Origin of the sequence: Halomonas sp. YLB-10 (genome assembly GCF_003856855.1) — a bacterium.
GTDB classification, from domain to species: domain Bacteria; phylum Pseudomonadota; class Gammaproteobacteria; order Pseudomonadales; family Halomonadaceae; genus Halomonas; species Halomonas litopenaei.
This window is the reverse complement of sequence record NZ_RRCU01000002.1, coordinates 57672-173014: the sequence shown is the minus strand read 5'-3', so window position 1 is coordinate 173014 and position 115343 is coordinate 57672. Positions and strand designations below refer to the sequence as shown.

92 protein-coding genes and 1 pseudogene (1 of these 93 only partly in view) are annotated in these 115343 nt (G+C 62.6%); 43 read left to right on the top strand and 50 right to left on the bottom strand.

All coding sequences use genetic code 11. The features are described 5' to 3' along the window. Positions 1-170: 170 nt before the first annotated feature. From EBB56_RS21970 to EBB56_RS22260, 7 genes are all read left to right on the top strand, one after another. A complete protein-coding gene (locus EBB56_RS21970) occupies positions 171-509 on the top strand; it encodes a S24 family peptidase (RefSeq protein ID WP_260425288.1) in 339 nt (112 codons plus the stop codon). After that, a complete protein-coding gene (locus EBB56_RS04740) occupies positions 418-729 on the top strand; it encodes a DUF1153 domain-containing protein (protein WP_124803140.1) in 312 nt (103 codons plus the stop codon). The genes EBB56_RS21970 and EBB56_RS04740 overlap by 92 nt, the downstream gene beginning before the upstream one ends. A gap of 239 nt (positions 730-968) precedes the next feature. Continuing rightward, the gene (locus EBB56_RS21850) at positions 969-1295 is read left to right on the top strand and encodes a DDE-type integrase/transposase/recombinase (protein WP_260425287.1); all 327 of its coding nucleotides are present in this window, start codon (positions 969-971) and stop codon (positions 1293-1295) included. A gap of 275 nt (positions 1296-1570) precedes the next feature. Continuing rightward, positions 1571-2650 carry an IS110 family transposase gene (locus tag EBB56_RS04730; RefSeq protein WP_124803138.1) on the top strand — a complete coding sequence of 360 codons (1080 nt, stop codon included), beginning with the start codon at positions 1571-1573 and terminating at the stop codon, positions 2648-2650. A 68-nt stretch (positions 2651-2718) separates the two neighbouring features. After that, on the top strand, positions 2719-2955 hold the full coding sequence (locus EBB56_RS04725) for an integrase core domain-containing protein (protein ID WP_185696386.1): 237 nt from the start codon (positions 2719-2721) through the stop codon (positions 2953-2955). Positions 2956-3195: 240 nt separating this feature from the next. Next, positions 3196-3552 (top strand): nucleotide pyrophosphohydrolase, encoded by a 357-nt coding sequence (locus EBB56_RS04720; RefSeq protein WP_124803136.1) that lies wholly within the window; start codon positions 3196-3198, stop codon positions 3550-3552. A gap of 6 nt (positions 3553-3558) precedes the next feature. Continuing rightward, complete coding sequence (locus EBB56_RS22260) at positions 3559-3909, top strand: type IV toxin-antitoxin system AbiEi family antitoxin domain-containing protein (protein ID WP_311767528.1); 351 nt, start codon at positions 3559-3561, stop codon at positions 3907-3909. 95 nt (positions 3910-4004) lie between these two features. On the opposite strand, the pseudogene EBB56_RS22110 reads toward EBB56_RS22260, so the two are convergent. The 3 genes and pseudogenes from EBB56_RS22110 to EBB56_RS04700 all read right to left on the bottom strand — a co-directional run. Further along, a pseudogene (locus EBB56_RS22110) lies at positions 4005-4224 on the bottom strand (transposase); the annotation flags it as partial. An 83-nt stretch (positions 4225-4307) separates the two neighbouring features. After that, positions 4308-5264: a hypothetical protein gene (locus tag EBB56_RS04705; RefSeq protein ID WP_124803134.1), complete on the bottom strand. Its 957-nt coding sequence runs from the start codon at positions 5262-5264 to the stop codon at positions 4308-4310. A gap of 180 nt (positions 5265-5444) precedes the next feature. After that, the gene (locus EBB56_RS04700) at positions 5445-6344 is read right to left on the bottom strand and encodes a LysR substrate-binding domain-containing protein (RefSeq protein ID WP_221621143.1); all 900 of its coding nucleotides are present in this window, start codon (positions 6342-6344) and stop codon (positions 5445-5447) included. Positions 6345-6482: 138 nt separating this feature from the next. Here EBB56_RS04700 and EBB56_RS04695 point away from each other — a divergent pair, with 138 nt between their 5' ends. The 4 genes from EBB56_RS04695 to EBB56_RS04680 all read left to right on the top strand — a co-directional run bounded on the left by EBB56_RS04695 (position 6483) and on the right by EBB56_RS04680 (position 11546). Continuing rightward, positions 6483-7223: a class II aldolase/adducin family protein gene (locus EBB56_RS04695; RefSeq protein WP_124803132.1), complete on the top strand. Its 741-nt coding sequence runs from the start codon at positions 6483-6485 to the stop codon at positions 7221-7223. A 117-nt stretch (positions 7224-7340) separates the two neighbouring features. Continuing rightward, entirely contained in the window at positions 7341-8732 is a 1392-nt protein-coding gene (locus EBB56_RS04690; protein ID WP_124803130.1) for a YjiH family protein, read from the top strand. Between the two features lie 85 nt (positions 8733-8817). Next, the gene (locus EBB56_RS04685; RefSeq protein WP_124803128.1) at positions 8818-10554 is read left to right on the top strand and encodes an amidohydrolase; all 1737 of its coding nucleotides are present in this window, start codon (positions 8818-8820) and stop codon (positions 10552-10554) included. Between the two features lie 29 nt (positions 10555-10583). Continuing rightward, entirely contained in the window at positions 10584-11546 is a 963-nt protein-coding gene (locus EBB56_RS04680) for a GTP-binding protein (protein ID WP_221621142.1), read from the top strand. A 211-nt stretch (positions 11547-11757) separates the two neighbouring features. Here the strand turns inward: EBB56_RS04680 and EBB56_RS04675 are convergent, their stop codons facing one another. Continuing rightward, positions 11758-12954 carry an MFS transporter gene (locus tag EBB56_RS04675; RefSeq protein ID WP_124803126.1) on the bottom strand — a complete coding sequence of 399 codons (1197 nt, stop codon included), beginning with the start codon at positions 12952-12954 and terminating at the stop codon, positions 11758-11760. 209 nt (positions 12955-13163) lie between these two features. On the opposite strand from EBB56_RS04675, the gene EBB56_RS04670 reads away from it, so the two are divergent. Continuing rightward, positions 13164-14072, top strand: a complete 909-nt coding sequence (locus tag EBB56_RS04670) for a LysR family transcriptional regulator (protein WP_124803124.1) — start codon at positions 13164-13166, stop codon at positions 14070-14072. 289 nt (positions 14073-14361) lie between these two features. Here EBB56_RS04670 and EBB56_RS04665 read toward each other — a convergent pair whose 3' ends face one another. Then, a complete protein-coding gene (locus EBB56_RS04665) occupies positions 14362-14775 on the bottom strand; it encodes a DUF6691 family protein (protein WP_108448334.1) in 414 nt (137 codons plus the stop codon). Continuing rightward, a complete protein-coding gene (locus EBB56_RS04660; RefSeq protein ID WP_124803122.1) occupies positions 14772-15230 on the bottom strand; it encodes a YeeE/YedE family protein in 459 nt (152 codons plus the stop codon). Before EBB56_RS04660 ends, EBB56_RS04665 begins: the two co-directional genes overlap by 4 nt. A 183-nt stretch (positions 15231-15413) precedes the next feature. Here EBB56_RS04660 and EBB56_RS04655 point away from each other — a divergent pair, with 183 nt between their 5' ends. Next, the gene (locus EBB56_RS04655; RefSeq protein ID WP_124803120.1) at positions 15414-16328 is read left to right on the top strand and encodes a LysR family transcriptional regulator; all 915 of its coding nucleotides are present in this window, start codon (positions 15414-15416) and stop codon (positions 16326-16328) included. Positions 16329-16466: 138 nt separating this feature from the next. Here EBB56_RS04655 and EBB56_RS04650 read toward each other — a convergent pair whose 3' ends face one another. The 3 genes from EBB56_RS04650 to EBB56_RS04635 form a co-directional block, all read right to left on the bottom strand. After that, a complete protein-coding gene (locus tag EBB56_RS04650; protein WP_260425286.1) occupies positions 16467-17135 on the bottom strand; it encodes a 2OG-Fe(II) oxygenase in 669 nt (222 codons plus the stop codon). Positions 17136-17266: 131 nt separating this feature from the next. Then, a complete protein-coding gene (locus EBB56_RS04640; protein WP_000610830.1) occupies positions 17267-18544 on the bottom strand; it encodes an ISL3 family transposase in 1278 nt (425 codons plus the stop codon). A 12-nt stretch (positions 18545-18556) separates the two neighbouring features. Next, positions 18557-19591, bottom strand: coding sequence for a permease (locus tag EBB56_RS04635; protein ID WP_000098298.1), 1035 nt, complete (start codon positions 19589-19591; stop codon positions 18557-18559). A 111-nt stretch (positions 19592-19702) separates the two neighbouring features. On the opposite strand from EBB56_RS04635, the gene EBB56_RS04630 reads away from it, so the two are divergent. Further along, positions 19703-20017, top strand: coding sequence for a helix-turn-helix transcriptional regulator (locus EBB56_RS04630; protein WP_008294929.1), 315 nt, complete (start codon positions 19703-19705; stop codon positions 20015-20017). Positions 20018-20401: 384 nt separating this feature from the next. Here EBB56_RS04630 and EBB56_RS04625 read toward each other — a convergent pair whose 3' ends face one another. After that, positions 20402-21190 (bottom strand): CmcJ/NvfI family oxidoreductase, encoded by a 789-nt coding sequence (locus EBB56_RS04625; protein WP_108133668.1) that lies wholly within the window; start codon positions 21188-21190, stop codon positions 20402-20404. Between the two features lie 439 nt (positions 21191-21629). Between EBB56_RS04625 and EBB56_RS04620 the strand changes: the two genes are divergently transcribed. Next, positions 21630-22427: an OBAP family protein gene (locus EBB56_RS04620; RefSeq protein WP_260425285.1), complete on the top strand. Its 798-nt coding sequence runs from the start codon at positions 21630-21632 to the stop codon at positions 22425-22427. 192 nt (positions 22428-22619) lie between these two features. Here EBB56_RS04620 and EBB56_RS04615 read toward each other — a convergent pair whose 3' ends face one another. Further along, positions 22620-23312, bottom strand: coding sequence for a response regulator transcription factor (locus EBB56_RS04615; RefSeq protein ID WP_108133670.1), 693 nt, complete (start codon positions 23310-23312; stop codon positions 22620-22622). Between the two features lie 117 nt (positions 23313-23429). On the opposite strand from EBB56_RS04615, the gene EBB56_RS04610 reads away from it, so the two are divergent. Together EBB56_RS04610 and EBB56_RS04605 are read left to right on the top strand one after the other, a co-directional pair. Beyond that, entirely contained in the window at positions 23430-23945 is a 516-nt protein-coding gene (locus tag EBB56_RS04610) for a hypothetical protein (RefSeq protein ID WP_124803116.1), read from the top strand. Between the two features lie 3 nt (positions 23946-23948). Further along, entirely contained in the window at positions 23949-26207 is a 2259-nt protein-coding gene (locus EBB56_RS04605) for an ATP-binding protein (RefSeq protein ID WP_124803114.1), read from the top strand. A 174-nt stretch (positions 26208-26381) separates the two neighbouring features. Here the strand turns inward: EBB56_RS04605 and EBB56_RS04600 are convergent, their stop codons facing one another. The 4 genes from EBB56_RS04600 to EBB56_RS04585 form a co-directional block, all read right to left on the bottom strand. Further along, positions 26382-27797, bottom strand: a complete 1416-nt coding sequence (locus tag EBB56_RS04600) for a sigma-54 dependent transcriptional regulator (RefSeq protein ID WP_083970521.1) — start codon at positions 27795-27797, stop codon at positions 26382-26384. 349 nt (positions 27798-28146) lie between these two features. Beyond that, a complete protein-coding gene (locus EBB56_RS04595; RefSeq protein WP_045993823.1) occupies positions 28147-28563 on the bottom strand; it encodes a hypothetical protein in 417 nt (138 codons plus the stop codon). Positions 28564-28715: 152 nt separating this feature from the next. Next, positions 28716-29450 (bottom strand): hypothetical protein, encoded by a 735-nt coding sequence (locus EBB56_RS04590; RefSeq protein ID WP_045993824.1) that lies wholly within the window; start codon positions 29448-29450, stop codon positions 28716-28718. Positions 29451-29479: 29 nt separating this feature from the next. Beyond that, the gene (locus EBB56_RS04585; protein ID WP_045993825.1) at positions 29480-30295 is read right to left on the bottom strand and encodes a CsgG/HfaB family protein; all 816 of its coding nucleotides are present in this window, start codon (positions 30293-30295) and stop codon (positions 29480-29482) included. Between the two features lie 621 nt (positions 30296-30916). On the opposite strand from EBB56_RS04585, the gene EBB56_RS04580 reads away from it, so the two are divergent. From EBB56_RS04580 to EBB56_RS04570, 3 genes are all read left to right on the top strand, one after another. Then, positions 30917-31120: a cold-shock protein gene (locus EBB56_RS04580; protein WP_045993826.1), complete on the top strand. Its 204-nt coding sequence runs from the start codon at positions 30917-30919 to the stop codon at positions 31118-31120. 781 nt (positions 31121-31901) lie between these two features. After that, positions 31902-32486, top strand: coding sequence for a helix-turn-helix domain-containing protein (locus EBB56_RS04575; protein ID WP_124803112.1), 585 nt, complete (start codon positions 31902-31904; stop codon positions 32484-32486). Further along, on the top strand, positions 32479-33708 hold the full coding sequence (locus EBB56_RS04570; RefSeq protein WP_124803110.1) for a type II toxin-antitoxin system HipA family toxin: 1230 nt from the start codon (positions 32479-32481) through the stop codon (positions 33706-33708). The genes EBB56_RS04575 and EBB56_RS04570 overlap by 8 nt, the downstream gene beginning before the upstream one ends. A gap of 59 nt (positions 33709-33767) precedes the next feature. Here the strand turns inward: EBB56_RS04570 and EBB56_RS04565 are convergent, their stop codons facing one another. After that, positions 33768-34469: a metal-binding protein ZinT gene (locus EBB56_RS04565; protein WP_124803108.1), complete on the bottom strand. Its 702-nt coding sequence runs from the start codon at positions 34467-34469 to the stop codon at positions 33768-33770. A gap of 74 nt (positions 34470-34543) precedes the next feature. Beyond that, positions 34544-35554: a metal ABC transporter solute-binding protein, Zn/Mn family gene (locus EBB56_RS04560; protein ID WP_311767527.1), complete on the bottom strand. Its 1011-nt coding sequence runs from the start codon at positions 35552-35554 to the stop codon at positions 34544-34546. A gap of 90 nt (positions 35555-35644) precedes the next feature. Between EBB56_RS04560 and EBB56_RS04555 the strand changes: the two genes are divergently transcribed. Further along, positions 35645-36418 carry a metal ABC transporter ATP-binding protein gene (locus tag EBB56_RS04555; RefSeq protein ID WP_311767526.1) on the top strand — a complete coding sequence of 258 codons (774 nt, stop codon included), beginning with the start codon at positions 35645-35647 and terminating at the stop codon, positions 36416-36418. Continuing rightward, on the top strand, positions 36418-37242 hold the full coding sequence (locus tag EBB56_RS04550; protein WP_124803106.1) for a metal ABC transporter permease: 825 nt from the start codon (positions 36418-36420) through the stop codon (positions 37240-37242). Before EBB56_RS04555 ends, EBB56_RS04550 begins: the two co-directional genes overlap by 1 nt. A 380-nt stretch (positions 37243-37622) precedes the next feature. On the opposite strand, the gene EBB56_RS04545 is transcribed toward EBB56_RS04550, so the two are convergent. After that, a complete protein-coding gene (locus tag EBB56_RS04545) occupies positions 37623-38225 on the bottom strand; it encodes a helix-turn-helix domain-containing protein (protein WP_185696385.1) in 603 nt (200 codons plus the stop codon). Positions 38226-38617: 392 nt separating this feature from the next. On the opposite strand from EBB56_RS04545, the gene EBB56_RS04540 reads away from it, so the two are divergent. The 5 genes from EBB56_RS04540 (at position 38618) to EBB56_RS04520 (ending at position 43752) form a co-directional block, all read left to right on the top strand. After that, positions 38618-39682 (top strand): C4-dicarboxylate ABC transporter substrate-binding protein, encoded by a 1065-nt coding sequence (locus EBB56_RS04540; RefSeq protein WP_124803102.1) that lies wholly within the window; start codon positions 38618-38620, stop codon positions 39680-39682. A gap of 93 nt (positions 39683-39775) precedes the next feature. Beyond that, positions 39776-40291, top strand: coding sequence for a TRAP transporter small permease subunit (locus EBB56_RS04535; protein WP_108133679.1), 516 nt, complete (start codon positions 39776-39778; stop codon positions 40289-40291). Further along, positions 40288-41619, top strand: coding sequence for a TRAP transporter large permease subunit (locus EBB56_RS04530; RefSeq protein WP_045992516.1), 1332 nt, complete (start codon positions 40288-40290; stop codon positions 41617-41619). Before EBB56_RS04535 ends, EBB56_RS04530 begins: the two co-directional genes overlap by 4 nt. A gap of 29 nt (positions 41620-41648) precedes the next feature. Then, a complete protein-coding gene (locus tag EBB56_RS04525) occupies positions 41649-42686 on the top strand; it encodes an Ldh family oxidoreductase (RefSeq protein WP_124803100.1) in 1038 nt (345 codons plus the stop codon). A 172-nt stretch (positions 42687-42858) separates the two neighbouring features. Then, the gene (locus EBB56_RS04520) at positions 42859-43752 is read left to right on the top strand and encodes a DMT family transporter (RefSeq protein WP_124803098.1); all 894 of its coding nucleotides are present in this window, start codon (positions 42859-42861) and stop codon (positions 43750-43752) included. Positions 43753-43865: 113 nt separating this feature from the next. Here the strand turns inward: EBB56_RS04520 and EBB56_RS04515 are convergent, their stop codons facing one another. Beyond that, the gene (locus EBB56_RS04515; protein ID WP_124803096.1) at positions 43866-45461 is read right to left on the bottom strand and encodes an arylsulfatase; all 1596 of its coding nucleotides are present in this window, start codon (positions 45459-45461) and stop codon (positions 43866-43868) included. A gap of 1348 nt (positions 45462-46809) precedes the next feature. Here EBB56_RS04515 and EBB56_RS21845 point away from each other — a divergent pair. Together EBB56_RS21845 and EBB56_RS04495 are read left to right on the top strand one after the other, a co-directional pair. Further along, the gene (locus tag EBB56_RS21845; RefSeq protein WP_185696384.1) at positions 46810-54900 is read left to right on the top strand and encodes an Ig-like domain-containing protein; all 8091 of its coding nucleotides are present in this window, start codon (positions 46810-46812) and stop codon (positions 54898-54900) included. Positions 54901-55514: 614 nt separating this feature from the next. Then, positions 55515-57851 (top strand): type I secretion C-terminal target domain-containing protein, encoded by a 2337-nt coding sequence (locus tag EBB56_RS04495; RefSeq protein WP_124803094.1) that lies wholly within the window; start codon positions 55515-55517, stop codon positions 57849-57851. Between the two features lie 67 nt (positions 57852-57918). Here EBB56_RS04495 and EBB56_RS04490 read toward each other — a convergent pair whose 3' ends face one another. The 8 genes from EBB56_RS04490 to EBB56_RS04455 all read right to left on the bottom strand — a co-directional run bounded on the left by EBB56_RS04490 (position 57919) and on the right by EBB56_RS04455 (position 65119). Continuing rightward, positions 57919-58944, bottom strand: a complete 1026-nt coding sequence (locus tag EBB56_RS04490; protein WP_045992521.1) for a LacI family DNA-binding transcriptional regulator — start codon at positions 58942-58944, stop codon at positions 57919-57921. Between the two features lie 38 nt (positions 58945-58982). Further along, the gene (locus EBB56_RS04485; protein WP_124803092.1) at positions 58983-59510 is read right to left on the bottom strand and encodes a gamma carbonic anhydrase family protein; all 528 of its coding nucleotides are present in this window, start codon (positions 59508-59510) and stop codon (positions 58983-58985) included. An 11-nt stretch (positions 59511-59521) separates the two neighbouring features. Further along, the gene (locus EBB56_RS04480; RefSeq protein WP_045992523.1) at positions 59522-60454 is read right to left on the bottom strand and encodes a 3-keto-5-aminohexanoate cleavage protein; all 933 of its coding nucleotides are present in this window, start codon (positions 60452-60454) and stop codon (positions 59522-59524) included. A 74-nt stretch (positions 60455-60528) separates the two neighbouring features. Next, on the bottom strand, positions 60529-61464 hold the full coding sequence (locus EBB56_RS04475; RefSeq protein WP_124803090.1) for a 3-hydroxyacyl-CoA dehydrogenase: 936 nt from the start codon (positions 61462-61464) through the stop codon (positions 60529-60531). A 16-nt stretch (positions 61465-61480) separates the two neighbouring features. Next, positions 61481-62254, bottom strand: a complete 774-nt coding sequence (locus EBB56_RS04470) for an SDR family oxidoreductase (RefSeq protein WP_108133687.1) — start codon at positions 62252-62254, stop codon at positions 61481-61483. A gap of 20 nt (positions 62255-62274) precedes the next feature. Continuing rightward, positions 62275-63543, bottom strand: coding sequence for a TRAP transporter large permease (locus EBB56_RS04465; RefSeq protein ID WP_124803088.1), 1269 nt, complete (start codon positions 63541-63543; stop codon positions 62275-62277). A gap of 2 nt (positions 63544-63545) precedes the next feature. Beyond that, positions 63546-64058, bottom strand: coding sequence for a TRAP transporter small permease (locus EBB56_RS04460; RefSeq protein WP_124803086.1), 513 nt, complete (start codon positions 64056-64058; stop codon positions 63546-63548). A gap of 62 nt (positions 64059-64120) precedes the next feature. Next, a complete protein-coding gene (locus tag EBB56_RS04455) occupies positions 64121-65119 on the bottom strand; it encodes a TRAP transporter substrate-binding protein (RefSeq protein WP_124803084.1) in 999 nt (332 codons plus the stop codon). A gap of 691 nt (positions 65120-65810) precedes the next feature. On the opposite strand from EBB56_RS04455, the gene EBB56_RS04450 reads away from it, so the two are divergent. Both EBB56_RS04450 and nspC read left to right on the top strand, forming a co-directional pair. Beyond that, positions 65811-67031: a saccharopine dehydrogenase family protein gene (locus EBB56_RS04450; protein WP_045992530.1), complete on the top strand. Its 1221-nt coding sequence runs from the start codon at positions 65811-65813 to the stop codon at positions 67029-67031. A 3-nt stretch (positions 67032-67034) separates the two neighbouring features. Further along, a complete protein-coding gene (nspC, locus tag EBB56_RS04445; RefSeq protein ID WP_231498715.1) occupies positions 67035-68210 on the top strand; it encodes a carboxynorspermidine decarboxylase in 1176 nt (391 codons plus the stop codon). Positions 68211-68431: 221 nt separating this feature from the next. On the opposite strand, the gene EBB56_RS04440 is transcribed toward nspC, so the two are convergent. Then, positions 68432-69445: a zinc-binding alcohol dehydrogenase family protein gene (locus tag EBB56_RS04440; protein ID WP_108448359.1), complete on the bottom strand. Its 1014-nt coding sequence runs from the start codon at positions 69443-69445 to the stop codon at positions 68432-68434. 192 nt (positions 69446-69637) lie between these two features. On the opposite strand from EBB56_RS04440, the gene hutC reads away from it, so the two are divergent. From hutC to EBB56_RS04405, 7 genes are all read left to right on the top strand, one after another. Further along, positions 69638-70345, top strand: a complete 708-nt coding sequence (hutC, locus tag EBB56_RS04435; RefSeq protein WP_108133693.1) for a histidine utilization repressor — start codon at positions 69638-69640, stop codon at positions 70343-70345. A 586-nt stretch (positions 70346-70931) separates the two neighbouring features. Then, positions 70932-72074 carry a CaiB/BaiF CoA-transferase family protein gene (locus EBB56_RS04430; protein WP_045992533.1) on the top strand — a complete coding sequence of 381 codons (1143 nt, stop codon included), beginning with the start codon at positions 70932-70934 and terminating at the stop codon, positions 72072-72074. Then, positions 72071-73204 carry an acyl-CoA dehydrogenase family protein gene (locus EBB56_RS04425; protein ID WP_124803082.1) on the top strand — a complete coding sequence of 378 codons (1134 nt, stop codon included), beginning with the start codon at positions 72071-72073 and terminating at the stop codon, positions 73202-73204. Before EBB56_RS04430 ends, EBB56_RS04425 begins: the two co-directional genes overlap by 4 nt. Positions 73205-73227: 23 nt before the next feature. Beyond that, the gene (locus tag EBB56_RS04420; RefSeq protein WP_108448363.1) at positions 73228-73980 is read left to right on the top strand and encodes an electron transfer flavoprotein subunit beta/FixA family protein; all 753 of its coding nucleotides are present in this window, start codon (positions 73228-73230) and stop codon (positions 73978-73980) included. Continuing rightward, positions 73977-74939 (top strand): electron transfer flavoprotein subunit alpha/FixB family protein, encoded by a 963-nt coding sequence (locus EBB56_RS04415; RefSeq protein WP_124803080.1) that lies wholly within the window; start codon positions 73977-73979, stop codon positions 74937-74939. Before EBB56_RS04420 ends, EBB56_RS04415 begins: the two co-directional genes overlap by 4 nt. 148 nt (positions 74940-75087) lie before the next feature. Next, positions 75088-76455, top strand: coding sequence for a YjiH family protein (locus EBB56_RS04410; RefSeq protein ID WP_124803078.1), 1368 nt, complete (start codon positions 75088-75090; stop codon positions 76453-76455). Positions 76456-76713: 258 nt separating this feature from the next. After that, positions 76714-77523 carry an SDR family NAD(P)-dependent oxidoreductase gene (locus EBB56_RS04405; protein WP_124803076.1) on the top strand — a complete coding sequence of 270 codons (810 nt, stop codon included), beginning with the start codon at positions 76714-76716 and terminating at the stop codon, positions 77521-77523. 92 nt (positions 77524-77615) lie between these two features. Here EBB56_RS04405 and nhaC read toward each other — a convergent pair whose 3' ends face one another. The 11 genes from nhaC to EBB56_RS04350 all read right to left on the bottom strand — a co-directional run bounded on the left by nhaC (position 77616) and on the right by EBB56_RS04350 (position 91918). Then, positions 77616-79052, bottom strand: a complete 1437-nt coding sequence (nhaC, locus tag EBB56_RS04400; protein ID WP_124803074.1) for a Na+/H+ antiporter NhaC — start codon at positions 79050-79052, stop codon at positions 77616-77618. A 56-nt stretch (positions 79053-79108) separates the two neighbouring features. Then, positions 79109-80428 carry an FAD-binding oxidoreductase gene (locus tag EBB56_RS04395; protein ID WP_045992546.1) on the bottom strand — a complete coding sequence of 440 codons (1320 nt, stop codon included), beginning with the start codon at positions 80426-80428 and terminating at the stop codon, positions 79109-79111. A gap of 564 nt (positions 80429-80992) precedes the next feature. Continuing rightward, positions 80993-81664 carry a GntR family transcriptional regulator gene (locus EBB56_RS04390; protein WP_045992547.1) on the bottom strand — a complete coding sequence of 224 codons (672 nt, stop codon included), beginning with the start codon at positions 81662-81664 and terminating at the stop codon, positions 80993-80995. Between the two features lie 109 nt (positions 81665-81773). Further along, positions 81774-83351, bottom strand: coding sequence for an aldehyde dehydrogenase (NADP(+)) (locus tag EBB56_RS04385; RefSeq protein ID WP_124803071.1), 1578 nt, complete (start codon positions 83349-83351; stop codon positions 81774-81776). A gap of 143 nt (positions 83352-83494) precedes the next feature. Continuing rightward, positions 83495-84442: a dihydrodipicolinate synthase family protein gene (locus EBB56_RS04380; RefSeq protein ID WP_124803069.1), complete on the bottom strand. Its 948-nt coding sequence runs from the start codon at positions 84440-84442 to the stop codon at positions 83495-83497. A 121-nt stretch (positions 84443-84563) separates the two neighbouring features. After that, positions 84564-85496 carry a 4-hydroxyproline epimerase gene (locus EBB56_RS04375; RefSeq protein WP_124803067.1) on the bottom strand — a complete coding sequence of 311 codons (933 nt, stop codon included), beginning with the start codon at positions 85494-85496 and terminating at the stop codon, positions 84564-84566. A gap of 273 nt (positions 85497-85769) precedes the next feature. Continuing rightward, entirely contained in the window at positions 85770-86225 is a 456-nt protein-coding gene (locus EBB56_RS04370; protein ID WP_045992551.1) for a hypothetical protein, read from the bottom strand. Positions 86226-86561: 336 nt separating this feature from the next. After that, positions 86562-87320, bottom strand: a complete 759-nt coding sequence (locus EBB56_RS04365; protein ID WP_045992552.1) for an anti-sigma factor domain-containing protein — start codon at positions 87318-87320, stop codon at positions 86562-86564. Next, complete coding sequence (locus tag EBB56_RS04360) at positions 87317-87913, bottom strand: sigma-70 family RNA polymerase sigma factor (RefSeq protein ID WP_045992553.1); 597 nt, start codon at positions 87911-87913, stop codon at positions 87317-87319. Before EBB56_RS04360 ends, EBB56_RS04365 begins: the two co-directional genes overlap by 4 nt. A gap of 106 nt (positions 87914-88019) precedes the next feature. Further along, positions 88020-90203, bottom strand: a complete 2184-nt coding sequence (locus EBB56_RS04355; protein WP_124803065.1) for a bifunctional diguanylate cyclase/phosphodiesterase — start codon at positions 90201-90203, stop codon at positions 88020-88022. 263 nt (positions 90204-90466) lie between these two features. Then, positions 90467-91918 (bottom strand): NAD-dependent succinate-semialdehyde dehydrogenase, encoded by a 1452-nt coding sequence (locus EBB56_RS04350; RefSeq protein WP_124803063.1) that lies wholly within the window; start codon positions 91916-91918, stop codon positions 90467-90469. Between the two features lie 153 nt (positions 91919-92071). Between EBB56_RS04350 and EBB56_RS04345 the strand changes: the two genes are divergently transcribed. Then, a complete protein-coding gene (locus EBB56_RS04345) occupies positions 92072-93343 on the top strand; it encodes an NAD(P)/FAD-dependent oxidoreductase (RefSeq protein ID WP_185696383.1) in 1272 nt (423 codons plus the stop codon). A gap of 61 nt (positions 93344-93404) precedes the next feature. Here the strand turns inward: EBB56_RS04345 and EBB56_RS04340 are convergent, their stop codons facing one another. Further along, positions 93405-94094: a DUF1826 domain-containing protein gene (locus tag EBB56_RS04340; RefSeq protein ID WP_124803059.1), complete on the bottom strand. Its 690-nt coding sequence runs from the start codon at positions 94092-94094 to the stop codon at positions 93405-93407. 115 nt (positions 94095-94209) lie between these two features. Here EBB56_RS04340 and zigA point away from each other — a divergent pair, with 115 nt between their 5' ends. Continuing rightward, positions 94210-95433, top strand: coding sequence for a zinc metallochaperone GTPase ZigA (zigA, locus tag EBB56_RS04335; RefSeq protein ID WP_124803057.1), 1224 nt, complete (start codon positions 94210-94212; stop codon positions 95431-95433). Between the two features lie 60 nt (positions 95434-95493). On the opposite strand, the gene EBB56_RS04330 is transcribed toward zigA, so the two are convergent. The 3 genes from EBB56_RS04330 to EBB56_RS04320 form a co-directional block, all read right to left on the bottom strand. Then, the gene (locus tag EBB56_RS04330; RefSeq protein WP_124803055.1) at positions 95494-96633 is read right to left on the bottom strand and encodes a DUF1501 domain-containing protein; all 1140 of its coding nucleotides are present in this window, start codon (positions 96631-96633) and stop codon (positions 95494-95496) included. A gap of 33 nt (positions 96634-96666) precedes the next feature. Continuing rightward, complete coding sequence (locus EBB56_RS04325; protein WP_124803053.1) at positions 96667-98085, bottom strand: DUF1800 family protein; 1419 nt, start codon at positions 98083-98085, stop codon at positions 96667-96669. Between the two features lie 418 nt (positions 98086-98503). Continuing rightward, the gene (locus EBB56_RS04320; RefSeq protein ID WP_124803051.1) at positions 98504-98803 is read right to left on the bottom strand and encodes a 2OG-Fe(II) oxygenase; all 300 of its coding nucleotides are present in this window, start codon (positions 98801-98803) and stop codon (positions 98504-98506) included. 280 nt (positions 98804-99083) lie between these two features. On the opposite strand from EBB56_RS04320, the gene EBB56_RS04315 reads away from it, so the two are divergent. Together EBB56_RS04315 and EBB56_RS04310 are read left to right on the top strand one after the other, a co-directional pair. After that, the gene (locus EBB56_RS04315) at positions 99084-99932 is read left to right on the top strand and encodes a tyrosinase family protein (RefSeq protein WP_124803049.1); all 849 of its coding nucleotides are present in this window, start codon (positions 99084-99086) and stop codon (positions 99930-99932) included. Further along, complete coding sequence (locus EBB56_RS04310) at positions 99932-100384, top strand: hypothetical protein (RefSeq protein WP_045992561.1); 453 nt, start codon at positions 99932-99934, stop codon at positions 100382-100384. Before EBB56_RS04315 ends, EBB56_RS04310 begins: the two co-directional genes overlap by 1 nt. Positions 100385-100502: 118 nt before the next feature. Here the strand turns inward: EBB56_RS04310 and mgrA are convergent, their stop codons facing one another. The 7 genes from mgrA to EBB56_RS04275 all read right to left on the bottom strand — a co-directional run bounded on the left by mgrA (position 100503) and on the right by EBB56_RS04275 (position 111955). After that, the gene (gene mgrA, locus EBB56_RS04305) at positions 100503-101531 is read right to left on the bottom strand and encodes an L-glyceraldehyde 3-phosphate reductase (RefSeq protein WP_124803047.1); all 1029 of its coding nucleotides are present in this window, start codon (positions 101529-101531) and stop codon (positions 100503-100505) included. Between the two features lie 309 nt (positions 101532-101840). Further along, positions 101841-104600 carry a tetratricopeptide repeat protein gene (locus EBB56_RS04300; protein WP_260425284.1) on the bottom strand — a complete coding sequence of 920 codons (2760 nt, stop codon included), beginning with the start codon at positions 104598-104600 and terminating at the stop codon, positions 101841-101843. 29 nt (positions 104601-104629) lie between these two features. Continuing rightward, positions 104630-105886 (bottom strand): alginate lyase family protein, encoded by a 1257-nt coding sequence (locus tag EBB56_RS04295; protein WP_124803045.1) that lies wholly within the window; start codon positions 105884-105886, stop codon positions 104630-104632. Positions 105887-106065: 179 nt separating this feature from the next. Beyond that, positions 106066-106944, bottom strand: a complete 879-nt coding sequence (locus EBB56_RS04290; protein WP_185696382.1) for a polysaccharide lyase — start codon at positions 106942-106944, stop codon at positions 106066-106068. Between the two features lie 81 nt (positions 106945-107025). Beyond that, on the bottom strand, positions 107026-108594 hold the full coding sequence (locus EBB56_RS04285; RefSeq protein ID WP_124803043.1) for a PilZ domain-containing protein: 1569 nt from the start codon (positions 108592-108594) through the stop codon (positions 107026-107028). 90 nt (positions 108595-108684) lie between these two features. After that, positions 108685-110598 carry a glycosyltransferase gene (locus EBB56_RS04280; RefSeq protein ID WP_124803041.1) on the bottom strand — a complete coding sequence of 638 codons (1914 nt, stop codon included), beginning with the start codon at positions 110596-110598 and terminating at the stop codon, positions 108685-108687. Positions 110599-110608: 10 nt separating this feature from the next. Then, positions 110609-111955: a UDP-glucose/GDP-mannose dehydrogenase family protein gene (locus EBB56_RS04275; RefSeq protein WP_108133717.1), complete on the bottom strand. Its 1347-nt coding sequence runs from the start codon at positions 111953-111955 to the stop codon at positions 110609-110611. 870 nt (positions 111956-112825) lie between these two features. On the opposite strand from EBB56_RS04275, the gene EBB56_RS04270 reads away from it, so the two are divergent. Beyond that, on the top strand, positions 112826-115343 hold the 5' portion of the coding sequence (locus tag EBB56_RS04270) for a retention module-containing protein (protein ID WP_124803039.1). The gene runs 4166 nt beyond the window's last position; only the first 2518 of its 6684 coding nucleotides appear in the window; its start codon is at positions 112826-112828; the stop codon falls past the right edge of the window.

Genomic DNA, 115343 nt, shown 5'->3' with positions numbered 1-115343 from the left:
TTACGGCTTCTTGCCGGCTTATGATACCAGGTTATCCATCTGAAGGTAGGATTTCCAGGTCTGTAGTTGGCATCATCAAGATGACTGAATCGCGCGGGCTTCGTGGACACCCCCAGCCTTATACTTCAGGCACAAAGGAGGCTCCGTGAGCCGTCAGCGAGTTCAGCGAGATGGCGATCACCGAGGCCGAGCACTGGGTCGAGCTGGCGGACTTCATGAGTGCGAGCCCCGACCTGTTCGTCAGCCGGGTGGTGGGGGAGTCGATGAACCGGCGCATCCCCAACGGCGCCTGGCGGCTGTTCCATGCCAATCCTGGTGGCACACGACAAGGCAAGGTCGTTGTGGTGCAGCATCGCGCCACTGAAGTGACCCCCTCCATAGCTGCACAGGGTATAGTGCAGTCATCAGGAGGACAGGATGAGCGACGACAACTCCATCAAACGATGGACCGCGAAGCGCAAGGCTGCCGTGGTCATGGACATCTTCAAGGGCAAGACCACGACGGCTGAAGTGGCTCGCCAGTACGATCTCACTGTCTCTGAGATCGAGGGCTGGGTCGATGAGGCCCAGCGCAGCATGGAAAACGGGTTCAAGGCCCGCCCCAAGGACATCCGTGAGCAGTATGAGTCCGAGCTCCGGGAGAGCAAGGAGGCATTGGGTGAGGCCCATCTGCAGATCTATGCGCTAAAAAAATTCAAGCGCCTGCTCGACGAGGACGAGAACTCGTAAGGTCGCTGCAGGCGCAACTGGCCGAGGAAGGCCATGTGGTATCGCTCGTCAAGCTCTGCCGCTGGCTGGGATTCCCCCGGCGCAGCCTGTATTACCGGCCCAAATCGCGGAAGCGTGCCATCAATGCCGACTTGGCGGTGCGGGTGTAACTGGCCCTGGAGAGGTTCCCCACCTATGGCTATCGCCGCCTGGCGTGCGTCTTAGGAGAGAACCGCAAGCCGATCCAGCGCATCCTGCAAATGAAAGGCTGGCAGGTACGCAAGCGGCCACAAGGCTTCCGACCGCGTGCCAGGAGCTTGCCGTCAGTCACGTCACGGCCTGATGAACGCTGGGCGACGGATCTCACGCACGTGTGGTGTGGAAAGGATCGGCGAGCCAGCCTGGCGGTGATCATCGACTGCTGCACAAGAGAGATCCTCGGCTGGCGACTATCGGACAATGGCAGCAGCAAGACCGCTGAGGCCGCTCTGGAGGAGGCGCTGATCTATCGACTGGGAGCGCTGGGGCGCGTTCAGCAACCGCTGGCACTACGCTCCGACAGTAATACTGAGAGATGCCAGATCTAATTGGATTAGACCGGTTCTTAGAAACCAAGCTAACCTTTGAAAGTCTGGTGTCGTTGAGACTCTGAGGTTGCCTGACTCACGCTCCGATAGACTGACATCCATGTCCTTCCGTTGACCCGTCGGCACCTCAGATTCTTCGACGACGAGGGTTCACCTCTCGTCGATGCCTGTGACCCAAGAAGGGCCTGACTCCCTGTCTCGTTACTGTCTTGTCCATGCTATCGATCATGGTGAAATGTCATTGCTACGATTGCCGATAGTGTGAGGGCGTGACAATGAACAAGAAGACATGTTTCGAAGAAGCCGTGGTCATTGGAGGTGTTGATACCCACAAGAATTTTCATGTGGCGGCTGTTGTCAATGAACAAGACCATGTCCTTGGGAGTGCCAGCTTTCCTTCGACAAGGCACGGCCACGCGTTGCTGCTGAATTGGATACGCTCCTTCGGCAATATTGATCGAGTGGGCGTGGAATGTACCGGCACATATGGCGCCGGACTGATGCGATACCTTCAGCAGGCAGGGGTTACCATTCTGGAGGTCACGAAGCCCGATAAGTTGTCACGCCATAAGAGAGGTAAGGATGACACGATCGATGCTGAGAACGCGGCGCATGCGGCCTATGCCGGTATCCGTACTGTCACACCCAAGACCCGCGACGGCATGGTTGAGGCCTTGCGAGTTCTCAAGGTGTGCCGCAAGACGGCGGTTGCGGCGCGCCGTGTGGCATTGCAGATGATACAGACGCAGATCGTATCAGCCCCCGACGCTCTTCGTGACCCACTACGCAAAATGACCCGAATGAAGCTCGTTCGCACCCTTGCTGATTGGCGCCCTGAACTCGATGGGTATCGCGATGTGACGACGGCTTATCGTATTGCATTAAAATCCCTGGCGAGGCGCTATCTGGAGCTGAGTGACGAGATTGCTGACCTGGATGTGATGATCGCGGCCATCATCGACGAACTGGCACCGGAGCTTATTTCTCGTACAGGTGTTGGGTATGAGTCGGCAGCTCAGCTTCTGATTACTGCCGGAGACAACCCGGAACGTCTCCACTCTGAGAGTAGCTTTTCCGCGTTGTGTGGTGTGAGCCAGATTCCCGCATCGTCGGGAATGCGGCAGCGCCATCGTCTCAACAGAGGTGGCGATAGAGCGGCCAATAGTGCCTTGCATATCATCGCAATTGGCAGGCTTAGGGTAGACCTAAAGACCCAGGAATATACGCAGCGGCGATTGACGGAAGGCCTGTCAAAGATGGAAATACTTCGCTGCCTGAAGCGATACATTGCGCGTGAGGTTTACTATATTCTGCGCAGGCGAGGCCGGGAAATCAGTCAAACACAAATTGCTTGAATTTGTTCCTTGACACTTAGAAGGGCGTCAACGGCCTGGTCTTCAGCAGCCGGCACTACACGGGCACGGTGAAGGCCTATGGTCTCACCCAGGAGTTCACGACGCCGTATACACCGGAACAGAACGGACTCGTGGAGCGCTTCTTCCGATCCTTGAAGGAGGAGTGCATCTGGCAGCATCGCTTCGAGTCGCTGGGCCAAGCCAGAATCGTGATCGAGCGCTGGATCCGGTACTACAACGAAGAGCGACCACATCAGTCTCTGGGCTATGTGGCACCCCGAGCACACCTCGCATTAACTGGATGAGGTGTGCAGAAACCAGGGGGTCATTACACCACTGAGGACCCGGACCACGGCGGCAGTGTCACGATCAAGCTGTGTCAGAGCGAGAAGGTCGGGGGACCTGGCGGTCATCGGCGAATTCCTCTCCACGCTGTGAGTGAGTGGACGGCTGAGTGGCCGCATATGCCAATGCTGGCTGGATAGCGAGTGACAGAGCAGGCATGCTCAGCGCTACCCGATACCGCAGAACCAGGTGAGTACCACATGTCAGACCCGTTCAAGCAGCTCCGCGACGCCATGGACCAGTTCGCCACCGAGCGCGACTGGGATCAGTTCCACTCACCCAAGAACCTGGCCATGGCGCTGACGGTGGAGGCAGCTGAGCTGCAGGAGTGCTTTCAGTGGCTGACCGAGGCGCAGTCCAGGGAGCTGGATGAGCAGCAACTGGCCGCCGTACGCGATGAAATCGCCGATGTTCAGCTCTACCTGATCCGGCTGGCAGGCAAGCTGGATGTGGATATCGAAGCGGCGTGCCGGACGAAGATGGAGAAGAATGCGGTGAAATATCCGGCCGAAAAAGCGAAGGGTAGTGCGAAAAAGTACACGCACTATCAGGATTGACGTGATGTGGCCGTTTCGTCTTCTGCAGCGGCCTTCTCAGCCTGGCCTCGTCTCTCAAGCTTCCTTCGACTGATTTTGGCCTCAAGCAGGGCCAGAGACTCAGCTTTCGGTTTAAATTATCTGCTAGAAGCGGTCTTTTATTCCGATTTCAGAGTGATAAATAAACCAGCGGCCACACAAGAGGCATTGCTGGAGGGGTGCCGTTCGGTGAGAACCAAGCGGGCGTTGCTGGTGTTGGCTCGCCACGCCGGGCATGCCTGGTACGCTCGCCTGGAGCCACGCCGACTGGACCTCGGCAAAGGCAAGCGCCAGCTCTGCCAGGGCAGCAAGTTGGACAGGGAATGCCACATCAGGTGACGGTGCCGGAGGCGTTCCTGCATGCCGATTGAAGCTCACTGCCACGAACAGGTCAGGCATCTGGTCTCGCTTCGCCAACGGCATGGTCGACCACATCGAACGCAATGGGTACGAAGCTTGAGAATCTCGCGCTTAGCCTCGCCCCGTTCATTGGCCTGTTGCTCGGCGTTGTCTGGTTTCACCGCCTTCACCCACTTGTACCGACTGTGAGCCGATACACGAGCCGTTCGGCCACATCGGCGCGGAGTAGCTACGATCCAGCACCTGACGAACCGCTTGGTCCTTGAATTCCGGGGTATATTTATGATTGCTCATGGAACTTGAGACCGCTCTTCCTCCTATGCTCGAATCATAGGCCAGAAGTGTCTTGAGGGCCCGGGGACGTCCAAGGGGCAACACTACCGTTTGGGAAAAATGTCTTCGCCGCACTCATCAATCACACTCTGCGGCCACGTTGGCAAGCGACAATAGCGACAGAAGAAGGAGTGGCCAACGACTTGTACGCTAAATGGAATCAGAAACAGGATTCGCACTATTGAATAGATGATATGCGCCGTCTTGCCCTCTGAGGGTTTGGACCGGGGCTGGAACCGGTGCGCGGCTTCGGAGAGAGTGGGTGTCAAATCCAGTGCCCCTTTGACCGGCTCTTCCGCTTCGGCACCCTCTTGCATGAAACGGCGTATATATTCGAACCTGGCCGTCAGGTCATCAATCATCGTTTGGCGAGCAGTGTCGCTATTTTTAGGCATATAGTGGTAGTCATCGAACGAGAAGCTGTCCCTGACACTGCCGTCCTGGTTAAAAAGGTAACCCTTTAGCTCGTAATAATATCCCTCAACACCCCCAGCCGAATAGGCAAGGCAGAAGGTGCACTCATTCCAGCGACACGTTCTGGTGTTAAAGTCGACGTCACTCACAAAATGAATGTTTTTAGAGCGTTGGTTGAATATTGTGTATTGAAGTCCTTGAGTCCTTAGCTCACTTTTCGCTGCAAATAGCAGGGGGGATGAAAACAACAAGCCAAGAGGGATCATAATGATGGAAATAAACACGTCTGCAAATCCGACGTCTCTTTCAAGCGTCCATGGCAATATTAGAGATATATATAGAAAAAATCCTAAAAGAACAATGCCGCCTATCGTGCCCCACGAAAGATATATTCCTCTCTCACGAAACCAGGACTCTGCCAATACGAGGCACCCTTTGTCTCTCACACATATAAAATCTGGTACTTTTATTATGTCCAAGCCTTTCTTTACGTAAAATATGTGATTTTGGGAAAAAGTGGAAAAACGCAGTCGGTTTTTGCTTAGCACGCCGACTTCTTCAAGTGCCTTTTTCTGAAAGTTATTCATTGCCAGATTTAGTACCTTTCCTAGTTGTCGGTTCCCGAATGATTGATTGCACACTTAGTGAATATTTCAGGGAAATTGCTCTACCAGTCTTTCATCGCAGAAATAGGGGCATGGTACATCAATGGATGGGTGAAGTTTCTGAGTGCAACACGCTACAACGTATGGGAAAAGCGATGCAATCTACAATTTCTTTCCCAGTAACCACTGGGCAAAAACCTTGGTGTTCTGGTGGTTGACCCTGTGGCGACGGATCGCTACGTAGTAGGCGCCGCAGATCATCGACGAGCGTGATGCCTGGACCAGCTGCCCAGTCGCCAGTTCGCCTTCCACAAAGTAGGCAGGTAGCACCGTGGCGCCGAGTCCGTGTTGAGCGGCATCGAGCAGGAAGCGAAAGTGCTCGAAATGCTGGCCCGGTGTAGCCTTGATGGCATCGTCATCCAGCCCTGCGCCCTGGAGCCAGAGGTAGGTAGAGGAGAGGTGAGGCGCCGGGGTGTAGGTGCCGTGATGCAGGAGTGGATAGCGCAGCAGCTCTTCGGGTTCGCAGATGGGGCCATATCGCTCTAGTAGTTCAGAAGTGCAGACCACCACCAGTTCGCCCTGGATGAGAAAGTGGGTCTCGAAATCGGGCCAGCTGCCGTCGCCGTAGAGAATCCCTACGTCAAAGTCTTCGTTACCATCGTAGAGTTGACGGAGGTCGTTCATGATTTCGATGTTGATTTCGGGATGTCTGAGCGTGAAATCGCTGAGTCGGGGTAGTAGCCAGCGAGAGGTGAAGGAAGGTTCAGCGCCTACGATCACCTGTTCGGCGACGCCACTGCGCAGCTCTCGCGTCGCACTGTCGAGCTGGTCAAGGGTCTGGGTGACCACCTGGACATAGCTTCGACCGCTGTCTGTCAGGTTCAGCCGCTGTTTGACGCGACGGAACAAGGCGCAGCCCAACATGTCCTCTAACTTCTTGATTTGCTTGCTGACAGCGCTTTGAGTCAGGTTGAGCTCTTCAGCTGCCTTGGTGACGCTGAGATGCCGAGCCGTTGCCTCGAAGCAGCTGAGCGAGATCATGGTGGGAAGCTGACGGCTCATCGCGGTTGTCCTGAAAGTTTATTCCGTATTGGAATGACTCGTGGAGAATAGATCGTTATCGCGTATCCGACAAGTTCCTTACTCTGAACGAGAACGCCCGCTTCAGGGCCACGTCGATCGTCGGAATGGGAACTCGGCATGGAATATCAGGACATACGACAAACGCTGCGTACAGACCTGGCGGCGGCCTACCGGCTACTGGATCACTATGGCTGGAGCGACCAGGTATTCACCCACTTGTCGGTCAGAATCCCTAGTGAGACCCCCGCTTTTCTGATCAACGCCTATGGCTTGCTTCCAGAGGAGGTGACGGCTTCCAACTTGGTCGAGATCGATGTAGACGGCAACAAGCTCGACAACAGCGATCCTGAGGTGAATCCGGCCGGGTTCACCATTCATAGCGCTATCCATACGCATCGCCACGACGCTGTCTGTGTCATGCATACCCATACCATGGCAGGTATGGCTATCTCTGCACTTGAAGAGGGGCTTTTGCCCCTGAACCAGACCAACATGGCCTTCTACAATCGTTTGGCTTACTACGATTATGAAGGTATCCCGCTGGATCTTTCGGTGCGGCAACGCATCGTCGAGGCCCTGGGTGATCACAAGGGCATGATACTGCGCAACCACGGCCTGCTGACCGTCGGGCGCAGCATTCCCGAAGCGTTCTTCTATATGTACTACCTGAACCAGGCTTGCGAGATACAGCTTGAAGCGATGAAGTCTGGTCGGAAGCTGGTGATGCCGTCGCATGAAGACTGCGAGTTTACCGCCCAGCAATTCGAAAATCCCGCTTATCACGCTGAAAGCGTCGATCTGGTCTGGCGGGCGTTGAGGCGCAAACTGGATCGAATCGCCCCTGGGTACCGTGAGTAGCTGTTCATGGGCTGGATAGGTCGGCTATTGCTCCAGCAAGAAAAAGGCAGGGCAGGAGACCCAGCCTGAATAAATGATGGAATCCTGAATCGGGACAACTATAACAAGGTGGCGCCCATGCAACACAAACCTGACTCGCATGTTACCGCAAGCGATACCTCCGGCGCGCCGAGTCGCTACAGCACGGCTCAGCTCGCAAAGTTCATTCTTCCTACGCTGCTGGGGGTTCTGCTTTTTCTGACACCCATCAGTATCGACGGTCGCCTGACCGTGTTGATTGCATTTGTCATCGACTTTGTCAACGACGTGATAAAACCGCTGATGGTGCCAGTCACGGTTGCAGTCGCCGTCGTTCCAAGTGTATTGACAGTGTTGGTGACCTTTACCTCTCTCAAGCATCACTCGAACCGTTTCGTACAACTGCTCAATCCGGGGGTAGGCTGGACCATCGTGAGGATGGTCGGCGCTACGCTGATGTTGATGACCTATTTCCAGTGGGGTCCGGAATGGATCTGGCATCGGAATACGGGCGGCGTGCTTCTTTACGATGTAGGTCCTGTCGTGTTGGCGATCTACTCTCTGTCGGCATTGCTGTTACCTCTGCTTACCGATTATGGACTGATGGAGTTTATTGGTAGCCTGTTGTCCCGAGTATTCGTCAAGCTCTTCGGTCTCCCAGGGCGCGCGGCAATTGACAGCCTTGCTTCTTGGCTTTCCGCCTCAGCCGTGGGCATTATCCTGACAACGCAGCAGTATCGGCAGGGTTTCTATACCAGCCGAGAGGCATGCGTTATTTCCACAAACTTTTCCATTGTATCGATTGCCTATTTGTACCTGTTACTCAGCTTGATCGGGATGGAACACGTCTTTCTTCCCTGGTATGCGGCGGTCGCCTTTACCGGAGTTGTGTGCGCAATCATCGTTCCAAAGCTGCCTCCGTTGAGAGGGAAATCCGATACCTATAACCCCGTTGTTGGTCAGCAATTGGTAGTGGATCAGCACGCAGGGGAAGGGTTGTTCGCCATGGGGCTGCGTCGCGCCGTGGATCGCGCCGCCGCGGCCGCACCGCCGCTAGAGCTGCTCAAGAGAAGCGTTCACGTTAGCCTCGATGTCGCCATTTCCGTTTACCCGACGATGATGATCATCGGCTGTGTCGGGCTTGCGCTGATCGAGTTCACCGAGTTCTTCCATGTGTTGTCGCTGCCGCTGGTACCCCTGCTTGAATTACTACAGTTGCCGGAAGCCGACAAGGCCGCCCCGGCGCTGTTGGCTGGGATCGTGGACAGCATCATGCCGCCATTGCTGGGTGCTGGCATCGAAAGCGAGGTGACCCGCTTTGTGCTCGCAGGGGTCGCAGTCAACCAGATCATCTTCTTCACCGAGGCCGCCATCGTCCTGATTCGAGCGGGGATTGGCCTGAAGTTGCGAGACCTTGTGGTGATCTATGCACTTCGGGTGCTGATTTCGCTGCCGATCCTGTCGCTCTTGGGTCACCTGATCCTCCAGTGATCCGGCGCACCTCGGGCGGCTGGCTGCGGCTACGGCACCAAGCCAGCCGGCCGAGGGAATAACACCGGTTTGAAAAGGCTACATCATGGAACCTTCACGACATCATCTTTCCTCCAATACTCGTCCGCCCGTCGCCAGCGCCGAATTGGTATTGACCAACGGTCGGATCTACACCGTCGACGAAGCAACCCCCTGGGCCGAGGCAGTGGCGATTTCGCAGGGACGCTTCCTTGAGGTCGGCAGCGCCGATGAGGTGGCCGCTCATATCGGCGTGCATACCAGGGTTGTAGACCTGAAAGGGCGATTCGTCATGCCAGGCCTGTATGACATGCATACACACCCGGATCTGGCGTTGGCCCCGAGTTACGCCGGGTATCTGGACGTCGGGCTCGAAGACCCGACGCCGGAACAGGTCAAACAGGCGATATTGTCCTATGCCGATGAACATCCGGGAGATGGCTGGATCTATGGCGCCTACTTCGTTCGCTACACCTTCAAGCAGGCGGGGATCGTGCCGGACCGAGCCTGGCTCGACAGCATCGTGGCGGATAGGCCGGTGGCTATTCTGGATCGCTCCTGGGGGTGCATGTTGGTCAATACCATGGCGCTTGAGCTGGCCGGTATCGATGCCGATACTCAGGACCCTCGCCATGGGTATATCGAGCGTGACGGCATCACCGGGAAGCCGACAGGCGTTCTTGTCGATGGCGCCTACGCGCTGATTCATGCAGCGATGCCTCCGACGCCCGCACATGCACTGCAACGTGCCTATCGTGAGGGGGTGCAGTTTCAAAGTGGTCGGGGGGTTGTCGGCACAAAGTTTGTACACGTTTGCGAACACCGTCTGGATGCCCTGCGAACCATCGATCAGGCCGGCCAGCTCACCGTGCGCGTCGAGGCGGCCATCAGTTGGCAGGACGATATCTTTCCAGTGAAGCGACGCTGGGAACTGATTGCGGGCGAAAGGCACTTCTATCGTAGCGCTCGTCTTAATGCCAACGCCGTAAAGTTCCACTTCGATGGCACCCATGAGTCCAGATCGTCATATCTGTCCACGCCGTGGTCCGAGGGCAGTGCCTGGCGGGGTCATTTGAACCTGACACCCGAACATATCAAGGACATGGTCGCAGACATGGATCGCAAGGGCATTCGTGTCATTGCCCATTGTACGGGGGATGGGGCCTCCGACCTGTTTCTTGATGCGGTGGCAGAGGCTCGCCGACGCAACGGTGGGCAGGGTATGCGCCACCAGTGTGCACACAGCACGACACTGCTTGACGCCAATCTGCAGCGTTTTAATGAACTGGATGTGGTGGCTGAATTTTCTCCGGTGGGTTGGTTTCCGTCGTCCTTTGCCTACGCGAGGGCGGTATTCGGTGAGGAACGCATGCAGCGTGCCTATAATTTCAAGGGTGTGCTGGACGCTGATGGCATCGCTGTCATGGGAACCGACTGGCCAGTATCGAGCCTCGACCCGTGGATCGGCTTCGAGGCGATGGTCACCCGTGAAAACCCGTGGGAGGAAACCGACGCTAGCTTCTACGGCGAACCTATCAGCCTCGAGCAGGCCATACGCGTGATGACAATCAATGGCGCCTGGGCGATGGGCATCGAGGATCAAGCCGGCTCAATATCGGTCGGCAAGTCGGCCGATCTGATTGTCCTTGACCGTAATCTCTTTGAAGTAGCACCGCGGGGAAATATCCACGACACACAGGTGGAGTTGACGATGCTTGAAGGTGAGCTCGTCTGGGATGCCGCGGGAGAGTTCTCGGGTACTGCTCGAGAAGCGGTGTGGCAACGAGAGCTTCCATCGTTTTGAGCCTCCAGACCTTGAAGGGGTGAACACGTATGATGAGCCGTAGGTTTCCTCCCGTCCCAGTCACTATCGTTTCGGGCTTTCTGGGCGCTGGAAAGACCACCTTGCTCAACCAGATCCTGAACAGTGAGGTTGGGTTGAGGGTGGCGGTGATGGTCAATGATTTTGGCGCGATCAATATTGATCAGGAGCTGATCGTCAGTGAAACGCAGACCATGGTGAGCCTTGCCAATGGATGCATCTGCTGCACTGTGGAGAGTGATCTGATCGAGCAGATCTCGCGACTGTTGGCGCTAAGGGAAAATCGTCCGGAGTATATTCTGATCGAGGCAAGCGGGGTCTCGAACCCGAGCAAGATTGCCGGGACCCTGCGCTACCCCCAGTTCCAGGATCAGCTGGTCATCGACAGTGTGCTGACGGTGGTGGATGCAGAGCAATTCGAACATCTGGACGGTGAGTTGGCCGCCCTTGCGATGGAGCAGCTCGATATTGCCGATATCGTGATACTTAACAAGTGCGATCTGGCGAGCCCTGATCAGCTGGATGCCTTGAAGCGCCGCTGGCTGTATCCGGGAGTTCGGTTGTTGGAAGCTAGCTTTGGTCAGGTCCCCCTGGAGTTGGTGCTGGGGGTAGGGGACTTTGATCCCGATCGTCCCAAACCCGAGCACTACTGCGACTCGCACTGCACCCATGAGCACCATGGACACCAGTTTCAAAGTTGGAGCTGGACCAGTGAGAGGCCTCTTTCATTGCAGGCGCTGCGCCAGGTGCTCGAGTCGTTGCCCGCGAGTGTCTATCGAGCCAAGGGCATTTGTCAGCTGGCTGAGCTCCCGGACCGACGTGCTGTACTGCACCTTGTGGGTAGTCGTAGCGATTTGGCTCCCGGCGCACCCTGGGGTGAGAAGAAGCCGATGACCCGCCTTGTGGTCATCGGCGAGCAGGGCAGCTTCAGCCCTGATCAGCTACAAGCCGCATTTGAGGTGTGTATCGCATGACCTGGCATCTTGGCCTTCGGGGCATTGAGCTCGAAGGAATGCGCAAAAAGGTACACGCATTTTCAGAGGTGACGTGACGGTTGGTGGCCAGAGAATAGTGTCTGGCTGGTGAGCACGACGTTTAGCTGAAAGCCCCAGCTCCTGACGTCAGGAGGTGGGGCTTTATCGTCGTGCCTTTCTCTAAGAGCAGGCTGACGTTGCCTTTGATGTCTCAGGCGCCTCGACTGTCGCGCTTGAGGAGATAGGCGCCGAGGTAGAGTACCGCGAAGATCAGCCCCAGCACGGCGGCAGCTGCGAAGACATTGCTGCCATCTCCGGGCAGGAATTCCAGGAAGGAGGTCAGGAACTGGCCCAGGAAGATCGCCATCGTCAGGTAGGAGAGGTTGCGACCGCGCACTGAGGAATGGCTGCGCTCCACCGTCATGTGGTTGAGCAGCGGGATGGAAAAGCCGAAGCCCATGCCGGACAGTACAGCCCCGACACTCATCAGGGGCATGCTCCCGGCCTGCTGGAAGATGAACAGGCTGGCGGCATAGAGCAGGAAGGCCAGTACCAGGGTCGGCATCTCGCCCAGCGCACGTGAGACCTTCGGCATCAGCATCGCCGCCACCACCGCGACCAGCGAGATGGCTGCCAGGAAGATGCCGGTCGCCGCCTCATTCAGCCCGAGCAGATTCAAGCGCATCGGCAGCATGACGATGGCAGTAAAGAACAGCGTCAGCGAGATGGCCGCCGCCAGATAGATACTGTTGAGTGAGGATGCCAGCGCAGCGCCCTTGCTCTGCCCTGGCTCGCCGTCAGGCGCGGGCGGGGACTGTCTCGGCACCATCAACCAGAGCATGGCCAGCAGCCCCCAGGATAGCAGGTAGAGCAGGAAAGGCAGCTGCCAGGCGATTCCCGCCAATACGCCACTGACGAACAGGAAGATCACCCCGCCTAGCTCGATGGACATGCCCTGCTGGGCGATCATCGCCAGACGCGCATGACCGTGATACCACTCGGAAATCAGCGTGGTGCCGCCCGCCATCACTACCGCGGTCACGCCCCCCAGCAGGATGCGATCGGCGAACACGACGACGGCACCCTCCAGCAACGCTCCGCCCGCGCCCAGCAGGCCATACAGCAGCAGACCACCGACCAGCGAGGGATAGGCCCCGATGCGATCGATCATACGCCCGGCGATCGGTGCGAACAGTACGGCACCCAGGGACGGCAAGGTGATCAGCCAGCTGGCATGGCTCTCCACCTGCTGGGCCGAGGCGATGCTCAGAAGCCCTGGCGCCACCACGGTTCCCACCATGATGGTCAGGCAGGCGATGGCCAGCAGCGTAAAACGGCCCCCGGCACTGAGCGAGTGCGAGGGCTCGCGCGTATCCTGCGCGGCCACTTCAGTCGTTGATGTCGTCATATAGTCTCCACTCGAGATCAGGGCCCTCGTATCAGCCGATGTGCGTTGCCGCCCTCCTCCTTGGCGAGGCAAGGAGGAGGCGGTACGCAACAGGCGGAAGGAGGGAAGCTTGGAAGGAGCTCAGGCTAGCGAGTGCAGACTCATAATAGAAATGACAATATTTGATATGACTTATACTCAGCTAGTATTAATCACTCACGAGAGCTGCCATGGAACTGCGCACTTTGAAAACCTTCGTCTCGGTGGCGACGCACAGAAATTTCTCGGCGGCCGCGCGTGAGCTGCATACCGTGCAGCCTTCCATCAGCCGCCAGATTGCCGACCTCGAGGACGAGCTGGGCGTGCGTCTGCTGTGGCGTAGTACGCGGGAAGTGCGTGTCACGGCGCCAGGAGAGGCATTGCTTGAGGAAGCCCAGCGCATGCTGGCGCTGGAGGCGCATGCACGCAAGCGCGTGGCAATGGCTGCCAGCGGCCAGACCGGCACGTTGCGCATCGGCTACATGAGCTCGGCCTGCGCAAGTTTCGTGCCTGGATTGATGCGCGACTTCGCCGCCAGCCATCCCGAGGTGAGCCTGTCATTGCATGAGATGACCGCCCAGCAGCAGTTGGATGCCTTCGAGCGTGACGAGATCGATATCGGGCTGTCGCGCCCGCTCCCCATAGAGCAGCGCGACACTCTGACCGCCCTGTCGGTTTACAAGGATGTATTGATGGCGGTCGTGCCGGAAGGGCATCGCCTGGCGCATCGCAAGCGGCTCGCCCTCAGCGAGCTGGAGCAGGAAGACTTCGTGCTGTTTCAGCGTGGGCAGGCCACGGGGCTGTTCGATCAGATCATCAGCGCCTGCGGCGATGCCGGTTTCTCGCCGCGCATTCAGCGCCAACCGGCATTGATGCAGACCCTGCTCAGCGAGGTTGCAGCTGGGCTCGGGGTCGCTATTGCGCCCGGCTGTATTCGCCGGCTGCAATGTGATGGCTGCCGGTTTATCCCATTGCGCCCGGCACTCGGGGCGGTGCCGCTGGAGTTGCACTATCCGACGACGCCGGGCCGGCCGGTGATCGAGGCCTTCGTCGCGCTTATCGAGGAGCGCCTCCCCGCCATCCGCCAGCAGATGGCGTGATGCTCAGGTGGAGGCAAGGAGGGGCGATTGGCTGTTCTCAGCGAAAGCCCCTGGGGCGGACCATGTACGCTTGACGTGGAAAGCCCAGCGAAGCTGCGCGCCCTAAAGGGTCTGCCATCGGTTGGCTGTCACTGTTGGTTTGAATTCTGCTCCAAAAGCGGCCTTGAATGGCGTTTTCAGAGTGATAAATAAACCAGCTACCGCACAATATCCCGTGTGACGCCGTTGTGACGCCGTTGTGACGCCGGCCGGATGGCCGGCGTTTGCTGGGCGAAGCGTGGCACTCGGATCAGTGACCGCGCGTCAGGCGTGTGGCCAGCCACCAGCCCAGTAGCATCGTCAGCAGAAAACCCGCCAATGGCAGACTCATGGCGCTGCTGGAGACGATGGCAGGCCCGGGGCAGTAACCGCTCAGGCCCCAGCCAACACCGAACAGGGCCGCGCCGAGCAGCAGGCGGCCATCGATATCGCGACGCGTGGGCAGTTGGAAGCGCTCGCCCAGCAGGGGAGTGCCACGCCGCCAGACGAGGCGATAACCGATGAAGGTGGTGATGACGGCACCGCCAAGTACAAAGATCAGTGTGGGGTCCCAGTCACCGGCCACGTCGAGAAAGCCGACGACACGCGCGGGATCGGTCATGCCGCTGAGTGTCAGCCCGAGGCTGAAGACCAGGCCGGTGATGAAGCCGATGATCGCTTTCATGGTGACGCTCCCAGCAGGTGTTGGCTCACGAAGACCGTCAGCATGGCGACGGCCACGAACACCACAGTGGCCACCAGCGAGCGGGGTGAAAGACGAGCGATACCGCAGACGCCGTGGCCACTGGTACAGCCGCCCCCGATGCCGGTTCCCACGCCTACCAGCAGGCCTGCGAACATCATGCTCACACCCCCGCTGGTGGGATCGCCGATCAGCGCATCTGAGCGCTCGGCCACATTGCCCCAGTCAAGATTGAACAGCACAAGGAGCAGCGGGCCGCTGATCAACCCGAGCACGAAGGCAATGCGCCAGCGGTGGTCCGGGCCTGATTCCAGAAGCGCTCCCCGCGTGATGCCACTGATACCCGCGATACGTCCCAGAAAGGCCATCAGCATCACTGCCGAGAGGCCGATCAGGACGCCGCCGGCGAGTCCTTTCATGCTGCTCATGATGTCCATGTCATTCGTCCTCCCTTTCGGCCATCCAGCGTTGCGACGATGATATGCTCGTGCCCGACCATCGCCAACCGTCATCGCCAGGCGACTTCGCCCACCGATTGCCGAGTCTACTGGTCAGGTGATTGGCCGGCCGGCTGACCTGTGGGGCATGCGACAAGGACGCCGAGGATTCGCAGGAGCACCATGAACGAACTGACTCAACGCCTGCGCACCTTTCTCAAGGTGGCGGAGCATCAGAGCTTCAATGTGGCGGCGCGGGAGCTGGATATCGCCAGTTCCACGGCGACGCGTCACGTCAATCATCTGGAGCGCCAGCTGGGCGAGCCGCTGCTGGTGCGCACCACTCGCCATGTGCGGCTGTCGCCCGCCGGAGAGCGTGCCCTGATCCGCTTTCGCGCCATTCTGACCGAGGTGGAACAACTGGAGGGTGAGCTCGAGACGCTGAGTGAGCGCGTCGCGGGGCCGCTGCGTATCTCGGTGCCGTGGCGCTATTCGCGCCTCTATCTGGCGCCGCTGGTGAGCGAGTTCATGCAGCGCTATCCCGAGGTGGCGCTGGATATCGTCAGCAGCGACCAGCGTGTGGATCTGATCGAGGACCACTTCGACGTGGCCCTGCGCATCGGTCACCTGGAAGATTCGAGCCTGATCGCGCGGCACATCAGTGATCAGCGCTTCGTGCTGGCCGCCGCGCCGTCTTACCTCGCGGCCCGGCCCCCGATCCATCGGCCGGAAGACCTGGAGCAGCACCGTCTGCTGACCTTCAGCTATACCACCGCCAATCATCACTGGCGGCTGGTGCAAGGGGATCGGGAGCATCGTATCTCGGTGCGGGCCCGCGCGTTGCGCACCAACAATGCCGACATTCTCCCCCAGGCGGCGCTGGGCGCCGCCGGCGTCGTGGTACAACCGCTCTGGGCCATACGGGAAGAGCTGGCAAGCGGCCGCTTGATGCCGGTGCTGGAGGACTATCAGGTCACCTCATCGGATTTCGATACCGGTATCCATGTCGTCTACGCGCGCGAGAATCAGCATAACCCGCGCGTGCGCGCCTGGATCGACTTCTTGCTGGCCCGCCGCGAGCGGCTGTCCTGTCACTAGCCAGGCGTGAGCGCTGTTCGCCGTCCACATACACGAAGGGACCGATCTAAAGGGAGATCGAGCCCTGTGCGCACGTCGCGACTGCTTGGACGATACTCATCAGGCGGTGTTTATCAGATGGTGCTCATCTGAGAGTCCTCAGTAGAGGATATCGCTGCGGATGATGTACTTGGCTCCGTCGCGGATCGGCTCGCTGGCGTGCACGCAGTGCTGCGGGTGCGAGCCGTGCGGGAAGCACAGTACGCCACCCTTGGGCGTGGAGACCGAGACCGTCTGGATATCGTCCCGCGACTGAGCCGGCTTGTCGGGATCACGGCGGCTGACCAGAAACTCGGTGCGTCCGCCAGTGTAGCCATCGCTTAAGAAGATAAGAAAGGTGTACTGGCTCATCAGGCCCGGATAGGCGTCCTGGACGACCTCGCCATTGATGACGCGACTGCCCGGCCAGGCGCCATCGGTGTGCGGTTTGAAGAAGTCGCCGGCCTCGTAGCGATAGACACGAAAGCGCGCATTGATGCCTTTGGCTCCCTCGCCCTGGATCTGCTCGGTGACCCGCGGCGCCGAGCGCTGCCAGATGACCTGATCGACCGCTTCACTGACGATCCAGTTGACGTTGTGATTGTGGCGTACCGAGCGCGGCAGGGAGACGGGCGCATCTTCCTCGAAGCCCATGTCCTCCAGAACGGCAACGAAGTTGTCGGCCTCGGCAGGTGTCAGCACATTGAGCAGCTGGAAGGCGCCGGGGACACCCTCGACCTCCTGACGGACAACCTCAGGCGTCGCGTCGGTTTCGAAGAGGTCAGACACGTCGCCGTTGTCCGTCCAGATGGGCAGGGGCGTGGGGGAGAAGCCGCGTTCGTGGCTGACGACATGGAATGACGGGTATACGGATTTAATGGTTGATGGGGCACCTTCACCCCATCAATCTGATACCACCCTCAGATGGTTGATAGATCGACTCCGTAGTTGAGTTCCTCTGCGAAGTCCGGCAGTCCGTAACCGATGGTTTTCTTGTAGAAAGGAGAGACCTTCGCAGTCGGTGCCTTCTTCTTGTGCTTCGTGGTGTAGAGCATTCGTGCCCGCATCACCTCGAAGGAGTAACCGCGCCCTTCACGGTTCTTGTCCTTGGCCAGTCGGTTGATGGACTCCGTGTAAGCGTTGGTGACGGGCATGTCCGTCTCGAAGTAGGTCATGGTCTCTTCGCGCCAGTTTCCCACTGCCCTGACCAGATCGCTCCAGACTTCCTTTTGGCCCTTCGGGATGGTGGCTATCCACTCGTCCAGGGCGGCTTCTGCCTGGAGCCGTGTGGTGGCGTCCCAGATGCCGTAGAAGCGCTCCTTGTGCTCGTAGGCGGCCAGCAGTTGCGGGAACGCGCCTGTCCAGGTCTCCATGATGAGGCGCTCCCGGTCTGAGACTTCGTGAGCGCGTTTCAGCAGGATTTTCCGGTCTCCCTTGAGAGTCCGGCTCTGGGACGGTTTCAGCTCCTTTCTGAGGCCCTTGCGCACTCTCTCTAGGGCATCGTTGGCCATGCGCACCACATGGAACTTATCGACCACGATACGGGCCTGGGGCAGCACAGCCTTGACCGCTGCCCGGTAGGGGTTCCACATGTCCATGCTGACGATCTCGACCTTCTGCCGGTCTTTCAGCTTCATCAGGTAGTTGGTCACCACGTCCTGGCGGCGGGTGGCCAGCAGGTCGAGCAGGGTTCGCTCCTCAATGTTGGTCAGAATGCAGCGGTAGCGCTTGTTCAGGTATAGCTCGTCAATGCCCAGGATGCGGGGCGTCTCGAAGCGGTGCCAGCGCCCCAGGAACTCGGCGCGGGCGTTGAAGATGTCGCGCACCGTCTTCTCGTCCAGGCCGGTCTGTGCCGCCACAAAGGTGTAGGGGTGGTTGAAGGATTCCTTCTCCACGTACTCATGCAGCCGCAGTGTCATACGGAATCCGTCCACCATCTCCGGTAGCTGGGGCCTGAATGTTGTCTTGCAGGCCCGGCAGGTGTATCGGCGGCGGACCACCCAGAGAGTGACCCGCTTGCCGTGGATGGGCAGATCACGATAGGGAACGTCACGCTTGCCGAACCGCACGAACTCACCCTGCACGCCGCACCCCTCGCAGGCTACTGGTGTAGGTGCTTCAAGCCGAAAATGTATGTCTTCATTCTGCTCATCAGAATCCACCAACTGGTACCCAGGAAGGCTTAACGAATTAATCATCTCCCGCCTTGATCAGAAAAACAGGTAGGTGGCGTAACCGGCAATCATCGCCATAGCAAAAATGACTGCTAAAAACGCCGCTAAAAGCTTCAGCGTGAACAAAGAGCGCAACAGAATGAGCTCAGTCAGGCTGGCTCCGGCACTGCCGATGATCAACGCTAGCACCGTCCCGGCACCCACGCCTTTGGCCATCAGAGCCGCTGCCAGAGGTATGACGGCTTCAGCGCGAATATACAACGGCACGCCGATGACAGCGGCAACTGGAATGGCAAAGGGATTATCTGGGCCTGCATACTGCTCCAATAAGTCAGTGGGCATGAAACCATAGATCACGCTGCCAATCGCAATACCGATGAGCAGGTAAGGCAACACATCGATAAAGTCCGACCAAGCTTCCCGCCACACACCACTGTACTTCCCTTCTTTCTTAACCGTGACAGTGGGTTGACTGTCACAGCATTCGCTAGACGTAGAGACTGTTGTCTTCCTATCAGCCCCGCAAGAAGCCGTCTTCGGAGTGGTGTCGCAGCTGTTGGTGCCGCAACTCGATGCGGTCGATGTAGCACTGCACGGGCTTGCTGATGAACTACATCCACTGCTCTCTTGTGTCGCCGTCCGGCGCACATAACGCTCGAAGCCAAGCGTGTGAAGCAGCCATCCGGCACCTACCGCGACCACCAAAGCGGCGAGCACATAGATAGCAGTAAGTGTCCATCCAAACGTGGCAACCAGCAGGCCGACGACGATAGGATTCAGCAACGGAGATGAGAAAAGAAACACCATCATCGGCCCAAAACCGGCCCGTGCCCGAATCAACCCTTTCAACATGGGGATAGTCGAGCAACTACAGAAGGGCGTTATAGCTCCTAAACCAGCAGCAAGAAAATAGCCTCGCTTCCCACTGGAAGTCAGTAACGCTTCCACCTTGGATGGTGGGATGTGACGTTGAAGAACTCCGACCAGCAAGCTAATGCCAATGAATAAAACCGATAGCTCGATAGCGAGAAAGGCGAACATGCCTAGAGCGTCTTGGAGTTGAGATGACATTCAATATTACTCCTATATTTCTAGTATTGTCGAAATGATGTACGCAGCCTACTTGCGTTTATCCGACCTGTCAACTATAATTCTAGAAACATCGAATTATTGGGGCGTGCTATGGATCACGAAAAGGTTGCAGCCAGCTTAGCTGAGCTAGGGAATAGTCACCGACTGTCCGTGTTCCGCTTTCTGGTCAAAGCTGGCCATGATGGGGCTTCGGTCGGAGATATCCAGAAGGGGCTGGGTATTCCTGCTTCGACGCTATCACATCACCTTGCGCGCATGGCCAAGGTAGGGCTGATCCGGCAGGAGAAACATAGCCGCACGATTGTCTGTATATCCGAGTATGGGCACCTAGAGAATTTGATCGGTTTCTTACAAGAGGAATGTTGTGCAGGTGTCCGGATTGCGCATGAACCAGAACCGCTTTGACGCTTGCCCAGCTCTCGCTGTCCTCCCTAGTCAGCATCGCTATGAAGACTCAGGCGAAGGTGGAAACAGAAAATTGGCAGTAGAGTAGGCTGAAGAGGATCAATCAGATAATCCGCTGAGAAAGATTTTCTTCTTTACATCTTTGGCATTTTATCAACCAGAAATTCCGGATACCCGGAATGACAAGCTCATGGCAAAGCTCCTGAATGACAAAGAATGTGAGACGAAAACGTGGGGACAGCGATGCCTGCTGGGAGGAAGGCCTGGATGACCGTCAACTGGCGGTGAGTGCCGGTACCGAGGAGAAATAGTCAGCTACCTGGATGGGCCCGGTATCCGCCATGTTGCCCTTGGCGCTCAGCCGCTACCAACGGCCGCTGCACCTCAGTCGGGATAGCGGACCAATACCCGCGTCTCCAGGCTGGTGCGTGTGGGCGCATCTTCGGGCGTGTCGAGCAGCTCGGCCGCGGTATGCGCGACCGGTGGCTTGCCGGCGCTGTCGAAGGCATTGAAGACGATGGCTTCGTCGGGGCGCATATGTGAGACGAAGTACCAGCGGTGATCCGGATTATGGACGAGGCCCTGGATCTGGCCGCAGCGATCTGGATAGAGGATGTCGATGTTGACCCAGTCCTCGTGGTGCACGCTTTGGGTATCGGCGAATGCCAGCGGGTCACGCGCGACGGCCTGCTCGACGGGCTGCCAGACATTGACGATGCCGTAGTGGCCGCTCAGCCAATGCTCCGCCTGCTCGGGCGGCAGCAGATCGCGCACGCGCTGCGGGCCAGAGCGTGGCGAGTAGTCGACATGCACATGCTGCGCCGGCACGCGTTCACCTTCGAAGCCGCGCAGGGTGTGGTCGAACACATGCACTTCACTGACACCGAGCTGCTGCTTGAGCAACACCTCGATGGCTGGCGTGTGCAGGCGGTCGCGCGCCTTGGCGTCGCGTACATCCACGGCAAGCTCGGGCGTATCGAGAAACAGCAGGCCCTGGGACGCGAAGCTTGGCTGAGTAGCGCGCAGATCCTGCAAGCTGACGCTTTGGCGATCATGCTTCGGCTCAATGCGCCGACCGGTCTCGCCGTCCGGGTCCACCTTGATCTGCAGACCTTCCGGGCGATCGAGCTGATAATTGACGAACGCCAAGCGGGTAAGGATGGGCGCTGACATGATCGAGACCTCCTTCACGATGAGTCGTCAGAGGATGAGCACTGACATGCACTTGGGCCGACCGCCTGTGCTGTGGCGAGTCCAAGAGGCTGGTTGGCGAGCTTAGTGCATTGGTGCAGACACAAAAAAGGCGCCTGTCTGCAATTTGTTATTGCACGAATGGCAATAATCAACGGCTGACAAGCGTCCGTGGCTTCCGCATGTTGTCTCCATCTCCGTCCTCATCCCTATGCCCAGAAGCCGCTAAATAACTGATAAACAACGGCTGGGAGAGCCGCCAAGGACAAGGCTGACGCCATATAAAGCTGGCATTCGGCGTGTTGATGTGGATAAGGGCCGGCTTGTATAGTCGTGATGCTATTGCAACGACGTCTCCCAGGCGCATCTGTCAGTTTATGCGATGGGTGAGCGTGATATTCATCGTGCCAAGGGAATGGTCATGAAAGATAAGCGTGTGTCTGTAACTCCAGTGTTTTATCGCGGTGCGTCAGCGGCTCTGTGTGTCGTCGTTCTAAACGGCTGTACAGGGATGGCCGAGACGGGCCCTGCAGCCGACGTGCCCGGACAGCCAGAAAGCACCAAGACCAATGTGCTGGAAGCAGGAGCCAGTGCATTGCAGACCGACGCACCGACGGATCAGCTCAATATCTATCTTGTCGGTTTCCATCCCATGAAGGATGAGCCAAGCCATCAATTCGAAGCGCATCATTTCTGCCAGCAGATCAATGAAGACTTCATGCAGTGTGCGCTTTACGATGGAAATACTGCGGATGCCCACCTCACCGGGGTGGAATACATCATATCCGAAAGCGTTTTTGAGACCCTGCCTGAAGAAGAGAAGCAATATTGGCATCCCCATAACGGGGAGATTCTGTCTGGCCAATTGGTCGCGCCCAACCTGCCTGAAACCGCTGATCATGAGCTGATGCAATCCAAGATGAACAGCTATGGCAAGACGTGGCACACATGGAGCAGTTCACACAGCGATGAACAAGACCAGGCGTTGCCGCTGGGTAAGCCCGAGCTGGCTTGGTCCTTTAATCGTACCGGAGAGCCGCAGCCGGGCCTGGTCGAAGATCGAGACCAACGTATGGGGATCGACACAGAGGAGCGGCGTCAGGCCAGGCAAGATCTGGTGCCGCTGGCCAATCCCCAGTCGGGTGTTGATGTGTTGAAAGGAGAGTTTCCCAGGTCAACCCAGCCCATCCCTGGTGTGGAAGCCAAGACCAGCGAGTGATGTTGACGTTCACAGCTTTACCGGTCGGCTGCGCTGATGTTTCGCGTGGCGCTGACCATCCCCTTGATGTCGGTTTAACTACCGGGTTGACGCATGCCGCGCTACAAACGCTACAGGCGGCCCACAGGAGGGTGTCGCGTCGTGTTGTTGCCTTGGCGGGGCTCGGAGGAGGGGGCGTCGCGTGGCAGAGGTTTAGTGCTGGCTCAGTTCAAGACGATAACCTTGTTGATAGACGCTCTTGAGTCGGTGGTTCTGTTGCCCATCCAGCTTCAGCTTGCGCCGAAGGCCGCTGATGTGGGTGTCGACGGTACGGGTATTGAGGTCACCACTGACGCTCCAGATTCGCTCAAGCAGATAGGCGCGCGTGAAGAGCTGACCGGGATTCTGGAGAAACAGGGCAGCCAGCCGATATTCCCGATCGGTGAGCTCGACGATATCGCCATGCAGGCGGATGATCCCTGCCGTCAGGTCGAGCTGGAGGGGGCCGCATTCGAACAGCGTCGTTCCAACGCTGTCTACGTGACCTAGCCGGCGACCCAGGGCTTCGATCCGAGCCCTGAGCTCGGGGACCCGCAGCGGCTTGTGCAGAAAGTCATCGGCCCCTGCCCCGAGGGCTCGGACGACGTTGTCTTCGGCGTCGTCGGCAGTAATGAACAGCACCGCGCCTGGCCACTGATACGCATTGCGCAAGGTCTCAAGCACTTCGAACCCATCGACCTCCGGTAAACGCCAGTCGAGCACCAGTAGCTCGAAACTTGTGTTCTGCATTGCCCGAAACAGGTCGTGGGCCGTGGTGAAGGGGGTCAGCGTGGCTGTGCCGTCGCCTAGCGCCGCGGCGATCAAAGCCTGCTGGTCGGGGTCGTCTTCGAGGATAGCGATGCGCATACCGAAGTTTCCTGTCTTGGTGCCTCGCAGGAGCAGGTTTGACAAAGTTTCACAAACCTACATCCAAAATTAGCATATACCGAATAGGTAAGTGCTCAAACGTTTGGAGATGCGTCGATGAAGACCTTGTGGAGCAAGACTCCTGTCCTGCTGGTCCTGGCGGTTGGGCTTGTTGCGAATCAGGCAATGGCGCTGGAGTCGCCTGCCGGCAAGACGGTACTGGTGGTGAGCGGTGACATCACCCAGACCAATGTCGGTGACGAGGCACATTTCGACATGGCCATGTTGGCGAGCCTCGAGCAGGGCGAGATCGTGACACAGACTCCCTGGCATGAGGGGAAGGTGTCCTTCAGTGGACCGCTGGGCGTCGCCTTGCTGGCGGAGGTGGGAGCACAAGGGAGTGATCTGCGCGTCACCGCGCTGAACGATTACGCCGCCGATGTGCCGGCCTCTGACTTTGCTGAACATGGGGTCGTGCTGGCGACCCACAAGGATGGTGAGCCGATGAGCATTCGCGAACAAGGGCCTCTCTTTATCGTCTACCCGTTCGATGACAATCCCGATCTACTTACCGAGACCTATCTCACCCGCTCCGTCTGGCAGGTAGCCGCCATTGATGTATACGACAACTAGTCGATGAAGGAGGCGCGCGGTCTCAAGTTATCCGCGGCAGCGGCACTTTTGCTGTTCGCGGCCTGTCTTGTCATCGGTGTGACCGCTTTCCAGCGTCACGATCGACTGCGACATGAAGGGCTGGAGAACGTCACCTGGGCGATCTATCAACTGGATCGTCAATCACGTGAAGTCGAAGTGGCGCTGGAGCAGGTGGACAGCCAGTTGACGCACGGCGTATCAGGTACTCGTGGCGAGCTTTCTTCCTGGACCCGGCTGATGGAGCGTTTCGACATTCTCTACGGCCGGATAAAGCTGCTGCAGCAAGGACAATATCGAGAATATCTGGCTTCACAACCTGAGCTCCTCGAAGCATTGTGGCACCTCGATGCCCGCCTTGAAGATATTGATGTACTGCTGCAGCCACTCTATCAGGAAGCGCTGGCACCGCTGCCTGCTCAGCGCCGGCAATTGTCACAGCTGATCAGCGCCATGCGTGACGATGCGGAACGGTTGCTGCTCGACCATAACAAGGCGCTCGCGAGCGTTCGTGAACAGACCCGGCAGGGCATGCTGCGGGTGTACGTCCTGCTGTTCGTGCTGATGATATTGATCATGCTGGCAGGAACTTATCTTGTCATGGCGCTGTGGCGCGAGGCGCGCTCTCGTGCTCGCCACGGTGAGCGTCTGCAGCAGCAGTCTCAGGAACTTCAGCGTGCTGTGCAGCAGGCAGAAGCGGCGAGTCAGGCCAAGTCGGAATTCATGGCGATCATGAGTCACGAGGTCCGCACCCCGCTCAATGGTGTGGTGGGCATGCTCGATGTGCTCGAGGATGAGCCCTGCCAGGAAAAGCGTGAGCAGCACTTTGCGACCCTGAGGGAAAGCACCGCCTCGCTGCGCGCGGTCATCAATGACGTACTGGACTACTCGAAGATCGAGGCCGGACGTCTTGATCTTGACCATTCTCCATTTCCCTTGACGCGGATGGTCGCGAGGCTTGCCGAAGGATATCGATCACGTCAGACCAGAGACGTGTCGTTTATCGTGCAGTTAGGTGATGACTTGCCTGCGGTGGTGATCGGTGATGCGACCCGCCTACGACAAGTGCTGATGAACCTGATGGACAACGCCTTCAAGTTCACCCAGGCGGGCAGCATTACGCTCGCTGTCCAATCGCGAAAGCCTGCGTCGATCATCTTCGAGGTGCGTGATACTGGAGTCGGCATCGACAAACAGGCCCAGGCCGCGCTTTTCGAGCCATTCACGCAAGTGGATACATCTCTGTCGCGCCGTCACGAGGGGACCGGTCTTGGCCTGGCGATTTGCTACCGGCTGATAGAAGCCATGGGGGGAAACCTTGAATTGAACAGCATGCCGGGCCTGGGCAGCGTCTTTCGCTTTTGTCTTCCACTGAGCGCCGCCGAGGGTGTCAGCGAGCGTCTGCTCGACGATCCGTCTGAAGCACTGGCCTCACGACATCTGCTGGTGGTGGAAGACAACCCTGTCAACCGGGATCTGGTGGCCGCTTTGCTCAAGCGCCTCGGTCAGACCTTCGACCTTGTCGAAGACGGAGAGCAGGGGCTGGCTGCGATGAAGTGCAAGGACTATGACCTGGTGCTGATGGATATGCAGATGCCCTGCATGGATGGCGTGGAGACGACTCGGCGCTTTCGTGCCGAAGAGGGCGAGGGCCACCTGCCTATTGTGGCCATGACGGCCAATGTCATGCCGGAGCATCGGCAGGCATGTCGTGATGCGGGAATGGACGACATTCTGAGCAAGCCTTTCACGCGGCTGGAGCTGGCCGATGTCCTTCGCGCTTACCCACCCAGGCGCCGTCAGGCTGCTTTGCATGTCGTGCCTTTTGACTACGCGCCCGAGCAGGTTGCCGATGTTGACGCCGCCAGGCCCGTGCAGGATCACAGCTGCGTCGGGAGGGGCGGCCTGGATGCTGACACCGTGATCGAACTCAAGCAGAGCCTGGAGCATGAGACGTTGAAGTCGCTGCTCGCAGCGTTTTTCTCTCGACTCGATGGTCGGGTCGAAGCGTTGCGCGAGGCTGTCGATGGCAGTGACCGTGAGCGGATCAAACGCGAGGCGCACTCGCTCAAGGGCGCGGCGGCCTCGTTGGGGTGTCGGCAGCTTGCCGCGGAAGCGGCGCGCCTGGAGCAGTTGGCGCCGAAGGCAAAAATGTCGCACTGTCGCGAGCAAATTGCCCGTATCGAGCGCGGGGGTAGTGACGCGGTTTGCCAATGGCGTGGCAGGGGTGTCGATCTGTCCTGAGCGGCCTAGCAGCACCGATGCATAAGGTCTTGTCGCAGTGTCATCGGCGATGGACCTTGGCGTTCGAGTGTCCCATGTCAGGTACCGAGGAGGCGGGGACCGGCGTCCGCCCCAGGTTTGTCTGAGGACAGTGTGTGAGTTTGCTGGTGTCCGGGCCGCTGGTCTCGACATGCCTCAGGCGGCCTGGCGCCTGCGCCGTCGGTGCAAGGTGGACGCCGCCACTCCGAGTTGCCGGGCGGCGCGTTCTATACAGCCGTCGCAGGCTTCCAGAGTCGCTTCGATGGCCGCGTCTTCTATCTGGCGCAAGGTCATGCGACCTGGGCTGAAGTGTATACCGACGCCAGACGGCGCTTGCGAGGGCGGGAGTGCGGACGGAAGGCGCTCGTCATCGTTCAGCATCAGGTTGTTGACCGTTATCGCTTTTCCGTCGCATAGCAGCAAGGCGCGCCTCAGACGATTTTCCAGTTCTCGGACATTGCCGGGCCAGTCGTGCTGCTGGATCCAGTTTCTGGCCTCCTCATCCAGGGGGCAGACTGCGATACGTTCTTCTCTGGCCAGCGACTCCAGCAGGTGATCTGCCAGCATCAAGGCGTCCCCTTGTCGCTCGCGCAGGGGTGGCAAGGCAAGACTCAGAACGTTGAGACGGTAATAGAGATCCTCCCGAAACGCCCCCTCTCGCACGGACTGCGCCAAGTCTCGGTGGCAGGCGGTGATCACCCGGCAATCGACACGAACGTCTCGCGTGCTTCCCACGGGAGTGATGGTGCCGGTCTGAAGTGCGCGCAACAGCTTGGCCTGGAAGGGAAGTGGCATATCGCCGACTTCGTCGAGAAACAGGGTGCCCTGGTCGGCCGCTTCGAAGAAACCCTTGTGATCCCGCGTGGCCCCACTGAAGGCTCCTTTGACGTGACCAAAGAGCATGGATTCGATCAGTGCCTCGGGAAATGCTGCGCAGTTAACGGCCACAAACGGACCGGAGGATCTTGGGCTGCAGTAGTGCACACTGCGCGCTGCGAGTTCCTTTCCGGTCCCGCTTTCTCCGTGTAGCCACAAGGGAGAACGCGACTGCGCCAAGCGTGGGATGAGCGTGCGGAGGTGTTGCATGGCGGCGCTCTGACCGATCAGCAGATTTTCGGGGGCATGGTCGCCGGGGCCTTCGCCGTGAACTGCAGTCTGTACCTTGTGCACGAGCTTTGCGGTCCACTGCAGCAGCGTCTGACAGCCGAGCGGCTTGGTCAGACGTATCGCCTCGCCGCATCCGGCCTCCTGGTCGTTCAGGCGGTCGGCGGACACCATCATGCAGGCGACTGGGTGTTCAAGGTCACGACAGGTGGCCATGACTTCGATACCGGTCATGTCGGGAAGGTGGTAGTCCAGTACCACTACGGCAGGGCCTTGGTGGCTGACCAGCCTGGCGACGGCTTCACTACCGCTGTGGCAGACGGCCACGTGGTGGTAACGCGTGGCCAGGATGGTCTGATAGAGGTGAGCGGTATCGGTGTCATCCTCGACTACGATGATCAGCACTCCAGGCTTGGGGAGACATGTGGTTGAAGTAAGGTGATGCTCCTGCGCATTGTAAGACGTCATGGCAATACCCTTGGCTGGCTCTAAGCCGGTTTCAGAGCTTGTACGAGTTGTCACTCGAGGTGCTCTTTGGATGCGTGCGTCGCCATCTTTCAGTGCGCCGTCCGATCAGCGCTTGGCGATCGGGTTTGATGACACCGATGGCTTCGGTATGAACGGGTGTACCGGTTGCCGCAGCCTTTCTGATTCGTACAAGAGTCAATTGCCACCCTAGCCAGACTCGAAGCAGCTTTCCTTGTTTTAAAGGTTGCTTTAACAGTGTTTGACATTGTCTGGGATTTGGCTGGTACTCCATTCGTAGTTATTCCACTTTGAGTACTGAATTTCTCATTATTGCTAGGGCAAGTTATTGCTACTTCGCTGTTTGTTCGTTGGAAAGCACGTCCTCTGAGCTCTCGGCATCCAGGTTCAGCGTGGTATTGATCTTTGACAGGGCGTTGGCCTCGGCTTCATTAGTCTGATGGTTTTCGGTCATGATCAGACCCTCTGCCCCATCGCCCAGGGTCATTTCGATCTGTTGCCAGTTGCCCACGGCGATCGACGTGGAATTGTTGTTGACGATGGCACCGGCATTAATGCTGCCGCTGCCGCCAGATCCTGAACCTCCACTACCGTTATTGCGACGCCGTGCCTCCTGCAGGATGAGGGAACCCTGGATGCTGGCTCGCGCGGGGAAGTCGTAGGGGTAGGGGCCGACGAGCGGATCTCGATCTCTCGCCTCAGCGGGGCCACCGGCAGATAGAAGCGCTGCGCCAAGGGCTGCGGCCATCCAGCTGGCCCATCGCCGAGAGGGAAGGGCACCAGAGTCGAGGGGGAGGCAGTCAATGTCGGAAACATGTCGGTTAACTGTGCGTGTCATGAGAGAACTCCCAGGGCATCCGTGGAGGCCACGGATGCCCGAGCCAGGGTTGAGATGAGGAATCAGAAGTTGCCATCCACCTTGACCGACAGGTTGTTGCCCACGGCGGTGGCGGTGGAGGATACGGCGGCGGTATCGCCTCCTCCCATACCGTTGATGCCGTTGAACAGCACACCGTCGGCAGTGGCAGTGCTGGTGACCAGTGCCACAGAGAGCTGTTCGTTGTTGGTGATGGCGAAGGCGTCGTTGTCAGACAGGGTGGTCAGGTCGACGGTCATGTTGTTGCCTACGGCCGTTGCGTCAACGTCTACTGTGGCGTTGAGGATGGCGAGTGCCGAGGCGGTCGCGGTGACGGCACCAGGCAGCGTGGCATCCACCAGTTCTCCGGTCAGCGGCGTGCCGACTGAGGCGTCGAGCCCCGCGTACACCTGAGAGTTGTCGGTTTGGGTCGACACATCGGACTCGATCGCGGCGTTGTTACCCACTGCGGTCGCGATGCTTTCTACCGCCGCCAGGTCTTCAAAGGCGTTTCCATCGAGCAGCGGTATGATGGTGTTGTCGACGGCGGTGACCAGGCTAGTGGCGCTGATGGTGCCCAGGGCGGTCTGGTCATTTTCGGTCATGTTCAGGCCTTCGGGGGCGACATTGACTTCAGACAGCGCCGAAGTGTCGACCGTGCTGTTGACCGTGGCATCCCACACCCAGGTCACCGAGTCGAAGGCCAAGGCCGAGGAGGCTGACATCAGACCAGTGAGGGCGATAGCAGCGGACAGTGCGGTTTTTTGCTGAGTTTTCATGACGGCGTTCCTTGTTTTTTCGGATGTTTTCAAGCCGCAGGGTAATGCCCGTCTGCCACCTGACACGCTTGGGTGTCGTTGATCGGCAGGCCGAGCCCTTCCGTCAGGATCTGGTATGCAGCCATTTCCACGACGGATCGAACACCGAGCTGGAGAGGTTCGTTCCTCACCGTCCCGGCATCGAATTCCACGAGCTGATTGTCGAAGAAGCGATAGACGCCCGCTTCCACCTGGTTGCCGACAATCTGCTTTTGCAAACTGGTGACGTAGACGGTCTGAAAGGTAGTGGCGTCCACCACTCGGAGATCCAGGCCTACGTTGATGACCGCTTCTCGGTTGCTTGCGCCTATCAGTCCTACATAAAGGCGTGCCCCCTGGGTCAGGATGTTGTAGTTGAGCTCGGTGAGTGCGCCGAGAATGACGTAGTTGACGGGCTGCACGTTGAGCGCTGCGGGCGCGCGTTGCATGGCTCCGGCATCCTTGAGCTGGCGCTCGGCTAGCGGAATGCGAATGTCGAGGCGCTCGGCCAGGCGTACCTTGCGGGTCTTGTAGAGCGCGCTGATCAGCATTTCAGACACGCCTTGGGTCAAGGTGCGGCTCTCGGTGATGGTCGAGTAGCTGACTTGGCCGGTCCGGTCGAGGATCTGTCCTACGCTGACCACTGGCAGGTTTTCACCGGGTTGTTGGCTGAGTGCGCTCAGGCAGCGGGTGTAGGGCGTGTGGTTGGTCATCACTCGCGAGCCTTCACGCGGTGCCACGGGATCGGTACCGATGGAGGCGCAGCCACCCAGGGTTGCAGTGAGTGCTAAGGCGGTGGTGAGTTTGTGGGGCAGCGAGACCTTCATCCTGGCGTCCTCCTGTGATTGACATGGCTATTGCTCAAGTCGTGCCAGAAAGACAAATTGGTCTTTTTATTCAATAGGTTGGGGTAGTGAATAGCAGCGAGGAGATGATTTGAGGTAGCCGTGTTCGGCCAACCGAAGCGTTTTGCTAGAGGGAAAGCGTGGCGAATCGCCAGACTCTGGCGTTTTGCACGACTGAATTAGGAGAAACCGTCGTACACATGCGGCGCGCGATTGACAGGAGTGCTGGGCCGAGAGCAGGACGAAAGCGTGGGTGATTGCCGCCATCGCCTGGCCGTACCGGACGATGCCAATGTCGATCACGCAGGCTGATTTCGTGTAAGTTATTGATAATTCAGTTTTTTATCGGATCTTGATGATGTTTTTTCGATCGTCCCGAGGACCAGCAGCGCAACGTGCGAAAGTTCTGTTGCCATGCTATAAAAAGGTTTGACAAGGCGCGGCGAGCCGTGAGACGATGCTTCTCGTTGGTTAGCAAGTCGTATATTTCAGTAGTGATCGAATCATTCGGTAGCCTGGCAATATCCCCCTTGTTATATCCATATTTCTGGGATGACACCCGGCAAACTGTAATGACAACGCTCTGCGTTAAGGAAATCGATCATGGCAACTGGCACAGTTAAGTGGTTCAACGACGCTAAAGGTTTCGGCTTCATTTCTCCGGCCGACGGTGGTGACGACCTGTTCGCCCACTTCTCCGAAATCAAGGCTGAAGGTTTCAAGTCCCTGCAGGACGGTCAAGAGGTTTCTTTTGACGTGACCCAGGGCAAGAAAGGCCTTCAGGCTTCTAACATCAAGGTTATCTAACTTCTAGTTAGGTTACTGAGATGAATGACAAGACCCGCTTCGGCGGGTCTTGTCGTTTTTGTGTGTGAAAAGTTTAGGTCTGGCCGTGCGTGGCCGGCGTTGATCTTCTTTTCGGTCTCCGCCTGCTCGGGTTGTCTTGCGAAGCCGCTTGGCCCGGTTATCCAGCCCCGCCATCTAGCCCCGCTACCTTCCCGCTTTTCCTGGTCGAACGCCGTGGGAGAGGAGAGGCTTTCTTCCTTACCTTGATGCCTTTCTCGGGATCTCTTTTGTCTGCTTTATCTCACTGGTATCGCACTTCAGCGCCTTGACCCGTTTCGGTTCTAGGGCTTGTCTGAAAAGTGCCTGCGCTCGGTAATACGGCGTTAAAAATCGGATCAAAATGCTCATTTACACCCCGTAAACTGCGCTTTCTCACCGATTTTTGCCTTGTCTAACCTTCGCTCGTCGACTTTTCGGACAGCGCCTAACCTCATGGCGGCTTTGTTTCGCTCCCTTGTCGCGCTACTCGGCTTGCCGGACTTACCTTTCTAGTCTTGTCGGTACATGACCGATACTGGGTTCCTTGGCGCCATTGGCAGAGCGCTGCGAGGCGCGTCCCCTGGTGGGTGAAGCCCGTGCTGCGTTCTTTCTGGCGTCCAGTCCGGGACCTCGCGCCGATACTGCGCTGTCGGCGACCATGGCGTAGACGAATGTCACTGGTGATCTATAAAAATTGATCAATTGGTCCTTCCGATCTATTTTTATAGATATTTGATGTCTGTCGGGACGGTAGGGCGAATCGATGAGTTACGGGGTAGAGCACCTGGCGGCACGACTCAAGGCCGCTCGGGAGGCCAAGGGGCTTAGCCAGCGGGAGCTGAGCAAGCTTGCAGGCGTGCCGCAGTCGCATATCTCGAAGATCGAGAACCATGGCGTTGACTTGCGTGTCTCGAGTCTTTCGTCGATCGCCCACGCTTTGGAACTGGATTTGATGCTCGTTCCTCGCAAGGCGATCCCGGCGGTTCAATCGATTGTTCGTAGCGTCGCCGACACGCCGCCCGCCAACGGAGAGACTCTGCGAGAACTCCAGCGCCTGCGCGACAAGGTCGATGTACTCGCTACCCAGATGCCCACGGGGAATTACGATGCTCTCAAGCGCCGTATGCGCGAGATCACCCAGATCCACAGTCAGCTTGACCCCGATGTAGTGCAACAGGTGCGATGCGCCGTCGAGTCGATTGAGCCTGCCGCCAGCCAGGAGGCGATCGAGGGCGCTGCAAAAGCCATCGCCACCCTGCGCACTCAGTTGGCCCGGCACGCGGCATCTCAAGCGACGTCGCGTGCGCCCAGGCCAGCCTATCACCTGGAGGAGGAGGGCGATGACTGATGTCTCTGTGCTCGATGTACTGCTTTACGGAGAGCCGGTTGGTACGCTCACCAACGTGGGTGGCGACCGGACGATCTTCGCTTTCAATGATGGCTATATCGATGACCCTGACAGGCCGACCCTGGGGCTCGCTTTCAAGGACGAGTTCGGTGGACTGCTTTCGGACTTCCGCGTTTATCAAAAGCGCCTGATGCCTTTTTTTTCCAACCTTCTGCCGGAAGGGCATTTGCGCACCTATCTTGCAGAAAAGGCTGGCGTGAACGCCGAGCGAGAATTTCATCTACTGTCGGCACTCGGCCACGACCTGCCCGGCGCGGTCACCATCAGGTTCGCCGACGACGAGGCGTGGTCGGCGTCGGGCGGTGGAGCAAATGGTGCCGCTGACGCCGGCTCAGTTCCCTCCATGGGCGCCTTGCGGTTTTCGCTCGCGGGCGTTCAGCTAAAGTTATCTGCGGCTCTCGCACCGTCTGGTGGTCTGACGATTCCCGCATCTGGTGTGGGCGGTTCCTGGATCGTGAAACTCCCGTCGCGAGAGTTCGACGCAGTGCCTGAGAACGAGTATTCGATGATGACGCTTGCGCGTCTTGTCGGGATAGATGTCCCGCTGATCGATCTTGTCGACACTGACGCTATCGACAATTTGCCTGAAGGTATCGACAGGGTCGGACAGCGTGCCTTTGTGATCGAACGCTTTGACAGGCTGTCAGATGGTAGCGCCGTTCATATCGAAGATTTCGCGCAGGTCTACGGTGTCTACGCCGAGCAAAAATACCAGAAAGCGACCATGCGCAACATCGCCCAAGTGCTGGCTGCCGAGACCTGTGAGGCGGACATCGTAGAGTTCGTGCGGCGTCTGGTGTTCTGCGCGCTGATCGGAAACGGCGATATGCATCTGAAAAACTGGTCGCTGATTTACCCCGACCGGCGTCGTGCCGCGCTCGCTCCTGCTTATGATCTGGTCTCGACGATTCCCTATATCCCGAGCGATGACCTGGGGCTCAGGGTGAGTCGGACTCGCGCGTTTTCCGAGCTGACCTTTGACGAACTGAAGCATATGGCAGCCAAGGCTGCCCTTCCCGGAAAACTGGTTCGGGATACGGCTTTGGAGACCGTCGCGCTGTTTCAGCAGCATTGGCAGGCTGAAAAGCTTGACCTTCCGATGACATCGCAAGTTCGAGAGGCGATCGAGACTCACCTCAAGACTCTTCCGATTGCGCAATAGTGCGGGCTGCCGAAGAAAGCCCCTCGTTCGAGGGGCTTTGGTCTCTCTGTGCCTGGGCCTTAGTGGGCCAGCATTTCGCCGACGATACCCTGGCCATCCAGTTCGGAGGGGTAGTAGGTCGGCCAGTTGGTGACTTCTTCAAGCAGGGCCGCACGGTCGTCACCCCAGTACAGGTGGTAGTGATCGGCCTCGGTCGGGTAGATGGCATGGTCGCTGAACTGGATGTAGTTCGGCAGGCTGTCGTCTTCACCCTGGTACTCGAAGATGTAACGAACGCCGCGGTTGCCGGCCTTGTAGGTCAGCACCTCGTAGCCGTCGGAGGCGTATTCGCCGGAGAGCACCTGACCATCTTCGTGGAAGGAGACGGTAGAGCCATCGATGACGATACGGTCGACGTCGGTCTCGTAACCGATCTCGTAGTACGCCTTGTATTCCTCGGCGCTCTTGTCATCGCTCTGCTGGGCCTTGTGGGCGAACACCTCGTCGAGGGTGCCGTCCAGCAGGTAGGGGTAGACGGACTGCCAGTCGCCTTCCCAGTCGGACAGCGGCCGGTCCTTGATCTGGTCGTCGTCGAAATAGCCGGCGTAGATGTCCTTGGCGTGATCATGCTCATGATCATGATGGTCGTGATCGTGATCGTGATCGTGATCGTGCGCTTCACTGGCCGCGGAATCGCTTTGTGCGAGGGCCAGGGGGGCGGTCGCCAGTGTCAGGGCGCTGAGTGCGGCGACGGCCATGCGGCGGGTCAGAATCGGGTCCATCGTCTTGCTCCTTGGGATGATCGGTGGGGCGTTGTGGCCTCCCCGGGGAGGCCTTGGAAAGAACAGGGCTTTCATCACTCGGCCTCGGCGGCGCAGCGGGCGACGCCGTCGGCCAGTTGGCGCAGCAATGCGGGATAGAGCTCGGTACCGAGCGGCAGGTCGACGCCCAGGGGATCGATGACCAGCGACGTCTCGACGCCGGTGCCTTGGAACACGCTGTCCACCAGCGCCGGGTTGAACTGGGGCTCTCGGAAGAGGCACTGCACGCCGAGATCGGCGACACGCTGCTGGATCTCTCGGATACGCGCAGGGCTCGGGTCAGATGCATCCCCCAGGGAGATCGCCCCGGCCGCTGGCACATCGAAGCGGCGCTCGAAGTACTGGTAGGCATCGTGGAAGACGATGAAGCGCGTACCCTGGGCCTGCTGGAGGCGGGTCTCCAGTTCATCGATCAGGTCATCGAGCTCGCCGCGGGCTTCCTTTGCGTTGTGTCGATAGATGTCGGCGTTGTCGGGATCGAGTTCGGCCAGTGAGGTTGCTATGGCATCGAGCCAGGCCTGGGCGTTGACCGGGTCCAGCCAGCCGTGGGGGTCCCAGCCTGAATGGTCGTGATGGTCGTGGCCGGCATGCTGCTCGTGCTCGTGGCCGTCATGCCCTTCGTGGTGCCCGTGGCCCTCATGCTCCTCGTGCTCATGGTGCTCATCATGATCGTGGGCCTCGAGGGTGGCGCCCTGTCGATAGGTCAGGCGCTGCGTGCCGGCGCTTTCCATCAACTCCACCTGCTGCGCATCCGGCGCCAGTGACTGGCGTGCCTTGGCAAGCCAGGGCGTCAATCCATCGCTGACCCAGAACACCACGTCGGCCTGCGCCAGGGCTTCGGCCTCGGAAGGACGCATGGCGTAGCCGTGGGGAGAGGCCCCAGGCTGGATGACCAGTTGCGGCGTCCCCAGGTCTCCCATTACGCGCTCCACCAGGCTGTGGACCGGCGGAATATCCACGGCCACCGAGGGGACCTCTGCGGCAGCCACCGCAGGAAGCAGCAGGCAAGGGAGGAGAAGGGGGCGTAGCGAGGTGTGCATCGTCATCGATCTCTTGGAGCGTTCTCGGGGCGGGTGATTGTGGCATGCTTTGTTATGATATAACATTGTTTTCGTAATCGAGAAAGGCTCTGGAGAATGTTCATGCCGCTATTGTCGATCGATGATCTGCGGGTCGTCCTGGGAGGGCAGACCATCCTCGAGGGCATAGACCTCAAGCTCGAATGCGGCGAAATCGTCACCTTGGTCGGCCCCAACGGGTCGGGCAAATCGACGCTTTTGCGTACCATCATCGGTGCGCTGACGCCCGCTGGCGGACGTTTGGTGCGAAGGCCCGGGCTTACCATCGGCTACGTACCGCAGCGGCTGGCCATCGATCCGACCCTGCCGATGACGGTCACGCGCTTTCTCAACCTGCCTCGTCGACGTTCCCGCAAAGCCGTGCAGCAGGCCCTGGCGCAGGCCGGCGTGCCTGAGCTGGGCTCGCAACAGTTGCTGTCGTTGTCAGGCGGCCAGCGACAGCGCGTTCTGCTGGCGCGAGCCCTGCTGGAGAAGCCCGACCTGTTGCTGCTCGATGAGGCAACCCAGGGCCTCGACCACCGGGGTACGGCGGATTTCTATCGCCAGATCGAGCGGGTGAGGCGCGAAACGGGCTGCGCGATCCTGATGGTCAGCCATGAGCTGCATGTGGTGATGCGCACCTCGGACCGGGTGATCTGCCTCGATCGCCACGTCTGCTGCCAGGGCACGCCCGAGCGAGTGCTGGCGTCCCCGGCCTATCAGGCGCTGTTTGGCCCCGACACCGCTGACGCGCTCGCCTTCTACCGCCACGAACATCTGCGCGAAAAAGACGCCGCAGGCCCGGCCTTGGCGCAGGTCGGCGCTGCCCACTCGTTGGGGATCTCGGCCTGATGCTCGATGACTTCATGCTGCGTGCGGCGCTCGCCGGTATCGGTGTGGCATTGGCCGCCGCCCCCCTGGGCTGTTTTGTGGTGTGGCGCCGCATGGCCTACTTTGGCGATGCCACCGCGCATGCCGCCATCCTTGGTGTGGCACTGTCGCTGTTGCTGTCGACCTCGATCTTCGCCGGAGTGCTGGTGGTGTCGCTGCTGATGGCGATCCTGGTTTCGTTACTCAGCGGTCGTGGCTATGCCATGGACACCTTGCTCGGGGTCATGGCTCACTCGGCGCTGGCCTTCGGGCTGGTGGCGGTGTCCTTCGTGTCCGGGGTGCGTATCGACCTGATGGCATATCTGTTCGGTGACATTCTGGCGGTCGGCAAGGGGGATCTGGTGTTGATCGCTGCCGGCGCCTTGCTGGTCATGGCGCTGGTGGGGTGGCGCTGGTCGTCACTGTTGACGGCGACCCTGGATGCGGATCTGGCACGGGCCAATGGCATCCATCCCGGGCGCGAGCAGCTGGTGCTGACACTGTCCCTGGCGGTGGTCGTGGCGGTGGCGCTCAAGGTGGTGGGGGTACTGTTGATCGCCGCACTGCTGATCATTCCCGCCGCCGCCGCCAGACCCTTCTGCCGCACTCCGGAAGCCATGGTGCTGGTAGCGGCAGTGATCGGAGCCGCGTCGACCACCGGCGGTCTTCAGGCGGCCTACTGGCTCGACACGCCTACCGGTCCGACCATCGTCAGCCTCGCCGCTGTGGTGTTTGTCCTGTGTAGCCTGGTGGATCTCGGCAGGCGCCGGTTCGTCAGAATGTCTTCCAGCAATATCTCGTCCTGAACGGGTAACCCGTGAGTTGCTGCTTTGGGCGCAGGCCGCCACTGCAGGATCAGCCTTGCCTTACTGGCCCTTGCGCAGTCTAGCAGCATCATGAGTCATCGGCTGGTCTGGTGGCGATCTCCGCACGAGGAGGTTCAAAGTCGATATCGATGTCGCCATCGTCAGGCATCGCCAGCGTATCGGCGATGTTGCGACGTTGTCCGGCAAGCCGTTGGCACTATCGCTCGCACTGGAGCCATCGCTCGTCTGCCTGTACGCAAGCGCTACGGGCGACGAGCGTGGTCGGCCCCCTGTGTGGCCGACCACGCCGGCGCTCGGCCCGGGTCGGCGCAGTGTGCATGGGGCTCGGCGTCGGGACGAGCCTACGGCTGCCGGGCCCCTCAGGACGTACAGATCCACAGTATCCGCGCCGGCTCGTCACCGACCGATATCACCGCGTGGCCCATCTGGCTGTCGAAGGACATGCTGTCGGCGACCTTGAGCCGGGTCGGCTCGTAGTGCTCCGTCCATACCTCCACTTCACCCTGCTGCACCACGATCTGCTCATGTCCGGTGTGGCGCTGCAACTCGCCGAACTCCTCGATACTGGTGTTGAGCACCGTCGTGGAAAACACCAGAAAGTCCTTGGCCACCATGTCGTTGCACAGAAGCTCGAAGCGATAGTTGGGCGTCTCGACCACCGGCCCCTGGCCCGCCCGGGTCAGGGTGCGCCAGCCGCTCAGGGCGCTGCGTTCGTTGTGATAGAAGAGTTCGCTGACATCGACCTCCAGGGCGGCGGCCAGCTTGACGATCACGTCGTAGGTCGGGGATAGCCGGCCGTTCTCGATACGCGAGATGCTGGCGGCGGAACTGCCCGAGGCCTCGGCCATCTGGGCGATGGTCAGGCCCCTATCGCTTCTGAGTGCCTTCAGGTTGGTGCCGATGGAACCTGCCTTGCGCGGACGCTCCCTGACGCGTGGGGGCGGGGTGACGGTGTCGCTCATGCTGGCCTCCGACGCCTTCGTCTCGAATTTTTCAAGAAAAAGCGTTGATTGTTGGTCTTTTTTTATAGTTTTGACTGAATATTGCGTATATGCAATCCTCATTCACGAACGCGACAATAGCAAGGTGTGTGCGTGTGAGCGGGCGCTCCGGCGTGATCCCGGGGTTGCCAAAGCGCTTGCCAGCACGGTCATTGCGCTCCTAGGGCTTGTCTGAAAAGTGCCTGCGCTCGGTAATACGGCGTTAAAAATCGGCTGGTGCGCCAGCCCGGTCAAAATGCTCATTTACACCCCGTAAACTGCGCTTTCTCACCGATTTTTGCCTTGTCTAACCTTCGCTCGTCGACTTTTCGGACAGCGCCTAATTTCCACAAGAAAATCCAATGGGGATAATAATGTACAAACTGAATCGACTGGCGGGCGGTGTCGCCCTGGCGGCCGCGCTGGCGGGTGCCTCGCTGAGTGCAAACGCAGAGGAAATGAACTGGAAGATGGCGACTCCCTGGGGCGGCGGTCCCTGGCTTGAGCGCGATGCCCAGACCTTCGCCGACTACGTCGACCAGCTGACGGCCGGAGACATCGCCATCAAGGTGTTCCCCGGTGGCACCCTGGGGGGCGCGCTGCGGGTCACCAATACGGTCAAGGCCGGGGTGGCCGAGGTCAGCCACAACTACGTCAACTACGACTACGGCACCGATCCCACCGCGGCGCTGCTGGCCGGGCATTCCAGCGGCCTGACGCCGGAAGAGTTCATGATGTGGATGTACGAGGGCGGCGGCGTGGAGCTGTATGAAGAGTTCCGCCGTGACGTCTTCGATGTGGTGGCCTTCCCCTGTTCGATTCTGGGCACCGAGATCTTCCTGCACTCCAACAAGAAGGTCGAGACGCTGGAGGACTTCCAGGGTCTGCGCCTGCGCACGTCCGGCGCCTGGGCCGAGATCGCCTCCCAGCTGGGTGCGTCCACCGTGGTCATGGCGGGCAGCGAGATCTACAACGCCCTGGACCGTGGCGTGATCGACGCCGCCGAGTGGGGTAGCCCCGAGATGAACAAGCCCACCGGCTTCCAGGATGTGGCGCAGTACGTGATCCTGCCTGGCGTGCACCAGTCGGGTGGCTTCCTCGAGTGCCAGGTCAACCAGGACGCCTGGGATGCGCTGAGCGCCGAACAGCAGGAGCTACTGCGTCTGGCCGGCAAGCTCAGCGTGTTCGACTCCTGGCTCGCGAGCTCCTACGCCGACCTCGAGGCCTATCAGGAGCTGGTCGACGGCCCCAACGAGATCGTCCAGCTGGATCAGTCGTTCATCGACGCCATCTATGAAGAAACGCGCAAGTGGGAAGACGAGAACGCCGAGAGCAACGAGTGGTTTGCCCGGGTGCTCGAGTCCCAGCGTGAGTTCAAGGCCAGCATGACCAACTGGCAGCAGTATCGTCTGCCGATCGGTGCCATGGGTCGCGACTGACCACACGCCTTGCGGCCCGGCCAGACAGCAGGAGCTAACCCCCTTGCTGCCTGGTCGGGCCGCTGTCTTTACCACCACCTGTGGGCAAACGAGATGAAGCTTATTCACGCTATCGAGCGGCTGACCCGCCTGGCGGGAGGGCTGGGCGCCATGCTGACCTTTCCGCTGATCGCGGCCCTGGTCTATGAGGTGTTCAGCCGTTACGTGCTGGGCCGCCCGACCCTGTGGGCCTTCGAGGTCAGCTACATGGTCATGGGTGCCATCTTCATGCTGGGCATGGCCAACGCCCTGCGCCTGGGCCAGCACGTCAGCGTCGATCTGTTGACGTTGCGCTGGTCGGATCGCACCAACGCAGCGGTGCGCCTGGTCGGCTACCTGCTGTTTCTGCCGGTGCTGGGCTGGCTGGTGTGGGAGCTGGGGCAGTATGCGCTGGAGGCCTTCGCCTCGAATGAACGCTCCGGCCGCTCGGCCTGGAACCCGGTGATTTGGCCCGTATTTCTGACCTGGTGGGCCGGCTTCGTGCTGCTGGCGCTGCAGGTCGTGGCCGAGATCCTCAAGGCGGTTCATATCATGCAAGGGCGCACGCCCGAACAAGGGGGCGCGGCATGAGCGACTATCTTGCGCTGGTGATGTTCCCGGCTTTGATCGGTTTCATCATCGCCGGCTTTCCGATCGCGTTTTCGATGATTCTGGTGGCGACGCTGTTCGGCATCATGCAGTTCGGCGACGCTGCCGCCTATCAGCTGCTGACCAAGATCGAGGACACCGCCTCCAATTCGATTTTGGCGGCGGTGCCACTGTTCATCTTCATGGGCGCCATGCTCGAGCGCTCCGGTATCGCCGAGCGGCTGTTCACGGCGATCCACTTCTGGACCCGTCGGCTGCCGGGGGGACTGGGCGTCGGCGCGGTGGTCATGGGGACCTTGTTCGCCGCAGCCAGTGGCGTGGTCGGTGCCACCGAGGCGGTGATCGGGCTCTTGGCCATCCCGGTCATGCTCAAGCATCAGTACAGCAAGTCGCTGATGTCCGGCACCATCTGTGCCAGCGGCTCGCTGGGGACGGCGATCCCGCCGTCTATCACGGTGGTGGTGCTGGGCCCGGTGGCCAGCGTCTCGGTGGGGTCGCTGTTCAGCGGCCTGATGTTCCCGGGCTTCCTGATGGCGCTGTTCTTCTTGCTCTACATCGTGCTGATCGCCTACTTGAAGCCGGAGATGGCACCGCGCATGGCGCAGGATGACGCCGAGCGGGCGACCCTCGGCGAGAAGCTCAAGATGACCTTCGGTGCGCTGCTGCCGACCATGGCGCTGATCATGACGGTGCTCGGGACGATCTTGCTCGGCATCGCCACGCCGACCGAGGCGGCCGCCTGCGGTGCCCTGGGATCGGTGGTGCTGGCGCTGGCCTATCGCAACCTGACGCTGGACGTGCTGTGGAACTCGGCCAAGCGGACCTTGAATATCTCGGCGATGATTCTGCTGATCGTGCTGGGGGGCAACATGTTCGCCGGGGTGTTCTTCGCCGCCGGTGGCATGGCCACGGTGCAGTCGCTGTTGATGGACACCGGCATGAGCCCCTGGATGATCCTCGGCATGATCCTGCTGATCGCCTTCCTGGCCGGCTTCGTGCTCGACATGATCTCGGTGGTGCTGATCGTCATCCCGGTGGCCATGCCCATCGTGCGTGCACTCGGCTTCGACGAGATCTGGTTCTGCGTGGCCTTCCTGGTGGTGATGCAGACTAGCTATCTGACGCCGCCGCTGGCACCGTCGATCTTCTACCTCAGGGCGATCACACCGCCGGAGGTGACGCTCAAGCACATGTACATCGGGGTGGTGCCCTTTATCGTGGTACAGCTGGTGGTGCTGGCGCTGGTACTGAGTTTCCCGTCGCTGGCGCTGTGGCTACCCGAGCAGTTGAGCGGCCCCTCGTGGAAATGACCCCGGACACTGACAAAGGAGACGCCCCCATGAAGGACACCGACACCACCGCCGACAACGGGGCCTACCTGACCCGCGAGGCGCTGATGTCGCTCAGTCGCCGCGTGCTGGAGCACCAGGGCTTCAGTGCCGAGCAGGCCAGGGCCCTCGGCGAGACCCTGGTGGCGGCGCAGATGGACGCTAGCCACTCCCACGGGCTCTACCGTCTGCTGGGGATCGTCCAGACGCTGCGCCAGGGCGCGGCGGTCGCCGACGCCGTCCCGGAGGTCGAAGACGTGGCCGCGGGGGTGGTGCGGGTCGATGCCGGCGGTGGTTTTTCACCGCTGGCCTTCGAGCTGGGGCTGCCGCTGCTGGTGGACAAGGCCCGCGACGCCGGGGTCGCGCTGATGGCGATCAATCACTGCGTGCATTCCACCGCCTTGTGGGTCGAACTCGAGCGGCTGACGGAACAGGGCCTGGTGGCGATCGCCTGTAACCCCACCCAGGCCTACATGGCGCCCCACGGCGGCAGTCGTCCGCTGTTGGGCACCAACCCGCTGGCCTTTGGCTGGCCCAGGCCCGGGCGCGAGCCACTGGTGTTTGATTTTGCCACCAGCGCCATCGCCCGGGGCGATATCGAGCTGCATCGCCGCGAGGGCAAGCCGATCCCCGAGGGTTGGGGGGTCGATCGCGACGGGGCGCCCTGCACCGACCCCGAAGAAGTGCTGGATCATGGCGCCATGCTGCCGTTTGGTCAGCACAAGGGTTCGGCGCTGGCGTTGATGGTCGAGCTGATCGCCGGCCCGATGATCGGTGACCTGCTGAGCGTCGAGTCAAGCGAGCACGACGCCGGTCGCGCAGGACTTCCGTACCACGGCGAACTGATCATCGCCATCGACCCGGCGCGCACCGCAGGCGCCAGCAGCGAGGCGCACATGGACAGGGCCGAGCGGTTGTTCGACGAGCTGCTGGGCCAGGGCGCACGCTTGCCGGCCCAGCGTCGTTACCGTGAGCGGGCGCTGAGTGAATCCCGTGGCGCCTGGGTGCCCCAGGCGCTGCTCGATGATATCGAGGCGCTGCTGGCGTGAGGTGACGCGGGGCGCCTTAGCCGAAGGTGTCGTCACCCGACCGAAGGTACATGAGGCTTACACGAAGTCATTGCTGCGCCTCTAGGACGCGCCGTGATCATTTCCTACGCTGGGGTACGGTTGGGCAGCGACGCCCGACCGAGAGCTCATTTGTTCGAAGCGAGGGCATGTCATGGCAATGACAGGGACGTTATTGGTGATGCTGGCATCGCTGCAGTGGGGGCTCGCCGGCGGTTTCGGCAGCCTGCTGTTGCAGCGCGACTGGACGCCTGAGGCGGTGTCCTTCTGGCGGGCGCTGGTGGGGGTGGGTGTGATGCTCGTGTGGCTGGCGCTGTCCTGGTGGCGGCGCGGGCGACCGACGGTCACCCGCCGGATGGTGATGTGGGCGATGCTCGCCGGGTGCGGTATCGCCGCCAACTTCACTTTTTATTTCATCAGCATCAGCGAGAGCAGCGTGGCGGTGGCGGCGACCCTGATGTACAGCGCGCCGATCTTCGTGTTCGTGGTGTCCTTCCTCACCGGGGCCGAGCGTCCGTCACTGGTGCAGTGGCTGGCCATGGCGGTGGTGATGGGCGGTATCGTGCTGTTGACCGGCATCTATCGCGCCGACGCCGGGGTGGTGACGCCGTTCGGCATCGCCGCCGGTTTGCTGGCAGGCGTCGGTTACGCCTTCTTCATCTTCGGCTTTCGCTTTGCGGCATTGCATGGCTCGGCCACGGCGGCGCTGCCGATGGCGCTGGCCACGGCCGCCCTGTTGATCCTGCCGCTGGCGGATTTGTCGACGCTGGCCTCGGTGCCGGCGTCCGCTGACGTTTCGTTGTTTCTGCTGGTCGGTGTGCTGGGCGGCGCGCTGTCGTTCTTCTGCTACGTTGTCGGCGTGCGCTATACGCTGCCGACCATGGCCTCCATCGTCGCCATGGTCGAACCGGTCACCGCGACCTTGTTCGGGCTGTTCGTGCTGGACGAGAGCCTGACCCTGCCTCAGGTCGGGGGCATGCTGCTGATTCTCGGTGCGGTGACCGGCATCAGCCTGCTCAAGCACCGTGCGGCGACAGCCTCAGAGTAGGCAAGTCGCCTCGATAGCACAGACGTCGTCGGCGCCACGGTCGTCACCGTCTGCCGACCTGGCAGAGACGAGTCCTGCGAGGGGCGCTGCGGGCCTTGAGCCCGGCGCCCGGGCTACTCCAGTCCGATGTTCTTGGCCGGGAATTTCTCGAAGGTGGCGCGATGGGCGCCGGCTTCGGCCACCATGGACGCTTGCCAGGCGTTGCGTCGGTGGCCGACGGTCATCTGTTCCTTGGGGTCGATGTAGAGATTGAACAGCCAAGGGGCCAGGGCGGTCCTTTCCACCGTCGCCATGTCGATCCAGCGCAGGCCATCGTCGGCGCGCACCACGGCGGTATGCATCTTGTACTCACGCATGCGCAGGGCGGTGAACTGGTTGCCCAGCCACATGTAGACCTGCTCGCGGTGGGACTGACCGTTCTCGGTAAGCAGGAAGGACGTCTGGTCGATGCCGTCGATGTAGCGGTCCTGAGGGATGCCGTCTTCGGCGCCGCCCAGGGTGGCGAAGGTATTGAACAGGTCCATCAGATCGAACAGGCCGTCGGAGCGCTGGCCGGGCGGGATCATGCCCTTCCAGTAGGCGATGCCCGGGACCCGCACGCCGCCTTCCCAGGTGGTGCCCTTGGCGCCACGGAAGGGGGTGTAGCCGCTGTCCGGCCAGCTATCCATCTGGGGCCCATTGTCCGAGGTGACGAAGATGAAGGTGTTCTCCAGCTCGCCGCTGTCATCCAGCGCCTGAACGATGTCACCGATATAGCTGTCGACCTCGACGACGGCGTCCTTGTAGGGATACTTCGATGGACTGGCGCCGAGAAACGCCTCCGATGGCCAGTTGTCGGCGTGCACCTTCATGAAGGCGTGGGTGATGAAAAAGGGCGCGTCCTGCTGCGACAGCCGCTGGATGCTGTCGACGGTGTAGTCCCTGAGTCGGGCGTCACCCTCGGCCATGTCCTCGATGGAGCTGACCTGGCTGACCACCTCGGTGGTGCCGTCGGCGAGGCCGTGGATCAGGTTGTCATCGGCCTTGATCCGGTCGTAGCGCTCAAGCTTGTCGTCATCCAGTACCAGGTCGGGATAGCGACGCTCATCGAAGCGCTGGGTGTATTCCTTCTGCGCCCGGTAGTAGCCGTAGAACTCGTCGAAGCCCACATCGTGGGGGCGCATGCCTTCTTCTTCCCCGATATGCCACTTGCCCACCAGCAGACTGTAGTAGCCCTGGTTCGACAGCAGCCTTGCAATGGACGTCTCGCCTTCCCATGGATTCACGCTGACGCTGTCGCCGGCAAGGATCGGGCGGATCAGGCCGGTGCGCACCGGCAGACGGCCGGTAAAGATGGCCGCACGTGTGGGCGTGCAGGTGTACTGCGAATAGGTCGACGTCAGCATCAGGCCTTCATCGGCCAGCCGGTCCATATGCGGGGTGGGGGCGCCGATGGCCTCACCGCCACCGAAGGCGCCGGGGTCACCGTAGCCCAGGTCATCGACGATAAACAGCAGGATATTAGGCTTCTGGCCCGCGCGGGCCTCGAAGTCCGCCAGTGCCTGGGCGGCCGCGGCCTGCTGCTGGGGGTGGGGAATGGCCGGTTGGCGATGGTCGTTTTCCGCCACCGCCCGGGACAGCGTGCTGGCCATGGCGATGGGGGCCTTGGCCGCCAACAGGCCTGCCGACAGGGCCACGGTCAGCATTGTCGCAGCGATGGAAGTCCTCATTTTCCACTCCATGTGTCGGGCCCAGGGAAAGAAGAGAGCCGCGGTGCCAGGGGAGACATGTGATCACTGAAGCAGGACGCTGTCTGGCGCCTGATGTCTTCCCGGTATCCGTCGGGTGGTGCCAGGATGTGCAGCATTGGCGTGTTGCTCGGGCGTGGTCGCAGTGTGGCGAGTGAGGTGGGAGGGCGCCATCCCCCGAAAGGCATAACGGCCTGGGCTCCCATGCCAGGCGGGTGCTTCCTGATCTTGCCCAACAAAAGTGGACACCGGTCTATGCGATCATTCGAGCTTCGAAGGCTGCTGGGCTGATCATCCCAATGGCGCTGTGGCGGCAGTGACAGCGGCGCAGACAGCGAACAAGCGCTGGCCCTGAGCGTCGCCGGTGCCGGCGACACCACCCTGGAGCGCATCGGCCAGGAGGCCGCGCTGCTGGTGGAGTAGGCAGTGGAGTAGAGAGTGGAGCAAGCGGTCGAATAGGCCGTGGAGCAAGCGGTCGAATAGGCCGTGGAGCAAGTGGTGGATCACTCCAGCGAAAGTCCCCTTCGATCACCCGGCCCTTGGCCGGGTGATGTTTTTTGCATAGCGACGAGCCTCCCTCGAGTACGAGACGCCTCGGCTATCTCGCATCGCTACGAGCGCTCCCAGCCCTCTCTCCCAGCCCTCTCTCCCGGCCCCCTCTCCCAGCCCCCTCCCAGCGACAGGGCCGTGCACTGCATCCTGCAAGCGCAGCAACTATCGGCTGTTCTTCGGGGGTGATCTCGACCCACAACATCAGCACGTGAATCCAGCCAATCGGGGTTTAAAACAAAAGGTAATAATTCTTTGGTATGGCGTTATAACGGCGTGCGTAAAGGCCGGTGTGTACTCACTGATGGAAAGATGGAAGCGTGGTTTTTGTTTTTTCAGTTGTCGAACTGACAAGGGAAGAAAATCGTGACGTAAAATCTAGAGTGTTTTGTGTGATTGTTCGCAGTCATCGTTGCCCGAGGCGTGGAATAAGCATGCAAAATTGTGCTTAATCGATTGTGTAGTCGCTTGATGGCAGCGACCTTGGTATTTGTTTATAAAGTAAAGTGTTTAATTATCAATCATTTAAAAATTTGTGAGTTTTTTATCACAAAGTGTGAATTGGTGGCTGAGGCGTTTTCTGACGCGCAATTATCTGTTTTATAAAAAAGAAATTTTTGATGTCGGAAAACAAGGAGGCTTCGAGTGATAATGATGTTCGTCAGTCCAGTGTCGAGAGCGAAAATCAGTGCCTAGGTTTAAGGCAGACGCAGGAATCACACCGTGCTTGTTGCCTTGTTTTCGTTGTTTGCCGCCACCAACCGGCGGCGAGGACACTCCCATGAATACCGACACTGAAAGAGCCAATGCCAGCGCCACTGCGCTGATGAATACCCGCGGCGTGGAGCCCGCTGTCCTTCTCTCTGTCACCGATGGCGGTGGGAGTTATAGCTTCAGGCTGAACCACGACTTTGGATACAACAGAGATCCTGCCAGCAATGAGCCCTATCGCTGGGTGGCTCCTGACCTCCCCGAACTGACGGCGGACGGTGAGCCAGTGGGGTTTCGGATTTCACCCGACGGGCAGCGATTGATGCTGTTCGAGGAGAGTTTGCTGAACGAGGATCCGAGTCGAGCCCTGTTGATCCTGCAAGTGACTGACGACGACGAGTTGGTCACTGTTTCGGTGAATCGGAAACTGGACCATACCGGGCCTGATTTCGACGACATTCTGTCGTTATCGTTTCCTTTCATCGCCACCGACAACGAGGGCAGGGAAGAGAAGGCCTGGGTCGACATCAATGTGGTTGATGTAGCGCCACCCACCTACTCGGGGTACAACGGCATCGATACTCCCAGTTCGGTCGTTCCGGGGAACTTTGTCGTCGATCGCTGGAGGATGGATGCTGGCAAAGAAGGGCTCGACCGGGTCTTTGTCAGCCTGCCCGGTGACGACACCGAATATCCACTGGGGGCGATGATCGACACCGACAAAGGCCTGCTCGCCGTCAACTTGGAATATTGGGTGTTCAAGGCCGACCCCGATGCCGAGGGATCGTTCGAGTTCCAGATCGTTGTCATCGATGGTGACGGCGACCGGGTGAACATTGAGGCCCACTTCGATATCCGAGAATGTGAGAACAGCGAGGTGGCGACCACCCCGGAGACCGATGGCGATCCCACCACCGAACCGGCCCACGCTATCGTCGATGAAGCCGCCTCTTACTACGGTAGTGCCAGCGGCTCAGGCACAGGCGAAACGGTCGTGGCGGCCGGGTCGCTGGGCTATGACCTCGGCAGCGATTGCTCAGAAGAAACTGGCTACGAAATTCAACGGGTGAGCAGCTTCGATTGGGATATCGCCAGTTTGCCGCGTCTGACCGCCGACGGCTATCCGGTGTCATGGTTGATTGACGCTAGTAGCCACAGGGTGCGTGGGGTTGCCTACGATAGTGACGCCCAGGAGGAGTATGCGGTCATCGAGGTGGTGCTTACCGACTTAGCCTCCGGCAGCTATGAGGTACGGTTGCCTGACGTTAGACACTTTGCTGACCGCGACCAGATTGCCGCACTGGATCACTCAGGCGCTGGCAACGATGACAGTATTCACTTCGAGTTGGGCTATGTCGTCGTCGACGTCTCTGGCAACAGCGCTTTCGGCGTGCTCGAGGTCACGGTCAATGATGACGCTCCTCGCGCCAACGACGACAGGGCTTCCTCGTCCAAGGACACCCAGGTCATCGTCGACGTGCTGGCTAACGACGTTCTCGGTGCCGACGGTTCGGGTGGGGTTGTCGCGGCCAGCGTTCAAGGGGGAGCCGATGTCGGTAGCGTCACGGTCCGGGGCGATGGCCGCTTGTCCTTCGTGCCTCACCCGGACTTTCTGGGCGATGCCCTGATCGATTACACCAGCAGCGATGGCGATGGTGACACCACCCAAGGAGGTCTGACCGTCAATGTCCGCGACGCTGCCTCGACGACGCGGTCCACTCCGGAAACCGACGACGACCCCGATACCCAACCGGCCAGGGTCGTCGTCGATGAGGAGGGGCTGCCCGGGGGCATTGCTGGCGGTATCGGCGATATCGCCGGCGAGTCAACGGTCGCCACCGGTTTCCTGGGTTATGACGCTGGCGACGATGGGGTTGCTGGTTTCTCCTGGATTCGTAGCTCCTATTTTGTAGATGTGGAGGTGAGAGGGGAAGTGCCGCGCCTGTCACTGGTGAATAATGGACGGACCTTGATTGCCAAGGACGCGCAGTTCGGCTCGGTATTCAGGCTTGAACTTGTCGATATCACGACGGGTGAATATCGCTTCGAGCTGTTCCAGCCGCTGGATCACTCGGATCCAAGCATCGAGGACAATGTCGACTTTGTGATCGACTATGTCGTTACCGATGGTGACGGCGACACGGCTGAAGGCGTACTCGAGATCCGTGTCAATGACGACGCCGGCCGCGCCAACAGCGATAGCGCCGCCACCCTCAGTGCCACCCCGGTCATCGTGGACGTGCTGAGCAACGACGAGATCGGCGCCGAGGGCGTACGCAAGGTCATGCAGGCAAGCGTTCAGGGCGGCGACGCTGTGGGCACCGTGTCGATCAATCCCGATGGCACCCTGACCTTTGTTCCCGCTGTGGGATTCTCCGGCGATGCGCTTATCGACTACGCCCGCTCCGATGGCGACGGTGACTTCCCCGTCGGCACCCTCACCGTGTCTGTTGCGGCCGTCAATCCTGACGGGCTGATCACGCCACTGACCGATGGCGACCCCGACACCCGGTCGCCCAAGGCGGTGGTCGACGAGGATGGCCTGGCAGGCGGTATCGCCGGGGGGGCCGGCGACACGGCTACCCAGAGTCGCGTGACCATCGGATCGCTGGGCTACGACTTCGGCAATGATGGTCCGGGTGGCTTCCGCTGGCACACCGATGGCCTGCCGATACTGACCTCCGGTGGCGATCCGGTGAGCTGGCGGCTAAGCGGCAATGGCCGTTCGCTGCTGGGCGTCGACAGCGGTGGCGGCAGGGTCATCGCGGTGCAGCTTGTCGACGTGGTGACCGGCCGCTACAAGGTGACGCTGGACAAGCCGCTGGATCATGTCATTTCGGGCATCGAGGACGACCTCTCTATCGAGGTGGGCTATACCGTCACCGACGGTGGCGGAGACGTTGCCGCCGGCAGGCTTGACATCGTGGTGGACGACGACAGCCTGGTGGCCCGAGACGATAGCGCCACAATCGCCGTCGACACGGCGATCAGGGTAGCGGTGCTGGACAACGACGGGCTGGGCGCCGATGGCCCTGGGGGCATCATCGACGCCAGCGTGCGCGGCGGGCCAGCGGTCGGCAGCATCACGATCAACCCCGACAACAGCCTGACCTTCGTGCCTCACCCGGAGCTTTTCGGCAGAGAGGTGCTGATCGATTACGTCGTCAGTGACGCCGACGGTGACACCGCCGCCGCCACACTCAGCGTCGTCGTCGAAGGTGGCGACGCCGGCGGCCCCACCACCCCGGACAGCGACGGTGATCCTGAGAACGTGGCGCCCACCGCCATCGTCGATGAGGACCGGCTTTACTTGTATGCCTATGAAATGACTGGCCTGGAAGGTGGTTCCGGCGATATCGGATACTACCAAGCCTATTACGACGGTTTTCTGGGCTACGACTTTGGCGAGGCTGGGCCTGGCAGCTTCCGCTGGTCCACCGATGGCTTGCCCGAATTGAGTGCGAATGGTGAGCCTGTGACCTGGTCGCTCAACGCCGCTGGTAACAGCCTGATCGGCAAGGCCCGCGGTCTCAATATTTTCGGCTACTATGACCAGGTAGACGTGATCAGCATAAAGCTCCTGGGCCTGGAGCCGGGCATCTTCAAAGTTGAACTGCTAAAGGGACTGGATCACAGCGACCCCTACCTGGAAGACGACATCACCTTCAGCGTCGGCTACGTCATCACCGATGGCAACGGCGATAGTGCGCAAGGCTCGCTGGACATCCTGGTGGACGACGACAGTCCCCGTGGTGGTGGGTACAGGGGATGGTACTTCACTGGCACCGATACCCCGGTCAGGTTTGATCTGCGGGATGACATCCTTATCGGCGCCGACTTCGAGCGGGTCGCCAACTTTCGCGCCGAGGTCGTCGGCGGCGATAGCGTTGGCCAGGTCAGCCACGAAGAGGGTGATTTTTATGCCACCTTCACGCCGCATCCCGAGTTCCACGGCAAGGCCTTGTTGCAGCTCGGATACACTGACGGTGATGGCGATGAGACCGGCGGACGTGTCGAGGTCAGTGTCGGCGCCTCTGGCAACAATGTACCGATCACGCCGCTGAGCGATGGCGACCCTGCCACCGTCTCGGCCCGGGCCGTGCTCGACGAGGAAGGCCTCGCCGGTGGCATCGCCGGCGGCCCGGGGGACGTGGCCGGAGAGGCCAGGGTCGTCACCGGGTCGCTGGGCAATGACTTCGGCAAGGATGGCCCGTGGCTGTTTCCCTTCCACTGGGTCACCGATGGCCTGCCGGCGCTGAGCTCACAGGGTAGCCCGTTAAGCTGGTTGGTCAACGGTACCGGGCATGAGGTGACGGGCGTGGATGCGCTTGGCAACGAGGTGATCAGCGTCCGCATCACCGATCTCGAGCAGGGGCTCTATCGTGTCGAGCTGCACCGGCCGCTTGACCACGACGATGCCAGCCTCGAGGACAATATCGATCTGACCGTTCGCTACATGATCACCGACGGCAACGGCGACACTGCCCAGGGCCAGCTAAGGATCAGCGTGGATGACGATAGTATGCTGCTGGTCGATGACAGCACCACTACTGACAAGGCCAGCCCGATCAGCGTGGACGTGCTGGCCAACGACCAGTACGGCGCTGATGGCCTGGGTGGTCTCGTCTCCGCCAGCGTGCGCGGTGGGGCAGCGGTTGGCAACGTCACCATCAATCCCGACAGCACCTTGACCTTTATCCCCCACCCTGACTTCTCAGGGAGTGCGCTGATCGACTACACCGCGAGCGATGCCGACGGTGATACCCGCAGTGCACAGCTCCGCGTTGTGGTCAAGAGCGATGATGCCGGTATTCCCATCACTCCGGAGACCGACGGCGACCCCCTGTCCAACCCCGCCAAGGCCGTGGTCGACGAGGATGGCCTGGCGGGCGGCATCCACGGCGGTGTCAGGGATGCGCCCACCGAACTCACGGTCGCGACGGGCGTGCTGGGCTATGACTTCGGCAGCGATGGCCAGGGAGACTTTCGCTGGAGCACCGACGGCCTGCCGTCGCTGACCAGCGGCGGTGATCCGGTGACCTGGCGGCTCAACGGTAACGGTCGTTCGCTGGTGGGGTTTGACAGCAATGGCGATAGGGCCATCTCGGTTCAGCTTGTCGATCAGGCGACCGGCAGCTACAAGGTGGCAGTGGCAAGGCCGCTGGACCACGCCAACGCCAGGGTCGAGGACGACCTCAACTTCGTCGTGGGCTACAGCGTCAGCGACGCTGACGGTGACACTGCTGAGGGTGTGCTGTGCGTGACCGTGGATGATGACCGTGGTCGTGCCAACGACGACAGTGCGCGCACCGATCGCGCGACAGCGGTCGAAGTGGACGTGCTGGCCAACGACGACCACGGCGCCGATGGCCCGGGACGGGTGATCGCTGCCAGTGTCCAGGGAGGCGCGGATGTCGGCAGCGTCACGCTAACCAGCGCTGGCGTGTTGACCTTTGTGCCACAGGCAAGCTTTAGCGGCACCGCGCTGATTGATTACACCGGCAGCGACGCAGACGGCGACATTACCGCTGGACAGCTCAGCGTCAGTGTCGACCAGGGCACGGATCGTCCTACCACCCCGGAGACCGATGACGATCCAGCCACCGGACCCGCCACGGCGGTTGTCGACGAGGACGGCCTGGCCGGTGGTGTTGCCGGTGGTCCGGGTGATGCGCCAGGCGAGCTGACCGTCGTGACCGGCTCGCTGGGCTATGACTTTGGTTCTGATGGGCGTGGAACCTTCCGCTGGAGCACCGACGGTCTGCCCTCCTTGACGTCACAAGGCCGCCCATTGAGCTGGTCGCTCAATGCCACCGGCCATACCGTGACGGCCTCCGATACCGAGGGCAATGACGTCCTGCGCGTCAGAATCATCGATATTCTCAACGCAGAGTATCGCGTGTCACTGCTCCGACCGCTTGATCACGATGATGCCATGAGCGAGGACAGCATCGACATGGCGCTGGGCTACGTGATCACCGATCGTGACGGCGAGGCTGCGCAAGGCGTGCTCAATGTCAGCGTGAATGACGACAGCGTTCGCGCCAATGATGACAGTGTCAGCACCGTGAGCGGTGACCGGGTCAGGGTGGATGTGCTGGCCAATGATGAGTTCGGCGCCGATGGGCCGGGACGTCTTGTCGGCGCCCGCATTCAGGGTGGCGCCGACGGCGTCGGCACCCTCAAGATCCACCCTAACAGTACCTTGACCTTTGAATCCGATTCGTCTTTCTCTGGCGTTGCGCGTGTTCACTATGACGCAATGGACGGCGACGGTGACATCAGTACCGGCACGCTTGTCGTGGACGTCGAAACCGATGACATCCCGACTACCCCGGAAACCGATGACGATCCGAACACTGTCCCTGTCAGCACCTTCGTCGACGAAGACGGGCTGCCAGGCGGTATCCCGGGAGGAGATGGGGATGTTGCCACCGAACGCACCGTCGCCACCGGCTTGGTGGGCTACAACTTCGGAAATAACGGTCAGGGTGGTTTTACCTGGCATAGCGACGATCTGCCGACGCTGACGACCGGCGGAGATCCGGTGACCTGGCAGTTAAGCGGTAACGGGCGTTCGCTGCTGGGCGTAGATAGCAGTGGCGACCGGGTGATCTCGGTGCAATTGACCGATGTTGCCAGCGGTAGCTATCGAGTGGCGCTGTTCCAGCCGTTGGATCACGAGCCGTCCCCCTCGTTGTCTTATGTTGTAGAGGATAACCGCGCCTTAGAGGTTGGCTATACCGTCACCGATCGCGACGGGGACCGTGCCGAGGGTGTCTTCCTGCTCTTTGTCGACGACGACGCCGGCAGCGCCAGCGATGATAGCGCCAGTACCGACAGTGACACCCCGATTACCGTGGATGTGTCCACCAACGATAAATATGGCGCCGATGGGCCGGGGAGCATCGGCGGGTTTGGCCTTCAGGGAGGGGCAGGGGTCGGCAGCATCACGGTCAATGCCGATGACACCGTGACCTTCATACCCAACCCGAGCTTCTCCGGCGTGGCGGAGATCGACTACAGCGGCAGCGACAACGACGGTGACAGCAGCGAGGCGACGCTCTCTATCGATGTGACGGGTGGCGACCCCACCAGACCGACGACCCCGGAAACCGATGGCGACCCCGCCACCATGGTGGCCGAGGCCGTCGTCGATGAGGATGGCCTCGGCGGCAACCCCGGCGGTAGGTATGACGTTCCCGGTGAGCAGACAGTGGTGACCGGTTCGCTGGGCTATGACTTCGGTGAGGGTGGGCGTGGCAGCTTCCGCTGGACGACAGAAGGCATGCCGTCTTTAACGTCGCAAGGACGCCCTCTGGCCTGGTCACTCGGTAGCTCCGGCCACAGCCTCCTGGCCTCCGATAGCGACGGTAATACTGTGATTGGCATCGAGATGACCGATATCGACAGCGGCGACTACCGCGTCGAGCTGTATCGTCCGTTGGACCACAAAGATGACCTTGGGGAGAGTGATATCAATGTCGCGGTCGGCTACGTCATTACCGACGGTGACGGCGATACTGCTGAAGGACAACTCCGGCTGACGGTAGATGACGACACGCCTGTGATCACTGCTGATCTGGAAGGCTTTACCTTTTATAGCGGCATTCCGGTGACCCTCGATTTGGTGAACTTCGGCGGCGATGGCTACGGTTTCCTGGAGGTGAGAGTCTCCAGCGGTGATGGTGGCCAGGTGACGATCAATCCCGATCATACGGTGACGTTCTTGTACGACGGGGGCTTTATCAGTGAAACGACCGTCGTGGTAGATGCTGCTGATAGCGAATACGATGAGGCTCGCAGTTTCGCTAGAGCCAACGTGGCGCCAGCGCCAGCGGATGCTGACGTCAGTGCCTCTGCCATTGGCGACACGGGTGTGCTTGTGACAGGCGAGGAAGTCGCTGCCCAGGCGGGCCGGCTGGCGCTGTCGGAATTGCTCGATGACGAGAGCGACGAGGAGGTAGCGGCCTGGCTGCCGCCGGAACAGGACCAGACAGACAGCGTAGGCCCCGCGTCGGCAGGGGGCAGTGGCGGCGGCATTGACAGCGGCGCAGACAGCGGCGCAGATAGTGAACAAGCACTGGCCCTGAACGGCGCCGGTGCCGGCGACACCACCCTGGAGCGCATCGGCCAGGAGGCTGCGCTGCTGGTGGAGTAGGCAGTGGAGTGGAGTAGAGAGTGGAGTAGAGAGTGGAGTCAGCGGTGGATCACTCCAGCGAAGGTCCCCTTCGATCACCCGGCCTTTGGCTGGGTGATGTCTTGTCGGCTATCGCAATATTTTTTTGCGTCTTTTTGTGTCGATAAACCGGCTGAAACGCTGCCTCGACGTCTTGATGATTGATGGATGTTTTTTCTGTCGTGTGATCAATGTTGATCGATCAATATTCCAAAAGGTAGCGGTGACCGACAAGGTGGACTGTTGGCTTTTATAAGCCAGGGCAGCGCCGGCGTTGATCCGACCTACGGAACTGTGTTGTTTCGAGTTTTTCGATGCCGGAATCTCATGTTTTAAAATCGCTGGAAAACAAAAAGGTTTATTTTTCAGTTGGTAACGAATTTCGTGAATTTTCTTTCGTGTGGCTTTTGGTGCGAAGTGGTTTTTTGCTGATTCGCAAGTGTCGGTTTTTTATGAAAGTCGCGTTTGGTGCCAGATATCGAGGAGTAATGGGACGGAAAGTGGTGGCCACCAGTCCAGTGTCGAGGTCGGTATCGACCGCCTAGCTTCAAGGAGTCATACACGAATTTCGACCCACTAAAGGACAGGAGACTGTCATGAATACCGATTCCGAAACAGACAATGCGAGCACCTACACCTCGATCGACAGTCCACACGACCATACCCCGACCGCCGGTCTGATCAGGTCGGTGGTTGACGAAGAGGGCCTGCCCGGCGGCATTCGAGGTGGCGTAGGGGACGCCTTGACTTTCCAGAGCTTTACCGCCGCTCGTTTGAACTATGACGTCGGTAACGACGGCGTGAGCTCCTTCACCTGGCACACCGCCGGGCTGCCGGCACTGACCTCCGGCGGCGTCCCGATCAATTGGCAGCTCAGTGGCAACGGTCGTTCGCTGGAAGGTTTCGACGACAACGGTGACCGCGTTATCTGGATACTGCATGGCCCTGAAACGGCCTATTACAAGTTGTTTGTCGAAGGTCCGCTGGACCACCGCAGCGGTACGTTTGAAGACGATATCAAGTTCACGGTGGGCTACACCGTCACGGATGGGGACGGCGACGGCGCTGACGGAGCTGTGCAGATCATCATCGATGACGACAGCGGAATCGCCCATGACGACAGTGCCACTACCGCCAGCGGCACGCCGGTGCGTGTGGATGTGCTGGCCAACGATGAGCATGGTGCCGATGGCCCGGGCGATGTCATCAGGGCCAGCGTTCAGGGTGGTGCTGGCGTCGGCAGCGTCACCATCAACCCCGACAGCACCCTGACCTTCGTCCCGCACCAGGGCTTCGCCGGTGACGCAGTGATCGACTACAACGGCACCGATGGCGACGGTGATATCACCTCGGCGTCACTGACGGTCGATGTGATGGCGGGCCGGGAAGATGGTGAACTCTATGTCGGTGACAATGGGGACAATCATGGGTCGACCGGCCCGGGTGATGACGTCCTGATCGGCGACCTGGGCGGCAAGCAGGGATTGATTGCGTCAGGTGTCGACTACAATATCTCGATCCTGATCGACGAGTCCGGCAGCATGCGCCAGCCGTCCGGCACCGATGGTCTGACTCGGCTCCAGCTATTGCAGCAGAACGTCAATCTGTTGCTCACACGTCTGGCGGGTCACGACGGAAATGTGGACGTACAAGTGGTGCGTTTTGACGACAAGGCGCATTCACCCAGAGCGGTCGATGGTCTGAACGAACATAACGTGGCTGGCCTTATCGCTTACGTCAACGGTGCGGCGGCCCAGGGCTCCACCAACTATCAGGCAGCCCTCTCCGCCGCCAGAAAATACCATGTCGCAAAGGAAGATGAAGGTGACAGGTCGCTGACCCTGTTCCTGACCGATGGTCTCCCAACCGCCTACCGGGAGGGTGGACACATCGTGGAGAGCGATGTGGCGGGGGCCTTTACCCCTGTCCACAAGGCGTATCAACAGTTCCTTCAACTCGGTCGGCTGTCCGAGGTGCATACCTTCGGTATCGGTGAAGAGGTAGCGGGGGAGCCGGATCCTGCGGGTCTGCTGCGCAAGGACTATCTGGACATCTTCGACAATACCGAGACCCAGGGGACTCGCACCATCACCCTGCAGGACGGCACCGAGTGGACGTCACCCGCCGGTGAGTCGGTCATCGTCAACACCCAGGAGGTACTGAACGCCGCGCTGGCGCAGGGTGGCCCCGACGCACCGCTCGAGGTGCTCGGTGACGATGTGCTTGCCGGCGGGGTGAAGGCCGATATTCTGTTTGGCGACACCGTCAACTCCGACCACCTTCGCTGGAGAGACGGCGATACCCACGAGAGCTTTGCCGCCGGCAGCCACGACGGCCTCGGCTACGAAGGGCTGACCGAGTACCTCAAGTGGTCGGTTCACCATGGCAATGGCGCCGAGGCGAGCGACGCAGAGATCATTGCCTATATCCAGGACCACTACCGGGAGCTGATGGATACAGACCGTGTCGATGGCGGCAACGACACCCTGCTTGGGCAAGGGGGGCGCGATGTGCTGATCGGCGGTGGTGGTGACGACGTGCTGATCGGCGGTCGCGGTGGCGACGTGATGTGGGGCGGCTTTGGCGCCGACACCTTTGGCTACGAGGCGGGGGATGCGGGCAGTGTGCGCAGGCCTGCAGAAGACGAGATCAAGGACTTCACCCTGGGCAACACCGCCCGCAACCCCGAGGCAGACCGGCTCGATCTGTCTGATCTGCTCGATGACGCCCGTGACCACCAGGTGTCGGACTTCCTGCACGCCAGTCAGGAGGGGGACGATACCGTCATCGCGGTCAAGTCCGATGGTGGTATCGGCGCACACGGCGCCGGCGCCGATCAGTTTATCGTCCTGGCCGGCGTGCGCATGGGCGGAGCATCCAGCGACGCCTTCCTCGATCGATTGATCGACCATGGACAGCTCGAGGTGGAATAGGCGCTGGCCCATCCGCCGGCGCATGCTCACGCATGCGTCGGCGGATGGCGATAGGCTCGTCGCTTCACTAGGTGTCGTTGACGTCGCCTGAAGGGCGCCTGACGCTGCCGCGCAGCATCGGCGTGACCGGCAGGGTGATCTGCTGTGGTGGGGTGTCCGGCTGGTCGATCTGGGCCAGCAGCAACTCGGTGGCTCGCATGATCATGGTCTGTACCGGCTGCTGCAGGGTCGTCAGCGAGTGGCTCGGCCAGGCGGCCATGGGCACGTCGTCGAAACCGATGACCGAGACGTCCTCGGGCACCTTGAGGCAGAACTCGCTCTGGATGACTTCCATGGCGGCGATGGCCATCAGGTCGTTGGCGGCAAACAGGGCGTCGGGTGGGGTGGTGCTGGCGAACAGCAGACGGGTGGCCTGGCAGGCGCTGGTGTATTGGTAGTGGCCGATGCCGCTGTCGTGAAGGGCTGCCCCCATGGAGGCCAGGCCCTCGACAAAGCCAGCGCGACGCTGGATGTCGGTGGAGGAATCGACCAGGCCAGACAGGTAGGCGATGCGGCGATGGCCCAGCGAGACCAGGTGGCGGCCCGCCCAGTAGCCGCCCTGGAAGTTGTCACAGGCGACCTGGCTGATGCCCGCGTAGTCGACCGTACGGTTGATGATTACCACCGGAATGCCGTAGTCGCAGACCAGAGCCGCCTGGTCGTCATTGAGGGTAATCGCCAGCATCAGGATGCCTTCGACCTGGCTTCTCAGGATGTCGTCGAGCACGTCATCGAAGCCGTCGCTGCTGGACGCCGAGAACAGCAGCAGGTGGTAACCCTGCTGCTTGAAGAAGCGGGACGCCTTTTCCAGCATATAGCTGTAGAAGGGATTCTCGAGGCTGTAGACGACCACCGCGATGGTGCGACTCGATCGCGTGATCAGAGAGCGGGCGATGGTGTTGGGCCGATAGCCCAGTTGCCGCGCTGCTTCCATGACCTTCTTGCGGGTCTTGTCCGACACCTTGGCATCCGGCGAAAAGGTCCGGCTGACGGCAGACTGCGAGACCCCGGCAAGACGGGCGACATCGTGTGAGGTGACGGATTTCTTTTTCATCGAGTCATGTCGTGTCGGGTGGCAGAAATGGCCGGCGATCACGCCGGCTCGACAGGCTCCAGAGACGCATAGGCGGCGATCTTGTCGGTGTAGACGCTGGCATTGTCGCGCACCGACTGTATCTCGTCCTCGGTCAGTTCTCTGACCACCTTGGCTGGACTGCCGACGATCAACGAGCCAGGGGGAAAGCGCTTGCCCGAGGTGACGAGCGCGCCGGCGCCGATGATACATCGATCACCGATGTCGGCACCGTTGAGTACCGTGGCATTCATTCCCACCAGCACGTCATCGCCGATGCGGCAGCCGTGCAGCATGGCCAGGTGACCGACCGTGACCTGGCGTCCCATGGTAACCGGATAGCCGGGGTCCGAGTGAACCACACAGCCGTCCTGCAGGTTGCTGTCGTCTCCCACCACGATAGGCGCATTGTCGCCACGAAGCACGGCCCCGGGCCACACGCTGACGCGCTCACCCAGGCGTACGTCGCCGATCAGCGTGGCCTCGTCGAACACCAGCGCGCTGGCGGCGATATCGGGGGCCTCGCCCCCGAGTCGATACAGGGTCATTGCCCGTCTCCCTAGAAGCCGACTTGGTCGGCGCCCTTGAGTCCCAGCATCTGACGCGCTTCGTCCGGTGTCGCCACCTCAAACGACAGACCCTCGAGGATCTCGCGCACCTTGGCGACCTGGCTTGCGTTGGTCTCGGCCAGCTTGCCCGGGCCCAGCCACAGCGAATCCTCGAGCCCGACCCGCACGTGTCCTCCCATGGCGGCGGCCTGGGCGGCGATGCGCATCTGGCTGCTGCCGGCGCCCAGCACCGACCACTCGTAGGCGTCGCCGAACAGCCGGTCCGCGGTGCGCCGCATGTGGATCACGTCCTCCGGGTGAGGACCGATGCCACCGAGGATGCCGAACACGCTCTGGACGAACACGCGGCCGCCGATGACGCCGCGGTCGAGCAGGTTGCGCAGGGAATAGAGGTGTCCGATGTCGTAGCACTCGCACTCGAAACGGGTACCGTTCTCGGCGCCCAGGGTCATCGCCTTCTCGATGTCGGCGAAGGTGTTCTTGAACACCAGGTCGCGACTGTTCTCCAGGTGCTCACGCTCCCACTGGTGCTCAAGCGACGCGTAGCGGTCGAGCATCGGGAACAGCCCGAAGTTGATCGAGCCCATGTTCATGGAGGCAAGCTCGGGCTTGAACTCCATGGCCGGGCGCATGCGCTCCTCCACCGTCATGTGCGGACTGCCACCGGTGGTGAGGTTGATGACCGCGTCGCAGGCGTCCTTGATGCGGGGCAGGAAGCGCTCGAACATGGCCGGGTCCTGGGTCGGCTTGCCGTTGTCGGGATCACGCGCATGCAGGTGCAGAATCGAGGCGCCGGCCTCGGCGGCGGCGATGCCTGCCTCGGCGATCTCTTCCGGGGTGACCGGCAGGTGCGGCGACATGGACGGGGTGTGGATCGCGCCGGTGACCGCGCAGGTGATGATGACCTTGCGTTGCTTTGCCATGGGTCGGGTCCTTGAATGATGGATAGGCGGGTAAGGTGGGACAGTGGCTGGCCTGGGTCCGTCGTTGGCCCGAGTCAATCGTTTGTCAGCGTCTGCTGGTGGGCGATCAGCGCCATCAGGCGTCGGTCGCGCCAGGCCTGTCGCTCGCCCAGGCGCTGGGCCGGCAGTTGTTGACGGCGCTGCTGGTCGAGTGCCGCCAGGGTCGTGGTTTGCCAGGGATCGTCGTCACCGCGCTCGCGGTCGACGTCGCGATACAGCGGCCCATAGCGGTTGCCATAGTCGACCACGCCATCGGGCGCATTGAGGTCGATGGTCTCGAAGGGCCCCATGAACGACCAGCGCAGGCCCAGCCCGTGCTTGACCGTCTTGTCCAGATCCTCGGCGGAGCACACCCCGTCTGCGAACAGTCTCAGCGCCTCGTTGAGCAAGGCGCCTTGCAGGCGATTGAGCACGAAGCCAGGGACTTCCTTGTTGACCAGGATCGGTGTCTGCCGGGCCTGTTCCATCAGCGCCATGGTGGACGCCACCGCGGCTTGCCCGGTGGCCGGCGCCGGCACCACTTCTACCAGCGGGATCAGGTAGGGCGGATTGACCGGATGGGCCACCAGGCAACGGTCAGGGTGATGGAGGTGATCGGTGAAGCGCGAAGCGGCGATACCGGAGGTCGAGCTGGCCAGCACGGTGTCCTTGGCCACCACGGCTTCAAGGTCACTGTAGATGCGCCGCTTGGTCTCGACATCTTCCGGCCCGCACTCCTGCACGTAGCCGACCCCGGCCATGGCCGATGCCAGGTCGCTGTCGTAGCGGATATGCGACATCGCCCGCTCCGGGTCCTCGATCAGCCCCGCCTGGCGAAGGTCGTCGAGGGAGGTGGCGATGGCGTCGCGGGCCCGCTCGAGCGCCTCGTCTGCGGCGTCATGCAGGCGCACGTCGATGCCGGCTCGGGCGAACACGATGGCCCAGGCGCGGCCGATCAGGCCGGCGCCGAGAATACCTACGGGTCTGGTCATAAGGAGGCTTCCGTGGTCACAGGGATTCGACGTTGGCGCAGACGCTGAGTGCCTGGCCGCTGATGTTGGTGCCCCCCGGCGCCGCCAGGAACAGCGCCATGGCGGCGATATCGGTGGGCTCGACCATGCGACGCATGGAGATCTTCGACAGGTTCTCCGTTTCCATCTCGGCGTAGCTGATGCCGCGCTTGGCGGCGCGGTCCTCGATCACCTTCTCGATGCGTGGCCCGCGCACGATACCCGGGAGGATGGCATTGACCCGCACGCCGTCCGGGCCGAGCTCGCAGGCCAGGCTCTTGGTCAGGCCGACCACCGCCCACTTGCTCGCGGCGTAGGGCGTGCGGTAGGCGAAGCCAAGCCGTCCGGCCACCGAGGCCAGGTTGACCAGCAGTCCCTGGCTTTCGCGCAGCAGCGGCGCGGCGCGGTGGGCGACGCGGTACTGGCCGTTCAGGTTGATGTCGATGGTCTGGGTCCAGCTTGCGTGATCGATTTCGTCGATGCCCGCAGTGGGGCCGGCGATCCCGGCGTTGTTGACCACCACATCGAGACCGCCGAGTGCGCGGGCGTCATCGAACAGGCGGGCGACCTCGTCCTCGCGGCTGACGTCGCAACGGGTATGGGTGATGCCGTCTGGCAGGGCGGCCAGGGCCTCGCTGTCGATGTCGCAGACGTGGACCCTGGCGCCGGCCTGGACGAAGGCCTTGGCGATGGCCAGGCCGATGCCGGAGGCGCCGGCGGTGACCAGCACGCGCAGTCCCTGGCGCGGGGTGAGGCTTTCAACGACGTTCATGGTGTTCTCCTTGTGTGGGGTCACAGCGACGGCAGCCAGGTGGACAACACCGGCAGCAGGCTGATGATCAGAAGGTTGGCGAGCACGATCGCGACAAAGGGCATGACCGCCCAGGTCAGACGAGCGATGCCGATGTTGGTGATCTGGGAGGCGACGAAGAGGTTGAGCCCGACCGGCGGGGTGAACATGCCCATGGCCAGGTTGACCACCATGATGATGCCGAAGTGGATCGGGTCGAAGCCGTAGCTCACCGCGATCGGCAGCAGGATCGGCACGAAGATCAGGATGGCGGCGGCGGCCTCGATGAACATGCCGGCCAGAAGCAGCAACAGGTTCGCCAGCAGGATGAACAGAAGCGGGCTGTCGATGGCCGAGATCACGAAGTCCGAGATCATGTCGGGGACCCGCAGGCTTTGCAGGATGCGCCCATAGAGCCCGGCGGCGCCGATGATGCTGAGCACCACCGCGGTGGTCACGGCGGATTGCTTGAGGATGCCGACCAGGCTTGCGAACTTGATCTCTCGGTAGATCAGCGTGCCGATGACGAAGGAGTAGGCGACCGCGATGACGGCGGCTTCGGTGGGCGTAAAGACACCCCCATAGATGCCACCGAGGATGATCAACGGCATCAGGATGGCCAGAATCGCCTTTTTACCGGCGCGAAAGACGTCGCCGAGCGAGCTTTTTTCTCCGCCGCCAAGCCCATTGGCACGGGCGAAGAAGTAGGCGAATACCAGCAGGGTGAGGGTCACCAGGATGCCCGGCAGAATACCGGCGATGAACATGTCGCCCACCGAGACGTTGGCGGCGATGCCGTAGAGAATCAGCGGGATGCTGGGCGGGATGATCACGCCGAGGGCGCCGGAGGCGGCCTGGTTGGCGGCGGCGTAGCCACCGGGATAGCCCTTGGACAGCATGGCCGGAATCAGGATGGCACCGATCGCGGCGGTGGTGGCGGCGCCGGAGCCGGAGATCGCCGCGAAGAACAGCGACGTGACGATGGCCACCATGGCCAGGCCGCCGGTCATGCTGCCCACCAGGGTGTTGGAAAAGTCGACCAGGCGCTTGGAGATGCCGCCACCCTGCATCAGGTAGCCCGCCAGGATGAAGAACGGGATCGCCATCAACGGAAAGGAATTGACCGAGGCCAGCATCTGCTGGGCGACGATCAGCATCGGCATCAGGTCGCCATGCCAGACGGTAATGGCCGAGGCCAAGCCCAGCGAGAAGGCGATGGGGACGCCAAGAATGAACAGTGAAATCAGCAGGACGAACAGTAACAGTGCCATGGTCAGTTCACCTCCTGATGGTGGTGGACCGGTTGGCCCAGGGCTTCGTCGATCAGCAGGCCGAGGCTATTGACCATGATCACGATGCCGCCTGCCGGGATGGCGAGGTAAGGCCACATCATCGAAATACGGGTGCTGGGGGCGGTCTGGCTGGAGACCCGGCCGACCAGCTCGAAGCCGTACTTGATCATGACGAAGGCGAACACCGCCGAGCACAGCACAACCAGGATGCGCATCAGGCGGCCCACGCGTTCACCGCAATACTCCAGCACGATGTCGACCGAAATCAGGGTGCCCTTGCGGTAGGCGTAGCCGGCACCGATAAAGGTCAGCCAGAGCATCGAAAAGCGCGCGATCTCGTCGGAGAGGAACAAGGGACTGCCGACCACGAATCGGGCGAAGACTTGCCAGAAGATCAGTACGGTCATGACCAGCAGCAGCAGCGCCAGGCCCCAGCCGATCAAGCGGTTGAAGTGCCCGATCCCGGCGTTGACGAATTGCAGGAAGGATTGCATGGGATGCCTCGCAGGAAGAGACGGCGCCCGCCTTGCCATGGGCTCGGCGGGCGCCTTGTTGCTTAGTGGTCGAAGTTGATCGCGGCGTCGACCAGGTCCTCGCCTACGGTCGGTGCCCACTTGTCGATCACCGGACGGACGGCCTCACGGAAGGGACCCAGGTCCGGCTCGGTCACGGTCATGCCGAGTTCCGCCAGTTCGCCCTTGTAGCGCTGCTCCAGCTCCTGGCTGGCTTCGCGCTGTACCGGCAGTGCGATCTGCGCGGCTTCGAGGATGATCTGCTGATCTTCTTCGCTGAATGAGTTGAACAGGTTCAGGCTCATCATCAGCGGCGCCGGCGAATAGACGTGCTGGGTGATGTTCAGGTAGTCCTGGACCTCGTAGAAGTTGACGTCGTAGATGGTGGCCAGCGGGTTTTCCTGGCTGTCCATGACCCCCTGCTGCAGCGCGGTGTAGACCTCGGTCCAGGCCATCGGCGTGGCGTTGGCGCCCAGCGCTTCCCAGGTGTCCACCTGAACGCGGCTTTCCTGGGTGCGGTGATTGATGCCGTCGAGATCGCTCGGGTGCTCGAGCGGGCGTACCGAGTTGGTGTTGTGGCGGAAGCCGTTTTCCATCCAGGCCAGGAACTTGACGTTCATCTGCTCTTCGGCGAGTTGAGCGAGCTCTTCGCCGTGTTCGCTGTCGAGGAAGCCGTAGGCGTGCTCGTGGTCCTCGAAGATGTAGGGCAGGTCGAACAGCAGGAACTCGTCGACGAAACCGCCCATGGGGCCGGTGGAGGCGATGCCGGCGTCGATGATGCCGAGCCCCATGCCCTCGATGACCTCACGCTCGGCGCCCAGGGCGTTGTCGTAGTGAGGTTCGATGGTCAGACGGCCATCCGACAGGCGCTCAAGTTCCTCGCCGAACTTGAGGATACCGATGCCCTGCTGTGACTCGGGTCCCAGCGGCAGGCTGACGTCGATGGTGCGTTCCTGCTGGGCAAGGGCGGTCGCGGACAGGCTAAGACCGACAGCGGCGGTCAGGGCGGTCAGGCTGAAGGGGAGGGGGTGAAAGTGGCGCATGGAGCTCTCCTGTTGTCGTTGTGAGCCCCTGGCCGGCAGCGAGGGGCAATCGGCGGCGCTCGAGGTGGTGGCGCTGCGGAGTGCACACTTGTAAATCTAAACGACATACGTATTCAACAATAGAAAATTCCATGATCCATGTATGTGAAGTAAGTTGCTGAATATCAATTAAATATACTTTAGTTTAATTTAGTGACTACGTAGTCTTTTTTTTGTGGATTGATGGGTGGCGTGCGCGCTTTGTAGCGTCGGGTGGAGGCTGGGGCAAGTGACGTCAGGAGGCCTGAAGTGGAGTGGGCTGGCGCGAGCTGGAGTGAGCTGGAGTGTGCTGGAGTGAGCTGGAGTGAGCTGGAATGAGCTGGCGTGAGGTGGAGTGAGCTGGCGCGAGGTGAGGGCGGCTCGTTCATGGGCCCGCACCAGGCGCTCGACAGCGTCACATCAAGCTGTCATCTGGTGGTGATTGACTACACTGTCGCCAGGTCGGTGGCACGCCTTGACATCCACCTCGGCGACGCACAGGCAAGGGGCGAAAAGCCGTGGCGTGAAACGGCAAATCTGGTTAGCATGCGCCGTCCGGTAGTAGGGTAGGAGGCTCGTCGGGTGGACGAGCCTCGTGGGTCGCGATTCGGCTCACCTCGACCGGGCCTATCCATCTTGACGGGTCGTTGTACTCAGGCGGGAGCGTATTGTTATGTCAAAAGTGATCATCATCGGTGCCGGCGGTGTGGGCAGTGTCGTCGCTCACAAGTGTGCGCAGCTTGAATCGGTGTTTACCGATATCCTGTTGGCCAGTCGCACCGAGTCCAAGTGCAAGGCCATCGCCGAGCAGTTGCCGCGCCCGATTCGCACAGCCCAGGTCGACGCCGACAACGTCGCCGAGCTGACTGCCCTGCTCGAAGCCGAGAAGCCGGAGCTGGTCATCAACGTGGCGCTGCCCTACCAGGACCTGAGCATCATGGATGCCTGCCTGGCCGCTGGCGTGCACTACCTCGACACCGCCAACTACGAGCCGCTGGATACCGCCAAGTTCGAGTACAAGTGGCAGTGGGCCTACCAGGATCGCTTCAAGCAGGCCGGCCTGACCGCGCTGCTCGGCAGCGGCTTCGATCCGGGCGCCACCAACATGTTCACCGCCTATCTCGCCAAGCACTACTTCGACGAGATCGAGGAGCTGGACATCATCGACGTCAACGGCGGCGATCATGGCTACCCCTTCGCCACCAACTTCAACCCGGAGATCAACATCCGGGAGGTCAGCGCGGACTGCCGCCACTATGAAGATGGCGAGTTCGTTACCACGCCGCCGATGTCCAAGATGGCGCGTTTCAGCTGCCCCGAAGAGGTCGGTGACTACAACATCTACCGCCTCTACCACGAGGAGCTGGAGTCGCTGTCCAAGCACTTCCCGAGCCTCAAGCGCGCCCAGTTCTGGATGAGCTTCGGCGACAGCTACCTCAAGCACCTGGAGGTGCTGAAGAATGTCGGCATGACCGGCATCGAGCCGGTGGAGTATAACGGCCAGCAGATCGTGCCCATCCAGTTCCTGGCCAGCCTACTGCCCGACCCCTCCACCCTGGGTCCGCGCACCAAGGGCAAGACCTGCATCGGCACCGTGGTGCGCGGCAAGAAGGATGGCCAGGAAAAGGTCATGTACCTGTACAACATCTGCGACCACCAGGACTGCTACGCCGAGGTGAAGTCCCAGGCGATCTCCTACACCACCGGCGTGCCGGCGATGATCGGCGCCAAGATGATCCTCGAGGGCCACTGGAAGCGTCCGGGCGTGTGGAACATGGAGCAGTGCGATCCCGATCCGTTCATGGCCGACATGAACGAGTACGGTCTGCCGTGGAAGGTCATCGAGCTGGATCCGTCGTTCCGTCTGGACGTGCAGAAGGGCGAGGACCTCTAAGGCGTGGAGATCCTTCAGTTCACGGATATCACGCGGCTGGACGCCGAAGCGCTGCCGTCACCCTGCTACGTGGTGGACGAGGTGGCGGTGGAGCGCAACCTGGCGATCCTCGCCGAGGTCGCCGAGGCCAGCGGTGCCAAGGTGCTGTCGGCGCTCAAGGCTTTCAGCATGTGGCACTTCGCGCCGATGGTGTCGCGCTACTTGAGCGGCACCTGCGCCAGCGGCCTGCACGAGGCGCAACTCGGGCGTGAGCACTATGGTGGTGAGGTCCACGTCTTCGGCGCCGCCTACAGCGACGCCGATCTGGCCGAGATCCTCAAGATCGCCGACCATGTGGTGTTCAACAGCTCGGCCCAGTGGCGTAGGGCCCAGCCGCTGGTGCGCGAGGCGCTGGCGCGTCGTCCGGGGCTGCGCTTCGGGCTGCGTATCAATCCGGAGCACTCCGAGGGCGATGTGCCGATCTATGATCCCTGCGCACCGGGGTCGCGGCTCGGTATCCCGTTGTCCGAGCTCGACGAGCAGAGCCTCGACGGCATCAGCGGCCTGCACTTCCATACCCTGTGCGAGCATGACTTCCCGCCGCTCGAGCGTACCCTGGCGGCGGTGGAAGAGCGCTTCGGCCATCTGCTCGGGCGCATGCAGTGGGTCAACTTCGGCGGTGGCCACCATATCACCCGTCCCGACTACCAGCGCGACGACCTGATCCGCTGCGTGCGTGACTTCGCCGAGCGTCACCAGGTGCAGGTCTATCTGGAGCCCGGCGAGGCGATTGCCATCGGTTCCGGGGTGCTGGTGACCACGGTGCTGGACACGAGCTTCAATGCGCTGAACCAGGCGATCCTCGACACCTCGGCCACCTGCCATATGCCGGACGTGCTGGAGATGCCCTACCGCCCTGGTCTGCTGGGGGCGGGGGAGCCAGGCGAGTACCCGCACACCTATCGACTGGGCGGGCTGACCTGTCTGGCCGGGGACGTGATCGGCGACTACAGCTTCCCCGAGCCGCTTGAGATCGGCCAGAAGCTGATCTTCAAGGACATGTCCCACTACACCATGGTCAAGACCACCACCTTCAATGGCACGCGCCTGCCGGCCATTGCGGTGTGGAACTCAGAGACCGGTGAGCTCAGGGTGATCCGCGAGTTCGGCTATCAGGACTTCCGCGAACGCCTGTCCTGACGGCAGAGTGGAAGGTGCAAAGCCCAGGTCGGGGGCTGAGATTCGGGGCCGAGGTCAGGGCCTGATTCGGCTCTGAGGATTGAGACCGAGGTTCGAGTCCGAGGTTCTGGAGCTCGACTGACGCTGATCGTGGTATCGATTCGATCGGACCGTCTTCGCTGCGCAAGACGCCCGCCCCGTTCGGCACTGCCGAGCGGGGCGGGCGTCTTTTCGTCTGCGCCTTAAAAACCTTCGAGCACGATCTTGCCCTTGGCCTTGCCGCTCTCGATCAGCGCATGGGCGCGCTTGAGGTTGTCGGCGTTGATGGTGCCGTAGCTGTCGGTGGCGGTGGAGCGAACCCGCCCCGTGTCGATCAGCCCCGCCACCTTGTCGAGGATCTCGCCCTGTCGGGCGATATCGTCGGTGGTGAAGAGCGCGCGGGTAAACATCAGCTCCCAGTGGATCGACACCGCCTTGGGCTTGAACGGGGTGATGTTCAGCGTCTCTGGGTCATCGATCAGCCCGAAGCGGCCCTGGGGGGCGATCAACTCGGCCACCTGGGGGGCATAGTGCTCCGAATAGTTGGTCGAGAACACGAAGGCTGGCGCACCCAGGCCCAGTGCCTCGACCTGGTCGGGCAGCGGCTGGCTGTGGTCGATCACATGGTGGGCGCCGAGTTCCTTCACCCAGGCCTGGGTCTCCGGGCGTGAGGCGGTGGCGATGATCTGCAGGTCGGTCAAGGCGCGCAACAGCTGGATGGTGATGGAACCCACGCCGCCGGCACCGCCGATCACTAGCACCGCACGGGCGGCACCGGGGACCGGATCAAGCACCCGCAGGCGATCGAACAGCATCTCGAAGGCGGTCAGGGTGGTGAGCGGCAGCGCCGCTGCCTGGGCGGTGGGGATGGAGCGAGGCGCATGCCCGACGATGCGCTCGTCGACCAGATGGTACTCGCTGTTGGTGCCCGGGCGGGAGATATCGCCGGCGTACCAGACCTGGTCGCCCACGGCGAAGCGTGAGGCCTGGTCACCGACGGCGACCACCTCGCCGACCGCGTCCCAGCCGATCACCGCAGGCTGACCTTCTTCGGGTGCGCGGGCCTGGCGAATCTTGACGTCCACCGGGTTGACCGAAATCGCCTCGACCTTGACCAGCAGGTCAAAGCCGCTGGCCTGCGGAGTGTCGAGGGTCAGATCGACCAGGGCGTCGTCGCGGTCGATGGGGCCGGGGGCGTGGTAACCGATAGCTTTCATGGGATCTCCCGTTAGGTGTTCATCAATGGCAACACCTTAGCGTGCTATGGAGTCGTGAAACACCGGCGGCCGCCAAACACACTATTCGGAATTCCCGGACAATGGCTGGCTCAGGTGGCGACAGGTTTTCGCTTTCCTTGGCGTCAGGGACATGGCTACACTTGGCGTTTCCCATTGCCCACAGGACGTTGCATGGCAAGCTCGCGGCCCAGCTACGCAAGAATAAAGGAATATCTGCTGTCCGAGATCGAGAGCGGGGCCTACGTCGCCGGTGATCGAATCCCTGCCGAGAATGCGCTGGCTACCCAGTTTGGGGTCAGCCGCATGACCGCCAACAAGGCCATACGCGATCTGGTACAGAAGGGCTTGCTGGTGCGCCGGGTGGGGTCCGGTACCTTCGTCAGTCAGCGCAAGTCCGAATCGTCGCTGTTCGACATCCGTAATATCGCCGACGAGATCCGCCTGCGAGGCGGCGAGCACTCAAGCCAGATCATCGCCTTGAAGGAGGTGGCCGCATCCGAAGAGGTCGCCGTCTTTCTGGGGGTGAGGACCGGGACCCGGGTGTTCTACTCCGAGATCGTGCATCGGGAAAATGGCGTGGCGATCCAGCTCGAGCGGCGCCACGTCAACCCGAAGCTGGCGCCGGACTACCTGCAGCAGGACTTCGAGCGCCAGACGCCCAACGCCATCCTGGTGGCGCGTTATCCGGTCACCGATGTCGAGAACAGCGTCGAGGCGATGCTGCCAAGTGACGAGGAAGCGGCGCTGCTGGAGATGTCTCCCAGCGATGCCTGCCTGCTGGTGGTGCGGCGTACCTGGTCCGGGGAGCTGTTGATCAGCTACACCCAGCTTCTGCATCCCGGCAAGCGTTACAAGCTGAACGCCTCCCGCAATACCTGAAGTTCCCCTGGCGCATCGCCGCCGCTGTTCGGACGGCTTCCTTCGCAGGTCTTTGCTGTGAGGGTGGTGACGGCTGTGGCTTGGTGTCATGCAGCGCTCGCGTTTTCACCTCCCTCTCTCGGTGATCTCCCCCCCGGCAAGCTCTCTCGCCGAACTCCCTCCTATCACCCTGCTATCTCTCTGCTGTCTCTCTACTGGCAGCGCTGACGAACGCTTGGCGCCCGTCGTTCTCCCCCTCCCTGACGTTGCCCTCGATGACCATCTCTCGGGTTCCCGACGGGCTTCGGGGTGTCGTGCCGCGGACTCCCTCGACATCGGTGCGGGCCGTCGATGACGCTAGATGTATATACCAATATGTGCCACAAGCGCCTGGTGTCACCATTTATCATTAGACCTTGGTCGATAATTCTCAAGGCCTATATTTTAGAAAACGTTTAAAAAACAATAAATAAATTTCGTTCTGAGATTTTTGGCAAGAATGTCTGGGTGGAAAGCTGGCCACTTTAGCGATAGATATGTATATACATATTGAGCGGCCGTCAGCGCTCGATGTCACTGCCAACAACAAGACCGGAGGCAAGACGCTATGCAACCACTCAAGGGGATCACCGTCCTCGACCTGTCCCGGGTGCTCGCCGGGCCCTACTGCACCGCCATGCTGGCCGACCTGGGCGCCGAAGTGGTCAAGGTCGAGTCGGGGCAGGGCGATGACAGCCGTCATATTGCGCCTTACGTCGAGGGCGAAAGCCTGTACTTCTCGATGCTCAATCGTGGCAAGAAGAGCCTGTGTCTGAATCTCAAGGACCCCCAGGACCTGGAGCGCTTTCATCGGCTTTGCGAGCGCGCCGACGTGGTGGTGGAGAACTTCCGGCCCGGGGTGACCGAGCGCCTGGGGATCGACGAGGCGACGCTGCGTGCGCGCTATCCCCGTCTCATCTACTGCTCGATCTCCGGCTTCGGTCAGAGCGGTGCCATGCGCGCCAAGCCGGCCTACGACATCATCGCCCAGGCGCTGTCGGGCATGATGGCGGCCACCGGTCCCGATGGCGGCATGCCGACCCGCATCGGCGAGTCGCTGGGCGATGTGTGCGCCGGAATGTTCGCCAGCTGGTCGATCACAGCGGCGTTGTTCGCCCGTGAACGTGACCCCGAGCGCCAGGGCTGTCACTTGGATGTGTCCATGCTCGATTGCCTGTTCTCGATGCAGGTCACCAACCTGGCGCAGTTCGTCGCCAGCGGCCAGGCGCCTTCTCCTATCGGCAACCGCCATCCGCTGTCGGCGCCCTTCGACAGCTTCGAGGCCAACGATGGCCAGGTAATCATCGCGGTGATCAACAACACGCTGTTTTCTCGCCTGGTTGAGTGCATGCAGGCGCCAGAGCTCGCCGAGGATGCGCGCTTTGTCGACGACGAGCAGCGCTGTCTCCACCAGGCCGAACTCAAGTCGCTGATCGAAGACTGGACCGGCCAGTTCACCGTGGAGGAGGTCTGCGCGCGTCTCGATCAGGCGGGAGTGCCGGCGTCTCCGATCTGGAACATCGCCCAGCTTGCCGAATCCCGGCATGCCGAAGACCGCCAGCTGCTGCTCGATATGGGGCAATGGCGCTCGCCGGCTCAACCGGTGTTCTTCAATGGCCGACGGGTCGTCTGCGATCGCCCCGCGCCGACGCTTGGCCAACACAACGCCTGTCTCGAATCACAGCACCTCGACAAGGAGATCGACGCATGAACTTTACCTTCAATGAAGATGACATCGCCTTCCAGGACGCCGCTCACCGCGTCTGCGCTGAGGTGCTCAAGACCAATGCGGCGCGCTACGACGAAACGCGGGAGTTCTGCCGCGAGAGCCTCGACGCCCTGGGCGAGCTGGGCTTCTGGGGCATGAATCTGCCCGAGCAGTATGGCGGTGTGGAGATCTCGAGCATCGCCATGTCGCTGGCTGTGGAAGAGATCGCCTACCACTGCGCGGCCACCTGTTCATCGCTGACCGCTCACTTTCTGGCCACCGACTCGGTGCTGATCGGCGCCACCGAGGATCAGAAGCAGGCGCTGCTTCCCCAGTGTGCCAGTGGCGAGAAGCTGGGCGCCTTCGCCCTGACCGAGCCTGGGGCCGGCTCCAATCCCGCCGAGATGCGCACCCGGGCGGTACGCACCAGCGACGGCTGGCACCTGACCGGCACCAAGCACTACATCACCAACGGCGCCTTCGCCGACTTCCTGGTGGTCTACGCCAAGACCGACCCCGATCAGGGCCACCGCGGCATCTCGGCCTTTCTGGTCGACCGCCACACCGCGGGTCTCGAGTTCTCGAGTCCCGAGAAGACCCTGGGCCTGCGCGGTAGCCATATCTACGAGATCGGCTTCGACTGTGTGCTGCCATTGGATGCCTTGATGGGCGAGGAGGGGGCCGGATTCGCCACCGCCATGGAGGTGCTGGATCGCGGTCGGGTCGAGGTGGCGGCGATGAGCGTCGGTATCTCGCGGGCCGCTCGGGATGCGTCGCTGGCCTGGTCGAAGGAGCGCATCGTCGGTGGCAAGCCGCTGTGCCGGCACCAGGGCATCCAGTGGATGCTGGCCGAGATGCACGCCCAGCTCGAGGCCGCCAAGCTGGTGACCTACAAGGCGGCGGACGCACGTGACTCCGGCCAGCGCTTCAGCCTGGAGTCGGCGGTGGCCAAGCTGGTGGCCTCCGAGGCAGCGGCCAAGGTCACCGACGCCGCGGTGCAGGTCCACGGCGGCTACGGCTACATCTCCGACCTGCCGATCGAGCGCTACTACCGTGACGCCCGCATCACCCGCATCTTCGAGGGCACCTCGGAGATCCAGAAGATCATCATCGGCCGTGCCATCACCGCCTGACCGCCCAGCAAGGGAGATAGCCCATGAAAATCCTTGTCGCGGTCAAGCGCGTCATTGATCACAACGTCAAGATCCGGGTCAAGCCGGACCACTCCGGCGTGGACCTCACCAACGTCAAGATGGCCCTGAACCCGTTCTGTGAAATCGCCGTGGAGCAAGCGGTTCGCCTCAAGGAGGCCGGCGTGGCCAGTGAGGTGCTGGTGGTCAGTGCCGGGCCGAAGGCGGTGCAGGAGCAGTTGCGCACGGCGCTGGCCCTCGGCGCCGACCGTGCCCTGCACATCGACACCGAGGTCGCGCTGGAATCGCTGGCGGTGGCGCACCTGCTCAAGGCGGTCGTCGAGCAGGAGCAGCCGGAGCTGGTACTGCTCGGCAAGCAGGCCATCGACAGTGACAACAATCAGACCGGCCAGATGCTGGCCGCCCTCGGCGGCATGCCCCAGGGCACCTTCGCTTCCGCCCTGGAGGTAGAGCAGGGCCAGATCAAGGTCACCCGCGAGATCGACGGCGGCCTCGAGACCCTGTCGCTGGCGCTGCCGGCGGTCATCACCACCGACCTGCGCCTCAACGAGCCTCGCTACGCCAAGCTGCCGGACATCATGAAGGCCAAGAAGAAGCCCCTGGCCGTGACCACGCCCGACGCCTTGGGCGTCGACGTCAGCCCTCGGCTCAGGCTCAAGGCGGTCGAGCCGCCGCCCGAGCGGCAGGGCGGCATCAAGGTGGCCTCGGTGGCCGAACTCGTGGACAAGCTCAAGAACGACGCCAAGGTGATCGCATGAAGATTCTGGTCGTGGGGGAACATCATCAAGGACAGCTCGGCGAGGCCACCGCGCGGGTAGTCGCCGCCGCCCGACAGATCGCACAGACCGCAGCAGACCCAAGCGACGTCGATATCGATGTGTTGGTGGCAGGCGAGGGCGTCGCGGGCATCGCCGAGGCAGCGGCAAGGCTTGAAGGCGTAAGCCGGGTGCGGCTGGCCGATCAGGCGAGCCTTGCCCATCAACTGGCCGAGCCAATGGGAGATCTGGTGTCGGCGCTGGTCGGGGACTACACCCACGTGCTGGCGGCGGCATCGACCAGCGGCAAGAACGTGCTGCCGCGGGTAGCGGCGCTTGCGGATGTCGCCCAGCTCTCCGAGGTCATCGCGGTCGAGTCCGCCGATACCTTCAAGCGGCCGATCTACGCCGGCAACGCCATCGCCACGGTACAGAGTCTGGACCCGGTCAAGGTCATCACCGTGCGGGTCACCGCCTTCGAGGCGGTGGCCGAGGTCTCAAGCGCAGCACCCATCGAGTCCGTCGACATCGCCATCGTCAATCAGCACTCGCGCCTCGTCGGCGAGACCCGGGCGGTGAGCGAGCGCCCGGAGCTGGGCGCTGCCAGGGTGGTCATCTCCGGCGGTCGCGGCATGGGCAGCGGTGACAACTTTGCCCTGCTCGAAGGTATCGCCGATACCCTTGGCGGCGCCATCGGGGCGTCGCGGGCGGCGGTGGACGCCGGCTTCGTGGCCAACGACCTGCAGGTGGGGCAGACCGGCAAGGTGGTCGCGCCGGAGCTGTACATCGCGGTGGGTATCAGCGGCGCCATCCAGCACCTGGCAGGGATGAAGGACTCGAAGGTCATCGTCGCCATCAACAAGGACGAGGAGGCGCCGATCTTTCAGGTCGCCGACTACGGTCTTGTCGCGGACCTGTTCCAGGCACTGCCCGAACTCGACCAGGCACTGGCCGAGCGCTGACGCAGCTGGCCACAGTTCCGTGCTTAACGGCGCTGGCCATTCAACCCCTGAATATCATCCGTTCCGCTGGCGCCGATGACGGCGCCGGCACCACCGAGCATCCGCCCCTGCGGGCGGTGCTCATCCCAAGCCCCACTGGAGACACAACATGAACAATCCCAAGGTGGCAGCCCCTCCACGCAGCGCTGGCGTGACCTCGCTGGTTGGCAGCCTGATTGGCCTTTGCATCTTCTTTTTCCCCTTCCCGACGGCAGATGGCGCGCTGAAGATCCCGCTGGTGATCATCATCGACTATCTGAAGTCTTCGCTCGGCGGGGCCCTCGAGTATCTGACGCTTGGCCTGGTCGCCCTGTTGTGTGTGACCTGGCTGCTGTCACGCCTGGTGGCTTCCTCCGGGGCGCCGTCTCCATGGCGCCAAGCCGTCGCCGCCTACCATGAGAAGGATGGCACGATGACCGGGCTGACCTTCCTGCTGGCGGCGGTGTTCACCTTCATGCTGGTGTTCCAGATCGGGCCCGACTGGCTGCTGCACAAGGATGTCGGTGGGCTGGCGCTGTACCTGGGGGGCAGCGTCTTTCTGACCGTGGCCATCGCCGGCCTGTTTGTGCTGTTTCTGACCGAGTTCGGCTTCCTGGAATTTGTCGGCACCCTGATGGAGCCCTTGATGCGTCCGCTCTATCGTCTGCCGGGCAAGTCTGCGGTGGACGCGGTTGCCTCCTTCGTCGCCGCCCCGGCGGTGGGCATCTTCATCACCAACAAGCTCTATCTGGAAGGCCACTATACTCAGCGGGAGTCGGCCAGCATTGCCACCAACTTCAGTATCTGCAGCCTGGGCTTCTTCGCCCTGCTGGCGTCCATCGGCGGCATCATGGCTTACCTGCCGCACATGATCATCGTCTCCTTCATCATCAACTTCACCCTGGCGGCGCTGATGGTCAGGATTCCGCCGTTGTCGCGCAAGCTCGACGTCTACCATCAGGGCAACACCCAGACGGCTCAGGATCTTGAGGTTTCCAGTGATGGACACATCCTGGCCCGTGCCTGTGGCGCCGCCGCCGAGCGCGCCTCCCAGACTCGGCTCGATGTGTTCTACAAGGGCTTCTGGGAGGCCATCACCTTTGCCCAGAAGATCGTCGCCTACATCCTGGCCATCGCCACCCTGGCGCTGCTGCTGGCGACCTACACCCCGGTATTCGACTACCTGGGCGTGCTGGTGGAGCCGTTGATCTCTGCGCTTCAGCTGCCGGATGCCAGCGCCATTGCCCCCACCGTGCTGGTGTCGATCGCCGAGATCGCGCTGCCGGCGATCATCATCTCCGGCGCCGACGTCGACCCCATGGCGGTGTTCTTCGTGTGCACCCTGTCGTCGGTGCAGATCATCTTCTTCACCGAGAGTGCCAACGCCATGCTGGAGTCGGACATCCCGCTGACGGTGCGTGACCTGGTCGTGGTATTCCTGCTGCGCACCCTGGTGGCCATGCCCATGGTGGCGCTGGCGACCCACCTGCTTTTCTAGCCTAACCCTGTTGTGCCGCCCATTGGCGCTTCCGTCCTCCGTCGGCAGCGCCTTTTTCATGTCGGGCGCAAGGCGCAGGCCATACGTTAGGGTGGGGATAGGCGAGGCTGCCGGCGTGGTGCAGTCGATGGCTTTGCAAGAAAACCGAAAACTGATTGCGCCGCTTGCCGGCTTATCGTCGGCACAGGGCTGCACTAGCATGGGGGAAAACATGTCGCCGCACCGTTATCCGGTGACCGGCGCCGCCAGGAGATTGCCATGAAGACGATATTGATCACCGGGTCCACCGATGGGATTGGCCTTGCCACCGCCAGCGAGCTGGCGCGCCAGGGCCATCGCGTCATCCTGCACGGACGCAACCCGGACAAGCTCGCGGCGGCCCGTGAGCAGCTGGCTGTGATCTCGCAAGGCGAGGTGCCCGCAGGGCATGTCGCCGACCTATCACGCCTGGCCGAAGCGGCGGCGCTGGCGGCGGAGGTCGAGCAGAGCGATGAGCGCATCGATGTGCTGATCAACAACGCCGGGGTCTACCGCACCCCGGACACCCGTACCGCAGACGGCCTCGATGTGCGATTTGCGGTCAATACCCTGGCGCCCTATGTGCTGGCCCGTCGCCTGGCGGCTTTGCTCGGAGACAAGGGGCGGGTGGTCAATCTGGCTTCTGCCGCCCAGGCGCCGGTGTCGCTGGCGGCGCTTGCCGGCACCGCCGACGCCGACGGTGACTTCGACGCCTACGCCCAGAGCAAGCTGGCGCTGATCATGTGGACCCGCGACCTGGCCGCCAGGTCCAGTGCCGCTGATCCCATGGTGGTGGCGGTCAACCCCGGCTCCTTGCTGGCCAGCAAGATGGTCAAGGAAGGCTTTGGCGTGGCCGGTAACGACCTGTCCATCGGCGTCGACATTCTGGTGAAGGCGGCGCTGTCCGAGGAGTTCGTCAACGCCGGCGGCCAGTACTACGACAACGATGGCAAGGGCTTCTCGTCACCGCATGCCCACGCCATGGACGATGGCCGATGCCGTCGCCTGGTCGAGGCCATGGAAGAGGTGCTGGAGCACTGCCTGGGCTAGGCCTTGGTTGTTTGGCCCCAGTGCACAAGATAAAGCCCCCGCTCACCGTGAAGGCGAGCGGGGGCTTTTGGTTGCCTGCTGTTCAAGGCTCGTTAGGGGGTCTGAAATTCGCCGCTGGAGGTGGTCGCTTTCTCGGTGGACGACGTCGTGCGCCAGATGGCGATATTGGCGTAGCCGTAGAACAGCGAGATGGCGATGACCAGCATGTGATACCAGAGGAAGGGCAGGTAGGCCATGGTGGATACGCCGAGGGTGGTGGCCATGAACACGCCGCCATCGGTCCAGGGCACCATCGGGGTGGTCACGGTGCCACCGGCTTCGGCGTTGCGCGACAGCACCCGACGATCGATGCCCTGGTCGTCGTAGTTCTTCTCGGTGATGGTGCTGGCGGTGATCAGCGAGACGTAGGCGGCGCCCCCGAAGAAGTTGCCGAAGAAGCCACCGAGCATGGTCGACAGGGTCAGCCGGCCCGGGTTGTTGGCCCAGCGCAGGAAGCCGTTGCTGATTGCCTTGAGGATGCCGACCCGGTCCATCAGGCCACCGAGGCCCAGGGCGAAAAGGATCAGTGCCACCACGCCGAGCATCGACTGGATGCCGCCGCGATTGAGCAGTGTATTGAGGAATTCCACATCGGAGGCCATGGCGTTGCCGTCATAGGCGATGCGAATGGCATCGACCGGAGACACGTCCTGGGCCCACCAGGCGCAGATGCTGCCCAGCACGGCGCCGAAGGTGATTACCGGGATGGCGGGGAATCGGCGCGTCAGCAGGCCGATCACGATCACCGCCGGCAGCAACAGCCAGGGGCTGATGGTGAAGTGGGTCTCCAGCGCCTGCATGGCGACGGTGGCACGGGAGGTGTCGACGTCGCCGTCGATAAAGAAGAAGCCGACCACCAGAAACAGCACGCCGGCGATCAGGATTGCCGGTGCACTGACCAGCATCATCGAGCGGATATGGTCGATCAGGTTTACCTTGCACAGCGAGGCGGTCATCACGGTGGTATCGGACAGCGGCGACATCTTGTCGCCGACGTAGGCACCGGAGATCACCGCGCCGGCGACCAGCGGCAGCGGGATGCCGAAGCTGTGGCCGATGCCCATCATGGCGACACCGGCGGTGCCTGCGGTACCGAAGGAGGTACCAGTGGCCAGCGAGGTGAGGGCACAGATGATGAAGGCGGCGAACAGGAAGATCTGCGGGTCCATCACCGTCAGACCGTAGTAGATGATGCTCGGCACGATGCCACCGGCGATCCAGGTGCCGATCAGGGCGCCGACGGTGGTCAGCACCAGTACGGCTTCCATGCCGTTGTGAATGCCGTTGATCAGTCCTTCCTGCATGCTGGCGTAGCGGATCTTGAGCCTGACGCCCAGCGCCATGACCAGAAACCAGGAGGCGAACAGGGCAAGCTGGATGGGCAGGCCAAGGACATTGATGCTCAAGAACATGATGGCGATGAAGCCGATCATGACGGCCAGAACCTCGGCCATGCCGGGCAGGCGGATGGGGGTGGAAGACGACGTCATGGGATCTCCTTTGGTGTTGTTGTGGGTTCTGCGGTGCAGGGGCTGAGCGGTCATGCTCAGAAGCGCTCGAGCCGATAGGGCGACAGTGGCGGGAGTGGCGATAGTGGCGGGAGTGACACCGGGCCGGATCCGGTCGCTGGGCCCTTCCGCCCCGTCGCCAGGCGGGCGACAAGCTGTGCCGTCACAGCGGCCTGGGTCAGTCCCAGATGGTGGTGCCCGAAGGCCAGCAGCACGCGGCCGTCCCGGGCGCTGTCGATGATCGGCAGCGAATCGGGAAGGGAAGGGCGAAAGCCCATCCAGGGCTTGGCATCGGTGGCGTCCAGGTCGTGCTCGAACAGACCCTGGCTCAGGCGGTGGAGCTGCCAGGCGCGGGCCATGTTGGGGGGGCGCTTGAGGCCGGCGAATTCGACAGTGCCGGCCAGGCGCAGGCCGTCACTCATCGGCGTCATGATGAAGCGGCGCTCCAGCGAGGTGACCGCCACTGGCAATCGGTGCCGCTCTGCCGGCAGCATCAGGTGATAGCCACGCTCGGTATCCAGTGGCACCCGGCGACCGCTGAGGTCTGCGGCCAGGCGGGCCGAGTGGGCGCCGCAGGCCAGCAGTACCCGTTCACAGTCCAGCGCCCCCGAATCGGTCTGGAGGCTGACGCCCTGGCCATGGACACGGGCAGTGCGTACCTCCGCCGTGGCGAAGGTAACGCCTTCCTGGCGGGCGGCGTCGACCAGGGCAGCGGTGATGGCGGCGGGGTCGACCACATGAGCGGTGGCGGGGAAGAATAGGCCACCACGGAGCTTGGCCGAGAGGGACGGCGCGAGCTCGCGTATGGCGTCACCCGACCAGGATTCGAGGGCTACCCCCTGGGCCGACATGGCGGCGGCCAGGTGGTCGATCCGAGGCTTTGACTGGTCCTGCTCATAGACCAGCAGCGAGCCGTCCTCCTTCATCAGATGGCGGCCATCGATCGATTCGAGCAGCTTGCGCCAGGCGTCCAGGCTGGCCTCGTTGAGGGCACGAATCCCGGCCACGCTGTTGGCGTAGGGGGCAGAGCGCAGGTTCAGCAATAGACGAGTGAACCAGGGCAGGGCGCGGGGCAGGTAGCGCCAGTCCAGTCGCAGCGGCCCCATCGGATCACGCAGCATGGCGGGAAGCTGCGTCAGGATCGAGGCGTCGGCGATGGGAAAGACCTGCTCGGTGGCCATATGCCCGGCGTTGCCGTATGACGCCCCCATGCCGGGAGCCTGACGATCCAGTACCTGCACCGAAAAGCCCTGGCGGCGCAGCTCGAGTGCGCAGGCGAGGCCGATGACGCCAGCACCGATCACGGTAATGCGCGTGTCGCCGGGTTGGCGGTCTTGTCGCGAGCCGGGTGAACCCATGGTTTGCCTCTGCAGCGTTTGTCTTTGTCGATTGTATAAAATATAAGATAGGTGCCCTTTCGGATCAATAGCGGCGATATTCAACGTTGGCGTTATCCGCTGGGACGGTCTGCATGGGCGATACACTGAGGGGGAGCGCATGAACGACGTGCTGGGGCCGGAGCGCAAAGGAATGCGCCGTGTTCGGGGCGCATGAAAAACCGCGCCGTGTTCGGGGCGCCTGGAAATCCGCGCCGGGTTCGGGGCGCCGTGAAAGCCGCGCTGGGGTTGGAGCGCAAAGGAATGCGCCGTGTTCGGAGCGCAGAAAACCTGCCAAGGGGATGGAGCGTCAGGACGGTGCTTTCAGGGCAGGGACTTGAACAAGCCAGCGCAGGAGGAAACGTTGATGACAGGCGGCTGGCGCCGACGGGGGCGATAACGCCACTGGCATGCCAAGGGCGACGACCGCGAAAGCGGGCAGCTCACCCGCGGACGTTCAGGGGGCTATGGCGTTGACGCCAGGGTTCTAGCGAGTCGGCGCCCGCAAGGCGCCGACAGGGCAAGCACAAGGGGAGGGATGGCGCTTCAGTCTGCGTCGCCGCGCTGGGCGCGTTCTTCGAGCAGGGTCACGATGCCTTCACAGGCTTCCTGAATATGGCGCTGGAGCAATTCGCAGGCCTCGTCGGCCTTGCCCTGACGGGCGAAGTCGAGCAGCCCATGGTGTTCGCGCTCGGCCTTTTCGATCTCCTGGGTGTAGAGCAGTTGCATGCGGATGTAGCGATCCGACTTGGTGTTGAGCTGACTGATCAACGCCAGGGTTTCGGGCAACCTGGCCGGTGCATAGAGGGCCTGGTGGAAGGCGAAATTGTACTCGCTCCAGTTGTCGATCTCGCCGCCGCTGTTCAGGGCATCGTCGTACTTCTCGAGGATGCGCTCTGCCTTGAGCAGGTCGTCTTCCGTCAACTCGCTGATGGCATGGCGCAGGACGTAGGTCTCGAGCAATACTCGCAGGTCGAACAGCTCGCGAATCTTGGCGACCGACAGTTCGGTGGTAAAGGCACCGCGGTGGGCATGGAACTCGACCAGCCCTTCGGACTCCAGGGTCAGCAGGGCTTCGCGCACGGGAATACGGCTGACGTCATAGTCCTTTGCCAGGGCATCCTGGCGCAGCTGGGTTCCCCCCTGGAACTCTCCGCCCAGGATACGCCTGCGCAGGTCATCCGCGACGAACTGTGCGCGTGTCTTGAAAGTCGCCATAGCCTCTCTCTGCCCATCGGATGTTATTGCACACTGTATACAAACCGCGATGAATGTCCATGGGCAGGCGGCGGCCCCCGGGGGCCGCCGCCTGGGCAAGGGACCTGATTCAGGCCTCGCGCTTGCCGTCGACCAGGCGGCCAAGGGCCCAGGGGTTGTCGTCGCGCAGTGCCTGGGGCAACAGCGCTTCGGGCAGATCCTGATAGCACACCGGGCGCAGGAAGCGCTGGATCGCGGCGCTACCCACCGAGGTGGTTCGGGCGTCGGAGGTGGCGGGGAAGGGGCCACCATGCACCATGGCGTGGCATACCTCGACCCCGGTTGGCCAGCCGTTGACCAGGATACGTCCGGCCCGGCGTTCGAGGATCGAAAGCAGGCCGCGGGCCGTCTCGGTATCGCCGTCGTCCATCTGCAGGGTGGCGGTCAGCTGGCCCTCGAGACCTTCGGCCAGCGCCTTGACCTCACTTGTATCGGCACACTCCAGCACCAGGGAGGTCGAACCGAATACCTCGGCCTGTAGTGCTTCGTCGCCGAGAAAGTCACTGGCCGTGGCCACGAACAGACCCGTCTGACACTGATTGACACCTTCGCCTTGCGGCCCACGTGCGATTTCTCGGACCTTGTCGCTGTCGCCAAGGGTCTCTACGCCCTGGGTGTAGGCGTCATGGATGCCCGGGGTCAGCATGGTCTGGGCGCCCGAGGCCTTGACGGCGTCGGCGGCTGACTCAATAAAGGCGTCCAGGGCCTCGCCCCTGACCGCGATCACCAGCCCCGGGTTGGTGCAGAACTGTCCTGCGCCCATGGTCAGCGAGCCGACAAAGCCCTCGCCGAGGTCCTTGCCACGGGCCTTGAGCGCCTCGGGCAGCAGGAACACCGGGTTGATCGAGCTCATCTCTGCGTAGAAGGGGATGGGGTCCGGTCGGCGCTGGGCGCTTTGCCACAGGGCCATGCCGCCAGAGCGAGAGCCGGTGAAGCCGGCTGCCTTGATGCGGCGGTCCTCGACCAGCGCCTGGCCTACCACGCGGCCGGAGCCGAAGATCAGCGAAAACACGCCTTCGGGCAGCTCGCACCGGGCCACCGCCTGTTGTACTGCGCGGCCGACCAGCTCCGACGTGCCGGGGTGGGCCGAGTGAGCCTTGACCACCACCGGGCAGCCAGCGGCCAGGGCCGAAGCGGTGTCGCCGCCGGCCACCGAGAAGGCCAGCGGAAAGTTGCTGGCACCGAACACCGCGACAGGCCCCAGGGCGATCTGACGCTGACGCAGGTCGGCACGGGGCATGGGCTGGCGTTGTGGCTGGGCAGGGTCGATGCGAACGTCGAGCCATTCGCCCGCGCGTACGGTGTCGGCAAACAGTCTGAGTTGTCCGCAGGTGCGTCCGCGCTCGCCGGCAAGGCGGGCCTGGGGCAGGCCGGTTTCCTGCATGGCGCGCTCGATCAGCGCATCGCCGAGTGCCTCGATTTCCGATGCGATGGTCTCGAGAAAACGGGCGCGTGTCTCGAGCGTGGTTTCGCGGTAGTCATCGAAGGCGGCCTCTGCCAGGGCGCAGGCGCGCTCCACCTCGGCCTGGCTGCCGCCCGGGTAGGCCGGCTCCAGGCGCTTGCCGGTGGCGGGGTCGATGGCGTGGATCGGCGCCTGGCTGCCAGTCACGGCGTCCTGTCCGATCAGCATCTTGCCTTCCAGTGTCATTTGACTCTCCTGTCGAGGGGGAAGTGCGGGAAGCGGCATGGGTGAGAGGGGTGTTGTGCCAACGCCCCTGTCGCCCATGCCGAACACAACAGGAGGCCCGGCGTCGAGCGAGCCTCCCCGGTGGTTTCAGGACATGTCGGGCTTCAGGACAGGTCGAGCGAGGCTGACCAGCCGGCGTACCAGGTGCGGAAGAGGTCGTACTGGGTCTCGACGTAGCGACGCTGGGCATCACTGAGGGCGTCGCTCTCGTTGAAGTGCAGGCGATACTCTTCGTCACCGTTGAGCACCATCAGGTGCTTGTAGTAGAGCACCAGGTCGGCACCTTCATCGAAGGAGGACAGCACTCCCAGGGCCTGCTCGAGTTCCTGGGCCCGGCGGCGGGCCTCGACATCGCCCTTGGCAGCCTTCTTGCTGAGGGCCACCAGCGTCAGCACCTCGTGGGGCAGAGCATTACCGATGCCGGTGATGGCGCCGGTGGCGCCGCAGTTGACGAAGCCATGGAAGACGGTGGTGTCGACGCCGACCATCAGGGTGACCTGATCATCCTGGGAGGTGATGTGCTCGGCGGCGTAGCGCAGGTCATCGGCGCCACCGAATTCCTTGAAGCCGATCAGGTTGGGATGCTGGCGACGCAATTCGAAGAACAGGTCGGCGCGGGTGGCAAAGCCATAGTAGGGGCTGTTGTAGATGACCGCGGGGAGGTCCGGCGCGGCGTCCAGGATCGCGGCGAAGTGTGCCTTCTGGGCGGTCAACGAGGTGCCGCGAGACAGCACCCGGGGAATCACCATGAGGCCATGGGCGCCGACCTTGGCGGCGTGGGCCGCGTGGGATACCGCTTCGCGGGAATTGACCGCGCCGGTGCCGACGATGGTGGGGATGCCGGCTTCCACCAGGCGGGCGACGCCTTCCTGGCGCTGGGCCTCGGTCAGCAGCGGCCAGTCGCCCATGGAGCCACAGTAGACCACGCCGCTCATGCCGGCCTCGATCAGTTCACGGCCCTTGGCGACCAGGGCGTCGAAGTCGGGCTGGCGGTCCTTGGTGCACGGGGTCATCAGGGCGGGGATGCAGCCGGTGAAGATATTGTCGTTCATGTCGGGTCCTTGAGTGGGACGATGTCACGGGTCAGGGAGGCGCCGCCCTTCTTGGGCAGCCGCCGGTGGGTAAAAACGTCAATGGCCGTCGTCGGGTACTGGGGCGCCAGCCGCTGGGGCTTCAGCCGCCGATGCCCCAGGCGAAGGGGTCTTGCTCGTCGATCAGCAGGGTGCTGTCGGCGCTCATGAAGGCGCGTCCGGTGATGCTGGGGCGAATCTGATCGCCCTGCCATTCATAGCTCGCCTCGAACAGGCCGCCGCAGACGCTGGCCTGGCGCCAGCGTTCGCCGGGAGCGAGCTTGCCGTCGGCGGCCAGGCACGCCAGCTTGGCGCTGGTGCCGGTACCGCAGGGGGATCGGTCGTAGGCTTTGCCGGGGCACAGCACGAAGTTGCGGCTGTCGGCCTCGTCGTCATCGGCGAACAGCTCGATGTGGTCGATTTCGCCACCGTCATCGCCGGTGATGCCCTGGCCTGCAAGCGCCTGACGAATGGCCCAGGTGTAGCCGGTCAAGGTCTCCACATTGTCCAGGGCGATGCGCTGGCCATGGTCGCTGACCAGAAAGAACCAGTTGCCGCCCCAGGCAATGTCGCCATGGACCATGCCGTGGCCGGGCACTTCCACCGCGACCTGCCGGCGGTAGCGGTAGGAGGGGACGTTGCGTACGGTCACGGCACCGTCGGCATGCAAGGTCGCCTCGACCTGGCCCACCGGCGTGTCGATGCGGTGGTCGCCGGGGCTGAGGTGGCCCAAGTGATGCAGCGAGGCGACCAGGCCGATGGTGCCGTGGCCGCACATGCCCAGGTAGCCGGCGTTGTTGAAGAAGATCACCCCGCAGGTTGCGTCCGGAGATACCGGCTCACAGTAGAGTGCGCCGACCAGCACGTCGTGGCCGCGGGGCTCCAGCATCACCGCGCGGCGCCAGTGGTCGTGTCGGTCGCGCAGACAGTCGCGTTTCTCGGCCATGGTGGCGCCGGCAAGCGTCGGAAAGCCGTCCATGACCAGGCGCGTGGGCTCGCCGGCGCTGTGGGAATCGATGACGTGTACGCGTTGCATGGAGTACCCCGGTTTGTTGTCGGTTGTGGTGATCGACGATCATCTGGGCGTCGTTGATCAGGTTTTATATTTTATACAATCTTCAAGAGGCGTTGTGAAGTCATCAAAGAGGATTCTTTGCGGGGGCTGGCGCGAGCAGGAAGAGCGGCAGGCACAGGAAAGACCGGGAGGCCGGCGCGGAAGGACAGCGGTGGGGTACGAAGGGCGAGCAGCAGGCACAAAAAAGGCGAGGGGCAGGGCCCTCGCCAAGTCGTCAAAAGGAGGGGGCTGGTGTCATTGAGCGGTGATCACGCTCATCACCAGGTTGCCGTCGACCTTGACCGGGCCGTCTTCGCTGGCGCCCAGGGTGTATTCGAAGATGCCGGTCTGCATGCCGCCGTCCTCGCCGTGGAGCATCAGCATCAGATGTTCGCCGCTGCTGACCTCTTCAGTCAGGATGGCCGCGATATCGGTGTTCTCACCGGCCTTGAGCGGGGCGTGACCGACAACGCGCCCTGGTTTGTGGCTTTCGTCGGTACGGTGGACGACCAGCCAACCGTTGTTCTCGGCGACGATGCGATCGGCGGTGACGGTGCCGCTCTCCACCGACTGATCTTCGGCCCAGACGCCGAGATGGCCGGCTTCGTCCATCTCTCCATGGTGGGCGGCCTGGGCGCCGGTGGCCAGGGTGGCCGCGCCGACGAGGAGGGCTGAGGTGATGAGGGTACGTGCTGCCAATGGCTTGAACATGGTGATGGTCTCCTGGTGTTGCTGATTGGCTTGCCGAAGGTGCTCCACGACAGGATGGCTGCCGAGTTGATAACAGCTACGTGCCGATGCCACGGTGGGTTTCAGGTCATCGAAAAAAAATGTTGTGCCCTGACGCCAAGGCGAGAGCCGACGTCCAGATAAAAAAGGCCACTCGAACGAGTGGCCAAGCAGGGAAGTCGTGGTGCGGGGCGTACGCCTCGAGGGTGTCGAAACGCATGCCCGCCACGATGACCCCGCCATCGGCCGTTGCCGGTGGCGGGGTCATCGACTAGCTACGCAGGGGAGGCGAAAAGGTTTCAGTGAGGACTGAAATTCTCAGAGACGCTGGCCGCCGCTGGGCTCGGTGGGGTACAGGTAGCCGTGGATAGCGGGGCCGGTAGGCTGGCCGGTGGGCGAGCCACCCGGAGGCTCGACGCTGATGCCAAAGGTGGCATGCTTCAGCAATTCAGGTTCGTAGTCGCGCAGGGCGGCCTGGTCGAGGCTCAGGTCATCGTCGAGTACACCGACGGACCGGGGAGCGGAGCCCAGATCATCATGCTTGATCCAAAGTTGATAGGAGCGGTCGGGCAGAGGTTCGGCGCTGACCGGGCGGACATGCAGGCGGCGCTGCTCCAGGTTGACGCTGAGCATGAAGGCGGGCTGGCGATCGTCCTGCTGGAACACCGCCACAAAGTTGGACTCACTGGTGGACGGCGACGGCTGTGCCAGCAGCACCGCCGCCAGGATGACCGCCGCGGCGCTGGACAGGCCGGTGGCGGCCTTCCAGAAGGCCAGGCGGCGGTGCAGCGGCGTGACGCTGGCGGTGCTCGGGGGGGCGTTGGGCGCCGTATCGCCACGCGCGGCGTCCTCGATGGCCTTGATGCGTTGCTGGATAAGCGGCAACAGGTCCGGGCCCGGGGTGAGGTCCTGGATCTCGTCGGCCAGAGGCGCCAGTCGGCTCTCCCATTCACCGATACGCTGCTCGAGTTCGCTGTCGTGTTGACGCTGGCGGCGCACCCTGTCGCGCTCGTCACGATCCAGGGTGCCCAGCACGAACTCGGCGGCCAGCATGTCCTTGTCGTCGCGGTCGCTCATGATCCCAGGCACCCCTTGAGTTGTTTCAGTGCACGATGCAGCCAGGTCTTGACGGTATTGACCGGCTGGTCGAAGTGGCTTGCCAGTTCGGCCCGCGACCAGCCCTCCAGATAGGCCAGGCGCACCATTTGCTGCCGGCTCTCTTCCAGTTCATCAAGGCACAACGTCAGCTGTGTCGACGTCTCGTCCTGGTGACGCTGATCGTAGGCGGAGGGCGTCTCGGCGACCCAGTTCTCGAGGATACTGTCGCTCTCGGTGGGCCGTGTCGGTGCCTTGCGTAGCTCGTCGATGGCCGCATTGCGGGCGATGGTCACCATCCAGGTGATGGCGGAGGCGCGCTCGCTCTCGAAGCGTCCGGCCTTCTGCCAGATGGTCACGTAGACCTCCTGGATGACATCGTTGGCCCAGGCCTGCTGCTTCAAGATACGTAACACCGTGCCGAAGAGTTTCGCCACGCTGGCCTCGTACAACTCGGCGAAGGCCTCCCGGTCCTTGTCGGCGACTCTGGACAGCAGATGAACCAGCCGCTCCGGGGAGGACAGCGGCGGGGATTCCTGGTGCGCCGGGGGCGGGGCGCGAAAGGCATTGGACATGGCGGCGATCTCTGAGCTGCGGAGTGTTGTTGTCGTGGTGGCTGAAGGGTGACGCTGCCTGACCGGCAAGGTCAAGCAGCCTGTATCGACGGTATCGGGCTGCCGTTTAGACGATGCCAGTGGGGTGGGAAGGTCTGCCTTCAGGCTCGAGCCCGGATAGGCGGGCCTCGCGCACCGGCGTATCCCGGGTGACGTGTCGGGGTTCCGCTGCGGCCGCTGACACGAGGTGACCCTTGGCCAACAGTGCCTTGAGCTCTTCGGCCGGGACCGGTTTGCTGAACAGGTAGCCCTGGTACTCGTGGCCCTGCAGCTGGCGGATAAAGGCCAGCTGTTCTTCGCTCTCGACACCTTCTGCGATGATATGAAGCCCCAGGCACCTGGCCAGCGAGATCACCGCCTGGACGATGGCCGCGTCCTGTTCGCAATCGACCACGCCTTGCATGAAAGTGCGGTCGATCTTCAGACGGTCCACGGGCAGATACTTCAACTGGGTCAAGTTGGAATAGCCGGTGCCGAAATCATCGATGGACAGCAGCACACCCATGTTGCGCAGGGTACTCAGTACTTCCAGGGCGCGATCAGGGTTCTGTACCAGGGTGCTTTCGGTCAGTTCGAGTTCCAGCAGGTGAGGGGGAAGCTCCGATTCGGCAAGCGCAGCCTCGATGGTGGCCACGAAGCCGCGATGATTGAGCTGAATGGCCGAGATGTTGACCGCCACCGGCAATGGCTCGCCGGACTCCTTGAGCCACTCGCTCGAAAACCGGCAGGCGGTGCGTAGCACCCATGCGCCCAGGGGAAGGATCAGGCCACAGTCTTCGGCGACGGGAATGATCTCGTCAGGAGTGACCTGGCCGAGTTCCTCATCGTGCCACCGCAGCAGCGCTTCGACGCCAGAGACCTCACCGCTGTCGACGCGGATCTTCGGTTGATAGGCCAGGCTCAGGCGATCCTCCTCGATGGCCTGGGTCAGGCGTCGCTCGAGGGTACTGCGACGGTCCGCCTCGGAGGTCATGTCCAAGGCGAAGAACTGGAAGTTGTTGCGTCCCTGCTGCTTGGCGCGATACATGGCGGCGTCGGCGTGGACCATCAGGGCATGCTTGCTGCGCCCGTGGTCGGGGTAAAGGCTGATGCCCAGGCTGGTGGAGACCTTGACCATGCTGTTGCCGATCTGGAAGGGCTTGTCCAGCGAACTGACGATGCGCTGGGCCAGCGCTTCAGCGTCGCCGCGCCTGGCAACCTGATGGGTGACCACCATGAATTCGTCGCCGCCCACCCGTGCGACCAGGTCGCTGTCGCGCACCGCCATCTGCAGGCGTCGGGCCGCGCCCTTGATCAACTCGTCACCCACATGGTGGCCGAGGCCGTCATTGACCTGCTTGAAGCGGTCCAGGTCGACGAAGAACACCGCGAAGGTATCGATGTCGTCCTCGAGCAGTTCATCGAGGTGCTCCTCGAGCTTCAGTCGGTTGGGCAGTTGGGTCAGGACGTCATGATGGACCAGGTCCTTGAGCTCCTGATTGGCCTGTTGTAGCGAACGTGCCAGCTGAGCATTGCGCGAGGACAGATGGGCGTCGTAGATCGACATCATCAACGCTGCCAGCATGATGCAGGTGGCGATCAGCGCCACCACGATGGCCAGCTGGTCGGTGCCTATGCCCGGGGCCGAGGCCGAGTAGCTCAGGGTGCGGTAGCTGGTGGCGGCCATGCCGGTGTAGTGCATGCCCGAAATGCCTGCGGCCATGACCAGCGAGGCCAGGCCACGTTGCCACAGCGGGGAGCGTCCCCCCACCGGGTTGAGTCGAAAGGCCAGGCTGAGGGCGACCGCCGAGGCCAGCACGGCGATGACTACGGATAGGGCAAACAGGTCCGGTCGGTAGCGCAGGCTGTCTACCGACAGCATGGCCTCCATACCGATGTAGTGCATCAGGCAGACGCCGCTACCCATGATCAGCGCGCCGACGGCCAGTCGAGGACCGGTGAGGTGGCCTGACTGCACTGTTGCCAGTGCCAAGGCGGAAGCGAGAAGGCTCGCCAGCAGGGACGCCAGGGTAAGGGGGATCCCGTAGGCGAAGTGCGAGTCGGGGTCCATGGCCAGCATGCCGACGAAGTGCATCGACCAGATGCCGGTGCCCATGGCGAAGGCACCGCCGGCAAGCCACAGGTGGCGGGCAAGGCCCTGGCTCGCTCTGACGCGTCCGGCGAGATCGAGGGCAGTGAGCGAAGCGATGGCGGCGATGCCAAGGCTCAGGGCGACCAGTGCCGGGTTGTAGGACGCAAGCGAGTGGTCCATGCAGGTGAGATCCTTGAGGGTAAAGTATTAGTATCGGCCAGGTGTCGCATTCACTTTACCCTCAGCCTTGTGCAGGAGGTGAGGCAATCTCCTGAAAAGCCAGCTTTTCTTAAGTTTCTGACGGAGTCTGGAGGGGGATCTGTGGGTCGGTGGGGGCGCCGCAGGCCCTGCCGGGTATCCTCGGCGGGACGGGGTAGCAGAAGATAACCGTGCTCCCCGGGAGAAGGCTGCGCTTCTCCCGGGGGACTCAGGGTGTGTACACGCTAGCCATGGGCGGTGCACAGGTACTTGGTCTCGAGGTATTCCTCCATGCCCTCGAGGCCGCCTTCACGACCGAGGCCGGACTGCTTGACGCCGCCAAAGGGGACCTGGGGCCCGGTGATATCCATGGTGTTGGTACCCACCATGCCGACTTCCAGACGTTGCTGGTAGCGACGGATGCGGTGCTGGTCCTTGGCATAGACGTAGGCGGCCAGACCGTAGACCGTGTCGTTGGCAGCGGCGATGGCCTCGTCATCGCTGTCGAAGGCGCGCACCGGGGCGAGGGGCGCGAAGGATTCTTCACTGGCGATGCGCATATCATCGGTGAAGCCGGCCACCAGGGTCGGCATGAAGAAGCGTGGCCCTGGGGCCTGGTCCTGGCCGCGACCGAGCACGCGCGCCCCCCGGGATCTGGCGTCCTCGACCAGTTCGCGGGCCTTGGCCACCGCGTCGCGGTTGATCAGCGGGCCGATCTTGCTGTCCTCATCGAAGCCGTTGCCCACCGGCATGTCATTCATGCGCTGGGTGAAGCGCTCGATGAAGGTGTCGTAGAGAGAACGGTGGACGAACAGGCGGTTGGCCGCCACGCAGTCCTGGCCGCTGGTCTGGAAGCGGGCGGCGATGGCGCCTTCCACGGCGGCGTCCAGGTCGGCGTCCTCGCAGACGATGAAAGGGGCGTTGCCCCCCAGCTCCATGGCGCTGCGCTTGACCGTGTCGGCGGCCTGAGCCAGCAGCGTCCGGCCGACCTCGGTGGAGCCGGTGAACGACAGCGCGCGAACGCGATTGTCGTCACAGACCTTTTCGGAAAAGCGCTTGCCAGGGCAGGTGAGGACATTGAACTCGCCCCGGTTGAGCCCGGCCTGTTCGGCCAGTCTGGCCAGGGCAAGTGCGCAGAAAGGGGTCTGGCTTGCTGGATTGACCAGGGTGGTGCAGCCCGCCGCCAGCGCGGCCCCGACCTTGCGGGTAATCATCGCCAGCGGGAAGTTCCAGGGGGTAATGATGGCCACCACGCCGACCGGCTGGCGCAGCGTGCCAAGCGAGATGTCGGGGTCATCCGAGGCCAGGGTATCACCGGCGATGCGTCGCGCCTGGCCGGCAAACCAGCGCAGGAAGCTGGCGGCGTAATCGACCTCGCCACGGGCCTCGGCCAGGGGCTTGCCTTGCTCCAGGGTCATCAGGCGGGCCAGCGCCTCGGCGTTGTCCTGCATCGCCTGGTACCAGGCCATCAGCGCGTCGGCGCGCTCCAGGGCGGGGGTGTCACGCCAGCGCTCGAAGGCCTGACTGGCGGCATCGATGGCCTCGCCCAACTGGTCCTCGGTCAGCTGGGGCACCTTGCCGATGGTCTTTTCGGTGGCCGGGTCTTCGACCTCCCGGGTCTTGCCGTCACTGGCCTCGACCCAACGTCCGCCAAGATAGGCATGGTCAGTCATCAGCTGGTTCTCAGGGGTGTGCATAGGGGCAATCTCCTGAAGAAGTTCCGTTTCCGACCTCCCCAAACTACGCTGCAACGAGCATGTCCTCAAGCCGGGCACGGAGTGGTAGGGTGGGGACGAATCGACACCGGACGTCCCTGTGGATCCCCCGCAGGGGCGATGACAGGAGGTCCCATGAACGTTCGCAGTGAAGGCGTGGTGATCGTAGGTGGTGGTGCCGGCGGCCTCGAGCTTGCCATCCGGCTGGCCAAGGCAAGCCACAAGGACGTATTGCTGATCGACCGTAGCGCCACCCATGTGTGGAAACCGCGGTTGCATGAGCTTGCCGCCGGTTTTCGGCGTGGCGAGGTCGATGAGCTGGACTACGCAGGACTCGCCGAGCACTGGGGGTTTGGCTTCGAGCGCGGTGAACTCGCGGACATCGATCCCGAGGCGCGTACCCTGACCCTGGCCGAGTGGCCCGAAGACGACGGTCGGGTGAGGGTGCCCGGTCGCTGCATCGGCTACCAGGCGGTGGTGCTGGCGATTGGCGGGGTGACCCCGGACATGGGCGTGGAGGGCGTGCTCGAGCATGCCCTGATGCTCGACAGCGAGGCCGACGCCGAGCGACTTTTCGAGCGCTTCTCGACGGGGCTGCTGGCGCATCGCGCCGGGCAGCGCAGTGATCCCTTCCATATCGCCATCGTCGGTTCAGGGGCCACCGGGGTGGAACTGGCAGGGCTGCTGGCCACCGAGGCGCGGGCCTCGAGTGTGGCCCCACGAGAGTGCCAGCCCAGGGTCAAGGTGACCCTGCTGGAGGCGACCGATACCTTCATGCCGGGCATGGAGGATGAGGTGCGCCAGTCCATCCGCAAGCGCCTTTTGAATGTCGGCATCGACATTCATACCGAACAACAGGTCAGTCGCGTCGATCGCGACCGTCTTACCACCGATGGCGGCGACGAGTTTCCGGCGGACCTGACCATCTGGGCGGCCGGCCGCGTGGGGCCGCCGGTGGCCGACTCGATCGACGCGCTGGCGACCAACAAGAAGCGCCAGTGGCGGGTGAAGCCGACCCTGCAGAGTGTCGACAGTGATCACGTCTTTGTGCTGGGTGACTGCTCGGTTATCGACGACGAGCCCGCACCTCCCACCGCCCAGGCGGCCAGCGAGCAGGCAGAACATCTGGCCAAGGAGTTGCCGCGTTTTCTCGCGGGGGAAACGCCGGCGCCCTTCGTCTACGAGGACAAGGGTACCCTGCTGTCGCTGGGTGAGGCCGGCAGCGTCGGCGAAGTGAAAGGCTGGTTCGCCGATGACGTCCAGTTGCGCGGGCGACTCGCGCGGGCGGCCTACCAGGGACTGCAGCGCCAGCACCAGTTCATCCTGCTGGGGCCGCTCAAGGGTACCGCCGAGGCGCTGAGCGACGTCCTCGGCCGCTCGGTCGGGCCACGCCTGAAGATCCACTGACCACGCGTTGCGTGCGCCGGCGGCCGCCACGCCCCTGGCAAGGCGTCGGCGGCCGCTCGACTCAGCTCGGATCGATGGTCAACAAAAGGCGCGTCTCCCCTGCCTGCTGCGCCGGGCTGCGATGTACCAGTCCGCGGCCCTCGTTGCCGCTCCAGCCGTCTCCCTTCAACAGTGCCAGGTCGCCGGTGCCCAGCCGCTGAATGGCATGGGCCTGGCGAAGCGTCTCGGGCTTGTCCGGCGAGGGTGCGCCGAGCCCGGCGCGATTGACCGCAGACTCGGGCAGCCATTCGCTGCCCGGCCCCCGATAGCTGGTGACCAGTCGCACCGGCAACTTGTCGCAGTGAAAGCGTGGACACATGGCGCTGTCCAGCAGGCGCAGCCGTATTCCCAGAGTGTCGGTGTCGAACAGCATCGCCATGGCCTGGGTCAACAGCACGACGTCGTCTACCAGGGGGCAGGCTTGCTCCGGGGCGGGCATGCTGCGCCGGAGTTCTCGCTTCATGGCGGCGTCGGGAACTCCCAGCCACTGAAAACTCCAGCGACGCTCGGTATCGCACTGTGCCTGGATGCTGTGTTCCAGGCTGGGGGACAGCGCGCGCTGCATCACCGCGATGGTGATGCCTTGCTCGAAGATGCGCGGCAGGATCGAGGCATCGATACCCTGGGCCCAGTGGACACTTGGCTGCGACTCGCAAGACGCGGTCGGGGCGTCTCCGTCGACGCAGGTGGACAGTGAGCTGGACAGCGACATCTTGGCGTCTCCATGGGATGTGTTTACAATGTTATAACGTAACATTTAAAACAAGGAAAGCGCCTCGTGCAGAGAGGGGCTTTCCTTGGCGAGAGCACATGGGGAGAACAGGTTCATGAATGATGCCAGGTTGCCGGTCACGGTACTGTCAGGCTTTCTGGGAGCCGGCAAGACCACCTTGCTGAATCACCTTCTGGCCAATCGCCAGGGGCGTCGGGTCGCGGTCATCGTCAACGACATGAGCGAGGTCAATATCGACGCCGCTCTGGTGCGCGGTGGGCCAGGGGCATCAGACGAGCTGGAGGACCGGGTCACGCTGAACCGCGCCGAAGAGCGCCTGGTGGAGATGAGCAACGGCTGTATCTGCTGCACCCTGCGCGAGGACCTGTTGATCGAGGTCCGCAGGCTGGCCGAGGAGGGGCGCTTCGACAGCCTGGTGATCGAATCCACCGGGATCTCTGAACCCCTGCCGGTGGCGGAGACCTTTACCTTCGCCGATGAGGACGGTCAGTGCCTGTCCGAGATCGCCAGACTCGATACCCTGGTCACCGTGGTCGATGGCGCCAATTTTCTGAGCCAGTACGCTGAAGCCCGCTCCCTCAAGGAGGCAGGGGAGTCGCTGGGCGAGGACGATGAGCGCAATGTTGCGGACCTGCTGGTGGACCAGATCGAGTTCTGCGATGTGCTGGCGATCAGTAAGTGCGACCTGATCTCGGCGCAGCAACTGGCGGAGGTCGAGGCGGTACTGCGCGCCCTCAATCCCGAGGCCGACATCGTTCCTATGGTCCAGGGCGAGGTGGCGCTGTCGCGGGTGCTGGATACCGGACACTTCAGCTTCGAGCGGGCCCAGCGGGCGCCGGGCTGGCTCAAGGAGCTGCGCGGTGAGCATGTGCCGGAAACCGAGGAGTACGGTATCTCGAGTTTTGCCTATGAGGCGCGCCGCCCCTTCCATCCGCGCAGGTTTCATGAACTGCTGCATGGCGACTGGTTCGGTGGCACCTTGCTGCGCTCCAAGGGGTTCTTCTGGCTTGCCAGCCGTCCTCAGTTCGCCGGTCAGTGGAGTCAGGCGGGAGGCATCGCTCACCACGGCCTGGCGGGTCGCTTCTGGCGGGCGGTACCCGAGGAGCAGTGGCCCGAGGACCCGGAGTATCGCGAGGCGATTCTGGCCAAATGGCAGGAGCCCTTCGGTGATATGCGCCAGGAACTGGTGTTCATCGGCCAGAACCTGGCGGAGCAGCGCATTCGCCAGGCCCTGGATGAGTGCCTGCTGAGCGAATCGGAGCTGGCCCTCGGCATGGACGCCTGGGTCGACTCGGATGACCCTTTCCCGTCCTGGTAAAACCAGGCTATCGACGCTGGCTCAGTGAGTCAGCCCAGGCTGTCCGATCAGGCCATCCGCTCAGCCAATCAGGCCAGCTAGAGGGCCCACCTGCCGACTGTCGGGAAAGACCTGCTCGGCCAGGGGATCGAGGTCGAGGCCAAGGTGGTCGCGCAGCACACCCTTGAGGACGGCACGGGTGTCCTGGGCGGCGATCAGATCACGGTCGTCACGCAGCCGGGCGAGCCCCGGCCACTGGCCGTGGACGCGCCCCCCTCGAATGGCGCCACCGGCCAACAGGATGCAACTGGCGGTGCCATGATCGGTGCCGCCGGTGCCGTTGACGGCCACCGTGCGGCCAAACTCGGTGATGACCACTACGGCGGTGTGCTGCCAGCGTTCGCCGAGCTTGCCGTGCAGCGCCGCAAGCCCGCCATCCAGCTGTTCAAGCTTGCGTGACAGCACCGCATTCTGGCGAGCGTGGGTGTCCCAGCCGTCGTCTTCCACCATGGCAATCTGGGGGCCATCCGCGGCGGCCAGGAACTGTGCTGCCGCCGCCAGGGTGTCCTTCAGGAGGCCACCGCTGTCGATATCGGTGGGGGCCATCTGCTGCATCGCCAGGGCGCGCTCGAACACCGGGCCCAACCGGGGATCCTGTCGATAGAGCGCGGCGACCCGCTGGGCCAGTGACGGCTGGGTGGTGCCGTGCGCCGACGGCGACCAGGTGGCGAAGGGGGCCGGCCCACGGATCAACAACGGGCGCGAGGAGGTGAGGCCCAGTCCCTGGGTATCGCCGAGGCTGCCCACCGCACGGTTCAGCCAGCCGGTGCGGCTTCCTGTGGGGGTGGCGGTGCCGTTTTCCAGGCACTCCTGGGCGTCGAAGTGCGAGCGTCCCTGATAGGGCAGTCCGCAGGCGTGAACCACGGCGAAGTCGCCGGCCTGGTAGAGACGGTGGCAGAAGGCCAGTGACGGATGCAGCGAAAAGGTCCCGTCCAGTCGTGGTGCAACGACTCCTTCCTGCGATGCCAGACTACCGCGCAAGCGCTGGTAGGCGGGGTCGCTGTCGCAGGGGACGGCGGCGAGGCCATCGAGGGCACCGCGCAGCAGTACGACGACCAGGCGGCGCTTGCCGAGCGGGGAGTCGGCCGCAGCCAGCGAGGGCCACAGCAGCAGGCTGGTGCCTGCGCCCAGTGCCTTGAGAAACTCGCGTCGGTTGAACATGGCGGATTCCATTGGGTGGTGTCGCGACGGCGCTCAGCGCCACTGAAACTCGGGGCTTGCCAGCACCATGGCGAGCGCCTGGTTGCGGGGCGCCTGACTGAGCGCCACGGCGGTGGCTTCACGCAGGCGAGGGCCCAGGCTCTGTTGGGCCAGCTCCATGGCTTCGCCGCTGGCGTCACCGGCGTGGCGCTGGGCCACCAGCAGTCGCTTGTTCAAGGCGTCGGCACCGATCCAGTCGTTGGCATCATCGCTCCATCCGGCCGGGGCGCCGGCGAGAAAAGGTGGCTGCCCCAGCAGTCGAAGCTGCTGGCCCCAGTCACTGCCATCGGGCGAGGGTGCCTTGCCCAGGGCGCGATAGAGCGCGACGAGATATTCCTGCGGACGGCGAAACTTGAGCGCTTGCGGCTGCCACGCCTGGGGGTGGCTGAACAGGGTGCGAAACAGCGTCGACAGGCGACCGTTCTCGCGCTGGAAGGTGGAGGCCAAGGCCGATACCAGCTCACCGGGTGGGTCGTCGGCGACAAAGTGACGGGCAAGCTTGGTGGCGACAAAGGTTGCGGTGGCCTCCTGGCCGGCCACAAAGCGCAGCATGTCACGCCCCTGCCTGGCCCCGCCTGCAGCGAAGCGCCGCCCCAGCAGTTCTCGCTCGCCGCCTTGATGGGCCGCGCCATGAAACAGGCTGCCGTAGGGCCCAAGGGCCGGCGCCTCAGTCGATGGCGGCAGTTCTAGCCGTGTCCGCCATCCGGTGATGGCCCTGGCCAGTTCGATCACGTCCTGCTGTTGATAGGGGCCGTCGACGCCGAGGGTATGCAGCTCCAAGATTTCCCGCGCCAGGTTCTCGTTGAGCCCGAGCCGCCCCGCAGAGGCTCTGGCACTTCTGGCCAGCGGCGAATCGGGGCCCACCGACGCTGCATTGTCGAGATAGAGCAGCATGGCCGGATGCTGCTCGACGCCCAGCAGCATGGCCGAAAAGCTACCCGACACATAGGGCCGGATGGCCTCGCGCTCGAAGGCCCCGGGCAGCAACTGTACGCCGCCGCGGTCGGCGGACACGGTGAAGTGGTTGCTCCAGAACATCACCCAGCGCTCGAGTACCGGAAACGGACTCAGACACTGCTGGCGCCCCCTGGCCTGGATCTCGGCCTGTTTCATCGCGCCAAAACGCTCGAGCAGGGTCGGCAGGCTCTGTGTGGGCTTGTCATTGGCGGCGGCCTCGCTCATGCGTCGACGGGCGGCCGCGTGGTCTCGGCGAAAGCGATCAAAGCGCTCCAGGTAGGTGATGGTGGATGGCAGGGCGGCGAGAGGATCGATCAGTGGCGCTCGTTCGGCCTCGTCGATCTGCGCCAGCACCCAGCCCTGGGGGTCCTTGGCGATCTCGGCAAGCTCACCTGGCCCCGCGCCGAGGCCAAAGCGATTGGCGGCGATTTCCGCCTGAACGAGGGTGGTTGTCAAAGCTGACGCCTCCTGTTGGCATGGCTGACGAAGCCTGGGGCAGGATGCCGGGGGCCGGCCCTGGGGTGAGGCGCCGGGGATCGCCAACAGTTTGGCCGGTAGGTGGCGGGGGAGTTCAGCCGAGTAGGGGGAGATGATCGAGCAGGCCCAGGTCCGAGGCCAGGGCTACGCTTGCACCGGCCTAAGGCGCACCTTTCGTGCATTTTCGATAGGCGTGTCGCGCCAACGCCAACGCCAACGTCTCAGGTCAGAGTCTTCGGCGACGGCGCAAGGTGGATGGCGAAAAGTCGACGAGCGATGGTCAGACAAGGCAAAAATCGGTGAGACAGCGCAGTTTACGAGATGTAAATGAGCATGTTGGTGTGATTTTTAACGCCGTATTACCGAGCGCAGGCACTTTTCATACAAAGCCATAGGCTCAGGGCGTGTGCAGGGCAATACTCAACAACACCCGCTTGCCCTTTTCGATCTTCGAGACGCTGTGCTGGTAGAGGTCGGGACGAAACAGGATCACCCGGTCGAACAGGTTGAAGATCACCTTTTCGGTCTCGAATACCCCGCCGGCCCGAGGGGCCTTCAGGATCAGGTTCAGCTTGTAGTAGCGGCCGCCACCCATGGGGTCGTTGTGGCGATAGACGCTGTGGCCTTCGGGGTAGGTGACCAGGTTGGCGGTCAGCCGCCCCAGATCCAGCAGGGTTCGATTGGTGACGCTTGCCATGGGGACTCCTTGGAAGGGCGCGGGACGACATCGGTGATGTCGTGGGTGGCCGCCATTCAAACGCATTTTGAGCAATTGCTCAATAACGGGCGGTCGCTCCGTGCAGGCTGGGACCATCAGGGCGATGTCCTGGGGGCGAGCCGAGCCGGCTGGCTGGCCGGTAATGAGGGCGAACGGCGGCGTGGCCGAGCCCGGGGGACTGAACTAGGCTGAAACGAGCCGGGGATAACCGTCCTTCGGCGCCCGGGACTGCCGTCGACAGCGACGGCAAGGGGGAAGCATGTCGGGTCAGATGATGTATCGCCTGCCGGTGGAAGTTGCCGAGCGTGTGCACATGCGCCGCTACATCGCTGCACTGGGCGCGTCCAAGGCTCGACAGGATAATCGAGGCTTCTACCACTACGCCGGCATCCATGGCGCCCCGGGGCGCTGGTGCTGGCATCATCAGTTCTCGCCTCGCACCAGCCTTAGCGCCAGGCTGTTTCTGCCCTGGCACCGGGCCTACCTCCATCGTCTGGAGCAGTCGCTGCAGGATATCGATGAAGAGGTCTCGATCCCCTGGTGGGACTGGACCCGCGGCGAGGGCATTCCCGAGGCCTTCGATGTTGCACTGATCGATGGCGAGGAGAATCCGCTCCACTCCTCGCGCATCCAGCTTTATCCCCCCCAGGTGCCCGAACCGGTGGACCTGGTCACCGAGCGCAATCCTGGCGGCCTGTTGCCGGTGTTTTCCTTTCCAGTGGCCGACGTGAACGGTGATGGCCGGGCGACGCTGGGCGAGATCGCGGCCTTCCTGGTGGAGCGGGTGGACACCTTCGAGCAGTTCAACGACCTGATCGAGACGGTGCATGATCAGCTCCACGTCTATGTCGGTGCGACCATGGCCAGCACCACCTACGCCGCCTATGATCCGATCTTTTATTCTCACCACTGCATGATCGACCGGCTCTGGTCGCTGTGGCAGAAGCGCCACGGCATCACCAACTTTCCCCCGGGACTCGAGGAGATCGTGCTGGAACCCTTCGGCCTGACCGTCGGCGAAGTGCTCAATGTCCAGTCGCTGGGCTACGAGTATGCCCGTTCGGTGGCGGACCTGACCCTGGCCGGCAGCGGTCTGGAGGAGGCCTGATGATCGAGCAACGCTATCGCCTGCCGCGGCTCGACCTGGGCGCGCTTCGCGCCGATGAGTTCGAGGAAGCCTTCGTCGAGCTTTATGGCATCCACCACCTGCGCCCCAGCTACACCGCCTGGCTCTTCTTCAGCGCGCGCCTGCCGGCCAGGGTGACCCCGCAAAGCCGGGGCTATGCCGGCACCTTTGCGCTGTTCGGCCACGCCGAATGCTGGGGCTCGCCAGGACACTGCCATGGCCCGGATGGTCTCAGACGCTTCGATACCCGGCCTTCCCATCCAATGACACCGGCGTTCAAGCGGGTACCGGTGACCCAGGCCCTGAAGCGCCACCTGCACGCCGGCAAGAGCACCCTGGACATCCAGATCTACGCCTATACGCGCGAGGCCTGGCCCGATCGTGGCGACAAGTCACTGGTGTGTTGCAGCGGGGTGCAACTGGTCACCTTGTGATCGAGCGCAGGCGCAGTTTCGGTGTGCGCGGCAGGCTTGATGCTTTCTGCCTTGCCGAGCTGGCTTGCCGAGGCTCTGTCCGAAAAGTCGACGAGCGCAGGCACTTTTCAGACAAGCCCTAGGCCTTGGAGGACTGGGCCCATAGATTGACCCCACCATCCACCGCGTAGCGGTCGATGTCGGCCAGCTCCTCGTCGCTGAAGTCGAGGTTGTCCAGGGCCTCGACGCAGTCGCTGACCTGATCGGGGCGGCTGGCGCCGATCAGGGCGCTGGTCACGCGGCCGCCGCGCAGCACCCAGGCAATCGCCATCTGCGCCAGACTCTGGCCACGCCGCTCGGCGATGGCGTTGAGCGCCCTGACACGCTCGAGGTTGTCGTCGGACAGGTGCTGTTCGCGGATCGCACCACCGCGAGCAAGACGGCTGTCGTCCGGCACCCCACCCAGGTACTTGGCGGTCAAAAGGCCCTGGGCCAGTGGCGAGAAGACGATCGAGCCGATGCCTTCATCGTCCAGCACATCGAGCAGCCCGTCGTCCTCGATCCAGCGGTTGATCATCGAGTAGCTGGGCTGGTGGATCAGGCAGGGGGTCCCCAGTTCGCGCAGCAGGCGAGCGGCCTCGCGGGTGCGCTCAGGGCTGTACGACGAGATACCGGCGTAGAGCGCCTTGCCCGAGCGTACCGCCTGGTCCAGCGCGCCCATGGTTTCTTCCAGCGGTGTCTCGGGATCGAAGCGGTGAGAGTAGAAGATGTCGACGTAGTCCAGATCCAGGCGCTTGAGACTCTGGTCGAGGCTCGACAGCAGATACTTGCGGCTGCCCCACTCGCCGTAGGGGCCAGGCCACATGTTATAGCCCGCCTTGGTGGAGATGATCAGTTCATCGCGGTGGCCGGCGAAGTCGGTCTTGAGGATGCGCCCGAACATGGACTCGGCGCTGCCAGGCGGCGGGCCATAGTTATTGGCCAGGTCGAAGTGGGTAATGCCGTGATCGAAGGCGGTACGGCAGATCTCGCGAGCGTTGTCTTCATGGGCGTTGTGGCCGAAGTTGTGCCACAGCCCGAGGGACAGGGCGGGCAGCTTGAGGCCACTGCGACCGCAGCGGTGATAGCGCATGCGTTCGTAACGGTCTTCGGCGGGACGATAGCTCATGGTGGTCTCCTGTCAGGGCGCACGGGCGCCGAGGCTGTCGTCTCAGCACTTTAGCTGTGTTTGTCGAGGTATCCAAAAGGGCCGCCCCGAAAAAGCCAGGTGAAGGCGGGCAGCACGCAGGCAAGGGCGCAGTCCGGGCAAGATGGTGAGCGCCTGGAAAGGCGAGCGGGAGAAGACTCAGGGGGACTCAGGCGACGGTGAAGCTGCGGGCATGAGAAGCCGTGAGGTAACCCAGGGCGCCATGTGCCAGTTAGTGGGCACATGGCGCCTGGGGCGTGACGCCAGGGGCATGACGTCAGGGGGCAGGGGTCAGCCGCCGGCGTTCATGGTCTCCGGCATGGCGGCCAGGGTAGCCTCGTCGGAGAGCAGGTCGTGCAGGGTCTGGGACGCCATCTGGGAGTTGCCGTCCATGACCCCGTCGAGCCATACCAGCGCCTGCTCACGGTTGGCGTTCTCCAGGCCATTGGCGGCCAGGTAGGCCTTGGCCAGCGCCAGCCGCGCGGTCTCGTGGCCCTGACGCGCGGCCTTGAGCAGGTAGTCGGCGCCCTGGCGGGTGTTCCGCTCGAGGTTTTCGCCACGCAGGTACTCGCGGCCGAGGCTGGCCTGGGCGCCGGCGTGTCCCTGGTCGGCGGCGCTGGTCAGCAGCTGTTCGCCCCGGCTCGGGTCCTGAGCCAGGCTCTGGTCGCCTCGCACCAGGGCGGTGCCAAGCAGGGCGCGTGCCGACAGGCTGCCGGCGTCGCTGGCCCGGGTCAGCCAGCGCTCGGCCTCGGCCGGGTCGGCGCTGACGCCATTGCCTTCGAGGTAGGCCTCGCCAAGGGTCTGGGCGGCATACTCGTTGCCGGCCTCGGCGGCTTCGCTCAGCAGGCGACGACCCCGCTCGGGGTCGGCTTCCACGCCGTTCCCGGTCAGCAGCATGCCGCCGAGGTCAGCACGCGCGCCGGCGTGGCCACCGGCCACCGCCACCTGGAGCAGTTCGGCGCCCTTGGCCGGATCGCGGGCGACGCCTTCACCGTCGAGGTACATGCGGCCAAGCGCGGCGGCGGCGCCTGGATGACCCTGGCGGGCGGCTCGCTCGAGCCAGCGGCTGGCCTCGGACAGGTTGCGTCCGACGCCCTGGCCGTCGCGATAGGCGCGGCCCAGGTCCGCCATGGAGTTGACGTTGCCCTGACGGGCAGAGGCGATCAGCGCCTGGATGTCACCGGCCTGGCCGCGATCGCGCTGGGTGCGCATCAGCGCCTCGGCGGCGGAGGGATGGCCGGCGGCCTCGGCCCGTTCGAGCCACTCGGTGGCCTGGGCGAGGTCACGGCTCACCCCGGTACCGTCGCGGTAAGCGCGGCCGAGGACGACCATGGCGTAGGCGTCGCCCTGCTCGGCGGCGTTCTCCAGAAGGCGCCGTCCGTGATCCACCCGAGAATTTCCTCGCTGGGTCGAAGCACCATCGGCCACGGCCATGGCGTCGCCGCCCGGTTCCTGGGTGGGATTCGGGCCTGTCGTCTCGCCGGTCAGCTCGCCAGTCAGATAGGCCTCGCCCAGGCGGGTGGCGGCGCTGGTATCGCCGGCTTCCACCGCCTGGGTCAGCAGGCGCTCCGCCTCACGGGGCTGATAGGGCAGGGGGCCGTCCTCGGCCAGATAGGCTTCGCCGAGGGTGCGCAGGGCGCCGCTCTGCCCTTGGTCGATGGCCTCGCGCAACAGCCGTTCGCCCCGGGCCGGATCGGTGGCAACGCCACGGCCGCTGAGGTAGAGCGCGCCCAGCTGTTCGGTGGCAAACGGATGGCCCAGCTCATGTCCGCGCTCGAGATAGCGGGCGGCGATCACCGGCTGGGTCGGCACCACCTCGTCGGCCAGGTAGGCCTGGCCGAGCATCGCCAGTGCCAGCGGATCGTCGTGTCGGGCGGCCTGCTCGAGCAGGCGGATGCCGCGCTGGGGTTCCGCCGGCAGGGCATCGCCTTCCAGCAAGGCGCGACCCAGGATCACGCGGGCGTCGACCGAGTCCTCGTCGATGGCCTTTTCGAGCCAATTGCGTGCCTCGATTGGCCGTGCCCTGAGACCGTCGCCCTCCAGCAGAATCCGGCCCAGGCGCTCCATGGCGTCGACGTCACCGTTCTCGGCCGCCTGGGTCAGCAGGGTCACGCCCTGTTCGGCGCGGCCGCTGTCGAGCATCTCGCGGCCCGCCTTGGCCACCGCGTCGGGGTCACCGGCCTGGGCGGCCTGGGTCAGCCAGTGCAGGCGGCGATCGTCGTTGCCGGCCAGCAGGCCGTCGGCCGAGTACAGCTCAGCCAGTTCGGTCATCGCCTTGATATCGCCGCCGCCGGCGCGCTCGCGCAGGCCTTCGGCGTAACGCTCGGCGTACTCGCGCGAGCGTGCCTTGTCGGTGTCGAGCCAACCGTCCTCGGCGTAGGCGTTGGCCAGTGCCAGGATGGCATCCGGGTTACCGTTGTTCGCCGCCTGACGATACAGCGCCAGGGCGCGCTGGGGGTCCGCCGCGACGCCTTCGGCGCCGCGGGCCAGCAATGAGGCCATCACCACGCCTTCGTCACGGCCGATTTCCTCTTCCATGGCCTGCTCGAGCAGATAGTAGGCCAGTACCGGACGATAGGGCGCACCCTGCTGTTCCAGGCTCAGCTTGGCCAGGTTGAGCGATGCGTGGCCAAGGATATAGGACGGCGTGCGCACGGCGTCCTCGTAGTAGGCAGCGGCCTTGGCGGGGTCCGCCTGGATGCCCTTGCCCTGATCCCAGATCTTGCCGAGTTCGTAGTAGGCCTTGGGGATGTCCTGGGCGGCCAGCCCCTTGAGCTTGAGGATCGCCTCTCGGGTCTGGCCGGCAGCGACGAGCTGCTGCGCCTCTTCCAGGGTGTTGTCATGCATCCATTCGGGGTTGCGTGGCTGCTCCTTGTCGAAGAAGTCCTGATACTCGGCAGGCAGCGGGTCGACGCCGGTACTCTGGAACTCGGTACCGGGGGCGGCGCAGCCGCCAAGCCACAGCGCCACGGCGACCGAGGCGGTGAGCGGAAAGGCCCGGGACCAGCGTTGGCCCTGGGCGGTGTGGGGGCGAAAACGGGGGAGCATCATAAGCAGGCCTCCTGGTTGATCGTGTGCTGTCACTGCGACGCGCTGTCGTCGTCGAGACCCTCGAAGGCGGTGGTCTCGCGCTCCTGTTCATCGACGACGAGGTGCTGCTGCGCCTCGGGTGACATGAAGTACAACGTCTGGTAACCGCCGGCGCTGCGGTTGTAGACCGGACGCACCTGGGCCAGGAACCGTTCGATGCGCGGGTCATCGAAGCGGCTCTGATAGATCTCCATCCAGGCGAAGTACTGGTTGTCCTTGAGAAAGCCGGTGTACTGCTCGTGGGGCGCCAGGTCTCCAAGCGCCTCGGGATCGTTGAAGATGGTCATGGCGAAGTCCACGGCGTCGTGGATGTCATGGCCGTTGATCTCGAGTTCGAAGATGTCATAGCCCTGGCGGGCGATGACCTGCATGTTGGTGATCAAGTAGAGCAGCGCATAGTTCTGGTAGTGGGTGGCGCGACGACCACGCTCGATCTCCAGCGGAAAGGCGCCGCGCTCGGTCATGTCGGAGAGCGCCGAATGGATGGCGCTGACGCCGAAGCGAAACAGCTCATCGTCCTCGGTAATCACGCCGATCATGCTGGCGTAGAGGGCGCGGCGGTAGAAGTGGTTGTTGCAGCAGCTGTTGCCGGGCTGCCCCTGAATGGCGGCGTGCTTGTGGGCGAGCCGGTTGAGCCACTGCTCGACACGTTGCTTGGCCTGGTCGCTGCCCTCGACGCGGGGACGCACCACCGAGTAGGCCATGCCCGCGGCGAAGATCATCGATTCGGTGGCGAACCAGGCCTGAGGCTCCTTGGGATCGTAGTGGAAGTCGGTCAGGGCATCGTGCTGGGCCCATTGATCGAGAAAGGTCACCAGGCAGTCGGCGTAGTAGGTGTCGCCGGTGGCCACGAAGGAGCCGGCGAGCATCGACACACTGTCCTCGAAGTCGAACAGGGGTTCGGATGCCAGTTCCCACTCCTTGGGGCTGGGATAATAGCCGGGGATCCGCAGGCGCGTGGTGATCGGCTCCTGGGCCAGCAGTTGCTGGCAGCTGGGTCCGTTGGTCAGTTGATCGAGCTCCTGCAACAGGATCGAGTTGTCGGTGTCGGCCAGTGTTTCCATGCGGGCCTCTACATCGAAGTAGGAGGCGTCAGGTCTGGTCACTCGGTAGTCGCTGAGGTCCAGCTCGGCCCGTTCTTCCAGGGTCATGGCGTGCGCGGACGATACCAGGGTGGCACCCATCGTCAGGCCGAGCGTCAGGCCCGTTGCCAGCTTTCCCGACAACCTGGCCGTCGGCCATCCCATCACTCTGTGTGCCAGACGCTTGAGCGGATTTGCCGAGCGTTGGTCGAAGTGGTGGCACCGGCCGGATTCGAATGCCGGCATCGATGGGCCCAGGCCTCGGGTGGGGAGGGGACCGGGGGATGAGCCATGGGATGGGTGCATCAAGCGTCTCCTTGGCGGCGCCCCTGGGGGCGCCGCGATCATGAACGGGGGGCGTAGAAACGGAAGTCGGCAAAGTCGGCATGCTGGTCACTGGGGGTGCGCCAGTCCTCACCATGGCCACCGAAGAAGGTCGAGAACATCAGGCCATCGATGTGCACGTCGTCGTCGGTACGGTAGGTGAGATTGGTCTGCTCGAGCACCGGCCGACCATCGACCCACACCCGGGCAATGCCGTTGGCCTTGCCGGGGTCGTTGAGGATGATCTCCTGCTCCAGGGTGACCCACTGACCGGTGGGGAAGGTGAAGCGGCCTCGGGCCACCGAGTCGCCGTAGTCGCCCTCGCCGCCGACCACGTATTCGTAAAGTTCACCCTGGCCGTCTTCGCGCCACATGTATCGCATGGAGAAGCCATTCTCGCCGGTGACATCGTCACCGCCGCTGGGCGCTTCGCCGCCGTAGAGCCCCGGCAGCTTGCCGCCCTTGACGAAGTTGAACCCGCTCTCGAAGCGAACCCGGTAGCTCAGGCAGGCGTGATCGCGCCCTTCGAGCGCGGAAGGCTCGGTGTAGAAGCCGGCGCCCCCGGTGTCGGTGTCCCCAGGCGAGGAGGTGTCCTCGGGATAGAGGACCCTGAGCGCCGGTGTCGCCGAATGACCCGGCAACAGCTCGACGTTCTCCTCGGTGCCCCAGGTACGGGTGGTGTCGAAGCCTTCGCGGATGGCGTCGTGGGCGCTTTTCTCACCCAGCGCAGGGGCGGGTGAGGCGACCAGCGGATGGCGCGCCGAGCAGGCGGCGACCTGGGGGACGCCGGGGCTCTGCTGATCGGCGTCGCTGTCATTGGCGCCGTTGTCCGCCAGGGCGGGTTGGGTAGCGCAGATGGCCAGCAGGGTGGCGGACAGGCGCGTCGTCAGTGTCGACATGGCGTTCGTACTCCTGTTGGCTCACGACCACCGCGGTGGTCGTGGCAAGTGGGACGGATACGTGTAAAGAAAGAGCGTGGCTCAGCCGGCGGTGTCGGCGGCGTCGTTGTCACCAATGCCCGAGAACAGCTGGCTGGCCTGCTGGACCACCCGGCGGCCGCTCTGCCAGATCCACTCGGCGGTGGCGCCCAGCAGGGCCTGTTCGGTAAAGCGCACGTCCACCGGAGTACCGACGCTTTCCACCGGCAGCGGCTTTTCCGGTACCAGCAGCACGCTGGCGACGTTCTGCTGTTGGCGTACCCAGCTCGGGAAGCCGGCGCGCGGCTGGCGCTCGATGTCCAGCGCCACGCTGCGCACCCGAGCGCTGATCGGGCCGGAGGCGTTGGGCAGCGACAGATAGGCGAGTTGATCGGGCTCGATGCGATCGATGTCGTCCATGTGCACCAGCGCCTCGACCATGACCTCGTCGTCGCCGGTACGCATCAGCGTCATGATCTTTTCGCTTTCGTTGATGTAGGTGCCGTCGGAGCTCGACAGCGCCCACGCCACCAGACAGTCGCAGGGGCTGTAGATCTCGTTCTGGGACTGGCGCGCCTGCAGCGCGGTGACCCTGGACGCCTGGAAGTCTCGGGCGGTCTCGAACTGATCGATACGTGCACGAGCGATGTCCGGGGACACCGTCTCGAAGCTCACGGCGTCACCGTTGCCGGGCTCGGCGGAGTTGGCCAGGCTGACCTGTCCGCCATTGGCGCCGTCGAGGTTTTCCTGAAGGTTCTCGATCAGTTGGCTGTTGTAGCGCTGGGCGGCCTCGGCCAGGATCAGGTCGGACTCCAGATCGACGTCCTTGACCCGGGTGAGCTGCTCGTCCCGTGTGACACGGTCACCGGCCTTGAGCTCGTGCGCCATCAGGATGCCGGGGCTCGGTGCACGAATGTCGATGCGTGGCGCGGTGACAGCGGCGAAGTTGGGCTCGATCAGCATGAAGTTGCGGTAGGCGGTGGCCGCCGCCACCACCGCGAGTACCGCGAAGCCGATGAACAGCGCCACGTAGCGGCCCATGGGCCTCGGCGGACGAGCCGCTGCCTGGGGCGTGCTGCCGGTGCCGCGACGCTTGCGTGGGGTCTGGGCATCCTCGCCCTGGACCATCTGCTCGACGTCCAGCGGTCGGCCGGCCAGGTGGGCGCGGACCACGCGGCGCAGCAGCTCAAGGTGGGAGGGGGAGATGTCGGTGATCTCGAAGCCGGCGTGGTGTGCACCACCGCGACCTTCCAGCGCCAGGCTATGGCGGCACTGGGCGCTCACGGGCACCAGTAGCTCGCCGCTGGCGGTGGTGATGGCGATGCTGCCGCGCACCCTAGCGTCCTGGCGCATCGGGCGCGGGCTCTCGATGGCGAAGCCGCCCTGGGACAGGTCCAGCCCGCGGAAGCGGTTGCCGTCATCGAAGCGCACCTCGAAGGTCGGCGAAACGCGGATGTAGCGGCGCTCATCGCGGCGCTCATGGGCCAGTCCCGAGCCTGCCGGTGCCTCTTCTTGGCGCGGCTGGGAGCGCGTATCGCCCAGATGGGGTTCGGCGCGCGGTGCGGGTTCCGGCTGGTGTGTGGGCTCGTGGCGAGGTGTGGAGGTGTCCTTGTCGTCGAAGTAATCGCTCATATCGGTGTCCTGAAGTCAGTATTCGCTGAGCCGTGGCGGTGTCTGGCCGTACATGCGGCTCAGCGACAAAGTGTGGCCGTGTCGTCGTTGTCAGCCGTGGCGTGGCTGCACCTGGATGCGCAGGTCACTCAGCGACAGCCTGGTGTCGTGAAGATCAAGCGAGCAGCGCTGCTGGTCGGTGCAGCTCAACAGATCGCCGGGGGCTGGAGTGGTCCCCTGGGCGTCCTTGAGGCGGTCGATCAACGCCGGCGGGACCTCTAGCGTGGTGCCCTGGGGGCTGCCGCTGAGATTGGTGGCCTCGCCGATGCTGCTTGCGCCCAGGCGTTCGATCAGCCGATCGCTGATCCGCAGCTCGCCGGCAGGCAGGCGCAGCTCGCCCGAGCCATCCTCGATGCGGCTGGCCAGCCAGCGACTGGCGTCAGGCAGCTCGGCACTGTCGCTGGGCACCGGGCCTGCACGCTCGAGGATCTTCAGCGAGGTAGCGTCAGGTACTTTCAGTACGCCGGTGGCCAGGGTCAGCACGAACAACATCAGGCACACATGAAAGCCATGCAGCAGGTGACCCATGCGACGCTGGCGGCGAACCGCCTTTTCATCACCTGGCTCGCCGGCGGAGATGCCCTGGCGTGACCACTTCTGACGGTTGAAGCGAAAGCTCACGTAGGTCTTGAGCAGGGCGCCGTAGACCTGGTTGTAGTAGATCAGCGGGATCCACAGAAGGCTGAAGCGACCACGCTGCCAGGCCAGGATCGAGGTGGAGATCCCGCGGGTGAACAGGATCCACAGGGCATAGGCGAAGATGAACGACGGCCGCACAAACAGCGTCACCAGGATCGCCACGATGGGGCCGATCAGGGTCGTCCACATGGACAGCCGCTGGTCGATCAGGCTCCACCAGGTGAATAGCCCCATCGGCCTCGGCCCCAGGGCAATGGCGCGACCGCTGGTGCGCAGCATGTTGCCGTACCAGCGACGCATCAGGTCGGTGGTCGAGGCAAAGAAGCGCTTGCGGTCCGGCAGCTCCTCGAATCCCGAGACGTAGACATCGGGCAGGTAGAGCATCTTCCAGCCGTTCTTGAGCAACCAGTACCAGGTCGACTTGTCGTCCCCGGACAGGAACTTGAAATTGCCGAAGCGCCAATGCTCGACGTGGTCGTTCTCGACCATGTCGATAAAGTCCGGGTGGGTCGCCAGGTCGGCGCGGAAGGCGCTGTAGCGGCCGGTCAGGACCAGCAGCCGCTCGGACACCGACATCGAGCTCATCACCAGATGACGCTGGGCGTAACGCAGGTCGTACCACTCCTTTGTGGCGTCGTTGCCGGTGACGATGGCGCTGTTGTTGGTGGTCAGGGCGCCGAGATCATCGCGCAGGGCAAAGAACGACAGCGAGCGCTCCAGGGTTCCGGGCTCGAGCAGGATATCCCCGTCCATGGACACCAGCAGGGCGTCGGGGGCCGGGGCCCGGCGCGAGATCGCACGCAGCACCTCGGCCATCGCCGAGCGCTTGCCGTCGCCCTTCTGGAACATGTAGCGGACCTCGATGTGCGACGGCCAGCGGTGTTCCTGCAGTACGTGGGAGATGATGTCCACGTCGGTCTGGTCCGAGACCGAGGCAAAGATGGTGGTCGGCACGCCATAGTGCCGCGTCTCCTCGATCAGCGCGTCGTAGACCCGGAAGCAGACGTCGGGGTCGATGCGAAAGGAGGTGCACAGCACGTAGAGCTCTGACGGCTTGCCCGACTCTCCCAGGGCGTCGGCCTCGGCCCGCATCTGTGGAAAGACGCGGCGGTTGTACCACACCGATCGCAGCGCCTGGACGAACCACCATGAATAGCGCCACGCACCGACCGCGCCAATGGCGAAGAAGAAGCTCTTCGACGCCGGCGAGAACACCTCGGAGGGCAACTCGCTGACCAGCACGATCAGCAGCGACAGCAGCAGCGCCAGGGTGGTCAGCTCCGTGGCCTTGCTGGCCACGGAGGTGTGCTTGGGTAGCGATGACATGGTGGCGTCCTTACACCCGGGGGTGTTGCAGGGAGGCGCCGCGACCCATGGCGTAGTATTCGAGACCCGCCGCTTCGACGTCCTCGGGTGAGAAGAGGTTGCGTCCATCGATCACCAGCGGGTGATTGAGGGTGCGCGCGATCTTGTCGAAGTCGACGGTGCGGAAGGCCTTCCACTCGGTGCAGATGACCAGGGCGTCGGCGCCTTCCAGGGCAGCGTCACGCTGCTTGGAGAGACACAGGTCCGAGCGCTCGCCGTAGATGCGGTGACACTCGGCGGAGGCCTCGGGGTCGTAGGCCTGGATCCGGGCGCCGGCTTGCCACAGCTGTTCCATCAGTACCCGGCTCGGCGCCTCGCGCATGTCGTCGGTGTTGGGCTTGAAGGCGAGTCCCCACAGGGCGATGGTGCGGCCCTTGAGGTTGCCGTGGAGCGCCAGTTCCAGCTTGTCGAACAGCCGCGTCTTCTGGGCGTCGTTGACCGTTTCCACCGCCTGCAGCATGCGGGCGGGGGCGCCGACCTCGCTGGCGGTGCGAGCCAGTGCCTTGACGTCCTTGGGGAAGCAGGAGCCGCCGTAGCCACAGCCGGGATAGATGAAGTGGTAGCCGATACGCGGGTCGCTGCCGATACCGTGGCGGACCTGCTCGACGTCCGCACCCAGGTGCTCGGCCAGGTTGGCGATTTCGTTGATGAAGCTGATCTTGGTGGCGAGCATGGCGTTGGCGGCGTACTTGGTCAGTTCGGCGCTGCGCACGTCCATGAACATCAGCTTGTCGCGCTGGCGGCTGTAGGGGGCATAGCATTCGCGCATCAGCTTGCGGACCTTGTCGCTGTCGGTACCGATGACGATCCGCGCCCCCCGCGAGAAGTCCTCGATAGCAGCGCCTTCCTTGAGGAATTCCGGGTTGGAGCAGACGTCGAAGTCGACCTCGGCCTGGCGTCCCTCCAGGGTATCGGCCACCGCCTGATGAACCTTGTCGGCGGTCCCCACCGGGACGGTGGACTTGTTGATGATGACGCGATATCCGTCCATGTGCTGGCCGATGGTACGGGCCACGCCAAGCACGTGGGTCAGGTCGGCGCTGCCGTCCTCGTCAGGGGGCGTTCCCACCGCGATGAACTGCAACAGGCCATGGGCCACTCCTTCCTCCGGGCTATCGGAGAAGGTCAGGCGCTCGTCTTCCATATTGTGGCGAATCAGATCCTCGAGGCCTGGCTCAAAGATCGGTACCTCACCGCGCTTGAGGCGGGCGACCTTGACCTGATCGACGTCCACACACATCACGTCGTGTCCCACATCGGCCAGGCAGGCGCCGGTGACCAGTCCTACGTAACCCGAGCCGTGAATCGTGATTTTCATGAACTCACTCCTTGCCGTCGCTTGTGATATTGGCGGCCTTGCCTCGGGCGTCGGAGATACGCCGGGAAAGCCTTGTTCTGACCGCAATGAGGGCAAGGATCGATCCATTTATCTTTTTGTATTTTAAAAACAATAACTTATTGTGAGTCGTGCTCTAGTGAGCGTTCTCCGGGATGGCCGATGGTCGGGCGGAATGTCGCCATTAACAGACAATGGTGCGCGACGTTCGTATAAAGCATTAGAAATCAATTAGTTATATGTTGCTCTATGGATACGCCAATGGTTTTTTGTGTTATAAGTTATTGATAATAAAGTGAAAACACTGTTTTCTTACGTTTCTCCGATCAGCACCCGATCGGAGCATCATGCTTGAGACGGTTTTTGCGGCATGACGATCGCCATGCTGACGTTATCGACGCCGAGTAGCGGCAGAGCCGCCAGGCGTCGAGCCGCTGCGAACGTCGAGCTGGACGACCCGGCAGTGAAACAGTGTCATCAGCGGCTGAGGGGAGGAATGCTTTGTTGAACAGTGGCTTAGGCTTTGAATATGGGTCGAACAGGGGAACCAGGAGGGACCGAAGCTCACATGCGTCCACTGGAGAGTATGAGGTTTATCGCCATTATTGGTGTTAGTTAAGTATGAATGACGCGAAGTTATTGGCGTTAATTATATGAGCGTTGTTTTCAGAAGTTTGCATAAAACATCAATGGAATAGATGGTTCCCAAAACCACTGTACTTGAGTCCAATGCTAGTTATAAAAAAGCTTCGCTAATACTGCTTCCACAGTGTGCCGATAAGGTGCGTTATCGAGGACAGAAATATCCTTGGGCGCGCTCGATAAACGACAACGAGCATCAGGGGAAGCGACATGAGCACGGCGACGGTGGTGATGGTACAGGGGCAGGCTTTTGTTCAGGGCACCGATGGTAGCCTTCGCGAACTCAGGCCGGGAGACGTGATCAGCGACGGGGAGCGCCTGGTGACGTCACAGGGTGGTGAAATCTCGATTTCGCCCGGTGGCGTCGGCGACCCCGTGACACTTTCCGGTAGCGGACAGGTGCGCCTGTTGCCTTCCACCACCGAGCCGGCCGGCCCTTCGCTGGTCGATCAGGGGATTGTGGAGATTTCCGACGACTCGGCGCCCATTGCTGCACCCGCGACCCCTTTGGGCAGCCCGGTGACGGCCGGCGCGGCTGTCGGCATTGACGCACCGGTACCCGAGGGAACCCAAGCGTCCGGCTCCACGGACGATGAACTCGCGGCTCTCGCCCAGATCGCCGAGCAGGCCGACAACGTGCTGGGTGACGAGGAACTCAACGAGCTGTTGGCCGCCATCGACTCCGGCGAAGGCGACCTGTTCGATGATCTTGAGGATCCGGCGGCCGGCGGCACCGGCGGGGGAGGGGACGACGAGGGCAGTGGTTTTGTCCGTCTGCTGCGCATCGTGGAGACGGTAGATCCGCTGGCCTTCCAGTTTGGCCTTGAGGGGCGCGATGGTCCCATCGAGCGCGATTTCACCGGTGTCGACGCGGTGGATCCCGGCGATGACGACGAAGGTGTCACCCTGACCGGTCTCGACGGCCCCGAAGATCCCACTGGCCCTGGTGACCCAGGTAACCCCGGTGGTCCTGATGGTCCCGGTGGCCCTGGCGAGCTGCCCATCGGTGCCGCTGGCGCCGAGCAGGTGCTGTTCGAAGCGGACCTGGCCGGCGGTAGCCGTGGCGACACCACCCAGCTGGTTCGCACCGGCTCCTTTGGGTTTGATTCACCTGATGGCCTGGCCACCCTGACGGTGGGGCCGGTTTCCCTGACGCTTGCCCAGCTTGATGCCCTGGGGACCTCGCCGGTCACCATCGTCACCGATCATGGTGTGGTGACGCTGACCGGCTTCACCGGGTCGGCCGCAGGGGGCACCGTCAGCTACACCTATGAACTGACCGACAACGTCGACAATGACAGCGTTGCCGGCGCCACCGATGGCGGCTATCTCGAGAGCCTGAATGTCCAGGCGGTGGACGTGGACGGCAGTAGCGCCAGCGGCTCGCTCGACATTTTGATCGTGGATGACGCGCCCCGCGCTGAAGACGATCCTACCGTCGAGACCACCGACGATACGGCGGTGAGTATCAACGTCATCACCAATACGACCGGCGCCGATACGCTTGGTGCCGATGGCGCCGAGCTGACCGCTGCAGAACTGGTGGACAGCACCGCCGGCAGCCTGGACTTCGACGCCGACGGTACCATCACCTTTACCCCGGCGGCGGGCTTCGAGGGGACCGCCGAGATCCTCTATACCCTGACCGACAACGACGGTGACACCAGCCAGGCGACCTGGCGGGTGGAGGTGGAGGACGACGAGCCCGAGATCGAGGTCAATCCAGAGTCGCCCAACGCCTCGGGCAACAACGAGGTCGACGAGGCGGGTCTCGATGACGGCGGAAGCAAGGCGCAGACCGACCTCGAGACCACTCTGGGGTCGCTCACCATCGACACCGGCAGTGACACCCTGGCCAAGGTGGAGATCGATGGTATCGATGTGACCGACGGTACCGAGGCCAATCCGGTCGAGGTCGACGGAGACCTCGGCACCCTGGAGGTGTGGAAGGATAGCGCGGGGACCTATCAGTATCGCTATACCCTGACCGACAACAGCACAGACCACACCAGCCAGGGCACCGCCAGCGACGCTGTGCAGGACGCCTTCAGCGTGGTGGTGACCGACTCCGACGGTGACGCCAGTGATCCGGCCACCCTGACCATCGACATCAAGGATGACGTGCCCGAGGCCAAGGATGACGAGACTATCGGCGTGTCCGACAATGCTCCGGTCATGTTGAACGTTATCAACGATGGGCCAGGCGCCGATACGCTCGGTGCCGATGGCGCCGAGCTGACCGCTGCAGAACTGGTGGACAGCACCGCCGGCAGCCTGGACTTCAACGCCGACGGTACCATCACCTTTACTCCGGCGGCGGGCTTCGAGGGGACCGCCGAAATCCTCTATACCCTGACCGACAACGACGGTGATACCAGCCAGGCGACCTGGCGGGTGGAGGTGGAGGACGACGAGCCCGAGATCGAGATCAATCCCGAGTCGCCCAATGCCTCGGGCAACAGCGAGGTCGACGAGGCGGGTCTCGATGACGGCGGAAGCAAGGCGCAGACCGACCTTGAGACCACTCTGGGGTCGCTCACCATCGACACCGGCAGCGACAGCCTGGCCAAGGTGGAGATCGATGGTATCGATGTGACCGACGGCACCGAGGCCAGTCCGGTCGAGGTCGACGGAGACCTCGGCACCCTGGAGGTGTGGAAGGATAGCGCGGGGACCTATCAGTATCGCTATACCCTGACCGACAACAGCACGGACCATACCAGCCAGG

What these genes read in the sequence shown, in the direction of transcription:
- EBB56_RS04585 (WP_045993825.1), bottom strand. Translation starts at nt 30,295, where the DNA reads ATGAAGGTCTCGCTGCCCCACAAACTCACCACCGCCTTAGCACTCACT.
- EBB56_RS04700 (WP_221621143.1), bottom strand. Translation starts at nt 6,344, where the DNA reads ATGAGCCGTCAGCTTCCCACCATGATCTCGCTCAGCTGCTTCGAGGCA.
- EBB56_RS04315 (WP_124803049.1), top strand. Translation starts at nt 99,084, where the DNA reads ATGTCGGGTCAGATGATGTATCGCCTGCCGGTGGAAGTTGCCGAGCGT.
- EBB56_RS04540 (WP_124803102.1), top strand. Translation starts at nt 38,618, where the DNA reads ATGTACAAACTGAATCGACTGGCGGGCGGTGTCGCCCTGGCGGCCGCG.
- EBB56_RS04665 (WP_108448334.1), bottom strand. Translation starts at nt 14,775, where the DNA reads ATGAAAGCGATCATCGGCTTCATCACCGGCCTGGTCTTCAGCCTCGGG.
- zigA (WP_124803057.1), top strand. Translation starts at nt 94,210, where the DNA reads ATGAATGATGCCAGGTTGCCGGTCACGGTACTGTCAGGCTTTCTGGGA.
- EBB56_RS04675 (WP_124803126.1), bottom strand. Translation starts at nt 12,954, where the DNA reads ATGACGACATCAACGACTGAAGTGGCCGCGCAGGATACGCGCGAGCCC.
- EBB56_RS04420 (WP_108448363.1), top strand. Translation starts at nt 73,228, where the DNA reads ATGAAAATCCTTGTCGCGGTCAAGCGCGTCATTGATCACAACGTCAAG.
- EBB56_RS04685 (WP_124803128.1), top strand. Translation starts at nt 8,818, where the DNA reads ATGGAACCTTCACGACATCATCTTTCCTCCAATACTCGTCCGCCCGTC.
- EBB56_RS04310 (WP_045992561.1), top strand. Translation starts at nt 99,932, where the DNA reads ATGATCGAGCAACGCTATCGCCTGCCGCGGCTCGACCTGGGCGCGCTT.
- EBB56_RS04275 (WP_108133717.1), bottom strand. Translation starts at nt 111,955, where the DNA reads ATGAAAATCACGATTCACGGCTCGGGTTACGTAGGACTGGTCACCGGC.
- nhaC (WP_124803074.1), bottom strand. Translation starts at nt 79,052, where the DNA reads ATGACGTCGTCTTCCACCCCCATCCGCCTGCCCGGCATGGCCGAGGTT.
- EBB56_RS04680 (WP_221621142.1), top strand. Translation starts at nt 10,584, where the DNA reads ATGATGAGCCGTAGGTTTCCTCCCGTCCCAGTCACTATCGTTTCGGGC.
- EBB56_RS04290 (WP_185696382.1), bottom strand. Translation starts at nt 106,944, where the DNA reads ATGTCGACACTGACGACGCGCCTGTCCGCCACCCTGCTGGCCATCTGC.
- EBB56_RS04375 (WP_124803067.1), bottom strand. Translation starts at nt 85,496, where the DNA reads ATGCAACGCGTACACGTCATCGATTCCCACAGCGCCGGCGAGCCCACG.
- EBB56_RS04320 (WP_124803051.1), bottom strand. Translation starts at nt 98,803, where the DNA reads ATGGCAAGCGTCACCAATCGAACCCTGCTGGATCTGGGGCGGCTGACC.
- EBB56_RS04630 (WP_008294929.1), top strand. Translation starts at nt 19,703, where the DNA reads ATGGATCACGAAAAGGTTGCAGCCAGCTTAGCTGAGCTAGGGAATAGT.
- EBB56_RS04450 (WP_045992530.1), top strand. Translation starts at nt 65,811, where the DNA reads ATGTCAAAAGTGATCATCATCGGTGCCGGCGGTGTGGGCAGTGTCGTC.
- EBB56_RS04525 (WP_124803100.1), top strand. Translation starts at nt 41,649, where the DNA reads ATGAAGGACACCGACACCACCGCCGACAACGGGGCCTACCTGACCCGC.
- EBB56_RS04410 (WP_124803078.1), top strand. Translation starts at nt 75,088, where the DNA reads ATGAACAATCCCAAGGTGGCAGCCCCTCCACGCAGCGCTGGCGTGACC.
- EBB56_RS04440 (WP_108448359.1), bottom strand. Translation starts at nt 69,445, where the DNA reads ATGAAAGCTATCGGTTACCACGCCCCCGGCCCCATCGACCGCGACGAC.
- EBB56_RS04660 (WP_124803122.1), bottom strand. Translation starts at nt 15,230, where the DNA reads ATGGACATCATGAGCAGCATGAAAGGACTCGCCGGCGGCGTCCTGATC.
- EBB56_RS04600 (WP_083970521.1), bottom strand. Translation starts at nt 27,797, where the DNA reads ATGACGTCTTACAATGCGCAGGAGCATCACCTTACTTCAACCACATGT.
- EBB56_RS04550 (WP_124803106.1), top strand. Translation starts at nt 36,418, where the DNA reads ATGCTCGATGACTTCATGCTGCGTGCGGCGCTCGCCGGTATCGGTGTG.
- EBB56_RS04625 (WP_108133668.1), bottom strand. Translation starts at nt 21,190, where the DNA reads ATGTCAGCGCCCATCCTTACCCGCTTGGCGTTCGTCAATTATCAGCTC.
- EBB56_RS04560 (WP_311767527.1), bottom strand. Translation starts at nt 35,554, where the DNA reads ATGACGATGCACACCTCGCTACGCCCCCTTCTCCTCCCTTGCCTGCTG.
- EBB56_RS04280 (WP_124803041.1), bottom strand. Translation starts at nt 110,598, where the DNA reads ATGTCATCGCTACCCAAGCACACCTCCGTGGCCAGCAAGGCCACGGAG.
- EBB56_RS04635 (WP_000098298.1), bottom strand. Translation starts at nt 19,591, where the DNA reads ATGTCATCTCAACTCCAAGACGCTCTAGGCATGTTCGCCTTTCTCGCT.
- EBB56_RS04515 (WP_124803096.1), bottom strand. Translation starts at nt 45,461, where the DNA reads ATGAGGACTTCCATCGCTGCGACAATGCTGACCGTGGCCCTGTCGGCA.
- EBB56_RS04355 (WP_124803065.1), bottom strand. Translation starts at nt 90,203, where the DNA reads ATGGACCACTCGCTTGCGTCCTACAACCCGGCACTGGTCGCCCTGAGC.
- EBB56_RS04605 (WP_124803114.1), top strand. Translation starts at nt 23,949, where the DNA reads ATGAAGGAGGCGCGCGGTCTCAAGTTATCCGCGGCAGCGGCACTTTTG.
- EBB56_RS04300 (WP_260425284.1), bottom strand. Translation starts at nt 104,600, where the DNA reads ATGATGCTCCCCCGTTTTCGCCCCCACACCGCCCAGGGCCAACGCTGG.
- EBB56_RS04490 (WP_045992521.1), bottom strand. Translation starts at nt 58,944, where the DNA reads ATGAAAAAGAAATCCGTCACCTCACACGATGTCGCCCGTCTTGCCGGG.
- EBB56_RS04670 (WP_124803124.1), top strand. Translation starts at nt 13,164, where the DNA reads ATGGAACTGCGCACTTTGAAAACCTTCGTCTCGGTGGCGACGCACAGA.
- EBB56_RS04495 (WP_124803094.1), top strand. Translation starts at nt 55,515, where the DNA reads ATGAATACCGATTCCGAAACAGACAATGCGAGCACCTACACCTCGATC.
- EBB56_RS04480 (WP_045992523.1), bottom strand. Translation starts at nt 60,454, where the DNA reads ATGGCAAAGCAACGCAAGGTCATCATCACCTGCGCGGTCACCGGCGCG.
- EBB56_RS04690 (WP_124803130.1), top strand. Translation starts at nt 7,341, where the DNA reads ATGCAACACAAACCTGACTCGCATGTTACCGCAAGCGATACCTCCGGC.
- hutC (WP_108133693.1), top strand. Translation starts at nt 69,638, where the DNA reads ATGGCAAGCTCGCGGCCCAGCTACGCAAGAATAAAGGAATATCTGCTG.
- EBB56_RS04590 (WP_045993824.1), bottom strand. Translation starts at nt 29,450, where the DNA reads ATGAAAACTCAGCAAAAAACCGCACTGTCCGCTGCTATCGCCCTCACT.
- EBB56_RS04615 (WP_108133670.1), bottom strand. Translation starts at nt 23,312, where the DNA reads ATGCGCATCGCTATCCTCGAAGACGACCCCGACCAGCAGGCTTTGATC.
- EBB56_RS04620 (WP_260425285.1), top strand. Translation starts at nt 21,630, where the DNA reads ATGAAAGATAAGCGTGTGTCTGTAACTCCAGTGTTTTATCGCGGTGCG.
- EBB56_RS04345 (WP_185696383.1), top strand. Translation starts at nt 92,072, where the DNA reads ATGAACGTTCGCAGTGAAGGCGTGGTGATCGTAGGTGGTGGTGCCGGC.
- EBB56_RS04415 (WP_124803080.1), top strand. Translation starts at nt 73,977, where the DNA reads ATGAAGATTCTGGTCGTGGGGGAACATCATCAAGGACAGCTCGGCGAG.
- EBB56_RS04340 (WP_124803059.1), bottom strand. Translation starts at nt 94,094, where the DNA reads ATGTCGCTGTCCAGCTCACTGTCCACCTGCGTCGACGGAGACGCCCCG.
- EBB56_RS04370 (WP_045992551.1), bottom strand. Translation starts at nt 86,225, where the DNA reads ATGTTCAAGCCATTGGCAGCACGTACCCTCATCACCTCAGCCCTCCTC.
- EBB56_RS04360 (WP_045992553.1), bottom strand. Translation starts at nt 87,913, where the DNA reads ATGTCCAATGCCTTTCGCGCCCCGCCCCCGGCGCACCAGGAATCCCCG.
- EBB56_RS04610 (WP_124803116.1), top strand. Translation starts at nt 23,430, where the DNA reads ATGAAGACCTTGTGGAGCAAGACTCCTGTCCTGCTGGTCCTGGCGGTT.
- EBB56_RS04565 (WP_124803108.1), bottom strand. Translation starts at nt 34,469, where the DNA reads ATGGACCCGATTCTGACCCGCCGCATGGCCGTCGCCGCACTCAGCGCC.
- EBB56_RS04385 (WP_124803071.1), bottom strand. Translation starts at nt 83,351, where the DNA reads ATGACACTGGAAGGCAAGATGCTGATCGGACAGGACGCCGTGACTGGC.
- EBB56_RS04425 (WP_124803082.1), top strand. Translation starts at nt 72,071, where the DNA reads ATGAACTTTACCTTCAATGAAGATGACATCGCCTTCCAGGACGCCGCT.
- EBB56_RS04655 (WP_124803120.1), top strand. Translation starts at nt 15,414, where the DNA reads ATGAACGAACTGACTCAACGCCTGCGCACCTTTCTCAAGGTGGCGGAG.
- EBB56_RS04555 (WP_311767526.1), top strand. Translation starts at nt 35,645, where the DNA reads ATGTTCATGCCGCTATTGTCGATCGATGATCTGCGGGTCGTCCTGGGA.
- EBB56_RS04535 (WP_108133679.1), top strand. Translation starts at nt 39,776, where the DNA reads ATGAAGCTTATTCACGCTATCGAGCGGCTGACCCGCCTGGCGGGAGGG.
- EBB56_RS04475 (WP_124803090.1), bottom strand. Translation starts at nt 61,464, where the DNA reads ATGACCAGACCCGTAGGTATTCTCGGCGCCGGCCTGATCGGCCGCGCC.
- EBB56_RS04530 (WP_045992516.1), top strand. Translation starts at nt 40,288, where the DNA reads ATGAGCGACTATCTTGCGCTGGTGATGTTCCCGGCTTTGATCGGTTTC.
- EBB56_RS04330 (WP_124803055.1), bottom strand. Translation starts at nt 96,633, where the DNA reads ATGTTCAACCGACGCGAGTTTCTCAAGGCACTGGGCGCAGGCACCAGC.
- EBB56_RS04460 (WP_124803086.1), bottom strand. Translation starts at nt 64,058, where the DNA reads ATGCAATCCTTCCTGCAATTCGTCAACGCCGGGATCGGGCACTTCAAC.
- EBB56_RS04740 (WP_124803140.1), top strand. Translation starts at nt 418, where the DNA reads ATGAGCGACGACAACTCCATCAAACGATGGACCGCGAAGCGCAAGGCT.
- EBB56_RS04570 (WP_124803110.1), top strand. Translation starts at nt 32,479, where the DNA reads ATGACTGATGTCTCTGTGCTCGATGTACTGCTTTACGGAGAGCCGGTT.
- EBB56_RS04580 (WP_045993826.1), top strand. Translation starts at nt 30,917, where the DNA reads ATGGCAACTGGCACAGTTAAGTGGTTCAACGACGCTAAAGGTTTCGGC.
- EBB56_RS04395 (WP_045992546.1), bottom strand. Translation starts at nt 80,428, where the DNA reads ATGGGTTCACCCGGCTCGCGACAAGACCGCCAACCCGGCGACACGCGC.
- EBB56_RS04365 (WP_045992552.1), bottom strand. Translation starts at nt 87,320, where the DNA reads ATGAGCGACCGCGACGACAAGGACATGCTGGCCGCCGAGTTCGTGCTG.
- EBB56_RS04720 (WP_124803136.1), top strand. Translation starts at nt 3,196, where the DNA reads ATGTCAGACCCGTTCAAGCAGCTCCGCGACGCCATGGACCAGTTCGCC.
- EBB56_RS21845 (WP_185696384.1), top strand. Translation starts at nt 46,810, where the DNA reads ATGAATACCGACACTGAAAGAGCCAATGCCAGCGCCACTGCGCTGATG.
- EBB56_RS04640 (WP_000610830.1), bottom strand. Translation starts at nt 18,544, where the DNA reads ATGATTAATTCGTTAAGCCTTCCTGGGTACCAGTTGGTGGATTCTGAT.
- mgrA (WP_124803047.1), bottom strand. Translation starts at nt 101,531, where the DNA reads ATGAGCTATCGTCCCGCCGAAGACCGTTACGAACGCATGCGCTATCAC.
- EBB56_RS04430 (WP_045992533.1), top strand. Translation starts at nt 70,932, where the DNA reads ATGCAACCACTCAAGGGGATCACCGTCCTCGACCTGTCCCGGGTGCTC.
- EBB56_RS04695 (WP_124803132.1), top strand. Translation starts at nt 6,483, where the DNA reads ATGGAATATCAGGACATACGACAAACGCTGCGTACAGACCTGGCGGCG.
- EBB56_RS04350 (WP_124803063.1), bottom strand. Translation starts at nt 91,918, where the DNA reads ATGCACACCCCTGAGAACCAGCTGATGACTGACCATGCCTATCTTGGC.
- EBB56_RS04285 (WP_124803043.1), bottom strand. Translation starts at nt 108,594, where the DNA reads ATGAGCGATTACTTCGACGACAAGGACACCTCCACACCTCGCCACGAG.
- EBB56_RS21850 (WP_260425287.1), top strand. Translation starts at nt 969, where the DNA reads ATGAAAGGCTGGCAGGTACGCAAGCGGCCACAAGGCTTCCGACCGCGT.
- EBB56_RS04380 (WP_124803069.1), bottom strand. Translation starts at nt 84,442, where the DNA reads ATGAACGACAATATCTTCACCGGCTGCATCCCCGCCCTGATGACCCCG.
- EBB56_RS04465 (WP_124803088.1), bottom strand. Translation starts at nt 63,543, where the DNA reads ATGGCACTGTTACTGTTCGTCCTGCTGATTTCACTGTTCATTCTTGGC.
- EBB56_RS04485 (WP_124803092.1), bottom strand. Translation starts at nt 59,510, where the DNA reads ATGACCCTGTATCGACTCGGGGGCGAGGCCCCCGATATCGCCGCCAGC.
- EBB56_RS04295 (WP_124803045.1), bottom strand. Translation starts at nt 105,886, where the DNA reads ATGGGATGGCCGACGGCCAGGTTGTCGGGAAAGCTGGCAACGGGCCTG.
- EBB56_RS04575 (WP_124803112.1), top strand. Translation starts at nt 31,902, where the DNA reads ATGAGTTACGGGGTAGAGCACCTGGCGGCACGACTCAAGGCCGCTCGG.
- EBB56_RS04405 (WP_124803076.1), top strand. Translation starts at nt 76,714, where the DNA reads ATGAAGACGATATTGATCACCGGGTCCACCGATGGGATTGGCCTTGCC.
- EBB56_RS04545 (WP_185696385.1), bottom strand. Translation starts at nt 38,225, where the DNA reads ATGAGCGACACCGTCACCCCGCCCCCACGCGTCAGGGAGCGTCCGCGC.
- EBB56_RS04595 (WP_045993823.1), bottom strand. Translation starts at nt 28,563, where the DNA reads ATGGCCGCAGCCCTTGGCGCAGCGCTTCTATCTGCCGGTGGCCCCGCT.
- EBB56_RS04705 (WP_124803134.1), bottom strand. Translation starts at nt 5,264, where the DNA reads ATGAATAACTTTCAGAAAAAGGCACTTGAAGAAGTCGGCGTGCTAAGC.
- EBB56_RS04470 (WP_108133687.1), bottom strand. Translation starts at nt 62,254, where the DNA reads ATGAACGTCGTTGAAAGCCTCACCCCGCGCCAGGGACTGCGCGTGCTG.
- EBB56_RS04520 (WP_124803098.1), top strand. Translation starts at nt 42,859, where the DNA reads ATGGCAATGACAGGGACGTTATTGGTGATGCTGGCATCGCTGCAGTGG.
- EBB56_RS04455 (WP_124803084.1), bottom strand. Translation starts at nt 65,119, where the DNA reads ATGCGCCACTTTCACCCCCTCCCCTTCAGCCTGACCGCCCTGACCGCC.
- EBB56_RS04390 (WP_045992547.1), bottom strand. Translation starts at nt 81,664, where the DNA reads ATGGCGACTTTCAAGACACGCGCACAGTTCGTCGCGGATGACCTGCGC.
- EBB56_RS04730 (WP_124803138.1), top strand. Translation starts at nt 1,571, where the DNA reads ATGAACAAGAAGACATGTTTCGAAGAAGCCGTGGTCATTGGAGGTGTT.
- EBB56_RS21970 (WP_260425288.1), top strand. Translation starts at nt 171, where the DNA reads ATGGCGATCACCGAGGCCGAGCACTGGGTCGAGCTGGCGGACTTCATG.